This window comes from Burkholderia reimsis (genome assembly GCF_003294055.1).
In the GTDB taxonomy this organism is placed as follows: Bacteria; Pseudomonadota; Gammaproteobacteria; order Burkholderiales; family Burkholderiaceae; genus Burkholderia; species Burkholderia cepacia.
The window spans coordinates 279,550-382,726 of sequence record NZ_QMFZ01000003.1; the positions used below are offsets into that span (position 1 = coordinate 279,550).

Genomic DNA, 103,177 nt, shown 5'->3' on the forward strand with positions numbered 1-103,177 from the left:
CAGCGCGTCGAGTTGCGGCAGGCCGAGCTGCAGCGCGTGGAACCCGAAGACGTCGGACACGATCCGGTCGAGCTGCGCCTGCTCCCAGCCCAGCACGTAGCGGCCGGGAGGCGAGTCGGTCCAGGCGGGCCAGTCTATAATTTGACGGTCAGACATAACGATGATTGCGCGCCCATGAACGAGCTGGAATACGTGCCGGTTCCGGCATTCGATGACAACTATATCTGGCTCGTCTCGGACGGCCGCGATGCGATCGCCGTCGATCCGGGTGAAGCCGCGCCGGTGCGCCGGGTTCTTGCCGAACGAGGCTGGCGGTTGACCGCTATTTTACTCACGCACCATCATGCCGACCACGTCGGCGGTGTCGCGGCACTGCGCGATAGCCAACCGGACGATGCTCCGCTCGCGGTTTACGGCCCCGCGGCCGAGGCGATCGGCGTGGTCACGCGGCCGCTGGCGGGCGGCGATCGCGTGACGCTCGACGCACCGTCCGTCGCCTTCGACGTACTCGACGTGCCCGGTCACACGCGCGGCCACATCGCCTATTTCCAGGCGGCCGGGCCGCGCAACGCGGCACCGCACGTGTTCTGCGGCGACACGCTGTTCTCGTGCGGCTGCGGCCGCCTGTTCGAGGGCACGCCCGCGCAGATGCTCGCGTCGCTCGACGCGCTCGCCGCGTTGCCGGGCGACACGCGCGTGCATTGTGCCCACGAATACACGCTGTCCAATATTCGCTTCGCGCTCGCATGCGAGCCCGGCAATGCGGCGCTCGCTGCGTGGCGCGACGAAGCGCAGGCGCTGCGCGCGCGCGGCGTGCCGACGTTGCCCACTACGATTGCCCACGAGCGTGCCGTTAACCCGTTCATGCGGGCGGACAGCGCGGCGATTCATGCCACGCTCGAGGCCGAGTTGCATGAAACGGTGCCGGATCGTCTGACGGCATTCACGCTGATGCGCGAGTGGAAAAACCGGTTCCGATGACGATTTCCGGAGGACTCCAAAGCTCAAGCGGTGTCTGTAAAAATTGCTCCAAATGTAGGATTTCGCTGAGTTTTCGGTGTTTTTATTGACGTGAAGCACGCACTTCCGTAGTATCGCCTGCAATTTCCAGCCGTCGGAAGCCGAGATTTTCATGCGACTTATATTGAGTGCGATGGTGGTTCTGCTGCTCGCCGCTTGTGCGAGCCAGGCCCCTGTCGCCAACAACGCCGCCGATTCGCAGGCGACGTCCAACTACCTCCGTAAATCAGCCACCGCCAAAGAAACTGTCGACGTCGACAAGCAATCCGTCGGCGACCTGACCAGTGCAGACTCCGATCTCTGGGGGCGCATCCGCCGCGGTTTCCAGATGCCCGACCTGCAGAGCGACCTCGTCGACATGCAGACGACCTGGTACACGCAGCGGCCCGATTACGTGCAGCGCATGACCGAGCGCTCGCAGAAGTACCTGTATCACATCGTCGAGGAGCTCGAGGCGCGTCACATGCCGACCGAACTCGCGCTGCTGCCGTTCATCGAGTCCGCGTACAACCCGCAGGCGCTGTCGGTCGCGAAGGCGGCCGGCATGTGGCAGTTCATGCCCGGCACGGGCCGTACCTACAACCTGAAGCGCAACATGTGGCAGGACGAGCGCCGCGACGTGCTCGCGTCGACGAGCGCCGCGCTCGACTACCTGTCGCGCCTGCATGACATGTTCGGCGACTGGTACCTCGCGCTGGCCGCGTACAACTGGGGCGAGGGCAACGTGCAGCGTGCGATCGCGCGCAACCAGGCGGCCGGCCTGCCGACCGACTACCAGAACCTGCGGATGCCGAACGAGACGCGCAACTACGTGCCGAAGCTGCAGGCGGTGAAGAACATCATCGCGAGCCCGCAGCAGTATGGCCTGACGCTGCCGGACATCCCGAACCACCCGTATTTCGTGACGGTCACGACGTCGCGCGACATCGACGTGGCGGTCGCCGCGAAGCTCGCGAACCTGTCGCTCGACGAATTCCGCTCGCTGAACCCGTCGTTCTCGAAGCCGGTGATCCTCGGCGCGACCGAGCCGCAGATCCTGCTGCCGTTCGACAACGCGTCGGCGTTCGAGAAGAACCTGAAAGCCTACAACGGCCAGCTTTCGTCGTGGACCACCTATACGGTCAGCGAACGTGCACGGCCGGCCGCGATCGCCGAGAAGATCGGCGTGGACGCCGATACGCTGATGTCGATCAACAAGATTCCGGCCGGCATGCGCCTGAAGCCGGGCTCGACGATCGTCGTGCCGCGCGGCGATGACGACGACGAGGACATCAGCGCCGACGTCGCCGAAAACGGCGCGCTCGCGATGGAACCCGATGTGCCCGACACGCGCAAGATGCTGATCCGCGTGCGCCGCAAGCAGTCGATGGCGGCGATCGCCGGCCGCTATGGCGTGTCGGTCGGCCAGCTCAAGGCGTGGAACCGCACGCACCGCGATCTCGTGATGCCGGGCCAGGCGCTCGTGCTGCACGTGCCGGTCGGCCGTTCGGTGCCGGCGGAGCCCGGTCCGGAACGGATCGCGACGTCGGCCGCCGGTGCGCACATCGAGCGCGCGAGCCTGGCGGTGGGCGGCAAGTCGCATGGCGCGAAGCGCGGCGCGGCGAAGCCGGCGGCCAAATCGACGAAAGCGACGAAAGCGGCGCCGGCCAAGGCCGCAACGCAAAAGGGCAAGAAAAAGTAACGCAGTCGCGAGCGCATCGCGCGGCCGGCCCGGTTCGTGCGGTTGCGTTATCATCCGACGAAATGCGACGAAACGCCGTCACCGAGGTGACGGCGTTTTTGTTTGTGCGCGGCGCGGGGGTGCCGCCTTGAATGCCTTCATATAACAAGGAGAGACGATGTCGTCGGTGCAGGTGAGGGTGCTCGCGCTGTTTTCGGTCGGGTATTTCGTGTCGTATGTGTTTCGCGGCGTCAATCTGGGCTTCGCGCCGTTCGTCACGCACGAGCTCGGGTTGTCGGCCGCCGATCTCGGCCTGCTCACGAGCCTTTATTTCCTCGGCTTCGCGGGCGCGCAGATCCCGGCCGGCGTGATGCTCGATCACTTCGGCCCGCGCCGCGTGACGGCCGGCATGCTGCTGTTCGCGGCCGCCGGTGCGGCCGTGTTCGGAGCCGCGCACAGCCTCGGCACGATGATGGTCGGCCGGCTGTTGATCGGCGTGGGCGTGTCGGTGTGTCTCGGCGCGGCGTTCAAGGCGCTCGCGCAGCATTTCCCGGTCGGCCGGCTGCCGCTCGTGAACGGGCTCGTGATGGCCGTGGGCGGCCTCGGCGGCGTGATGGTCGGCTCGCCGCTGACCTGGCTGCTCGGCTGGACGAGCTGGCGCGCGATCTGTTTCGGCCTCGCGGTGCTGACGGCGGCCGTCGCGGCGTCGATCGGCCTGGGCGCGCCGGAGGCGAAGCAGGTGCGTCACCAGGGTGGGCTCGTCAGCCAGTTCAAGGGCACGTGGCATATCCTGGGCAGCCGTGCGTTCTGGAAGATCTCGTCGTTCTCCGTCGTCACGCAGGGCGTGTTCTACGCGATGCAGTCGCTGTGGGTCGGGCCGTACCTGCGCGATGTCACGGGGTTCGATGCGCCGCATGCGGCGCGCCTCGTGTCGGTGCTCGGCTTCGCGATGATGGCCGGCTGCGTCGGCTTCGGCGCCGCGGCGCGCGTGCTCGAGCGGCGCGGCGTGTCCGTGTACGCGTTCTGCGGCATCGGCATGGCGTTGTTCGTCGCGACGCAGGCTGCGATCGTGGCGCGCGTGCCGTTGCCGCCTGCCGTTCTGTGGGCCGCATACGGAATGTTCGGCGGCGTCGGCATCCTGACCTACGCGGTGATGGCCGGGCATTTTCCCGCGCATCTGATCGGCCGCGCGAACACGACGCTCACGCTCGTGATCTTCCTGCTGATCTTTGCGTTCCAGATCGGTGTCGGCGCGGTGCTGTCGCACTGGCCCGCGGTCGACGGCCGCTATCCGGCCGCCGCGCACTTCACAGCATGGGGCGTGTTGCTCGCGCTGCAGCTCGCGAGCGCGGTCTGGTACGTATGGCCCGCGCGCGGCGCTGGCCAAATGCACTGATCCGGCGGTACGCTCGGGGCAGGGCGGCCGCGTAAAACGGGGCCGCAGCGCGCTGCTTCGCGTCGCCGCGCGTCGCGCACGCACGATCGGACGGCCATATCAATTGAAGATAAGGCCATTTTCAGGCTATAATTTGAAAGTTTGTGCTGATCAACCTCGCACCCTAGCGCCTACCTCATACATCCCGTTCATCCGCCGCACGCCGTCTGCCGGGCGATGCCGCGAAGCCTCGTGCGCCACGCGCCGGGTTCGCGTCACGACAACGCAGGCCGCGTCCAGCAAGCGACCACGCGCGCCCACGCAGCGCGGCGCTCGCGCGGCAGGGTAAACAGGTCGGCAGCAGGGTGTTCCCCAAGGAGCCTCCCGTGTTGCCGTCTTTTACTCCCGCCTTGCTTGCACTCGCCGACGGCACGGTCTTTCGTGGTTATTCGATCGGGGCCGAAGGCCACACGATCGGCGAAGTCGTGTTCAATACCGCGATCACCGGCTATCAGGAAATCCTGACTGACCCGAGCTACTCGCGCCAGATCGTCACGCTCACCTATCCGCATATCGGCAACGTCGGCGTGAACGCCGAAGATGTCGAAGCCACGAAAGTCCATGCCGCCGGCCTGATCATCCGTGATCTGCCCACGCTCGCATCGAACTTCCGCATGGACCGCACGCTCGGCGACTACCTGCGCGACGAAGGCGTCGTCGCGATCGCCGGCATCGACACCCGCAAGCTGACCCGCATCCTGCGCGACAAGGGCGCGCAGAGCGGCTGCATCCTGACGGGTTCCGACGACGAAGCGAAGGCGATCGAGCTCGCGCGCTCGTTCGAGGGCCTCGCCGGCATGGATCTCGCGAAGGTCGTGTCGACCACGAAGCCGTTCGAGTGGAAGCAGACCGAATGGCGCCTCGAAGGCGGCTACGGCATGCAGGAAGCGCCGAAGTACCGTGTCGTCGCGTACGATTTCGGCGTCAAGTACAACATCCTGCGCATGCTCGCGGAACGCGGCTGCCACGTGACGGTGCTGCCGGCCGAGGCGAGCGCGGAAGATGCGCTCGCGCTGAATCCGGACGGCATCTTCCTGTCGAACGGCCCCGGCGATCCGGAACCGTGCGACTACGCGATCGCGGCCACGAAGCAGTTCATCGAGCGCGGCGTGCCGACCTTCGGCATCTGCCTCGGTCACCAGATCATGGGCCTCGCGGTCGGCGCGAAGACGCTGAAGATGAAGACGGGCCACCACGGCGCGAACCATCCGGTGAAGGATCTCGGCGACGGCCGCGTGGTGATCACGTCGCAGAACCACGGCTTTGCGGTCGATGCGGATTCGCTGCCGGCCAACGCGCGCGTGACGCACGTGTCGCTGTTCGACGGCACGCTGCAGGGCTTCGAGCTGACCGACAAGCCGGCATTCTGCTTCCAGGGCCACCCGGAAGCGTCGCCCGGCCCGCACGACATCGGCTATCTGTTCGACCGCTTCACCGCGCTGATGGACGCGGCGAAGCAGCGCAACGCTTAACGCAACCGACGCAACCGAAGGACGGGAGATTCGCATCATGTTCGGCCACGCACTCGGCATCACGGATATCTGGACCTACGTGTTCGGCGTGATCTTCATCATCCTGCTGCCGGGGCCGAACTCGATGTACGTGCTGTCGCTCGCGGCGCAGCGCGGCGTGAAGGCCGGCTATCGCGCGGCGTGCGGCGTGTTCGTCGGCGACACGGTGCTGATGGTGCTGTCCGCCGCCGGCGTCGCGTCGCTGCTGAAGGCGAACCCGCTGCTGTTCTCCGTCGTCAAGTACGGCGGCGCCGCGTATCTGCTCTACATCGGCACCGGCATGCTGCGCAGCGCGTGGCAGAAGCTGCGCGCGCGCGCCGATGCGCCGGCCGATGCACCGCCCGCGGTCGACGGCGAGCGTCCGTTCCGCAAGGCGCTGATCGTGAGCCTGCTGAATCCGAAGGCGATCCTGTTCTTCATCTCGTTCTTCATCCAGTTCGTCGACCCGGCATTCCCGCATCCCGCGCTGTCGTTCGTCGTGCTCGGGGCGATCGCGCAATGCGCGAGCTTCCTGTACCTGAGCACGCTGATCTTCGCGGGTGCGCGGCTCGCCGAGCACTTCCGCCGCCGCCGCAAGCTTGCAGCAGGCGCGGCGAGCAGCGTGGGCGGCCTGTTCATCGGTTTCTCGGTGAAGCTCGCGCTCGCCACAATGAGCTGAGCGCAGCCGGCCGACCCACGACAACGATTACTTATTGAATTCACAAGCCATGCCAAAACGCACAGACATCAAGAGCATCCTCATCATCGGCGCCGGCCCGATCATCATCGGCCAGGCGTGCGAGTTCGACTATTCGGGCGCGCAGGCTTGCAAGGCGTTGCGTGAGGAGGGCTACAAGGTCGTTCTCGTCAACAGCAACCCGGCGACGATCATGACCGACCCGAACACGGCCGACGTGACCTACATCGAGCCGATCACGTGGGAAGTCGTCGCACGCATCATCGAGAAGGAGCGCCCGGACGCGATCCTGCCGACGATGGGCGGCCAGACCGCGCTGAACTGCGCGCTCGACCTGCACCACCACGGCGTGCTCGAGAAGTTCGGCGTCGAGCTGATCGGCGCGTCGCCGGAAGCGATCGACAAGGCGGAAGACCGCCAGAAGTTCAAGGAAGCGATGACCAAGATCGGTCTCGGTTCCGCGAAGTCGGGCATCGCGCACTCGATGGAAGAAGCGACCCAGGTGCACGCCGAGATCATGGCCGGCACCGGCGGCAGCGGCTACCCGGTCGTGATCCGTCCGTCGTTCACGCTCGGCGGCTCGGGCGGCGGCATCGCGTACAACCGCGAAGAGTTCGAGGAGATCTGCAAGCGCGGTCTCGACCTGTCGCCCACGCGCGAGCTGCTGATCGAAGAGTCGCTGCTGGGCTGGAAGGAATACGAGATGGAAGTCGTGCGCGACCGCGCCGACAACTGCATCATCGTCTGCTCGATCGAGAACCTCGACCCGATGGGCGTGCACACCGGCGACTCGATCACGGTCGCGCCGGCGCAGACGCTCACCGACAAGGAATACCAGATCCTGCGTAACGCATCGCTCGCGGTGCTGCGCGAGATCGGCGTCGACACGGGCGGCTCGAACGTGCAGTTCTCGATCAACCCGAAGGACGGCCGCATGGTCGTCATCGAAATGAACCCGCGCGTGTCGCGTTCGTCGGCGCTCGCGTCGAAGGCTACCGGCTTCCCGATCGCGAAGGTCGCGGCGAAGCTGGCCGTCGGCTACACGCTCGACGAGCTGAAGAACGAAATCACCGGCGGCCAGACGCCGGCGTCGTTCGAGCCGACCATCGACTACGTCGTCACGAAGATCCCGCGTTTCGCGTTCGAGAAGTTCCGTGAAGCCGATTCGCGCCTGACCACGCAGATGAAGTCGGTCGGCGAGGTGATGGCGATCGGCCGTACGTTCCAGGAATCGTTCCAGAAGGCGCTGCGCGGCCTCGAAGTCGGTGTCGACGGTCTCGACGAGAAGTCGACCAACCGTGACGAGATCGCGATCGAGATCCACGAGCCGGGCCCGGACCGCATCTGGTACGTCGGTGATGCGTTCCGCATCGGCATGACGGCCGAGGAAATCTTCGCGGAAACCGCGATCGACCCGTGGTTCCTCGAGCAGATCGAGCAGATCATCCTGAAGGAAAAGGCGCTCGCAGGCCGCACGCTCGCATCGCTGACGTTCGACGAGCTGCGCTACCTGAAGCAGAGCGGCTTCTCCGACCGCCGCCTCGCGAAGCTGCTCGGCGCGACGCCGGAAGACGTCCGCAAGCGCCGCATCGAACTCAACGTGCGCCCGGTCTACAAGCGCGTCGACACGTGCGCGGCCGAGTTCGCGACGAAAACCGCGTACATGTACTCGACCTACGAGGAAGAGTGCGAGGCGCAGCCTACCACCAACAAGAAGATCATGGTGCTGGGCGGCGGCCCGAACCGGATCGGCCAGGGTATCGAGTTCGACTACTGCTGCGTGCACGCGGCGCTCGCGATGCGCGAGGACGGCTACGAAACGATCATGGTCAACTGCAACCCGGAAACGGTGTCGACCGACTATGACACGTCCGACCGCCTGTACTTCGAGCCGCTGACGCTCGAAGACGTGCTCGAGATCGTCGACAAGGAAAAGCCGGTCGGCGTGATCGTCCAGTACGGCGGCCAGACGCCGCTGAAGCTCGCGCTCGACCTCGAGGCGCACGGCGTGCCGATCGTCGGCACGTCGCCGGACATGATCGACGCGGCCGAAGACCGCGAACGCTTCCAGAAGCTGCTGCAGGACCTCGGCCTGCGCCAGCCGCCGAACCGCACCGCGCGCGCCGAAGACGAAGCGCTCGCGCTGGCCGACGAAATCGGCTATCCGCTGGTCGTGCGTCCGTCGTACGTGCTGGGCGGCCGCGCGATGGAAATCGTCCACGAGCCGCGCGACCTCGAGCGCTACATGCGCGAGGCCGTGAAGGTGTCGAACGATTCGCCGGTGCTGCTCGACCGCTTCCTGAACGATGCGATCGAGTGCGACGTCGACTGCATCTGCGACGGCGAAGCCGTGTTCATCGGCGGCGTGATGGAGCACATCGAGCAGGCGGGCGTCCACTCGGGCGACTCGGCATGCTCGCTGCCGCCGTACTCGCTGTCGAAGGAGACCGTGGCCGAACTGAAGCGTCAGACGGGCGCGATGGCGAAGGCGCTGAACGTGGTCGGTCTGATGAACGTGCAGTTCGCGATCCAGCAGGTGCCGCAGGCTGACGGTTCGAAGCAGGACATCATCTACGTGCTGGAAGTGAACCCGCGCGCATCGCGCACGGTGCCGTACGTGTCGAAGGCGACCAGCCTGCCGCTCGCGAAGATCGCGGCGCGCGCGATGGTCGGCCAGAAGCTCGCGCAGCAGGGCGTGACGAAGGAAGTCGAGCCGCCGTACTTCAGCGTGAAGGAAGCGGTGTTCCCGTTCGTCAAGTTCCCGACCGTCGATCCGGTCCTCGGGCCTGAAATGCGTTCGACCGGCGAAGTGATGGGCGTCGGCCAGACGTTCGGCGAAGCGCTGTTCAAGTCGCAGCTCGCGGCCGGTTCGCGCCTGCCGGAGTCGGGCACGGTGCTGCTGACCGTGATGGATGCGGATAAACCGAAGGCGGTCGAAGTCGCGCGCATGCTGCACGACCTCGGCTACCCGATCGTCGCGACCAAGGGCACGGCTGCCGCGATCGAAGCGGCCGGGGTGCCGGTGAAGGTCGTGAACAAGGTGAAGGACGGCCGTCCGCACATCGTCGACATGATCAAGAACGGCGAGATCGCACTCGTGTTCACGACGGTCGACGAAACGCGCCAGGCGATCGCCGATTCGCGTTCGATCCGCATGAGCGCACAGGCGCACAAGGTCACGTACTACACGACGATGTCGGGCGCGCGCGCGGCAGTCGAAGGCTTGCGCTACCTGAAGGATCTGGAAGTCTATGATTTACAAGGTCTTCACGCTCGCCTAAACTAAGCAGTCAGTTACCTGTCGAAGCAACACGTGCCGCGATTAGGCGGTGTTTCCAGTGCATCGGAAACGCGCTTAATCGCGGTGATTTTTTTTATAGCCGTTTTTAGCGATTGAGCCGTTTATGAGCACCATTCCGTTGACAAAGCGTGGCGCAGAGCAACTGCGCGATGAATTGCAGCGCCTCAAGTCCGTCGAGCGGCCGGCCGTGATCAACGCGATCGCGGAGGCCCGCGCACAGGGCGACCTGTCCGAAAACGCCGAATACGATGCCGCGAAGGAAAAGCAGGGCTTCATCGAGGGTCGTATCGCGGAAATCGAATCGAAGCTGTCGGCCGCGCAGGTCATCGATCCGACCGTGCTCGACGCCGAAGGCCGCGTGGTTTTCGCATCGACCGTCGAACTCGAGGATCTGGAGTCGGGCGACACCGTCAAGTACCAGATCGTCGGCGACGACGAAGCCGATATCGATCACGGCCTGATCTCGGTCAGCTCGCCGATCGCGCGTGCGCTGATCGGCAAGTCCGAAGGCGACGTCGCGGCCGTGCAGGCGCCGAGCGGCGTGCGCGAATACGAAATCATCTCGGTCAGCTACATCTGAAGCGGGGCGACACGATGCCGCATCGCGTGTTCCGTCTGCTGTCGGCCGTGTGGGTCGGCAGCCTGCTGACGATCGGGTATGCGGTCGCGCCCGTGCTGTTCAAGACGCTGGAGCGGATGACGGCCGGTTCGGTCGCCGCCCAGCTGTTCCGTATCGAGGCGATCCTCGGTGTCGTGTGCGGCGTGCTGCTGCTCGCGTTGTCGAACCAGCAGGTGCGGCGCGGCAGCAGCGATTATCGCCGCGTGCGCTGGATCGTCGCCGCGATGGTCGGGTGCGTGCTGGTCGGGTATTTTGCGCTGCAGCCGTTCATGAACGCGCTGCGGGTCGCCGCGATGGACGCGGGCACCGATATCGCGAATTCGCCGTATGCGAGCCGCTTCGGGATGCTGCACGGCGTCTCGAGCGTGTTCTACCTCGTCGAGAGCGTACTGGGGCTGATGCTGATCTGGCGTCTGCCGGCGCGCGACGCCTGACGCGCGTGCCGCGCAGGCCCGGTCGATGCCGGGCCCGCGGGCAGGGTGGCGGGACGGCGCAGCCGTGCCGCCCCGATGCTTACTTGTCCTGGAACGGCCGCTTGGTGCTGGCCTGGCGCTTTTTCGCACGCTTCACGGTACCGCCCGCCGTCACGCGTTCGTTGCCGCGCACCGTGACCTTGACCGGCCGCGGACGGCGCACGGGGCTCGCGTTCGGCGACACCTTGACGACCTTGACGGTGCGCGGTGCACGGCCTTTCTTGTCGTCCACGGCTTCGGCCGCGCTCGGCAGCGTGCCGGCACGACGGCCGCGGGCCGGGGCCGCAACGGCGGCTTCGGGCTTCCAGATCACCAGCAGCTTGCCGATGTGCTGGATCGGCGCCGCGCTCAGGCGATCGCAGATCTCGTCGTAGATCGCGATGCGCTCGTCGCGCTCGTCGCCGAACACGCGGATCTTGATCAGTTGGTGCGCGTCGAGGTGCACCTTGATTTCCTTCAGCACGGCGTCGGTGAGCCCTTCGGCGCCGATCAGCACGACGGGCTTGAGCGCATGGGCCTGGGAGCGCAGCGCGGAGCGCTCGGCGGGAGAAAGCGAAAGGGCGGGCATGGAAATGTCGAAATCTAAATAAGGGCGCGCTGACTGAAAAGCGATCGCGGGTAGTTACCGCGTCAGCCGTGCGCCGAAACCACGTAAAATCGCGGCTTGGGCCCGAAAAGGGGCCGCAGCCGCGCGAAGAAGACGCGTATTATCCGCTAAAAGCGCGGCTTCACGAAGCAATTGGCAGCAATCTCTCTTTCGAATGGCAAAAAACCGCTTCAACCAGCACTGGCTGCACGACCACATCAACGACCCGTACGTCAAAATGGCGCAGCGGGAGGGCTATCGCGCGCGTGCCGCGTACAAGCTGAAGGAAATCGACGAGCAGGACAAGCTGATCCGTCCGGGCCAGGTGATCGTCGATCTCGGCGCGACGCCGGGCAGCTGGAGCCAGTATGCCCGCAACAAGCTCGCGCAGGGCAAGAAGCGCGATGCGGAGCGCGAAGGCGGCATCGACGGCACGATCGTCGCGCTCGACATCCTGCCGATGGAGCCGATCGCCGACGTCCACTTCCTCCAGGGCGACTTCCGCGAGGATGACGTGCTTCACCAGCTTGAGGAATTGCTCGAAGGCCGCGCGGTGGACCTTGTTATTTCCGACATGGCCCCCAACCTCTCCGGCGTGGCCTCGGCGGACGCGGCGCGCATCGAGCATCTCTGCGATCTGGCGCTCGAATTCGCGCAGAACCATCTGAAGCCGGATGGTGCGTTGCTCGTGAAATGTTTTCACGGCAGCGGCTACAGCCAGATCGTCGAGAAATTCAAACAGCAGTTTAAGACCGTCGCGCCGCGCAAGCCGAAGGCGTCCCGCGACAAATCGTCCGAAACGTTCATTTTGGGTCGGCATCTGAAACGTCCGCGCTGATGCGCGGCGGGGTGCCGCAAACGGGCTCCGGCCCTTGCCAGACAAGCGAAGCGCTATCGCGGCGGTTGTCAATGCTTATGGCGAGGGTGGTCGGACTGGATTAGAATGACCGAGGGGCGCCGCAAGGAAAATGTAGGCGCTCGTCTACGAGTGAAGGAGTGGTGCTTTGAACAACAATATGTTTTCGAAGGCAGCGGTGTGGCTGGTGATCGCACTGGTGCTGTTTACGGTGTTCAAGCAGTTCGACAAGCCCCGCGTCCAGGAAGGCGTGTCCTATTCGCAGTTCATGGACGACGCCAAGAACGGCAAGGTCAAGAACGTCATCGTTCAGGGGCGCAACCTCACCGTCACTCCGGCTGATGGCCAGAAATACCAGATCGTGTCGCCCGGCGACATCTGGATGGTTGGCGATCTGATGAAGTACGGCGTGCAGGTCAGCGGCAAGGCCGACGACGAGCCGAATGCGCTGATGTCCGCGCTGTACTACCTCGGGCCGACGATCCTGATCATCGTGTTCTGGTTCTACATGATGCGGCAGATGCAGGGAGGCGGCAAAGGCGGCGCGTTCTCGTTCGGCAAATCCCGCGCGCGGCTGATCGACGAGAACAACAACGCGGTGAACTTCTCCGACGTCGCGGGCTGCGACGAAGCGAAGGAAGAAGTGTCCGAGCTCGTCGACTTCCTGCGCGATCCGCAGAAATTCCAGAAGCTCGGCGGCCGCATTCCGCGCGGCGTGCTGCTCGTCGGCCCTCCGGGTACCGGCAAGACGCTGCTGGCCCGCGCAATCGCGGGTGAAGCGAAAGTGCCGTTCTTCAGCATCTCGGGTTCGGACTTCGTCGAAATGTTCGTCGGCGTCGGCGCGGCCCGTGTGCGCGACATGTTCGAGCAGGCGAAGAAGCACGCACCGTGCATCGTGTTCATCGACGAAATCGACGCGGTCGGCCGTCATCGCGGCGCCGGCATGGGCGGCGGCAACGACGAGCGCGAACAGACGCTGAACCAGATGCTCGTCGAGATGGACGGCTTCGAGGCGAACTCGGGCGTGATCGTGATCGCCGCAACCAACCGTTCCGACGTGCTCGACAAGGCGCTGCTGCGTCCGGGCCGTTTCGACCGCCAGGTCTACGTCGGTCTGCCGGACATCCGCGGCCGCGAACAGATCATGCGCGTGCACCTGCGCAAGGTACCGATCGCGAACGACGTCGATGCGGCAGTCATCGCGCGCGGCACGCCGGGCTTCTCGGGCGCCGATCTCGCGAACCTCGTCAACGAGGCTGCGCTGTTCGCCGCACGCCGCGGCAAGCGCATCGTCGAGATGCAGGATTTCGAAGACGCGAAGGACAAGATCTTCATGGGTCCGGAGCGCAAGTCGGCCGTGATCCGCGAGGAAGCGAAGCGTGCGACCGCTTATCACGAGTCGGGCCACGCGGTGATCGCGAAGCTGCTGCCGAAGGCCGACCCGGTGCACAAGGTCACGATCATTCCGCGCGGTCGCGCGCTGGGTGTCACGTGGCAGTTGCCGGAGCATGACAACGAAACGTATTCGAAGGACTACCTGATGGATCGCCTCGCGATCCTGTTCGGTGGCCGGGTGGCGGAAGAGTTGTTCATGAACCTCGTCAGCACCGGTGCGTCGGACGACTTCAACAAGGCAACGCAGACGGCGCGCGCGATGGTCGCCCGTTTCGGCATGACCGATGCGCTCGGGCCGATGGTCTACGTCGACGACGAAAACGATGCATCGCCGTTCGGCCGTGGCTTCACGCGCACGATTTCGGAAGCGACGCAGCAGAAGGTCGATGCGGAAATCCGCCGCGTGCTCGACGAACAGTACGGCCTTGCGCGCCGCCTGCTCGACGAGAACCGCGACAAGGTCGAAGCGATGACCGCCGCGCTGATGGAGTGGGAGACGATCGATGCCGATCAGATCAACGACATCATGGAAGGCCGTCCGCCGCGCTCCCCGAAGAGCTCGCCGGCTGTCGGCGGTGATTCGTCGGGTGGCGGCAGCAGCGCCGAGGTGAAGGCCGGCAACGCACCGGCGCCTGCTTCGCCGGCGGCATAATCTCCGCTCTTTAGCACCGTTCACGGGCTGGTGTGTCTTCACACCGGCCCGTTTTGCATTCATTCACGCCAGTTGCCCGTGTCCGATTCCGCTGTTTCCCCCCCAATTCCCGCGCCACTCCGGTGCGGCCGCTTCGAACTGACGTTCGAGCGCCCGCTCGTGATGGGCATTCTCAACGCCACGCCCGATTCGTTTTCCGACGGCGGCCGCTTCCTCGCGCGCGACGATGCGCTGCGCCAGGCCGAGCGGATGATTGCCGAAGGCGCCGATCTCCTCGATATCGGCGGCGAATCGACGCGCCCCGGCGCGCCGCCGGTGCCGCTCGACGAGGAACTCGCGCGCGTGATCCCGCTTGTCGAAGCGCTGCGCCCATTGAACGTGCCGCTGTCGATCGATACCTACAAGCCGGCCGTGATGCGCGCGGCACTGGCCGCAGGCGCCGACCTGATCAACGACATCTGGGGGTTCCGCCAGCCGGGCGCGATCGACGCGGTGCGCGAGGGCAATTGCGGGCTGTGTGCGATGCACATGCTCGGCGAGCCGCAAACGATGCAGGTCGGCGAACCCGATTACGGCGACATCGTGACCGACGTGCGCGATTTTCTCGCCGCGCGCGCGCAGGCACTGCGCGACGCGGGGATTGCGCCGGAGCGGATCTGCGTCGATCCCGGTTTCGGGTTCGGCAAGGCGGTCGTCGACGACAACTATGCACTCCTGGCCGCACTGCCGGAAACGGCGCCCGCGCGGCCCGACGGGCGCGCGTATCCGATACTCGCAGGCATGTCGCGCAAGTCGATGCTCGGCGCGGTGATCGGCGGCAAGCCGCCGATGGAGCGCGTCGTGGCGAGCGTGGCGGCCGCATTGTGCGCGGTCGAGCGTGGGGCGGCGATCGTGCGCGTGCACGATGTCGCGGCGACGGTCGATGCGTTGAAAATCTGGAATGCCGTGCGCGAAGCCGCGCGGCAACGATAAGTCAGAAGACGAAGGAGGAAGATTCGCTATGGGACGTCGATATTTCGGCACGGACGGCATTCGCGGCACGGTGGGCGAGGCACCCATCACGCCGGATTTCGTGTTGCGTCTCGGCTACGCGGCCGGCAAGGTACTGGCCAGCTCGGCCGATGGCGCGGCAGGCTCGCGGCCGACCGTGCTGATCGGCAAGGACACGCGCGTGTCGGGTTACATGCTCGAAGCCGCGCTTGAAGCAGGGTTCTCGGCGGCGGGTGTCGACGTGATGCTGGCCGGCCCGATGCCGACGCCAGGGGTTGCTTACCTGACGCGCGCGTTGCGCCTGTCGGCGGGCGTCGTGATCAGCGCATCGCACAATCCGTATCGCGACAACGGGATCAAGTTTTTCTCCGCTGACGGCAACAAGCTGCCGGACGACACCGAAGCCGCGATCGAAGCGTGGCTCGACAAGCCGCTCGAATGCGCATCGTCCGACGGTCTCGGCAAGGCGCGCCGCCTCGACGATGCGGCCGGCCGCTACATCGAATTCTGCAAGAGCACGTTCCCGGCCGCGTTCGACCTGCGCGGGCTGAAGCTCGTGATCGACTGCGCGCACGGTGCCGCGTACCAGATCGCGCCGCACGTGTTCCACGAACTCGGCGCGGACGTGATCCCGATCGGCGTCGCGCCGAACGGCTTCAACATCAACGACGGCGTCGGCGCGACCGCGCCGGACGCGCTGGTGCGCGCGGTGCGCGCGAACCACGCCGATCTCGGCATTGCGCTCGACGGCGATGCGGACCGCCTGCAGGTCGTCGACGCGACCGGTCGCCTGTACAACGGCGACGAGCTGCTCTACGTGCTCGTGAAGGACCGGATCGCGACCGACGGCAAGGTGGAGGGTGCGGTCGGCACGCTGATGACGAATCTCGCCGTCGAAGTCGCGCTGCAACGCGCGGGCGTGAAGTTCGTGCGGGCGGCGGTCGGGGATCGCTACGTGCTCGAGCAGTTGCGCGAGCACGGCTGGCAACTCGGCGCGGAAGGCTCGGGCCACATCCTGTCGCTCGATCGCCACTCGACCGGCGACGGCATCGTGTCGGCGCTGCTTGTGCTGGCTGCACTGAAGCGCAGCGGCCAGACCCTCGCGCAGATGCTCGACGGCGTCACGCTGTTCCCGCAGAAGCTGATCAACGTGCGGATGAAGCCGGGTGCCGACTGGAAGGGCAGCACGTCGATTCGCGCAGCGATCGACGCAGCCGAAGCCGCGCTCGCCGGCAGCGGCCGCGTGCTGATCCGCGCATCGGGCACCGAGCCCGTGTTGCGCGTGATGGTCGAAGCGCAGCAAGCGGCCGACGCGGTTCGCCATGCGGAGACGATCGCCGACGCGGTGCGCGCGGCGACGGCCTGACGCGCAGGCCCGGCGCAAGGGCGGTCGGACGCCCGCGCGCCGGCGTTCCGTTGAACCGGCATGCGGCGCCTTCGGGGCGCCGCGATTTCGTCAGACGCAAAGGTTTGCGATACCTATAAGTAACGCATATCGCCTGCCGCATGCCCCGGACGAAAAAACGTCCGACCCCGAGATCGGGGCAGCTGCCGGCGGAGGCTTTTCGTACCACCGACGCGGTGCCGCGATCCCGCCGCACAGTGAGAAACGGGGCGTCATCCCGTCCCTTCCGGGCCGGCAATTCCTGCCGCCATCGCCCCTCCGCCGCCGTCTGAGCGCCACGCGCGCCGACCCTGTTACTCCCTTTCAACCAGTCATGTTACTGTCACGCCAGTTTCATCGATTGTCACATTACCGTCATGAGGAGCCCCTAACCTTCGCGGTGCCGTAGTCATCCGCTCACACACTGGAGGTCTCATGAAATTGATGCAAACCGCGATTGCCGGCCTGGCTGGCGCGCTTTTCGCCGTCGCCGCCCACGCTGCCGACATCACGGGCGCAGGCAGCACGTTCGCGATGCCGATCTATACGAAATGGGCTGCTGACTACCAGCAGACCGGCGGCGCGAAGGTCAACTACCAAGGTATCGGTTCGTCGGGCGGCCTGAAGCAGATTATCGCGAAGACGGTCGATTTTGCCGGCTCGGACGCTCCGCTGAAGGATGACGAGCTCGCGAAGGAAGGCCTGTTCCAGTTCCCGACGGTGGTCGGCGGCGTGGTGCCGGTCGTCAACGTGCCGGGCGTGAAGGCTGGCGAACTGACGCTGTCGGGCCCGGTGCTCGGCGACATCTACCTCGGCAAGATCAAGAAGTGGAACGACCCGGCGATCGCCGCGCTGAACCCGAAGGTCAAGCTGCCGGACACGGACATCGCCGTGGTCCGCCGCGCTGACGGCTCGGGCACGAGCTTCATCTGGACGAACTACCTGTCGAAGGTCAACGACGAGTGGAAGTCGAAGATCGGCGAAGGCACGACGGTCAACTGGCCGACGGGCACGGGCGGCAAGGGCAACGACGGCGTCGCGGCCTTCGTGCAGCGCCTGCCGGGCGCGATCGGCTACGTCGAGTGGGCGTACGCGAAGAAGAACAACATGATCTACACGGCCCTGAAGAACTCGACGGGCACGGTGGTCGAGCCGAAGACCGAAACGTTCAAGGCCGCTGCCGCAGGCGCGAACTGGTCGAAGTCGTTCTACCAGATCCTCACGAACCAGCCGGGCAAGGAAGCATGGCCGGTCGTCGGCGCGACGTTCGTGCTGCTGCACGCGAAGCAGGAAAAGCCGGAGCAGGGCGCGGAAACGCTGAAGTTCTTCAGCTGGGCGTTCAAGAACGGCGAGAAGGCTGCTGACAGCCTCGACTACATCTCGCTGCCGCCGGCAGTCGAAGCGGAAATCCGCAAGCAGTGGAAGGTCAAGGTGACGGACGCTTCGGGCAAGCCGGTCGCCGCCGAGTAAGCATTGCAGCGGTTCGCTGCCCGGCCGTGCCGGCCGGGCAGTGTGTGCGGTAAAGCCGGGCGTTACGGCGCCCGGCAATCAAAAGCAGGCACCCATGTCTGATATTTCCTACACGTCCTCCCGGTCGCCCGATAGTGCGCAGCAGCGCGCGCCGAGCCGTCTCGGGGATGTCCTGTTCGGCGGCCTTGCGCGGCTCGCCGCGATCGTGACCCTGCTGCTGCTCGGCGGGATCATCGTTTCCCTGATCATCGCGTCGCTGCCGACCATCCAGAAGTTCGGCCTCGGCTTCCTGTGGCAATCCGAGTGGGATCCCAACTCGGACATCTACGGCGCACTCGTGCCGATCTACGGCACGATCGTGACGTCGGTCATCGCGCTCGTCATCGCGGTGCCCGTCAGCTTCGGCATCGCGCTGTTCCTCACCGAGCTGTCGCCCGTGTGGCTGCGCCGCCCGCTCGGTATCGCCATCGAGCTGCTCGCCGCGATTCCGTCGATCGTGTACGGCATGTGGGGCCTGCTCGTGTTCGCGCCGATTTTCGCCGAATACTTCCAGAAACCGATCGGCCGCCTGTTCAAGGACGTCTGGGTGCTCGGCCCGCTGACTGCCGGCCCGCCGATCGGTATCGGCATCCTTGCAGCCGGCGTGATCCTCGCGATCATGATCATCCCGTACATCGCATCGGTGATGCGTGACGTGTTCGAAGTCACGCCGGTGCTGCTGAAGGAGTCGGCCTACGGGATCGGCTGCACGACCTGGGAAGTGATGTGGAAGGTGGTGCTGCCCTACACGAAGACGGGCGTGATCGGCGGCGTGATGCTCGGCCTCGGCCGCGCGCTCGGCGAGACGATGGCCGTGACCTTCGTGATCGGCAACACGAACCTGCTCGACAGCGTGTCGCTGTTCGCGCCGGGCAACAGCATCACGTCGGCGCTCGCGAACGAATTCGCGGAAGCGCAGCCGGGCCTGCACACATCCGCGCTGATGGAACTCGGCCTGATCCTGTTCGTGATCACGTTCATCGTGCTGTCCATCTCCAAACTGCTGCTGCTTCGTCTCGAGAAGGGAGAGGGCAAGAAATGAGCGAGCCCATCATGAATTTCCCGGGGCCGGACGGCGCCGCGCTCGACGCGATGCGCAACCGCCTGCAGCGCAAGCGCAAGGCCGTCAACGCGATCGCGCTCACCGCGTCGCTCGGCGCGATGGCCTTCGGGCTGCTGTGGCTCGTGTGGATTCTCTACACGACGGTGCATCTCGGCGTCGGCGGCCTGTCGCTGCAACTGTTCACCGAATCGACGCCGGCGCCGAACACGGAAGGTGGCGGTCTCGCGAACGCGATCGTCGGCAGCCTGCTGCTGTGCGGTTTCGGCACGCTGGTCGGCACGCCGATCGGCATCCTCGCAGGCGTCTATCTCGCCGAGTACGGCCAGAAGAACCTGCTGGCGAGCACGATCCGCTTCATCAACGACATCCTGCTGTCGGCGCCGTCGATCGTCATCGGCCTGTTCGTGTATGCGATCGTCGTCGCGAAGTCGGGGCGCTTCTCGGGCTGGGCCGGCGTGATCGCGCTTGCGCTGCTGCAGATTCCGATCGTGATCCGCACGACGGAGAACATGCTGAAGCTCGTGCCGAACGCGCTGCGCGAAGCGGCCTTCGCGCTCGGTACGCCGAAGTGGCGCATGGTGCTGAAGATCACGCTGCGCGCATCGGTCGGCGGGATCGTGACGGGCGTGCTGCTCGCGGTCGCGCGGATTGCCGGCGAAACGGCGCCGTTGCTGTTCACCGCACTGTCGAACCAGTTCTTCTCGTGGGACATGAGCCAGCCGATGGCGAACCTGCCCGTCACGATCTACAAGTTCGCGATGAGCCCGTTCGCGGAGTGGCAGTCGCTCGCATGGGCGGGCGTGTTCCTGATTACGCTCGGGGTGCTCGGACTCAACGTCCTGGCGCGCTCGATCTTCTCGAAAAAGTAACGGCGGAGCAATCCGATGAATATGGCAGAGAGCCACCTGAATCCCGTCGAGCGCACCGCTGCGCCGGCCGGCACGCATGACGCGGCGAACGATCGCCCGCTCGCGCCGCTGAACGCGAAGATCGAGGTCAACAACCTCAACTTCTTCTACAACAAGTTCCACGCGCTGAAGAACATCAACCTGCGCATTCCCGAAGGGAAGGTGACGGCGTTCATCGGCCCGTCGGGCTGCGGCAAGTCGACGCTGCTGCGCACGTTCAACAAGATGTTCGCGCTCTATCCGGAGCAGCGCGCCGAAGGCGAAATCCTGATGGACGGCGAGAACCTGCTGACGACGAAGCGCGACATCTCGCTGCTGCGCGCACGTATCGGCATGGTGTTCCAGAAGCCGACCCCGTTCCCGATGTCGATCTACGACAACATCGCGTTCGGCGTGAAGATGTTCGAAAAGCTCACGCGCTCGGAAATGGACGACCGCGTCGAGTGGGCGCTCACGAAGGCCGCGCTGTGGAACGAAGTGAAGGACAAGCTGAGCCAGAGCGGCTACGGCCTCTCGGGCGGCCAGCAGCAGCGTCTGTGCATCGCGCGCGGCATTGCGATCCGTCCGGAAGTGCTGCTGCTCGACGAACCGTGCTCGGCGCTCGACCCGATTTCGACCGGCCGCATCGAGGAACTGATCGCGGAGCTGAAGAGCGACTACACGGTCGTGATCGTCACGCACAACATGCAGCAGGCAGCGCGCTGCTCGGATTACACGGCCTACATGTACCTGGGCGAGCTGATCGAATTCGGCGAGACCGAAAAGATCTTCATCAAGCCGGTGCGCAAGGAAACGGAAGACTACATCACCGGCCGTTTCGGTTGATGACGGAGAACAACAGCCATGTCGGATAAACATCTGTCGAGCCAGTTCGACGCGGACCTGAATGCCGTGTCGTCGAAAGTGCTGGAAATGGGCGGGCTCGTCGAGTCGCAGATCGTCGGGGCGATGCACGCGCTGAACGAATTCGATCGCGATACGGCCGAGAAAGTGATCGCGGCCGAGGAAACGCTGAACGCGATGGAAGTCGACATCGACCAGGAATGCGGCAACATCATCGCGCGGAGACAGCCTGCCGCGCGGGACCTGCGCCTTTTGATGTCGATTTCGAAAACGATTACGAACCTCGAGCGCGCCGGCGACGAGGCCGAGAAGATCGCGAAGCGCGTGCGCCGCCTGGTCGACGAGCCGGCCGCGCGTGCGGTCAACATCGCCGAGATCAAGGTGTCGGGCGAGATGGCCGTGACGATCCTGCGCCGCGCGCTCGACGCGTTCGCGCGTCTCGATACGGTGGCCGCCGCGCAGATCGTCAAGGACGACAAGGAGATCGACCAGGAATTCCGTGCGTTCGTGCGCAAGCTCGTGTCGTACATGCAGGAAGATCCGCGCACGATTTCGGTCGGCCTGGAATACCTGTTCATTGCGAAGGCGATCGAGCGGATCGGCGACCACGCGAAGAACATCGCCGAATTCATCATCTACATCGTGAAGGGCACGGACGTGCGGCATCAGCCGCGCGACACGCTCGATCGCGAAGCCAACAGTTAATCGACTCCGTACAGGGAAAAAAGAGGTGCCGATGCCCAGCAACATTCTCGTCGTTGAAGATGAGCCCGCGATTTCCGAACTGATCTCGGTGAATCTCCAGCACGCCGGTCACTGCCCGATTCGTGCGTACAACGCCGAACAGGCGCAGAACCTGATCAGCGACGTGCTGCCCGATCTCGTGCTGCTCGACTGGATGCTGCCGGGCAAATCCGGCATCGCGTTCGCGCGCGACCTGCGCAACAACGAACGGACCAAACACATCCCGATCATCATGCTCACCGCCCGCGGCGACGAGCAGGACAAGGTGCTCGGCCTCGAAATCGGCGCGGACGACTACGTGACGAAGCCGTTCTCGCCGAAGGAACTGATGGCGCGGATCAAGGCCGTGCTGCGCCGCCGTGCGCCGCAGCTGACCGAGGACGTCGTGTCGATCAACGGGCTGCGCCTCGACCCGGCCACGCACCGCGTCGCCGCGCATGCGGAAGGCAGCGAGATCAAGCTCGATCTCGGCCCGACCGAGTTCCGCCTGCTGCATTTCTTCATGACGCATCCGGAGCGCGTGCACAGTCGCACGCAACTGCTCGACCAGGTGTGGGGCGACCACGTGTTCGTCGAGGAGCGGACCGTCGACGTGCACATCAAACGATTGCGCGCGGCCTTGAAACCGGCCGGTTGCGATGCGATGATCGAGACCGTGCGCGGCAGCGGCTACCGGCTCGCCAAGCACGCGTAACGTATCCGGGCCTGCTGTGTGCCACGGCAAGCCGTTCATTCTTTCGGGCGCTGAATCATGAACATCATCTGGGCGCGCTTTCTGGTGTCGCTCGTGCTGCTCGTGCTGATCGGCGTATTGGTCGGCGTTTTCGCCGGCCCGATCGCGGGCCTCGTGTTCGTGGTCGTGATGCTGGTTGCGCAGGGCTTTTTCAGTACCTTTCACACGCAGCGTCTGTGGCGGCTGCTCGATGCGCCGGTCTACGGTGAAGTGCCGAGCGCGCCGGGCATCTGGGGCGAGATCTACTATCGTCTGCACAAGCTCGCGAAGCAGTGGCATGCGCAGGTGCGGCAGGTCGAGCAGCAGCATTCGCGCTTCATCCAGGCGATCCAGGCGTCGCCGAACGGCGTCGCGATGCTCGACGATCACGACCAGATCGAGTGGTGCAATGCGATCGCCGAGGTCCATTTCGGCCTGGATGCGAAGCGCGACCTGCGCCAGCACATCACCAACCTGGTACGCCATCCCGATTTCGTCCGCTACCTGAACGCGCAGCATTACGACGAGACGCTCGTGATGCGCGGCATGGGCGACTCGCGGCAGAACGTGCTGGAAGTGCAGGTGTTTCCGTACGGCGAGAACCGCAAGCTGCTGCTCACGCAGGACATCACCGAGCTCGAGCGGACCGACGCGATGCGGCGCGACTTCGTCGCGAACGTGTCGCACGAACTGAAGACGCCGCTCACCGTGCTGTCGGGCTTTCTCGAGACGATGCGCGAGCTGCCGCTGAACGAGGAAGACCGCGCGCGCTATCTCGAGATGATGGAGCAGCAGGCATCGCGGATGCGGCACATCGTGACCGACCTGCTGGTGCTCGCGAAGCTGGAGGGCGAGAGCAAGCCGCCGGTCGATCGCGCGATCGACATGCGCGCCGTATTCGATCACCTGAACGAGGATGCACAGACGCTGTCGAACGGGCATCACGACATCGCGTTCTCGATCGACGAGACGCTCGGCGTCACCGGCGCGCAGACGGAGCTGTTCAGCGCATTCGCGAATCTCGTCACGAACGCGATCCGCTATACGCCGGAAGGCGGGAAGATCGTCGTGACGTGGCGGCGCGAAGGCGCGCAAGGCGTGTTTTCCGTCACGGACAGCGGCTTCGGCATTCCGGCCGCCGACCTGCCGCGGCTCACCGAACGCTTCTATCGCGTCGACCGCAGCCGTTCGCGCGACACGGGCGGCACGGGGCTCGGGCTCGCGATCGTCAAGCACGTGCTGCAGCGGCACGACGCACACCTGTACGTGCAGAGCGAGGAAGGGCGCGGCAGCACGTTCACTGCGCGGTTCCCGGGTTCGCGCGTCATCGCGATCCGGCCGGCTACGTACGAGGCATGATCGCGTAACGGTATCCGCCGCTCGTCCGGCGAGCGGCGGCATGCCGGATCCGCAACGAATAAGCGCAGCCCGCGGGCTGCGCTTATTCGTTGGCGACGCGGCGTGCAACTCGCGCCGCGTTGCCGGTTCACGAGCAGAACTTCGCGAGCAGCCCGAGTTGCGCGTTGCGGATCGTCTTGCCGGCGCGGCGCCGGCGGTAGTGGCCGTCGCTGTGCATCTGCCATGCCGACTGGTTGTCGCCAAGGCACACCGACAGGCCTTCGGCGATCACGCGCCGCTTGAGCTTGCGATCGCGGATCGGGAACGCGACTTCGACGCGGCGGAACAGGTTGCGGTCCATCCAGTCGGCGCTCGACAGATAGACGTCCTCGGCACCGTTCGCGTGGAAATAGTAGATCCGGTGGTGCTCGAGGAAGCGGCCGACGATCGAGCGCACGGTGATGTTTTCCGACAGCCCCGGCACGCCGGGCTTCAGCGCGCAGACACCGCGCACGATCAGGTCGACCTTGACGCCGGCCTGCGACGCTTCGTACAGCGCCGCGATCACCGTCGGTTCCAGCAGCGCGTTCATCTTCGCGACGACGCGCGCGCGCTTGCCGGCACGCGCATTGTCGATCTCCGCGCGGATCGAGTCGATGATGCGCGGATGCAGCGTGAACGGAGACTGCCACAGCTCGTGCAGCGTGAGTTCGCCGCCGATGCCGGTCAGTTGCTGGAACACGTGATGGACGTCCTCGCAGATCTTCTGGTCGGCCGTCATCAGCCCGAAGTCGGTGTAGAGGCGTGCCGTGCGCGGGTGGTAGTTGCCGGTGCCGAGGTGCACGTAGCGGCGCAGCGACGCCTTGCCGCCCTGCACAACGCGCCGCACGATCAGCATCATCTTCGCGTGGCACTTGTGGCCGACCACGCCGTACACGACGTGCGCGCCGACGGCCTCGAGCTGCGACGCCCAGTTGATGTTGGTTTCCTCGTCGAAGCGCGCAAGCAGTTCGACGACGACGGTCACTTCCTTGCCGTTGCGCGCGGCTTCCATCAGCGCGTCCATCAGCGGCGAATCGGTGCCGGTGCGGTAGATCGTCTGCTTGATCGCGACGACGCTCGGGTCCTTCGCGGCCTGCTGCAGCAGTTCGAGCACCGGCTGGAAGCTCTCGTACGGGTGGTGCAGCAGGATGTCGCCGTTGTCGATCGCGTCGAACATCGTCGGCGCGTTCGTGATCGCGGCGGGCGTCGACGCGGTGAACGGCGTGAACTTCAGGTCGGGGCGGTCGACGAGATCGGGGATCTGCATCAGCCGCACGAGGTTCACCGATCCGGCCACGCGATAGCAATCCTTGTCGCCGAGCTCGCTTTCGTCGAGCAGGCGTCGCACGATGTGCGGCGGCGTGTCGGCCGACACCTCGAGGCGCACCGCGTTGCCGAGGTGGCGCGCGGGCAATTCGCCCTGCAGCGCGACGCGCAGGTTCGTGATCTCGTCTTCGTCGACGAACAGTTCGCTGTTGCGCGTGATACGGAACTGGTTGCAGCTCTTCACGACGAGTTGCGGGAAGAGTTCGCCGACGAAGCGCTGCATGAACGAGCTCAGCAGCACGAAGCCGTGCTCGAAGCCCGACAGCGCGTGCGGCATGCGTACGACGCGCGGCAGCGCGCGCGGCGCCTGCACGATGCCCATCACGGCCTGGCGGCCGAATGCGTCGCGGCCTTCGAGCTCGACGACGAAGTTCAGGCTCTTGTTCAGCACGCGCGGGAACGGGTGGGCGGGATCGAGGCCGATCGGCGTCAGCACGGGCAGCAGCTCGTCGAGGAAGTAGTGCCGCGCCCATTCGAGCTGCTCGTCGTTCCAGGTGTCGCTCGCATGGAAGTAGATGCCTTCCTGCTCGAGCGCGGGCAGCACGGTTTCGTGCAACATCGTGTACTGTCGATGGACGAGCCGCTGCGCGCGTTCGACCACGAGATCGTAAGCATGTTGTAACGACATCCCGTCGGGCGTCAGGGCGCCGGGGTTGTCGCGGATCTGCTCCTGAAGGCCGGCCATGCGGACTTCGAAGAATTCGTCGAGGTTGCTGCTGGTGATGCAGATGAAGCGGAGCCGCTCGAGCAACGGGACTTGCGGATCGGCTGCCTGGGCCAGCACGCGCTCGTTGAAACCGAGGATGCCGAGTTCACGATTGAGAAGCGGATAACGGACGGACATCGGCAGAGTTGGGGGTGATTCAGGCGATGATTCGAAAGGACGCTCGGAAACTCTCACGGTACGATGACGTGCTGATGACAGTGATGTATTTATATCGGGAAATTCTACGCTTTAATCGTTTCGTCCCATAAATGTTTCGACGATATGCAAACGAGCGGTATGCATGCCCGTGAAGCGTGGCAACGGCAAGCGTTCCACGCTTAAAATGTCGCCTTTGATTGATCGCCCACGGCTGTCGCACCGGCCGCCGCGGGCGAACGCGCACGGAGCCCCTTCTGATGGTTACAACCCCCCACTTGCTGGCTGCCGTGGATCTCGGCTCGAACAGCTTCCGGCTGATCGTCGGACGTGTCGAGGAAACGCCGGCGGGCAGCCAGATCTATCCCGTCGATGCGCTGCGCGAGCCCGTCCGGCTGGCCGCGGGCCTGTCGAGCGACAAGATGCTCGATCGCGCGTCGCAGGAGCGCGGCTGGGAGGCGCTCAAGCGGTTCGGCGAGCGCCTGCGCGATTTCCATCCCGATCATGTGCGCGCGGTGGCCACCAACACGCTGCGCGTCGCGAAGAACGCGGGCGAGTTTCTCGGCGAGGCGGAAGCGGCGCTCGGTTTTCCGATCGAAGTGATTGCAGGCCGCGAAGAAGCGCGCCTGATCTACGCGGGCGCCGCGCACTCGGTGCCGGCGAGCGCCGGCAAGCGGCTCGTCGTCGACATCGGCGGCGGCTCCACCGAATTCATCATCGGCTCGCACTACACGCCGATCGTGATGGAGAGCCTCTATATCGGCTGCGTGAGCCACAGCCGCGCCTTCTTCCCCGCCGGCAACGTCGACGAATACACGATGCGGCAGGCCGAACTCGCGGCCAAGCGCGAGATCCAGATCATTTCGAGCGAGTACAAGAAGGCCGGCTGGGACCAGGCGATCGGTTCGTCCGGCACCGCGCGTGCGCTCGCGGAACTCGTCGAGGCGAACGGCTTCAACGATCCGGGCATCACGCACGGCATTTCGCGCGGCGGCCTCGAGCGCCTGAAGCGTGCGCTGATCAAGTCGGAGAACGTCAACCGGCTGAAGCTGATCGCGCTGAAGCCCGACCGCGTGCCGGTGCTCGCGGGCGGCCTCGCGATCATGCTCGCGGTGTTCGAGGAGCTTGGCGTCGACTACGTCGATACGACCGACGGCGCGCTGCGCCTAGGGGTGCTGTACGACCTGCTCGGCCGGACGCAGCACGAGGACATGCGCGCGGTGACCGTCGAGGGCTTTACGCGCCGCTACGGTGTCGATCGTGCGCAGGCCGAGCGGATCGGCGCGCTGGCGGGGCGTTTCTACGACGAACTCGAGGAAGCCGACGACGAAGCGCGCGAGGAAGGACGGATGTTCCTCGGCTGGGCGGCCGCGTTGCACGAGATCGGCCTGTCGATCTCGCATAGCGCGTATCACAAGCATTCGGCCTATATCGCGAGCAACGCGGACATGCCGGGTTTTTCGCGCACCGACCAGGCGCGGCTCGCCGCGCTCGTGCTCGGTCACGCGGGCAAGCTCGGCAAGCTGTCGCAGGCACGCGAAGTCGAGTGGCCGCTGCTGTTCTGCCTGCGGCTCGCGGCGCTGCTGTGTCGGCGCCGAACCGACGCGGGGCTGCCCGACATTTCCGTCTCGCAGATGAAGAAGGGCGGGTATGAAGTGCGCCTGCCGAGCGCGTGGGTCGAGCAGAACCCGCTGACCGACTACAGCCTCAGCCAGGAGGCGGCGGAATGGGAGAAGGTCGGAATCCCGTATCGCGTGGTGTATACGGGCGCGTAAAAGTCCGACAGCGGGGCAGGGCCGGGCGGCAGGTTGCCCGCCCTCAGGATTGCCGCATGAGCGTCCTGACGGTCGCTCAGTCCGACGAGCAGACGATCGCGGTCAGGAACGGAAACGCCTGCCTGACGGTCGCGTCGCTGCCGGCCTTGCGCACGGCTTCCTCCACCGCGCTTTTCGTGCCGCGCACCACGACGCCATAGGCCCAGTCGCCGATCGGCGTGCCGTCGCCGGTGCGGAAGATCGGGTCGTTCGCCTGGTAGCCGAGCACGACGTAGACGCCGAAGCCGTATGCGGTCAGCGAGTGGCTCGTGCGGAATGCGTTGACCGAGTTCGATTCGACGTGCATCGGCTCCGACTGGATATCGCCGGCGGCGAGCAGCGGCGCGACGAACTTGTGCCCGGTCGAGTGGCAGTCGAGCGCGTCGTCGAGTGCCTTGGCCGATGCGGTGCCGGCGGTCGCAAGCGCGAGCAGCGATGCGCACAGGGCGGTCTTGAGAATGTTGTTTGTCATGCGCGGATGCAGGTTGTCCACGCGCATTATCGCGTGTTCCCGGAAGTGTCGTATCCGGGTTGCGGCGGCGGGGCCGGCCACTTCGTTCGATTCGTGACCTTCGCAAGCGTGACCGACGATGAAAGCGTCCGGACTTGCCGCGAATGCCCGGACATCGCATGAATCCGTGCGTTGCAGCTTAACGGCTTATCGCGTTCCCGTACCGCCCGGTGAGCACGAACCGGGCGCCGAACAGCGGCAGGACCAGAAAGCCGAGGCCTGCCGGCAATCCCCACAGCACATCGCCCCATATCGCCAGGAACGTGGCGGCCCGGGCCGTTTCCGCGGGCGCGGCAGGGTCGTACGCGACCTGCACGACAGTTCCGGGCGGGCCGTCCATGCCGCCGTTCTGCACGAACTCGATGCGCTGGCCCTGGGCTGTTTCGAAGCGTATGGTCGGGTGTCCGCTCGACTTGACGACTACGCCGGGCGCTCGAGAGGCATGCGAAAGGAAGACCGTCGTCCGGTAGGCCTGCACGACGCAGAAAGCGAGTACGGCGGCGCCGATGATCATGGCGATGACGGTCGCGATATTCATCGCCGGTTTTGCCGGGCGATCAGTCGGGGAGGCTGTCATGCGAGGTTCGGATGATGTCGGGGGCGGCAAGTGGGTTCATTCACGCGTGGTACGCATTGCGGAGGTAACCCGAGCTGCCGTCGTCGGTGCCGGTGAGCTGGGCCGAGATCTCCTGTCTCTCGCGGGACCAGGAGGCCGCCCAGCTGCGGAAGCCGAAGCGGTCGGCGGACGAAGCCCGCTCGTCGCCGCCGAAATGGCGCTTGACGAAGGCCGACAACCGCGACACGGCTTCGTCGAAAGGTAGGTCCGTATCGAGCATCCACATCTCGTACGTTTTCCGTTCATCCTCGACGAACTCGACAGCCAGATTCCCGATGGTGCCGAGGCCTTCGGGCAGTTGCAGGGACGACAGGGATGTCGGCATGGTTGACGAAACTCCGGTCTGGCAATGGGGCGCTGATAATGGTACCGCTACGGGTTCGAGTTGGCCCCGTTGATGCGCCGGTTTGTTCCTGGAAAAAGGTGATTCGTGCGAGCGTGCCGAAGTGGATAACCCGCGATGCTGCGACTCAATGAGTCGATTCGCGACGCAACTGACTGGTAACGGTCGAATGAAAGTGCTCGTCGTCGGTCTTTTATCGGTGGCGACAGCGACGTTCGGCGCGACGCCGGGAATCGATGAGGCCGGCGGCCTGCGTCAGGTGCTTTCCTGCCCGTTGGCGGACGGGAGTCGCATTGCGCTCGAGGCCCGCTCGCATGGGTTGGACGGAGATGCACTGTTCGTGCGGCGGGGGCACAAGACCGGGCGTGCGTTCCTTGACATGCCGGAGACCGATTTCGTGGGCAGGATTGCGTTGTCGAGGTGCGTCGGCAAGACCCTCGTCTTCGTACTGAACTACGGATCGCCTTACCTGAAGGGCGTCGCAATCCGGCTGAATCCGATCACGCATGTCGAAGAGCGGATCTATTTCGCGGAGAAGGCGCTTCCGCGGTGGCTGTATTCGGGGCGTGGGGAGATGTGGGTGATCATCCCCAACGAAGGCGGCGAGACGGACGGGAAGTATCTGGTTTATCGATATTCCGGATCGAAAGGGCGGCCATCGGAAAGCACGCCTGCCGATCGACTGCCGGTCGCGACGCGTGATCTCGTGCGGATCGAGTGACTACGTGGCGCGAAATGCGGGCGGTTGCCCGGGATCTTTCACGGGCCCGAAATGGAAAAGGGGTTACAACACTTTGTGTTGTAACCCCTTGATTCCGGTGGTCGGAGCGAAAGGATTCGAACCTTCGACCCTCTGATCCCAAATCAGATGCGCTACCAGGCTGCGCTACGCTCCGACGAGCCAAAGATTCTATCTTTGAATGGCTGATCCGGTCAATCCCTATATGCGGGTAAATGCCGCGGCGGCGAACGAGCCGCAATTTGCGACAATTCGCACGGTAATCGGCCGGCCCGCACGCATGGGCGCGGGGCCGCTCGCCGAAGCAAGGAGAACATCATGATGAACCTGATCCTGTGGCGCCACGCCGAAGCCGAAGACTACGCGACGAGCGATCTCGCGCGGCAGTTGACCGTCCGCGGCCGCAAGGACGCACAGGCGATGGCCAAGTGGCTGCGTGGCCGGCTCGAGACGAACACCGTGATCCTCGCGAGCCCGGCGGCCCGCACCGTGCAGACCGTCGAGGCGCTGACCGACCAGTACCGGACGGTCGATGCGCTCGCGCCGGGCGGCAGCGTCGACGACGTGCTGGCGGCGGCCGGCTGGCCGGACGGCATCGCGCCGACGGTCGTGATCGTCGGCCACCAGCCGACGCTCGGCAGCGTCGCCGCGCAACTGATCGCCGGCGGCGACGACAGCTGGAGCGTCAAGAAGGGCGGAATCGTGTGGCTCGCGAGCCGCACGCGAGACGGCAGCCGGCAGGCCGTGCTGCGGGCGGTATTGACGCCCGACCTGGTGTGAGGCCCGCCTGAAGCGCTTTGAAGGGTTTCGTCATACGGTTTCGCAAGCTTTCTGCTAAAGTCAATTCGGCGACACGTCATTGAAAGGACACGGTCGTGCCACATAACGGTCACGGCCGATTACTACATTGGCGGGCATGTCGTCCTATTCCTTACGATCAGGAAAGCCTAATGCGAGAACTGCCGACGCCTACGCTCCCTTTTGCCTCGCTGCCCCTCGACACGTCGCGGCGCCTCCTGCCGCGCGCTGCTGAAACCGTCACATCGGAGTATCGCCTGCGCGCCGCGTGGGCGCGTACGGAAGACGAATTGCGCGAAGCCCAGCGCCTGCGTTACAGCGTGTTCGCCGAAGAGATGGGCGCGCAGGTCAGCGGCCCCTCCGGTCTCGACGTCGATCCGTTCGATGCGTACTGCGACCACCTGCTGGTTCGCGATCTCGACACCCTGAAGGTCGTCGGCACGTATCGCGTGCTGCCGCCGCACCAGGCGGCGCGTGTCGGCCGCCTGTACGCCGAAGGCGAATTCGACCTGTCGCGCCTCACGCACCTGCGCGGCAAGATGGTCGAGGTCGGCCGCTCGTGCGTTCACAGCGACTACCGCAGCGGTGCCGTCATCATGGCGCTGTGGGGCGGTCTCGGCACGTACATGATGCAGAACGGTTACGAGACGATGCTCGGCTGCGCGAGCGTGTCGATGGCCGACGGCGGTCACTATGCGGCGAACCTGTACCAGTCGCTGTCGGCAGGTTCGCTGACGGCGCCCGAGTATCGTGCGTTCCCGCATACGGCCCTGCCGGTCGACGAATTGCAGACGGGCACGGTCGTGGCGCCGCCGCCGCTGATCAAGGGTTACCTGCGTCTCGGCGCGAAGATCTGCGGTGCGCCGGCCTGGGATCCCGACTTCAACTGCGCGGATTTCCTGACGCTGTTCCGGCTGTCCGACATCAACGCGCGCTACGCCCGCCACTTCCTGGGCTGAGCCGTCTGAACCGCGTCGCGCCCGCCTGCTGGTTCGGGCACGTGCATGCGAACGCCGTCGTGCGGCATGAGCCGCGCGACGGCGTTCGTCCATCTGATCAACGTGTATGAATCGGGCCCCGTTAATTTCGGCGATACACGATCACCAGCGTGCCGTGGGACGGCACGTTCGGGAACGGCCCGGGGGAGGGCCGGACGGCAGCGGCGCGCTTAGTGCTTGCGCCGCCAGTCGAGCAGGTGGTGTTCGGCCATCCAGTGATGGACGATCCCTTCACCGCCATGGCTGCGCTTGTATTCGCGCGACTCGAAGAACGACAGGGCGACGAACACCATCAGGCCGATGAACAGGCCGATCAGGCCGGCAATTTCCTCAGACGACATGGCAGCCTCCTTTCCACGGCACAGCGCCATGCGTACATAGTAGGACATGCGCGGCGCGACTCCGAAGCAGGATTTCCGCTAGACTCGGCGCGGTCCCGGCGTGCGATGGGCGCGCCGATTTCCGGAGCCCTACCCGATGACCCGTTTCATGCTGGCCGTGCTGGCCGCATCTTTTCTCGCCGCCTGTACCAGCGATCCTCATCAGGCCCGTCGCGGCCATCCGCCGGAAGATCCGGCCGACTATCACGGCGTGCCGACCGACATGACGCCGCCGACGATGCTCGATGCGCCGCCGCCCAAACCGGTGCAGTAACGGATGTTCAAGGCGGCTCAGGGTCGCTTGGGGCCGCTCAGGGCAGGTTCGGCGCGCCGTCAGGCGCGGGCCGCGGGTGTATCGGTGCCGATGCGCCGCAACAGCCCCGGCAGGTAGCGCGCCAGCGTCGCGCCGCGCGCGGCCATGAACAGCAGCAGCGCGAACCAGAGGCCGTGATTGCCGAAGGTGCCGACGGCGGCGAGCGTGGCGACAACGAAGATCGACAGCGACGCGACCATTGCGCGCATCAGCGATTGTGTCTGCGTGGCACCGATGAAGACGCCGTCGAGCAGGAAGCCCCAGACCGACACGATCGGCGAAATCGCGGCCCACGGCAGGTAGCGCAGCGCAACCTCGCGGATCTCGGCCTGGTCGGTCAGGCGCGCGACGATCCAGCTGCCGGCGGCCCAGTACACCAGCGCGAACAGCAGCGCGCCGAGCGCCGACCAGAGCAGGGTGACGCGCACGGCCTGCCGGAAGGCACTGCGGTCGCGTGCGCCGGCCGCCGCGCCGACGAGTGCCTCGGCCGCATGCGCGAAGCCGTCGAGGCCGTACGCCATGAACGTCTGGAAATTCAGCAGCAGCGCGTTTGCCGCGAGCGTCGCATCGCCCTGTTTCGCACCGAGGTGCGCGAACCAGCCGAATGCGCCGAGCAGGCACAGCGTGCGCAGGAAGATGTCGCGATTGAGCGCGATCAGCCGCTTAAGTGCGACGCGGTCGGCGAGTGCACGTACCGCGATCGGCGCAAGGCCGTGCGGCCGTAGCCGCCACAGCATCCATGCGCCGAGCGCGAAGCCGCATGCGTCTGCCGTGGCCGTCGCGGCGCCGATGCCGGCAATGCCCCAGCCGAAGCCATACACGTAGAGCAGCACGGCGCCGATGTTGACCGCATTGATGAACACCTGCGCGACGAGCGCGAGCCGCACGCGCTGTACACCGAGCAGGTAGCCGAGCACGACGTAGTTCGCGAGCGCGAACGGTGCGCTCCAGATCCGCGCGTGGCTGTAGGACAGCGCCGTCGCGCGGACGGCATCGCTGCCGCCGAGCGCCGACAGCGCAAACGACAGCAGCGGCACCTGCAGCGCCAGCACCGCGGCGCCGAGCGCGAACGCGACGATCAACGCGCGCAGCACGTTCAGGCGGATCCCGGCGGCGTCGCCGGCACCGTGCGCCTGCGCGACGAGACCGGTCGTCCCCATTCGCAGGAAGCCGAATCCCCAGAACACGAAATTGAAGAACAGCCCGCCGAGCGCGACGCCGCCGAGATACTGCGTGCCGTCGAGGTGGCCGGCGACGGCCGTGTCGACGGCGCCGAGGATCGGCTGGGTCAGGTTCGCCAGGACGATCGGAAACGCGAGCGCGAGGACGCGCCGGTGCGTGACGGTGGCCGAGCCCGTGCCGGCCCCGTGCGGTAACGCGGATTCGGACATGGCGGACGCGTCAGGCGCGTTTCTGCACGCAGACCCACGGCGAGACGACGACTGCCCACAGCTCCGGGTTGCGCGCCGCGTAATCGGCGGCGGTTTCGGCCGGCATGCGCGCGACGAGGCCCGCGGACAGCCAGCGCGTGACCTGTTCGGCGTCATCGTCGGCAACCGCCTCCGCGACGCTGACGAGATCGAGGTCGCGCGCAACGGACAGCAGCTTGCCCTGCGCGAAGAAGCGTTCGAGATCGCACCAGTCGATCTTGGCGGTTTCGCCGAGGAGTTTGGCGTAGAGCGGGCTGTGCGACGCGCCCGCGGCGGCGTGGTGATCAGAGGACATCGTTTTCTTGGAAAGACTGCGTGGTGGCGCCACTATAAACCATCCGGCCGGGCGGGCGGCGCGGGTGGCGGCCCGCTTACGCGTCGCGCAGCGCGCGGCGCACGATCTTGCCGGTCGCGGTCATCGGCAGGCTGTCGACGAACGCGATCGCACGCGGATACTCGTGGGCGGCGAGGCGTGTGCGCACGTGCGCCTGCAGTGCCTGAACGAGCGCATCGTCGCCGGCGTGACCGGGATTCAGCACGACGAACGCCTTGACGATCTCGGTGCGCGTCGCGTCGGGCACGCCGACGACGGCCGCCATCCGCACCGCCGGATGCGTGAGCAGGCAGTCCTCGATCGGGCCCGGGCCGATCCGGTAGCCGGCGCTCGTGATCACGTCGTCGTCGCGGCCGACGAAGCGGACGAAACCGTCGGCGTCGATCATGCCTGTATCGCCGGTGAGCAGGTAGTCGCCCGCGAACTTGTCGCGGGTCGCGTCGGCGTTGCGCCAGTATTCGAGGAACATCACCGGATCGGGGCGTCGCACCGCGATGCGCCCTTCGACGCCGGGCGGCAGCGGCGTGCCGTCCGCGTCGACGATCGCGACCGCATGGCCGGGCACCGCCTTGCCGATTGCGCCGGGCCGCGCATCGAACAGCGCCGCGCACGACGACAGCACCATGTTGCACTCGGTTTGCCCGTAGAACTCGTTGATCGTCACGCCGAGCGCGTCGCGTCCCCAGGCCGTCAGTTCGGTGCCGAGCGTCTCCCCGCCGCTCGCGACCGATTTCAGCGACAGCGCGTAGCGTTCGCGCGGTGCTTGGACGGTGCGCATCAGCTTCAGCGCGGTGGGCGGCAGGAACGCGTGGGTGACGCCGTGCCGGGCCATCAGCGCGAACGCGGCGTCGCCGTCGAATTTCTCGAAGCGGCGGGCGAGCACGGGCACGCCGTGATGCCACGACGGCAGCAGCACGTCGAGCAGGCCGCCGATCCATGCCCAGTCGGCGGGTGTCCAGAACAGGCGCGCGTCGCGCGGGAAGCACTGCTGCGACATCTCGACGCCCGGCAGGTGGCCCGGCAGCACGCGATGCGCGTGCAGCGCGCCTTTCGGCTTGCCCGTCGTGCCGGACGTATAGATGATGAGCGCCGGATCGTCGGCGGCCGTATCGGCCGGCACGAAGTCGGGCGTCTCGGCGGCGAGCGCCGCGTCGTAGCGCAGCACGCCGGGAGAGCCGGGCGCATCGTCGCCGATGCAGTAGATGGTGTGCAGTGCCGGCAGCTGCGCGCGCAGCGATGCGATTGTCGCGTAGCCGGCCGCGTCGGTAACGAGCGCGGCCGCCTCGCTGTTCGCGAGCCGGTATTCGAGCGCGTCGACGCCGAACAACGTGAAGAGCGGCACCGCGATGGCGCCGAGCTTGTACGCGGCGATGTGCGCGATGGCCGTTTCGGGGCCCTGCGCGAGAAAGATGCCGATGCGGTCGCCGCGCCGCAGGCCGGCGCGCACGAAGCTGTTCGCGAGCCGGTTAGAGGCATTCCTCAGGTCGTCGAACGTGATGCGGGACACGTCGCCTTGCGCCGTTTCGTGGATCAGCGCGAGGCGTCCGCTGCCGTCCGCCCATTTGTCGCAGACGTCCACGCCGATGTTGTAGCGGGCCGGAACGTCCCACGCGAAGCGGGAGAGCAGGTCGTCGTAGCGGTCGGTGGCGGGCAGCATCGCAGTGTCTCCTGGGTGGCGGCGTGGTGTCGGGCGAACGGATTACATCAGGGTTTCACGCAGGGGAATCCACAATGACGCCTGAGGGTAGGGAATCCTCGCACTCGTCCAATTGCTGCGGCACAGTGCACGATTCCGCAATGACGCATAAGATCACGTAAAAATCAGTGTGTGACCATGGATTTGCTTCTGATAGCTGCGGGGTTCAGCCTGATCGGAATCGGCGTGCTGGTAGCGTTCGCCTGTCGCGTCGATCCGTTGTCCGGCCGTTTCACCGGACGTCTGCGCAAGCGCTGACATCACCTTTCCCGATTTTCACCGCGACGACACGCGATGCGTGCCGGCATCGCGTGTCGTCCGTCGGGCGCTCAGCGCGCCGGCAGGTAGCGTGACGGGTCGATCGACCGGCCGCCGTAGCGCAATTCGAAATGCAGCGCGACGCGATCGCTGTCGCTGTTGCCCATCTCGGCGATCGATTGCCCCTGCGTGACCGACTGGCCTTCCTTCACCAGCAGCGCACGGTTGTGTGCGTAGGCGGTCAGGTAGTCGGCGTTGTGCTTGAGGATGATCAGGTTGCCGTAGCCGCGCAGCCCGTTACCCGCGTAGACCACCACACCCGGCGCGGCCGCGACCACCGGCGTGCCCGGCGAGTTCGCGATGTCGATCCCCTTCGATTTCGAGCCGTCGAACGTGCGGACCACGTTGCCGGCCGCCGGCCAGATCAGCGCGATGCTCGTGGCCGGCTTGACGGCCGATTCAACCGGTGCGGAAGGCGCGGGGCGGGCCCGGCCGGCACTGCCGGTGCCGGTGGTCGACGGCGTCGACGCGGTGGTCGTGCCGGGCGGCGGCGCGACGCGCAGCACCTGGCCGACTTCGATTGCATCGGGGTTCGTCATCTGGTTCCAGCGCACGATGTTCGATACCGACGTGCGGTTGTCGCGCGCGATCTTGTAGAGCGTATCGCCGCGCTCGACGCGATAGAACCCGGGGCCGACGGGCGCGGAGCCGCACGCGACGAGCAGGGCGGCGCAGGCGGCTGCGAAGAGTCGCTTCGTTGTTGTTCCGAACATTGAACCTCGCAAGACCCTGCCGCTCGTGACGCGGCAGGCAACACAAAACGTCCGATTTTAACGGGTTCGACCCGCGCACCGCAGTTTGTGCCGTTGCCGGGGCCGTCGGGCGCCGGTTCGGCAGGTGTCTCGGCCCACGTCTCAGCCGGCGAGCGGGAGGACGCGAATCCGCAGCGTGGCCGTTTCGGTCGCGCCCGGCGCGAGCATGCGCAGCCCGAGGCCGTTGTGGATCGCATCCGGCAGGCCGAGCCACGGTTCGACGCAATAGAAATCGGAATCCGGCTTTTCGGTCCAGGTCGTGACCGCGTACCACGGGATCGAGCCCGGCACGTCGAGCGCGATCTCGATCGTGCGGCGCCGGCCCGGCATCACAATGCGCACCGGCGTGGCCGGCACGCCGTCGAGGCAGTGGAAGCGGTCGAGGATCTCCGGGTTGTCGAGGCGATAGCGCGCTTCGCCCGGCTCGGGCGGGCTGATCGAACCGTCCGGCTGCTGCGCGCGGCGATGCGTGGGCGGCAGTTCGAGCGTGGTTTCCGCGCGTTCGCCGTGCGGCAGCGCGAAATAGAAATGGTGACCGGCGTAGTAGGGCAGCGGTGTGTCGCCGCGATTGGTCGTCGTCAGCGCGACTTCGAGCGTGTGCGAGTCGGCCAGCCGGTAGGTCGTTTCGAACCGGAAGTCGAACGGGTAGCTCGCGCGCAGTGCGTCGGTCGCGTCGAGCGTCATCGACAACGCGGCGCCGTCGGCCGACGGGTGCGCGGCGAACGGCAGGTCGCGCGCGAAGCCGTGCATCGGCAGGTCGCGCACCACGCCGGCGGCGTCGCGCCAGCGGCCGAGCTCGCCGTCGACGCGGTGACGGCCGAGGAACGGGAACAGCAGCGGGTTGCCGCCGCGCACGCGCGCGAGGTTGCTCCAGTCGGCCGTTTCCGGCCAGAAGATGACCGGTTCGCCATCGACATCCCATGACAGCAGGCGGCCGCCGAATTGCGGAGCGACCCGGACGAGCGACGGGCCGGCGTGAAGTTCGTGAATGTCGTGTTGCTGGAAGGTCGGCATGGCGAATCGGGTTGGGCGGGTGAACGGGAACGGCGCGCTCCATTATCGGGCCGTGGCGGCTTGGGGAAAACCCTTCTCGGGAAATCGCGAGTTTTTAAGACCGTCAACGGTCGGGATAATGCCTCTAAACCGGTGAGGTTGCCGGGTCATGACACTTCGTGGAGGGGGCCATGGATCTGGCAATGGCAATGGGACTCGCACTGTTCGGCATGTTCACGGGCAGCACGGTATTATTTTTCTATCAGCTCGGCCGCTGACGGCAATTCCTGCCGAAATCGAAAGGCCCGCCATGCAAATGGCGGGCTTTTTGCTTTCTGGGCGCTTACAGGTTGCAAGCGTTTGTGTGCATTGCCGCAATATCCCGCCAAATGCCTTGGCGCAGTAATCCGGGCTCGGCATAATCGGGGCGCGTTTTTTCGGACGCGCATCGCGTCGTCCGCTTCTCTTCCCGCTCAATCTTCATTAAAAGGACCGACGCGTGAGTCTCTGGTTTCTGGTATTCCTGAGCGTCCTGCAGGGCGTCACCGAACTCTTTCCCGTCAGCAGCCTTGGTCATACGCTGCTCGTGCCGGCGCTGTTCGGCATGCACATCGACAAGCATGCACCGCAACTGCTGCCGTTCCTCGTTGCGCTGCACCTCGGCACCGCGCTGGCGCTGCTGTGGTATTTCCGCGCGCGCTGGATCGCGCTGATCGGCGGCTTCTTCGCGCAGCTCGGCGGCCGCAAGAACGACGACGGGCACCTGATGTGGGCGCTCATCATCGGTACGATCCCGACCGGCATCGTCGGGCTGCTTCTCGAGAAGCGCATCGAACGCGTGTTCCACGACCTGCGGATCGTCGCGATCGCGCTGATCGTGAACGGCGTGCTGCTGTGGCTCGGCGATCGCATCCAGCGTAGCCGCGCGCATCAGGCGCCCGAAAAGATGACGTTCAAGCAGGCGTTCTTCGTGGGTCTCGCGCAGATCGGCGCGCTGATTCCGGGCTTCTCGCGCAGCGGGCTGACGATGATCGCCGGCAATGCGGCGGGCCTGACGGCGGAGAAGGCCGCGGAATTCTCGTTCCTGCTCGGTACGCCGATCATCTTCGCGGCGGGCGTGCTCGAACTGCCGAAGCTGTTCCATGCGCGCGACCAGCTCGCCGATGCGCTGCTCGGCGGCGTGCTGACGGCGATCGCCGCGTACCTGAGCGTGCGGTTCCTGATGCGCTATTTCGAGGGGCGTGGCCGGCTGGCTTCGTTCGGCGTGTATTGCGTGATCGCCGGTGTGTTCTGCCTCGGCTGGTTCATGCTGCACCCGCAGCCGGTTTGAGGCTGCGTTGGCCGGTCTCGCATGATGTGACGCGATGATCGGGTATAATTTCAGGCTCGGCTTCATGCCGGGCCCGTTTTGTTTCGGGGCTTCGAGTCTGGTTTGTGGGTTTGCCGGTTTTGCCGGATTTGCCGGTGCTCGAAGTCTTGCGTCAGATGCGGCTCGTGCAGGCCGTGTCTTTTCTCCCCGACCGCCCTTAGCTCAGCTGGATAGAGCAACGGCCTTCTAAGCCGTAGGTCACACGTTCGAGTCGTGTAGGGCGGGCCAGAATTTCATTTTGGATCAACTGGTTACACGCGGCTTGTTTCCCGGTCGGTTGCAGAGTCAGTCACAATCCAGTGTGACTGGATTCTACCTTCTGCGAACCGTTCTGCGCGATTGTTGCGCCGCAAACGATGCTTCATGTCTGACGGCCACCTGCCGATGCGTCATGGAAATGGCAAGTCGGGCGGGAGCGCCAGACTTCACATGGCACGATCTGAGAACTGCTAGCGAGCGTGACGGCGTGACAGGGCACCTCCGACGCGATCTTGCGCCGTATTCTCGTACATGCGCCGACGCGCGACGATGTGCTGCACCGGCACTGCGTCAGTCTCGAAGCGCGTGAGGTTGCCGGTCCGTTGGAAGAGATTCAGGGCGTGTTAATGTTTGCGTCGGAAGCATAGCCATCGGCTACTGGCAAGGGGATTGTGATCAGCCCTTTGTCATGGGACGGCTGAACGGCGGGACCACGCGGCCCCAATGGCACTCGAACGTCCTGCATTCCGGACAGCAATTGAGTGGCTTCGGTAATACTGGCGTATAGAACGCCCTGATCCACGGCGATTCCACGAATCAGGGCGGTCAGCGCCTGACCAGATATTCAGGCGGCACCTATCACCTGTTCCATCAAGGATACCGGTCAGCAGTGTCCAGAAGATGGCGTATGGTGCGCGAAACTGGTTGCTGGTCAGATTGGCGATACGAAGCGCCTGTTTCCCAAAGGCGACGCGTTGCCGTCGGTCGTCTTGCATGAACCGCGACGGCTATCGGTTCTCGACAGCATGCTCGGTACGCGTCACCACATGGCCCATGTCGCGTGGGAACTCGTTGCGTACCTTGATCAGGCTTGACTCGGTTCCTCGGTGGAAGACCACAAGCGGATGGACTCTTTTGTAATCGACAGGAAGATCGCTCAACGTGACCCAACCTAATGAAGCGAAGCGGCGTGCGCACCCTATGACCTTGATAGGGTTCGGATGGTTGCTGTTCGTCCTTGGGATGCCGTGCTGGGCCCTCGCGAGCAGCGCGCTTCAGGTATTCGCTCCATATGCCGACTGGCCCAGGATGGCTGGAATGATCGGCGTTCCAGTGCCGTTGCTATTCGTTGCCGCTTGGAAGTACGACAGCGAGTACACAGGCGAAATCGGTCCTCTGCTGGTGGGCTGGTGCGTGGGCGTAGGGATGGCGAGATTGGCTTTTTTAATCGGAGGTTTGGCTCCGCATGGCTGATTGTTTGGCGAAGATCGCGCACCTGTATTCGTCCGTTTTGGGATGTGACTGAGGCAACGAAAAATGGCGAGATACTTGAATCGTCGGGTTGACTGAGATCGTGACAATTCGCTTCGTACCGGGTGCGTGCTCGCTGTATGGATCGACGGAAAGCTCGCGTGAACGCGTTAGCGGTTATGTAGAAGGGCGGCACATGCTCTCCGTCCTTGCGGGATTGCAGTATCGCGGTCGCCACGCTGGATAGGGGCACGGTGCGGGGTGAATCTGTCTTCGTTACTGGCAGATGAGTCGTTCGCCGATTGAGATCGATGCTCTCCCATAGTAAAGACGCAATTTCGCTTCGACGCATGCCTGTACCGTACCGTTACTCACACGCTTCCACTTGGGACACATATCGAGCCGGATATCGCCTGGCTTACACGTAGTGTTGTCGTCAGCAACGCAATTGGGTTGGAGGCATCTGGCTACAAGAAACGTCCAAGGTCAGAACATGGCGGCGAGCGCGATGCGCAGTCCGATCAGCACAACGATAGGGGGATCAGAGATCACGGAAACTCCTGAACGAAGTGCGTCGATGCGGAAATGCATCGACGGAGCGGCCGTAGCTTGCCGTACTCAGGAAATTGGATGGCAAATTCAGTGCGTATTTCCACCCTCAATTCTGCCGAGTATTTTTTGAGATGCCGAGTGAGGTTATATTCGCGTCGATTGCCAAAAATTCAGCCAATAGTTGCTGCTCGCGAAAGACAATGCTTCGCTTAATAAATCGAGATAACTGGGATGGTGCGACAGTAGTAGTGTGATGTAATCCACTGCCCTGTCCGTCGCATCTCGGCAACGCTTGACACTTGTTGACGCTGTTCTATTAGATTCCGTGCGATGTTCGAGGCCCGTGAGAGCGGATCGGACGAATCGCGAGTAGACCAAGATCATGAATAAAAACCATTATCGGCTGGTATTCAGCCGCGTGCGCGGTATGTTGGTTGCGGTGGAAGAAACTGCCAGTGCATCAGGCAACGCAGGGCGGGGCGAAATCGGTTTCGCTGTTCGTTCGCCGCACGTATTCGCAAGCTTCACGCTTCGTCATGTGGCACTCGCCGTACTTGTTGCGGCCGGCGTGATGCCGATATGGGCCAATGCCCAGGTTGTTGCGGGCGGCGCGCACGCCCCGTCCGTGATTCAGACACAGAACGGACTTCAACAGGTGAACATCAACCGCCCCGGCTCGTCGGGTGTGTCGATGAACACGTACAACCAGTTCGACGTGCCCAAACCCGGGATCATTCTCAATAACTCGCCGATCAACGTCCAGACTCAACTGGGCGGCATTATCGGCGGCAACCCCAATTTTCAGGCCGGCGACGCGGCACGTCTGATCGTCAATCAGGTCAACAGCAACAACCCGAGCTTTATTCGCGGCAAAGTCGAGATCGGGGGCGCAGCCGCGCAACTCGTGATCGCGAATCAGGCCGGCTTGGTCGTCGATGGTGGCGGCTTCATCAATACGAGCAGAGCCACGCTGACAACCGGCAATCCGAACTTCGGGCCTGACGGGGCGCTCACCGGTTTCAGCGTTAACCAGGGCTTGATTTCGGTTGTCGGCGCGGGGCTCGACACGGCCAATGTCGATCAGGTGGATTTGTTGGCCCGCGCCGTACAGATCAACGCCAAGGCTTACGCGAAGAACCTGAACGTGGTCGCTGGATCGAACCAGGTCGACTACAACACGCTGAACGCCACGCCGATCGCAGGCAACGGCCCCGCGCCCACCATCGCGATCGATGTTAGCCAGCTCGGTGGTATGTACGCGAACAGGGTGTTTCTCGTTAGTTCCGAGAATGGAGTCGGTGTTGCGAACGCGGGCGACATTGCGGCACAGGCGGGTGATCTAACGCTGCAGGCAAACGGTCGTCTCGTGCTCTCGGGCCACACCAATGCGGCCGGCAACATGTCGCTGTCGGCCTCGGGTGGCATTCAGAACAGCGGCGTCACGTATGGCAAGCAATCGGTCACGGTCAACACTGGCGCTGCTGATCTGACCAACAGCGGCGCGCTGACCGCCCAACAAAACCTGAACGCTAACGTCGGCAGTCTTAACTCGACGGGCACGCTCGGCGCAGGCATCAACGTCGACAGCACGGTCGGCACGAGCGGCGATCTGAACGTCACGAGCAGCGGCCAGTTGACCGCGACGGGGACCAACAGCGCGGCTGGCAACGCGACCTTCACCGGTAGCGGCGTCGATCTGTCGAACAGCGCAACGGCCGCCAACGGCAACCTCGCGCTGACCGCGACGGCGGGCGATGTGAACCTGACTGGCTCGACCGCCAGCGCCAAGGGCGCCGTGAGCGCACAGGCGAGTGGCACGGTCGTCAATAACCGGGGCAGTCTGTCCAGCGGCGCGGGTATGACGCTTGGCGGCGGCAACCTATCGAATCAGGGTGGCCGCGCCAATTCGCAAGGTCCACTGTCGGTGCAGATGGCCGGCACCGTGTCGAACCAAAACGGCATGCTCAGTTCACAGAGCACGGCCGACGTTCGCGGGAGTGCGGTCCAAAACAATGCAGGGCTGATTCAAAGCGCGGGCAAGCAAACGATTGCTGGCGCATCGGTCGACAATTCGGCAGGCCGGCTGATTTCCCTGAACGCAGACGGCCTGTCGGTGACTGCAACCGGCGCACTCACGAACGCGGCCGGCGCGAACGTGAGCGGCGATCCGGGCGGCGTCATCGGCGGCAAGGGCGACGTGACCGTACAGGGGAACACGGTCACGAACAGCGGCTCGATGTCGGCCGACGCGAACATGCACGTGATCGGCCAGAGCGTCGACAACGGTAATGGCGCGCTGCACGCCGGACAGACCACCACCGTCGACGCCGGCAATCATTTTTCGAATGCCGGCGGCCGGGTTGAGGGTCAAAGCGCCGTGTTGAACGGCGCGACGCTGGACAACTCCCAAGGCACGGTCAATGCGGTGTCGGTCTCGCTGAACGGTTCGACGCTGCTGAACCATGGCGGTACGGTCACGCAGACCGGCACCGGCCCGATGACGGTCGCGATCACCGACACGCTGGACAACTCGAACAACGGTCTGATCCAGTCGCGCAGCACGGACTTGTCGATCACGCCTGAGGCGCTGATCAACGACAACGGCGGTACGATCACACACGTCGGCACGGGCACGCTGACGGTTGGTAGCGCTTCAGGCTCCGTCAGCAACAAAGCGGGATCCATCGCCAGCAACGGCCGAACCGTCCTGCAAGGCAAGACGATCGACAACTCTGCCGGTTCGGCGTCCGGCCAAACGGGCCTGAGCGTCAACGCCGCCGACTCGATTACGAATCTGGGCGGCAAGCTCACGTCGAACGCCAACGTCGACGTGACCGCAGGTGGCGCACTGGTCAACGACGGCGGTGAACTCGGCTCAAAGACGGCAGCGACGACGATTCAAAGCGCCTCGCTCTCGAATCTGAACGGCAAGATCGTCTCCCCCACGCTGACGGCCACTGTCGCCGGCTTGATCGACAATAGCCAGAACGGCGACATCGAAGCCAATCAGCTTGTGTTGACGGCCGCGAACCTGAAAAACCAGGGCGGTCGCATTTCGCAATGGCAGAGCGGTCCGACGACACTTGCTGTTTCTGGCACGCTGGACAATTCGAACGGCGGCGTCATCCAGACCAACAGCACGGACCTGACGCTCGCGCCGGCCACCCTGGACAACTCGAAGGGCACCATCACGCACGGCGGCACCGGCACGCTGACGCTCATGCCCGGCAACGGTGCGGGGGACTTGAGAAATATCGGCGGCACGATCGGCTCCAACGGACAGGCCATCGTGAAGGCCGGCAGTCTGGACAATGGTAGCGGCGTCATCGCTGCGAAACTGGGGCTCGCAGCCACGATCGCCGGGGCGATGAACAACGCTCAGGGGCTGATGCGCTCGAACGCGGCGCTGTCGATCGTCAGCAACGGGGCGCTGTCGAACCAGCAAGGGCACATCGAGGCGGGCACGGCAGGCGATATGAGCACGCTGTCGATTCAGGCCGCGTCGATCGACAACACCGATGGCGCGGTGCACGACTTCGGCACCGGCAAGATGAATGTTCAAGGCGGCAGCCAGATCGTGAACAGTCACGCGGGCGGTGTCGACGGCATGGGGCAGATGACCGGTCAGGGCGACGTGACAATCGGTGCGGCTTCGATCTCGAACACGCAGGGCGGCCAGTTGATGGGCGCGAACCTGCTGATTCAAGGCAATACGCTGGACAACTCCGGAGGACAGGTCGGCAACGTCGCGAACGCCACGGGCGACGTGAACGTCGCGATGTCGGGCGCGGTGACGAATACCAACGGGTCGATCACCTCAACGCGTGACCTGTCGGTAGCGGCTTCCACGCTGCTCGGCGGCGGCGCATACAGCGCGGCGCGCGATGCGACGATCAACCTGCAGGGCGACTTCACGACGACGCCGCAAACGCAGTTCAACATTGGTCGGGACCTGACGTTTACCTTGCCGGGCACGTTCGCCAACAGCGCGAACCTGCAATCGGTCCACAACCTGACGGTCAACGCCGGCAACATCGTCAACACGGGCGCGATGACGGCCGGCAGCCTGCTCAGTACGCATTCGGGCGACCTGACGAACTATGGCGCAATGGTCGGCGGCAGCGTCGCCATCCAGGCAAGCGGCACGGTGTCGAACCTCGGCCCTGTCGCGCTGATCGGCGCATCGGACACGTCGGGCCTGCTCGAAATTCTCGCGCACGACATCGAGAACCGCGACGACACGACGCTGGGCGATTCGATGCCGACCACGACGATCTTCGGGCTTGGCAAAGTGGCTTTGGCGGGCGGCAAGGACGCGAACGGCAACTACACGAACGCGGCGTTGATCAACAATTCGTCGGCAGCGATCCAATCGGGCGCTTCGATGGAACTGCACGCTGACAAGGTCACGAACACGCGGCGCGTGATGCAGACCTCGGGCAACACGAGTCAGGTCGATCTGGCACTACTGCAACAGCTCGGCATCAGCATGTCGGGGTGCGCTGCTTACTACATCGCGGCCTGTAGTGGTCAGGACGTGCACTGGATCAACCTATTCCACGATCCGAATTATCCGGATTACGATCCCGCGCCGATCATCGCCGCGCTCAAACTGCAACCGGGTGGCGTCTTCACGGTACCGCCGAACGGTGGCCAGTGGAACAGCGGGTATCAATACACGACCTACGACGGCAAGGCGACCGCCAATACCGTGACGAAGCTGAGCCCGGGCGCGCAGATCGCATCGGGCGGCGATCTCGACGCGTCGACGGTCAAGACGTTCCAGAACTACTGGAGCAGCGTGACGGCGGTCGGCAACATCAAGCAGCCCGTGAGTCTCGATATGGACGGCTGGGGCGCGACGGGCCAGCAAGCGCCGGGCGTGACGGTCGTGTATTCCGGCTACTACCACTACAACAACTACGACAACTCGGAACACAACTGGACCTTGCCGTTCGGCGACAAGCCGTTCGTCGGCGGGCCGGGTGGCTATACGCAAGCCGCGCCGGCCGATGTGAAGCAATACAGCTTGCCCGACTATCGCTCGACGTGGGGCGCAAACGGCACGATCTCGGGCAACGGCGTGAGCGTGAACAACACGGCGGCCAATGCGACCATTCCGTCGCTCGGCCTGCTGCCCGGCCAGGCCGTGCCGGGGCTGACGATCGGGACGGTGAGCGGTAACGCGAGCGGCACGCAATCGGGAGCCGCCGCGATCAAGGGCGGTACGCCTACATGGGTCGATCCGGTGATCGCGAGCGCGACGGCCGTGAACGTGCTGAATAACCTGACGATTCCGCAAGGCGGCCTGTACCGGCCGAACCCGGCACCGAACCCGACGTACCTGATCGAGACGAACCCCGCGTTCACGCGGATGAACAATTTCCTGTCGAGCGACTATTACCTGAACCAGATCGGCGTGAATCCGCTGACGACCGAAAAGCGCCTCGGCGACGGATTCTACGAGCAGCAGCTCGTGCGCAACCAGGTCACGCAACTGACGGGCAAGGCGGTACTGGGGCCGTATACGGACCTTCAGGGCATGTATCAGTCGCTGATGCTCGCGGGTGCCGAATTGTCGAAGTCGCTGAATCTGCCGCTCGGCATGAGCTTGTCGGCGCAGCAGGTTGCCGCGCTCACGAGCAACGTGATCATCATGCAGACCGAGACGGTCGGCGGCCAGCAGGTATTGGTACCGGTCGTGTATCTGGCGAAGGCGGATCAGCAGAACGCGAACGGCCCGCTGATCACGGCCGGCAATATCGATTTGAAGAACACGCAGGTCTTCACGAACAGCGGGACCGTGAAGGCGGACAAGACGCTCGCGCTTCAGGGCAAGCAGATCGACAACGCGTTCGGTGCGCTGCAAAGCGGCGGCTTGATGTCGCTCGACACGACAGGCAACGTGGATCTCACCTCGGCCAATGTAAAGGCCGGTAGCCTCGACCTGAACGCGGGCAACAAGCTGATTCTGGATACCGCGACGCAGACGACGCACCAGGTCAGCCGCGACGGCGCGACGAGCGACAAGACGACGCTCGGGCCGGCTGCGAACCTGAACGTGGCTGGCGACGCGTCGATCAAGACCGGCGGCGACTTCCAGCAGAACGCGGGCAACCTGAACGTCGGCGGGAACCTGAACGCCAACATCGGCGGGAACTGGAATCTTGGCGTGCAGCAGACCGGCGAGCACAAGGTCGTGCAGCGCGCGAACGGGGTGTCGGATACGGACCTCAACAGCGCGACCGGCAGCACCGTGAACGTCGGCGGCAAGTCGGCCATCGGTGTGGGCGGTGACTTGACGGCGCAAGGTGCGCAGCTCGACTTCGGCCTGGGCGGCACGGTCGCGGCCAAGGGTAACGTGACCTTCGGTGCGGCGAGCACCACGTCGACCATCAACGCTAACAGCTCGGGCGACCAAGGGAATCGCAGCTATGCGGAAACCCGGCATGGGTCGGACCAGACGCTGACGGGCACGACCGTCAAGGGCGGCGATACGCTGAATGTGGTGTCGGGCAAGGACATCAATGTCATCGGCAGCACGATCGACCTGAAGAAAGGCGATGCGAACCTGCTGGCGGCCGGCGATGTGAATGTCGGGGCCGCGACCGAAACGCACGTGTACAACTCACGCGAGACGCATAGCCGTAGCGGCGTCGTGAGCGGCACGAAAATCGCCAGCAGCCAGGACGCGACCAGCACCGTCGCGAACGGCAGCCTGATTTCGGCGGACGGCGTGTCGATCGGCAGCGGTAAGGACATCAACGTCCAGGGTAGTACGGTCGTCGGTACGCACGATGTGGCGCTGAACGCGGCGCACGACGTGAACATAACGACGTCGCAGGACACCAGCCAATCGTCGACCACCTATCAGGAACAGCACTCGGGCCTGATGTCGGGCGGTGGTCTGTCGTTCTCGGTCGGCAACAGCAAGCTCGCGCAACAGAATCAATCGTCCAGCGTGACGAACAACGCCAGCACGGTCGGCTCGGTCGACGGCAATCTGACCGTCAATGCGGGCAATACGCTGCACGTGAAAGGCAGCGATCTGGTCGCGGGCAAGGACGTGACCGGGACGGCCGCAAACATCGTGATCGATTCGGCCACCGATACCACGCATCAGGCACAACAACAGCAGACCAGCAAGAGCGGGCTGACTGTCGGCCTGTCGGGCTCGGTGGGTGACGCAATCAACAACGCGATCAGCGAGACGCAGGCCGCGCGCGAATCGGCGAAGGACAGCAACGGGCGCGCGTCGGCGTTGCATGGCATCGCGGCGGCCGGGAACGTGGCATTCGGCGGCATGGGTGCCGCAAAGCTGCTGGATGGCGCGAAGGGATCGCAGGCCCCAAGCATTGGTGTGCAGGTCAGCGTTGGTTCGAGCCATAGTTCCATGCAGTCGTCGGAAGACCAGACGATTCAGCGGGGCTCAAGCATCAACGCGGGCGGGAACGCCAAGCTGGTGGCGACGGGCAACGGCACGCCGAAGGACGGCAACATCACGATCGCAGGCTCGAACGTGAACGCGGCCAACGTGGCGCTGGTCGCGAACAATCAGGTCAATCTCGTCAACACGACCGATACCGACAAGACGCAAAGCTCGAACTCGTCGTCGGGGTCGAGCGTCGGTGTGTCGATCGGCACGAACGGCATCGGTGTGTCCGCGTCGATGCAGCGCGCGCACGGCGACGGCAATTCGGACGCGGCGATCCAGAACAACACGCACATCAACGCCAGCCAGACCGCGACCATCGTGAGCGGCGGCGACACGAACGTGATCGGCGCGAACGTGAACGCGAACAAGGTCCTGGCCGACGTGGGCGGCAACTTGAACGTCGCGAGCGTCCAGGATACGACCGTGAGCGCCGCGCATCAGTCGAGCGCGGGCGGCGGCGTCACGATCAGTCAGGCTGGCGGCGTCGGCGGGAGTTTCAGTGCGCAAAACGGCCACGCGGACGGTAACTATGCGGGCGTGAACGAACAGGCAGGTATCCAGGCCGGTTCGGGCGGGTTCGACGTGACCGTGAAGGGCAATACCGATCTGAAGGGCGCGTATATCGGCAGCACGGCCGATCCGTCGAAGAACAGTCTGACGACTGGCACGCTCACGACGAGCGACATCGAGAACCACTCGCACTACAGCGCGAACAGCGCGGGCTTTAGCGCGGGTGCATCGGTCGGGCCGAGCAACAAGGCAGTGGGTCCGTCGTCGGTGTCGGGCGCGGGCGGCGTCACGCCGATGGTGTTCCAGAACGACAGCGGCGATCAGAGCGCGACGACGAAGAGCGCGGTGAGCGCCGGCACGATCAACATCACGAAGCCGGGCGAGCAGACGCAGGACGTCGCGAACCTGAACCGCGATGCGACGAACCTGAACGGGACCGTTTCGAAGACGCCCGACGTTCAGAAAACGCTGTCGCAGCAAGCCGACACGATGAACGCCGCGCAGGCGGCCGGACAGACGATTTCGCAGGGGATCGGCCTGTACGCCGATGGCAAGCGAAAGGATGCGATCGATGCGGCCAAGGCCGCCTACGAGCGAGGCGACCTTGTTGCGATGCAGTCTTACATCGACCAGGCGAAGAGCTGGGATGAGGGCGGGGCGTCGCGCGCGGGCTTGCAAGCAACTGGCGGTGCGCTGATCGGCGGGCTCGGCGGCGGCAGCGCGCTCACGGCGATCGGCGGCGCAGCGGGAGCCGGCACGTCGTCACTGTTGGCGAACCAGGCCGAGAAGATCAGCAAATCGGTGGGCGACACGACCGGCTCGTCGCTGGTCGGCAATATTGCTGCGAACGTCGTGGCAACGGTCGGCGGCGCACTGGTCGGCGGCAGCGCAGGAGCCGCCGCCGCATCGAACGTCGATCTTTACAATGCCAAGGAAGACAAGAACCGAGGCGAGGATCAGAAGGAAATCGCTGATCTGCAGAAGCAACTGCAGAAAGAGAAAGCGATGGTCGGTCAAGTCAATCTGACCCAACGGCAAGAGGATGGGCTGACTGTTGTGCCGTTCACGTCTGTGGCGGGTGCATTGGCCGGCGGCAAGGCTACGGGAGGCGCGAAGGCTACAGCGCTACTGCCGGCTGCTAAGCCCGGCGTCGTAGTTGCAAATGCAATGAACCCCACCGAGATATCGCAAGCAAATGACATTGTTGCAATGCAGGGGGGTAAATTTGTCGGTGCGCCAACCAACAACTATCCAGGTATTGATGGCTGGATAGATGGAGTTCCTGCAAGTCTGAAGAGTGTGACCGGGAATGGAATGAATGCTGTTCAGAGAAATATCGTGACCGGAGCGAATCAAATGAGCAAGGCCGGGGAAGTTGGAAATATCTATGTGGACGCCACAAGAGCTGGCGTCAACGTTCAAGATGTAACCAAATGGGCTCAGCCAGGCACCCCAATTTCCAATGTCTTGAATGAAGGGGCGGTCAACAATATTGTTATCAAGACCCTTAACGGTTGGGTTAGTTTGACAAAATCTACGATCGCCACTCCGCCCGGAGGACGCAAATGAAGAGTTCTTTGATAGATATGAAAGAGCGTCTCACTGATGACCAATTGGTGAGGTGCGTCGAAGATTATTTTTGGGAGCTTGGGCGGTCACGCCCAATCATTACGCCGAGGAATTACGGAGACTCCAGCACAGCCCTATACGCACAGGGGCAGCGAGAAGGCGAATGGTGTTGGATCAACGTAATCGAATGGCCGCCGGGGCAACGAATGGTTAATGACTGTCCCTACGCATGCTCGATCGAGAGTCGAGGGGATGCATTGTTTTCGGCCATTGTTGTTTCTGCAATCGCGTTGGTGACAGGCGGGAAAATTTACGACGATGCGGGATATCTGTGTTCCGGGCATGAATTCTCTCCTGATGAATTCAAGGAAAAATTGCTGGCTGAAGTTGGTCGGAAATATTCCTGAACAGAAGTGACCAATCTTAAAAGGGGAATTGTGAGGAGGTTTGCGTTTTGGTCACTTTTCGTCGTCATTCCGTTCGCCGCACGGGCACAACAGGCCCCCACTCCGAACGACCAGGCCGCAGCCGGGCGTGCGCTTGGACGTGCCTCGCCCGGAAGCCTATCCGGTATTGGCGACCGAAACACCGTGCTTTCGAATTGATCATTTCGCACTCGACGTGCCCGACTCGTTACCGGCCGCGTCAAAGGCGCAAGGCGCGTCAGCCTTGCCGATGGATCGCTTCACCTTTGCGCGCGATTGGCTTGCGCACTACGCCGGCCAATGCGTCGGTAAGCAAGGCGTCGAACGCGAACAAGGTCGTGGCCGATGTGGGCGGTAACCTGAACGTCGCGAGCGCTCAGGAGGCGACCGTGAGCGCTGCGCATCAGTCGAGCGCGGGCGGCGGCTTCACGATCAGCCAGACCGGTGGCGGGGCCAGCTTCAGTGCGCAGAACGGCCACGCGGACGGCAACTATGCGGGCGTGAACGAGCAGGCCGGTATCCAGGCGGACGCAGGCGGGTTCGATGTGACCGTGAAGGGCAACACAGACCTGAAGGGCGCGTATATCGGCAGCACGGCCGATCCGTCGAAAAACACCCTGACGACCAGCACGTTGACGACGAGCGACATCGAAAACCACTCGCACTACAGCGCGAACAGCGCGGGTTTCAGTGCCGGTGCATCGGTCGGGGTGAGCACCAAGGCAGTCGGACCGTCGTCGGTGTCGGGCGCGGGCGGCGTCACGCCGATGGTGTTCCAGAACGACAGCGGCGATCAGAGCGCGACGACGAAGAGCGCGGTGAGCGCCGGCACGATCTACATCACGAAGCCGGGCGAGCAGACGCAGGACGTCGCGAACCTGAATCGCGATGCGACGAACCTGAACGGGACCGTTTCGAAGACGCCCGATGTGCAAAAGACGTTGTCGCAGCAGGCCGATACGATGAACGCGGCGCAGGCGGCCGGACAGACGATTTCGCAGGGGATCGGGTTGTACGCTGACGGCAAGCGCAAGGATGCGATCGACGCGGCCAAGGCCGCTTACGAGCGCGGCGACCTTGTTGCGATGCAGTCGTACATTGACCAGGCGAAGAGCTGGGACGAGGGCGGGGCGTCACGTGCGGAATTGCAGATGGGCGGCGGTGCACTGATCGGCGGGCTCGGCGGCGGCACTGCGCTCACGGCAATCGGCGGCGCAGCGGGTGCTGGCATGTCGTCGTTGTTGGCTGGACAGGCAGAGAAGATCGGCAAGTCGGTCGGCGATTCGACCGGTTCGTCGCTGGCCGGCAATATTGCTGCGAACGTCGCGGCGACAGTCGGTGGTGCACTGGTGGGTGGCAGTGCGGGCGCGGCGATGGCATCGAACGTCGAGCTTTACAACGCAGGCAACGACCCCCAAAAAACGGACGACCGAGCGACAATCGCGGGACTGCAGGGGCTGCTCAATCGGACTGCTGCGATGGCTTCGGATGCCAAGGCCGGTGTCTGGAACGGAATGGTCAACGTCGCGGGCGTGATCGTCAATATTCCGAACGGCGGGCCATTCGCGTCGCCTGGTGATCCGGGATACGTTTCCCTCGACGGGTTGAAGAAACCGTATAAGTCGGGAACGTCGATCGGCCCCGACACGGAGTTCTGGACACCTGTCTTGGCGACGCTGGGTCTCGCCGGCAAAGGCGGTACGGCTGGTGCAGTTGATGCGGCTGTCGGTGCGGCCGACGCTCAAACTGGAACTCGCGTTCTTGGTACTGCAGATAGACTACTGCCGGATGCTGACTTCGCCGGTCGTGGTACGGTCCGCTCTGACTTGGCCGATCACTTAGTTAATCCATTGCCGTCGGGCAAGCAACTCTCGGGCGGGCACGACGCAGTAAATTTTGAATCAGCTCTCCAAGATGCAGGTGGTGCGGTGATTTCTAAAAATCAGACTGGCCCGGGAATCTACGAGGTTCAGTATCAGCTTCCGGGTGCCAAAAAACCAGCTACGAAGACGATTTACGATCCCGCTGTATACCCGGATATGCCGAATATGGCTAGTGAGGCGGCAAATAAGGCTTTGGTACAGTATCAACTAACGGGAAGTACGAGCCAAAAAGTGGTTGTGAACGGGATTGAGTTCGCGGTGCCTATCAAAGTGACATCGGGTTCGCCTCCGTCGGTTCCTACCGCATATCCGATAGGAGGTGTGAAATGAAGTGGGGTCATGCGCATGAAGTTGAAGGACCCGAGCAACTACTATATTGGGTTCTTACATGGGTGGTCGCACAGTCAGTGCCACTGGATCGTTGGCTCACTCTGATATTGCAGCCTAATGGGGGATTGGGGGGCGATCCTGGATGGGAAATAGACCATATCCCAGACGCAGATCACCCTGGGGGGTACAAGGTGTGGGCTGATCCCGATGTGAGTGGAATTGAGCCATCTGAAAGTATCTTTGACGCCCATGCGTTTCGAAATGCATTGAAGGTGACATTGCTGGCCTTTGGGGATGAATTCTCTGAAAGAGAGGAAGAGGTTCGCGATGTTATTGCGAGATTTGATTTGTGAATTTAGATTTGTCGATTTAAATTCTGATCAAGTGAGGCGAAAATGGCGGGATCGATAGTTGTTTATAAAGAAGTGCGCGTCCCTGTGAGTACGAGTCAGTTCGATTATTTGGTCAGTCGAATCGGTGATCAATTTCACCCGTCCGACATGTGGATTAAGGATGAGGTTTACCTTCCTATGGAAGAGGGGGTGAGCTTTATCTCAGCGGAATCGTTGAACTCTAACGGGCTGTCAATTTTTCTGGAGACTGTGATGCGGGCTAGAGCTGCTTCTCAGGCTGAGGAATCATTTCCTCTATACGAGAATGTATGGAATCAATTGGTTGAGAAGTTGCGGCAGGATGCGCGGCTCGGAGTTTCGGGGGATTGATTTAAACCTCAGTCATGGTAAGGCGCTGATGCGGATTGATGATCAGTGTTGTATCGATAACGGGGATGTTTGTTGTCTATTCCCGTCAATTCAAAACATAATTAAATGAAAACGACCAGACGGCTGGCGGTTTTACCAATCACTACTCTGATCACGCTTGCTGCGCAAGCACAACAGGCGCCGTCTCCCAGTGACCAGGCCGCCGCTGCCCGCGCGAACGCCGAGCAGAATCAGCAAGCTCAGCAGCGCCGTGATGCGTTGCAGCGAGAAGCCACCGTGCAAGCGCCGGGCGTGCGCTCGGACGTGCCGCGCCCGGAAGCCTATCCGGTATTGCCGACCGAAACACCGTGCTTTCGAATCGATCATTTCGCGCTCGACGTGCCCGACTCGCTACCGGCCGCATCAAAGGCGCAAGGCGCGTCAGCCTTGCCGATGGACCGCTTCGCCTTTGCGCGCGACTGGCTTGCGCACTACGCCGGCCAATGCGTAGGTAAGCAAGGCGTCGACCTGATCGTAAAGGGACTATCGCAAGCCATCCTCGCACGCGGCTACATCACGACCCGCGTGCTCGTGCCAGAGCAGGATTTGTCCACCGGCACATTGAAGCTTGCCCTGATTCCGGGCGTGATTCGCCACGTGCGCTTCGAGGACGATAAGTTGCGCGGCACGTGGAAGACCGCCTTCCCGGCTCGCGACGGCGACGTGTTGAACCTGCGCGACATCGAACAAGGGCTTGAGCAGATGAAGCGCGTCTCAAGTCAGGATGTGTCGATGCGGATCGCACCGGGCGACATGCCTGGCGAGAGCGACGTCGTCCTCGACGTGAAGCGCGGCAAACCATGGACCGTTGTGGCATCCGTCGACAACTCCGGCACGCGCGCAACCGGCAAGCTGCAAGGCAATGTGTCGCTTGGCATAGACAACCCGCTGGGCCTGAACGACATCTTCAACGTCGGCTTCAACCAGGATCTGGAATTCGGCGACAAGCGTTTCGGTTCGCACGGCTGGAACGCGTTCTACTCGATTCCTTGGGGCTATTGGACCGGCACACTGTCGGCCTATACCAGCACGTACTTTCAACCGCTCGCGGCCGTGAACCAGACGTTCGTTGCCAGCGGCAACATGAAGACGGTCGACTTCAAGCTTAACCGCGTGTTGGCACGCAGCCGAAACGATGTGTTCGGTGCGCAGGTTCGCCTGACGCGCCGTTTCGGCGACAGCTACATCGAAGGTACGACGATTCCGTCATCGCACCAGAACGCAACCTTTCTCGAATTCGGGCTGAACGACCGGCACTATTTCGGCTCGTCGCAGTTCGACGGCTCGCTTGCCTATCGTCAGGGCTTGGGCTGGCTCGGCTCGACCGACAGCATGTTCGCGGCGGAGGGTGGACAGACTTACAGATTCAAGATGGTCGTGCTCGATGCGAATCTGTCGACACCGTTCGTCATCGGTACGCAGCCGTTCAAATATGTGACGACCTTTCATGGTCAGTACACCGGCAATACGGTTTCATACCTCGATAGCGTCACGATCGGCAGTCGTTATACCGTGCGGGGATTCGACGGTGAAACGCTGTTGGCGGGATCGCGCGGGTTCTACTGGCGCAACGAATTGCAGGTTCCCATCGCGCAGACCGGGCTATCGGCCTATGCTGGTCTCGACTACGGTCGGGTCTGGGGGCCAGAGCCGGTTGCCTTGGTTGGCACGCAGCTCGCCGGTGCAGTGATTGGCGTCAAGGGCAGTGTCACGACTCGGTTCGGCGGATACGGCTACGATCTCTTCGCGGGTACGCCCGTCTACAAGCCGTCGGGTTTTCCGACTGCTCGAGTAACGCTCGGTTTTCAGGTGACTGCTCAATTCTGAAGACAATGAGACAAGGTACTTCTCCGGCACGTACACGTCGCAAGCCAGATGTTGCATATGCCTGTCTGGTCGAGATTGCCGCCGAACGGGGGCTTACGCTTCCGACGCTCGATGGGCCAGCCTGCGGTCGCAGGACGTTATCCTGACGCCGTCGGGACTGATGCGGCTGTACGGCGAATCCGCGTTCATTCGGTCTGGCGGCGACGAATTTACCGCTGCCAAGGTTATGCGCTGGCTGCGAGATGCTGCCAGCGGTCCGGCCTTCATCGCACCGGGCAGTCCGTGGCAAAACGGGTTCGTCGAGAGACTCGCCGCCTGACCGGCTACGAAATTCCGCCGCAGGTCACTGCCGACGAAACCGAGATGTGTCTCCACGGATTCGACGCGGTAGCCGGGGTATCGGAATCGCGCCTACTCCAGCGCACGGGCAATCGCAGCCCGAGCGAGTGCAGCATCTTGCTCGGGCGTACCGCCGGACACGCCGAGTGCGCCGATCAGCTGGCCATCGCCATCCACGAGAGGCACTCCTCCCCCCATCAGCAACAGCCCGCCTGCATGGATGTGATCGAAGTGTGGAACTGGCTGGCCCGCTTGCCACGGAACATTGAGCGCTTCGCTCGGCGCCCGGAACATCACCGACGCCCGGGCCTTCGCTATCGACAGTTCATTCGACGCAAGCCATGCCCCGTCCATCCGCGAGAAAGTGACCAGGTGCGCACCCGCATCCAGAATTGCAAACACGGCATTGAGGCCCGCGTCCTGGGCTGCGGCACGCCCCTGGGCCACGATCCGATCCGCGCGCTCCAACGTGAGCTCAGGCATTTTGCGTCCACTCCGTCTCTTGCCACTGCTTCGCGGCGTCAATCGTCGCTAACGGGCGCATGGTTCGATACAAATGCGTATCGGCCGGAATGATCTCGACCATGGCGTCGATCATCTCCTTGGGATCCGCCTGGTTCATCAGGCTGTCGCCGAAATCCGGCATCGGCACAACGGCGGAATCGGCGTCGTACCACTGCACGTAGCTTTCGGCGCCAGTGTCGTTGAATCCGGTACCGAAAACGCCTGGATTCACGGTCGCGACTTTGACGCCAAAGGGTTCGAGTTCCGCTTTCATCGACCCGGCGATGGCCTCGATCGCATGCTTGGTCGCGCAGTAGGCACCCACAAACGGGACAACCAGAATGCCCCCCATCGACGAGGTCCATACGACTTTTCCGGACCTGCGCGCCACCATCTTCGGCACGATCGCCTGTACCAGTTGAAGATGGCCGAAGACGTTGATTTCGAAGGACTCCCGAACGCGCTGCATCGGGATGTCGACGATCGATCCGCCTTCCATGACGCCGGCGTTCAGCACCAGGACATCGGGATCGAACGAGCCTGCGTGAGCGATGTCGATCGCGTCGAGCAGATTCAGCTTGATCACCTCGAGCACCACACCGGCCTCGGCTGCGTCCGCACGCAGGCTGCGAACCTGCGGCCACGTATCGGCCGTCGCCACGACATGGTGGCCAAGGCGCGCAAGTTCAATTGCCGCACCACGACCAAAACCTGAACTGGCACCCGTGATCAATATCTTTCGAGACATCTTGCGCTCCTTGACTGAAATGGTTGCACCCAGTGTAGGGAGCCCCTAGTATCAAAACAAGATCACCAATGCTTGATGACACGATGAGAGTTGCTCACCAATCAAGGAACGTCGATTTTTTCTCTTTCACCGTGTTCCTGGCCGTTGCAACACGACGAAGCTTTCGCGCAGCAGCGACCGAACTCGAGATCACGCCGTCAGCGGTCAGTCATTCGGTAAAAGCGCTCGAGCGCCGTCTGGGCGTCCGGCTCCTGAATCGAACGACTCGCAGCACCTCGCTCACCGAGGCCGGCGAGCGTCTGGCAGCCAAACTCCGGCCGGCGGTTTCGATCATTGACGAAGCGATGCGCGAAGTCGACGATCTACGCGTGGCTCCCAGCGGAACCGTGCGCATCAATGCAAGCGAAGGCGCAATCCGCCTCATCCTGCGTCCCATCCTGGCAAGCTTCCTGAAGTCGTATCCGGACGTGCATCTCGACGTCGTGAGCGACGGCCGCCTCGGTGACATCGTTGCAGCGGGATTCGACGCGGGCATCCGACTGGCCGAGGCCGTGCCGCAGGACATGGTGGCCGTTCCGCTCATGGGCAACGTTCGTTTCGCAGCAGTCGCGTCGCCCGCGTATTTCGCTGAACATGGACGTCCCATTACGCCGCACGATCTTTATCGACACGACTGTATTCGCTTTCGCTTCGAGAGCGGGGCGATCTACCAGTGGGAATTCGAGCGACGCGGCGTCAGCGAGACCATCGATGTTTCGGGTCCGCTTACTCTGACGGACCAACCGCTGATGGTCGACGCTGCCGTGGATGGCATCGGCATCGCCTTCGTTCCCGACCACCTCGTCATCGAAGCCTTGCGTGACCGGCGGCTCGAACGCGTTCTTGACGACTGGTGTCCGCCTTTTCCGGGGCTGTGTCTTTACTATCCGGGTCATCGCCATGTTTCGCAGGCTCTGCGCGCCCTGATTGCCTTTATAAAGGGCGAGCAGGTGCGCAGTTGAGTTTTTGCATGGCAAGGCCGGCTTCGTATTCTCGGCAGTCGCACGATACCGCCGGTCAACTGTGAAGCTTCAACAGGTTGTATCGATGGTTCATCCGGACTGAGTCCGGGAGACTGGAAGTCGCCAAACACAGTCACACGTTCGAGTCGTGTAGGGCGACCCAGTCTCGGCACTTGCAGACCTTCACCAGTCCGCCCGCGGTACCCACCTCCCGTCACTCCACCGTAACCGATTTCGCCAGATTCCTCGGCTTGTCGATATCCGCGCCGCGCAAACACGCCGCGTGATACGCGAGCAACTGCAGCGGCACGACGTGCAGGATCGGCGACAACAACCCGTAATAATCCGGCATCCGCAGCACCGACACGCCTTCGCTGTTGTCGATCCGCGTATCGGCGTCGGCGAACACGTAAAGCTGCCCGCCGCGCGCCCGCACTTCCTGCATGTTCGACTTCAGCTTCTCGAGCAGCGCATCGTTCGGCGCGATCGTCGCGACGGGCATCGTGTGCGTCACGAGCGCGAGCGGCCCGTGCTTGAGCTCGCCCGCGGGATACGCCTCCGCGTGGATGTACGAAATCTCCTTCAGCTTCAACGCACCTTCGAGCGCGATCGGGTAGTGCAGCCCGCGCCCGAGGAACAGCGCATTCTCGTGCTGCGAGAATTCCGCCGCCCAGCGCTCGATCTGCGGCTCGAGCCCAAGCACCTCCTCGAGCGCGCCGGGCAGCCGCCGCAATTGCATCGTGTAGCGCGCGAGCTGCGCATCGTCGACGTAGCCGCGCAGCCGCCCGAGCGTAACGGCGAGAATGAACAGCGCGACGAGCTGCGTCGTGAATGCCTTGGTCGACGCGACGCCGATTTCCGGGCCAGCCCGCGTCAGGAAGCGCAGTCCTGCCTGCCGCATCATCGCGCTGGTCGGCACGTTGCAGATCGCCAGCGTATCGATATGGCCGAGCGCCTGCGCATACTTCAGCGCGGCGAGCGTGTCGGCGGTCTCGCCGGATTGCGACACGCTCACCACCAGCGTATTCGGCATCGCGAGCGCGTCGCTGTAACGGTATTCACTCGCGATCTCGACCTGGGCCGGCAAGCGCGCGATCGTTTCGAGCCAGCGGCGCGCGGTCAGGCCGGAATAGTGGCTCGTGCCGCACGCGAGAATCAGCACGTTGTCGATCTGCTCGAACGCGCGCGCGGCGTCGGGGCCGAATACGGCCGGATCGAACAGCCCCGCATCCGGGATGGTCGCGGCCACGGCCTGCGGTTGCTCGAATATCTCCTTTTGCATGAAATGCCGGTACGGCCCGAGTTCGACCGCGGCCTGCGCGGACGAAATGGTCTGTACCGCGCGCTCGACCGGCGCGCCGCCGCGATCGAGTATGCGCACGCCGCCCGGCGTCAACTCGACGATGTCGCCTTCCTCGAGAAAGATGAAGCGGTCGGTGATGCCGGCGAGCGCGAGCGCATCGGACGCAAGAAAGCATTCGCCATCCGTCACGCCGACGACGAGCGGCGAGCCGACCCGTGCGCCGATCAGCCGCTGCGGCTCGTGCTTGCTGAACACCGCGATCGCGTACGCACCGTGAAGTTGCGACGTTGCCGCGCGCACGGCGGCGAGCAGGTCGCCGCGATACTTGCTGTGGATCAGGTGCGCGACGACCTCGGTGTCGGTCTGGCCGTCGAATTCGTAGTGCGCGTCGGAAAGTTGCTTGCGCAACGTTTCATGGTTCTCGATGATGCCGTTGTGCACGAGCGCGATTTCGTCGCGCGAGAAGATCGGATGCGCGTTGCAGGTGGCCGGCGCGCCGTGCGTCGCCCAGCGCGTGTGCGCGATGCCGGTGCTGCCGGTCAGGCCGGCGGTGCGCACGTGCGCGTCGAGATCGGCGACGCGCGACACGCTGCGCTCGCGGCGCGCCTGGCCGTCGACGACCGTCGCCACGCCGCATGAATCGTAGCCGCGATATTCGAGGCGACGCAGACCTTCAATCAGAATCGGGACGATGTCCCGTTGCGCGACTGCGCCGACGATGCCACACATGACACGTCTCCTTCCCGTTTAGCCATCATGGACCGCACGCGCCGTTGCGTCAGCGCGATGCGGTTGCCGTTGCCGTTGCCGCCGCCGTCGTGAGCCCGCATCGAGCGGGTATGACGGGATCGGCCATCCGGCTTTCGAATGCCAGATAAAGCGACTCCTCCAGTACGTTCCAGTGCGCGCCGTGCCGGTATGGCCCCGATCGCGCTTGCCAGCAGGCAACCGTGCTCCAATCGTTCATCTTGACCGCGACCAGCGCGATCAGGCTCCACGGGTAGTCGGTGTTGGCAAGTTGCGGCCAGCTCTTGCCGTACTTCCGAATCCACCGTGCATAGATCGCCTCGCCGGATTGTTCGGGAACCTGAATGCCGGACAGGAGCGGGAGGATCTGCGCGATCTTCGCCGGATAAAAACTCGCATCGCTGACCTGCTGCGTGCTGGCGCGAAAACCGGATGCCGTGCCGCGCCAGAACACTTTCAGGATCGCGGAGGCAAGCTGGTCGGCGCGCAGGCTCCACGGGCCCGCATGCGTGTAGTCGGCGCGCCGGACGTAGTACGCCTCGAGTGCCTGGAACGCGCTGTGTACCTCGACGTTGTCCATCAGCAGCGCGACGTGCAGCGAAGACGAGATCTGATACACGCCGGAGGGCTTGTCGAGCAGCGTCTCCAGATGCATGGCGGCGCGGTTCAGGCTGAGTTCCCACGCGGCGGGCAAGCCGCCGGGCGGCGCGAAGCGGGCAAGCAATTCGATCCAGGTCGCCATCATCGCGTCGTCGGTTTCCGCTTCGGCGCATGAGCGGTAGCGGCCTTCCTTCACGCAGTAGCGATCGAAGCCGCCATCCGGGCGCTGGCGCGGCAGCAACCATGCGATCCACGCGAGTGCGGCCTGACGGGCGTCGAGTTGCGCGTCGGACGCGGCGAGCAGCGCTTTTGCCGCGAAATACGGATCGATGCCGACGCCGTTCAGGCGCACGGTGATCGCACCGTCCGTGCGCTGGTACAGCCCTTCGAGCCGGAGTTCGGCGGCGCTCGCGTGCAGTGCGAAGCCGCACGCGGCGAGACAGCAGGCGACGTGCCACAGGCGACACAGCGCGACGGTGGCCGCGACGTGCGAGCGTGCGGTCGGGGAAAGCGCGGGCCGTTTCATGTCCTGGGCTCCTGCGCGGGGTCCTGTGCAATCGTCGCCGGGCGCGGCGTTGGCCGCGTCGCGCCTGGCAAGCGTGTCGACGTTGCGGCTCGGTTCACGGTGATGCGGGTGAACCCGAGGCTCGTACCGGGATGTGCGTCCACGAGGCAGTTCCCTGCATCGGAGCCTGAACCTGGCTCGCGGATCGCGCATTGCAACGGGACACGTCGGCACGTGCGGTGCGCGGGAGCGCTGGTCTTTCGCTCCCGGCGGACGCGCCGCGTTTCCTCCCGGCTTCGTTGCTTGGGCGTCCCCGTTCGTCCGCTGTCTGGCGCGTGCTTCGAGGTCCACCTGACTGTCATTAAGCAAGGCGTGAGCCATCTGCCGCGATGCCGCGCGCAGCAAGGGGCAGGGACGAAGGCCGGGGGCGTGGCGCGGACGGCGGCGGCGGATTTTGATTCATCGAAGAATCAGCCCGCGTGCAGGCCGATTGCCCGCGCGCGACCAGGATTGCAGCCCGCACATTCGATGCGTCCAGCGAATTGTCTGTCGAACGTGTGCCGCGCCGGCAGCGTGACTTTGCGCGGTGATGCACGTTGCGTCGTTCGTTGTGTGCGCATCGGCCGGGGTGCCCGTGCGATTCATGCAGCCGCATGCGCTGCATGGACCGCGTGTCGATGTATCCGCCCCGTTCCGGACCAGCGTTACACATTCGCAACATTTCGCATGCATCGATTCGTGCGACGTGAAGGACGTTGCATGCCGGGTAAATCCCTCGCGCGGGATCGCGGCCGAGCGGCCGATGGTGCCGTCCGCTGCACAGACAAAAGTGGCGGATCGAGTAAACGCAACGCGCTTCGACAGATCCGTGAGATCCGATACGAAATGAATGCGCGACACGCGTCCTCGATTCGTCGGACGACGCCGTTGAAGGGGTCATGAAACTGCCCGGATTTTTGCCTGTATCGCGCTTGACGGTCGATGCGACACACGTAGCAGTTGTGAAACATTTCATCGTGCATCGCGTGTGCGCGGTGCATGCGGTGCGAACCGGACGCGGCCGCGATACGACTGGTTTGAATATTGCTGTAGTGGAGGGGGACGTGACGAACGGACGTGACGCCTGGCCAAGCGAGGAACGACTCATGACGTGACTGATCAAGTGCAACGAGACGCCGGTAGTACGACGATTCGCGTGGCGCAGACCACGTGGACAGGGCGGCGCGCTCGCTCCGCGACACTGCAGTGTGTCGATCGCGTGCGAGTACGGAAGGTGCCGTCTGATTACATGCTTCGCGCCGCGAGCAGGGTCATTCAGCGCGATATGGGTCTACGAGGATAACGATGAAAAAGATTTTGCTTGTGTTCGGGACTCGGCCGGAGGCCATCAAGATGGCACCGCTGGTGCGTGCATTAAAAGCACAGGCGGGTGTCGACGCCAGGGTATGCGTGACCGCACAGCACCGCGAAATGCTCGATCAGGTGCTGACGCTGTTCGACATCAAGCCCGACTACGATCTCAACGTGATGCGGCAAAGCCAGACGCTGACCGACGTGACGACCGGCATTCTGCAGGCAATCGGCGTCGTCTTCGACGAGTTGCGCCCGGACGTCGTGCTGGTGCACGGCGATACGACGACCACGCTCGCGGTCAGTCTGGCGGCGTTCTACCGTTATTTGCCGGTCGGGCATGTGGAGGCCGGCTTGCGCAGCGGCGACATCTGGTCGCCGTGGCCGGAGGAGTTGAACCGCCGCGTGACCGACGCGGTATCGTCGTGGCATTTCGCGCCGACCGGGCAGGCACGCGACAACCTGCTCAGCGAGGGCGTGCCGGGCGGGGCGGTCGTGCTGACCGGCAATACCGTGATCGATGCGCTGCACGAGGTCAAGCGCATGCTGGACTGCACGACGGCGCTGACGGAGAAGGTCGCCGGACAGTTTCCGTTTCTCGAGCCGTCGCGGCGCGTGGTGCTGATCACGGGCCATCGACGTGAAAGTTTCGGCGAGCCGTTCCAGAATTTCTGCGATGCGCTGTGCACGCTCGCGAAGCGTTACCCCGACGCCCAGTTCGTCTATCCGCTGCACATGAATCCGAACGTGCGGGAGCCGGCGCGCGCCCGGCTCGGTAACATGCCGAACATCTATCTGATCGAGCCGCAGGAATATCTGTCGTTCGTATTCCTGATGTCGCGCGCGCATTTCATCATCACCGATTCGGGCGGCATTCAGGAAGAAGGGCCCGCGCTGGGCAAGCCGGTGCTCGTCACGCGCGAGACGACGGAGCGGCCCGAGGCGATCCAGGCCGGTACCGCGCGGCTCGTCGGTACCGATCAGGAGCGGATCGTGTGGGAAGCCTCGCGGCTGTTCGACAGCGAGAGCGCTTACGGGGAAATGGCGCGCGCGAGCAATCCGTACGGCGACGGTCATGCGAGCGAGCGGATCGTTCATGCGCTGATGCGTAATCCGGGGGTACCCTCGAAGGTGACGAGCTTTTCGATGGGGACGGCGGAAATGCCGTTCAACGCGCTCACGTTGGGGTTGCAGGCGTTGAGGTCGCGGTGAGCATCGCGTCGCGCTAGCGTCCGAACCGCTCGTTGCAATCGCGGGATGATCCGGTCCGGCCGGGCGGCCGGCCGGACGTTTGCGTTTGCGCGATCGATCATTTCCGGTTTCTCGGCCCGCTGATTGCACAGGGTGGGTCTGGTCGTCCGGCTTTGCTGCCGCCGTACCGAAGCGCCCGGCGAACGTGGGCAGTCGCCGTGCAAGAACGAGAGCGAACCGCCTGCGGCCGCGTATCGAAACATCGAAACCTGAATCACCCGCCCATCTCTCCGGCAAGCGTGACCGGTCGCGGCCCGCCATCTCCGGGCAAATTTCCCGCTCCGATTACCTGAAACGCCCGAATCCCCCTGATCCGACGGCAAATCCGAAATGGTTCGATAATGCGGATCGGCGATCCATGCGGACGAGCGAGCGGCCGGGAATTCGTTGCCATGTTGCGCAGGCAACCGGGCCGCCGCATCGTTTGCAGCATCCGCCGGGCCGTGCCTGCAGGCAACACGGCCCACGACACGGCGCCCTGCCTGGTTGTTCGGAATGTGCGCCGCGCCGTTCGAATCCCCACCCGATGCCTGCCCGAAGCGGGCATCGCAACCAGGAGGTGAACGATGATCACGCTGACCGTCAACGGTAGCGAGCAGCACTTCGACGGCAATCCCGACATGCCGTTGCTCTGGTATCTGCGCGATGTCCTCGGCCACACCGGCACCAAGTTCGGCTGCGGGATGGCACTGTGCGGCGCATGCACCGTGCACGTCGACGGCGTCGCGATCCGGTCGTGCATCACCCCGGTCGCGGCCGCTTCCGGCAAGCGCGTGACGACGATCGAGGGCCTGTCGACCGATCTGACCCATCCGCTGCAGCAGGCGTGGCAGGAACTGAACGTCGCGCAGTGCGGCTACTGCCAGTCCGGGCAGATCATGCAGGCCGCGTCGTTGCTGAAGACGAATCCCCATCCGACCGACGCCGACATCGACGATGCGATGTCCGGCAACATCTGTCGCTGCGGCACCTACACGCGCATACGCGCGGCGATCCGCCTGGCCGTGCGCCGCGGAGGTGCCGCATGAGCGCGCCCGAACTCTCCGTCCATAACGAAAGCCGTCGCGCGCTGCTGCTCGGCTTTGCGTCCGGCGGGTTGCTGCTCGCGTTCGGCGTGCCGTCGCTCGTGCGCGCGGCCGTGCCGAACCAGCCGCCCGTCAGTGCAGATCCGCGATACGGCGGCGCGGGAATGCCGCACGGGTTGCGCGACGATCCGCACCTGTTCGTCGCGATCGCACCCGACGGCACGGTCACCGTGACCTGCATCCGCTCCGAGATGGGGCAGGGTGTGCGCACGAGCGTCGCGCTCGTGGTGGCGGACGAGCTGGGCGCGGACTGGGCGCGCGTGAAGGTCGCACAGGCCGTCGGCGACGAGCCGCGCTACGGCAACCAGAACACCGACGGCTCGCGCAGCTTGCGCCAGAGCTTCGCCGCGTTGCGCCGCGCGGGCGCGGCGGCGCGCACGATGCTCGAACAGGCTGCCGCCGCGGCGTGGGGCGTCGATGCGCGGCAGGTCAAGGCAACCGTGCATGAGGTCGTCGACACGAAGAGCGGACGCAAGCTCGGCTTCGGCGAACTGGCGGCGAAAGCGGCCGCGTTGCCGGCACCCGATCCGGCGACGGTGCCGCTGAAAGCGCCAGCCGAATTCCGCTATATCGGCAAGGGCGAAACGGCGTTGATCGACGGACGCGACATCGTCGCCGGCCGCGCGCACTACGGGATCGACACGCGGCTCGACGGCATGCTGTACGCGGTCGTCGCGCGCCCGCCGGCCTACGGGGACACGATGGCGTCGTTCGACGCGTCGGCGGCGGAGAAGCTGCCGGGTGTCGTCAAGGTCGTGCCGCTCGCGTCGACGCCGCTGCCGTCCGGCTTCCAGCCGCTCGGCGGCGTGGCCGTCGTCGCGCGCGACACGTGGACGGCGATCCAGGCACGCGCGCAACTCAAGATCGACTGGAAGCACGGGCCCAATGCGAACTACGACTCGGCCGCGTATCGGAAGACGCTCGAAGCGGCTGCGGCCCAACCGGGCGACGTGATCCGCAACGACGGCGACGCGGCGGCGGCGCTGGCCGGCGCCGCGAAACGCGTGCGTGCGACCTACTACATCCCGCATCTCGCACACGCGACGATGGAGCCGCCCGCGGCCGTCGCGCGCGTGGCGGACGGCCGATGCGAAGTGTGGACCTGCACGCAGGCGCCGCAGACCACGCGCGACGAGGTCGCGAAGGCGCTCGGGTTGCCGGGCGAGCGCGTGACGGTCAACGTGACGCTGCTCGGCGGCGGTTTCGGCCGCAAGTCGAAGCCCGACTACGTGGTGGAGGCGGCGCTGCTGTCGAAGGCGGTCGGCGCGCCGGTCAAGCTGACGTTCACGCGCGAGGACGACCTCGCGCACGACTACTTCCATGCCGTGTCGCTCGAAGCGTTCGACGGCGGGATCGATGCGTCGGGGAAAGTGGTCGCGTGGCAGCATCGCACGGTTGCGCCGTCGATCCAGTCGACCTTCAGGGCCGGCGTCGTGCACGAGCAGGCGGGCGAGCTCGCGCAGGGGATCGCGGACCTGCCGTTCGCGATCCCGAACGTGCGGATCGAGAATCCGGCCGCGCAGGCGCACACGCGGATCGGCTGGTTCCGCTCGGTCTACAACATCCCGCATGCGTTCGGAATCCAGAGTTTCGTGTCGGAGCTGGCGCACGCGGCCGGCCGCGACCCGAAGGATTTCCTGCTCGAACTGATCGGGCCCGCACGGCGTTTCGAGCCGCACATCACGGTGAAGAACGTGAACTACGGCGAGGACCCGGCGCTGTATCCGGTCGACACCGGGCGGCTGCGGCGCGTGGTGGAGACGGTCGCGCGCGAGGCGGGCTGGGGGCGCAGGCTGCCGAAGGGGCGCGGGCTCGGGATCGCCGCGCACCGCAGCTTCGTGTCGTATACGGCGGCGGTGTGCGAGGTGCAGGTCGATGCCGACGGCAAGATCACGGTGCCGCGGGTCGACATCGCGATCGACTGCGGGCCGCAGGTCAATCCGGAGCGCGTACGCTCGCAGCTCGAGGGGGCGGTGGTGATGGGGCTGGGCATCGCGCTGCACGGCGAGATCACGTTCAAGGACGGCCATCCGGAGCAGAGCAACTTCAACGGTTTCCAGGTGCTGAGAATGAACGAGGCGCCGCGTGAAATCCGCGTGCATCTCGTCGCGCCCGACGATTTCGCGACACCGCTCGGCGGCGTGGGCGAGCCGGGCCTGCCGCCCGTCGCGCCCGCGCTGACCAATGCGATCTTCGCGGCGACCGGCACGCGCATCCGCAGCCTGCCGGTTGCCGATCAGCTCGCGAAGCCCCGCGCGGGGTGACGCAATCCCCGGGCCGGGCCGTATCGTGCGGCCCGGTACGCATCCATCCTTGAACAAGGAGTGTCGACGTGGCCTCATCCGATATCAGCGTGAAGCAGGCAGTTTCCCCGACCGAATGGGACGCGCGAGTCAACCTGGCGGCGGCTTACCGCCTCACCGCGCTGTTCGGCTGGGACGATCTCGTGTTCACCCATATTTCCGCGCGCATCCCCGGCCCGGAGCATCATTTCCTGATCAACCCGTACGGCATGATGTTCGACGAGATCACGGCATCGTCGCTGGTGAAGGTGGATCTCGAAGGACGCAAGGTGTCCGAATCGCCGTACGAGATCAACCCGGCCGGCTTCACCATCCACAGCGCGGTGCACGCGGCCCGCGACGACGCGCTGTGCGTGATGCATACGCATTCGGTCAACGGCGTCGCCGTGTCGGCACAGGAGGGCGGGTTGCTGCCGCTGTCGCAGCAGTCGCTCGGCGTGCTGGCGTCGCTCGGCTATCACGACTACGAGGGCATTGCGCTCAACGAAGGCGAAAAGGCGCGCCTCGTGCGCGACCTCGGCGCCCACACGAACCTGATGCTGCGCAACCACGGCCTGCTGACCGTCGGGGCGACGCCGGCAGACGCGTTCGTCGCGATGTACTTCTTCGAAGCGGCCTGCATGATCCAGGTGCGCGCGCAGGCCGGCGGCACCGCGCTGTTGCCGATCGCACAGCCGATTCTCGACGGCATCAAGCAGCAGATCGCCGCGGTGACGCGCGGCATGGGGGCCGGCGCGCTCGTCTGGCCCGGGCTGCTGCGCCGGCTCGATCGACGCAATCCGGGGTACGCCGACTAGCTCATCCGTCGTTGTTGTTTGCGAACGACCGTGCTAAATTCCTGCCAGCATTCGCAATCACGGAACCCTTCATTCGGCTGACGAAGCCGGCCCCCGGGAGGCAGCACGATGAGCTTGTTGATGTCGCGACGCGATCTCGCGTTCCTGTTGTACGACTGGCTCGACGCGGAGGCGCTCGTCGCGCTGCCGCGCTACGCGGAGCACAGTCGCGAGACGTTCGACGCGGTGCTCGATACCAGCGAGCGGATTGCCGAAGACCTGTTCGCGCCGCATGCGGCACGAGGCGATCGCGAGGAACCGCACTTCGACGGCGAGCGCGTGACGCTGATCCCGGACGTCGAGCCGGCCGTGCGCGCCTTCGCGGACGCCGGGCTGATCGCCGCGGGCCACGACGAAGCGCTCGGCGGCATGCGCTTGCCGAAGCTGGTCGAAGCCGCGTCGTTCCTGTTCTTCCAGGCCGCGAACATCGCGACCGCCGCCTATCCGTTCCTGACCGTCGCCAACGCGAACCTGCTCGTCGCGCATGGCACCCCCGCGCAGATCGACGCGTTCGCGCGCCCGGAGCTGGAAGGGCGCTACTTCGGCACCATGTGCCTGTCCGAGCCGCAAGCCGGGTCGTCGCTGTCCGACATCGCGACGCGCGCGGATTTCGAGTGCGACTCGCCGCTCGGCCCGCGCTACCGGCTGACCGGCAACAAGATGTGGATCTCGGGCGGCGAACACGAGTTGACGGAGAACATCGTCCACCTCGTGCTCGCGAAGATCCCCGACGAACACGGCCGGCTGCTGCCCGGCACGCGCGGCATCTCGCTGTTCATCGTGCCCAAGTACCTGCCCGGTACCGACGGCGCCGCGCAGGGCGAGCACAACGACGTGGCGCTCGCCGGGCTGAACCACAAGATGGGCTACCGCGGCACCACCAACTGCCTGCTGAACTTCGGCGAAGGCACGCGCTACCGGCCGGAAGGGCGGGCGGGTGCGATCGGTTATCTGGTCGGCCAGCCGAACCACGGCCTCGCGTACATGTTCCACATGATGAACGAGGCGCGCATCGGCGTCGGCGCGGGCGCGGTGGCGCTCGGCTACACGGGTTATCTGCATGCGCTCGACTACGCGCGGAACCGGCCTCAAGGGCGTCCGCTGGGGCCGGCGGGCAAGGATGCCGCCGCGCCGCAGGCGCCGATCGTCGAGCATCCGGACGTGCGGCGCATGCTGCTCGCGCAGAAGGCCTATGTCGAAGGCGGTCTCGCGCTGATCCTGTACTGCGCGAAGCTGGTCGACGAAGCACGCGCGCACGACGACGCGACCGTGCGCGCCCAGGCCGGGCGGCTGCTCGACATCCTGACGCCGATCGCGAAAAGCTGGCCGTCGCAATGGTGTCTCGCGGCGAACGACCTCGCGATCCAGGTGCACGGCGGCTACGGCTACACGCGCGATTACGCGGTCGAGCGGCTCTATCGCGACAATCGGCTCAACCCGATACACGAAGGCACGCACGGAATCCAGGCGCTCGACCTGCTGGGCCGCAAGGTCGCGCAGGACGATGGCGCGCTGCTGCGCGCACTCGACGGGAGAATCGGCGCGAGCGTCGAACGCGCGCGGGCGCTCGATGCCGGCCTGCCGGAGCAGGCCGATGCGCTGGCGCGGCGCTGGTCGCGGCTGGTCGACGTCACGCGACAGCTCGGCGCGATCGGCGATCAGCAGGCGCGGCTCGCGAACGCGAGTGTCTATCTGGAAGCGTTCGGCCATCTCGTCGTCGCGTGGCTGTGGCTCGACGTGACGCTCGCCGCGCACGGGCAAGCCGGCGATTTCCACGACGGCAAGCGTGCGGCCGCCCGTTACTTCTTCCGCTGGGAGTTGCCGAAAGTGGACGCACAGCTCGATCTGCTGTCGAGCGTCGACACGACGACGCTCGACATGCGCGACGCGTGGTTCTGAACATAGCCGCACCAACATTCCGGAATGCTGACGATGTCGCGAAGGCCGGTTCGGATGGCCATCGCACACGCGTCGTGAACCGGGCGCGCGGGAGTATCCCGCAAACCGCATCGATGCGCGGCCACGCCGCGCAAGGAGAGAGAAGCGCATGAAAGCCCTGTTGTGTACTGCATTTGGCCCGATCGACAGCCTGCGCATCGAAGACGTCGCGATTCCCGAACCGGCGGCCGGCCAGGTCCGGGTCAAGGTGAAGGCCGCGTCGCTCAACTTCCCCGACGCGCTGATCGTCCAGGGGTTGTATCAGGTGAAGCCGGCGCTGCCGTTTTCGCCGGGCGCCGAGTTTGCCGGCGTGATCGACGCGGTCGGCGAGGGGGTTACCGCATGGCGGCCCGGCGATTCGGTGGTCGCGTTCACGGGGCACGGTGGGTTCGCGCAGCAGTGTGTGGCCGATGCGCACCAGATCGCCCCGTTGCCGCCGGGGATGACGTTCGAGCAGGGCGCGGCGCTCGTGCTCGCATACGGCACGTCGCTGCATGCGTTGCAGCAGCGCGCGCGGCTGCAGGCGGGCGAGACGCTGCTCGTCCTGGGCGCGGCGGGCGGCGTCGGGCTCGCCGCGATCGAGATCGCGAAGGCGCTCGGCGCGCGCGTGATCGCGGCGGCGTCGAGCGCGGACAAGCTCGCGCTGTGCCGTGAAGCCGGCGCGGACGAGACGATCGACTACGCGACCGAAGACCTGCGCCGCCGCGTGGACGAACTGACCGGCGGGCGCGGCGCCGATGTCGTCTACGATCCGGTGGGCGGCGCATACACGGAGGCGGCGCTGCGCGCGACCGCGTGGCGCGGCCGGTTCCTCGTCGTCGGGTTCGCGGCCGGCGAGATTCCGAAGATCGCGCTGAACCTCGCGCTGCTCAAGGAGCGCGACATCCTCGGCGTGTTCTGGGGCGATGCGGTGCGCCGCGACCCGGCGCAGCATGTCGCGAACATGCGCTTGCTGGCCGAATGGTTCGCGGCCGGCAAGGTGCGGCCCGCGATCACCGAGCGCGTGCCGCTGGCCGGCGCGACCGACGCGATCGCGCGGATGGCGAACCGGCAGGTGAAGGGCAAGGTGGTGATTCTGCCGGACGCGTGACTACGGTATGGCGCGTCGCGGCGCAATGCGCGCCACGACGGCAGCGTGCGCCGGCGCGACCCCGGTGCAGCCGAGCCGCCGGCCGCCGCGCGAACCCGGCTCAGTCCTTCGGCAGGCGCAGCGTGTCGAGCGCATGCTGCGAAAACTCGACCCAGAACCGCTCGTTCGCAATGCCGGCCTGCAGCACCAGATGCTGCAGGCGCTTCGTGCGTGAATCGTCGGGCGTCGAAAAGTCGCGCGCCTCGATCTGCAGATAGAGATCGAGCTTTTCCTGGTGAAGCGCGATGCGCCGCCTGATTTCGTCCTCGAGGCCGGCCGGCCCGAGCACCGCTTCCGCGCGCAGGCGCACCATCAACGCTTCGCGCAGCGGCGTCGGATCTTCCGGTTCGGCGATCCAGCGCCGCAGCTCCTTTTTGCCGGCCGGCAGGATCCGGTACGCGCGCTTGCGGCCGCGCCCCGATTCGGCGGGCAGCGATTCGATCCAGCCTGTTTCCTCGAGGCGCCCCAGTTCGCGGTAGATCTGCTGGTGCGTGGCCTGCCAGAAATAGCCGATCGAGCGATCGAAGCGGTCGGCGAGCTCGGACCCCGAACCGGGACGTTCGGCGAGCGCGGTGAGGAGTGCGTGAGGCAGGGACATGTCGGATCGGCGGAGGCAGCGGAATGAACCGCATCTTGCCATATCGGGGCCACAGTACAAGCCATGGGCCACGTCTATGCAACTTGTTGCGTAAACGAAAGCGGTGAACTACCATCTGTGCAACTTGTTGCATAAAAATGGAGACACTCGATGGCATCCCGCTATCCGCATTTGACGACCCCGCTCGAACTGGGCTTCACGTCGCTCAGGAACCGCGTCCTGATGGGGTCGATGCACGTCGGTCTCGAGGAAGCGCCGCACGGATTCGAGCGAATGGCGGCGTTCTATGCCGCGCGCGCGCGAGGCGAGGCCGGCCTGATCGTCACGGGTGGTTTCGCGCCGAACGAGCGCGGCCGTCCGGCGCCGGGCGGCGCGATGCTGACGACCGAAGCGGAAGCCGAACGCCATCGCGTCGTGACGCGCGCGGTGCATGCGGAGGGCGGCAGGATCGCGCTGCAGATCCTCCACTTCGGGCGCTACGCATATCACCCGGCGCTCGCCGCGCCCAGTGCGCTGAAAGCGCCGATCAACCGGTTCACGCCGCATGCGCTGAGCAGCGACGAAGTCGACGAGACGATCGCCGATTTCGTCCGATGCGCGGCGCTTGCGCAGCATGCGGGCTACGACGGTGTCGAGATCATGGGGTCCGAGGGTTACCTGATCAACGAGTTCATTGCCGCGCGCACGAACCATCGCGACGACGCGTGGGGCGGTGCCTACGAGAATCGCATCCGTTTCGCGGTCGAGATCGTGCGGCGCGTGCGCGAGCGGGTGGGCAAGAACTTCATCGTCATCTACCGGCTGTCGATGCTCGATCTCGTCGAAGGCGGCTCGACGCTCGACGAGGTGATCCGGCTCGCGCAGGCGATCGAGGCGGCCGGCGCGACGATCATCAATACCGGCATCGGCTGGCACGAGGCGCGCATACCGACCATCGCGACCAAGGTGCCGCGCGCCGCATACGCATGGGTCACGCGGCAATTGATGGGCAAGGTCGGCATCCCGCTCGTGGCGACCAACCGGATCAACACGCCGGAAGTCGCCGAACAGCTGCTCGCCGACGGCTATTGCGACATGGTGTCGATGGCGCGGCCATTCCTCGCCGACGCCGAATTCGTGCGCAAGGCGCGGGAAGGGCGCGCGGACGAAATCAACACGTGCATCGGCTGCAACCAGGCGTGCCTCGACCATACGTTCAGCGGCAGGATCACGTCCTGCCTCGTGAATCCGCGCGCCTGCCACGAAACCGAGCTCGTGATCCGCCCCGCACGGCAGCGCAAGCGCATCGCGGTGGTCGGTGCCGGGCCGGCGGGCCTCGGTTTCGCGGTCACGGCGGCCGAGCGCGGCCACGCGGTGACGCTGTACGAAGCGGGTGCCGAGATCGGCGGCCAGTTCAACATCGCGAAGAAGGTGCCCGGCAAGGAAGAGTTCAACGAAACGCTTCGTTACTTCCGCCGGCAGATCGAGCTGCGCGGCATCACGCTGCACGTCAATACGCGCGCGAGCGCCGAGATGCTGCTGCAGGGCGAATTCGACGAGGTGGTGATCGCGACGGGCATCGTGCCGCGCACGCCGCCGATCGACGGCGTCGGGCATCCGAAGACGCTCGGTTATCTCGACGTGCTGCGCGACGACAAGGCCGTGGGCCGCAGCGTCGCGATCGTCGGCGCCGGCGGCATCGGTTTCGACGTCGCGGAATATCTGGTTCATCGCGATGGCGGCGAACAGGTGGACGCCGACCGGTTCTTCAACGAATGGGGCGTCGATCGATCGTATGCGAGTGCCGGCGGGCTGGGCCGTGCGCAACCCGAGCCGGCCGCGCGGCAGGTGCATCTGCTGCAGCGCAAGGCATCGAAGATCGGCGACGGGCTCGGCAAGACCACCGGGTGGATCCACCGCACGGCGCTGAAGGCGCGCGGCGTCGGCATGTCGTCGGCGGTGACGTACCGTCGCATCGACGACGAAGGATTGCACGTGACGATCGACGGCGTCGAACAGACGCTGCCGGTGGACAACGTGGTGATCTGCGCGGGGCAGGAGCCGTCGCGCGAACTGGCTGAGCAACTGCAGGCCGCCGGATGCCGCGTGCATCTGATCGGCGGCGCACACGAGGCCGCCGAACTCGATGCGAAGCGCGCGATTCACCAGGGCACGACGCTGGCCGCGACGCTTTGACGCCGATTCGTTTCTTTTCCGTCCGATGAGTCAGGAGACTTCGATGACACACGCACCGCTGCAAGTCCATCCCGCCGTCGCGAAATCGCTCGACGCGTGGCATGCGATGATCGACAACAAGGATTTCAGTGCACTCGAATCGATCGTTCACCCGGATGCGGTGTTCCGTTCGCCGATGGCGTTCAAGCCGTACGGGCCGGCACCCGCGCTGTTGATGGCGCTACGCACGGTGATCACGATCCTCGAGAATTTCGTCTATTACCGCCAGTTCGTCACCGACGACGGCCTGAGCGTGGTGCTGGAATTCAGCGCGAGCGTCGGCGACAAGGCGCTGAAGGGGATCGACATGATCCGCTTCGACGAAGAAGGGCGGATCGTGGAATTCGAAGTGATGATCCGGCCGTTCAATGCGCTGCAGGCGCTCGGTACGGAAATGGGCGCGCGGCTCGGGCAGCAGTTGCCGGCGTTCAAGGTTGGCAGTTGAAGTGGGTCATGATCACGCAACTGCGCGCGTATCCCGTTTCGGCCGGCCGTCGTGAGCGGATGGCGAAGTACGCCTTCACGCACGTGGAAATCGACGGCGTCGCGGCAAGCGGCGACGCGACGTCGTCATGCCTGATGCGCCGCGCGGTGTCGACCGTCGGCACGGCCGGCACCGCATGCGTGTTCACACCACTGCCGCCCGCGCCAGCCGCTCGGCGAACCAGTCGCAGACGAGCGCGGTGCGCTCGGACGCGTGGTTGTAGATCGTGTGCTCGCCGTCCGGCCAGACCTTGAGCGTCGCATCGCCGGACGTCACGGCATCGAGAAACGGCTGTTGATCGTCGATCCGGATCAGCGGATCTTCACCGCCGTGCAGCACCAGCAGCGGACACGCGATACGGTCGCGTTCGGACGAGAAACTCACCCGCGCGAAGTTCGCCGCCACGGCATCGGGATCGTCGTTGCCGAGCATCGCCGCGGCCTGCTCGACGAACGTGCGGAACGGCAGCAGCGTCGGCGCCGCGAGCGCGCCGTTCACGCAGCAGGCCGCGATCCGTCGGTCGCTCGCGGCAGTCGACGCCGCCCACAACCCGCCGATGCTGTTCCCCCAGATACCGATCGGCCCGGGCACATGATCGTCGACGTGATCGACGAAGCGCCGATAGGCGGCGCTCATGTCGACGTCGACGAAGATCCGCTGTTCGAGCCGCGTCTCGCCCTGGCCCGGCCCCTCGGCGAGCAGCGTGGCGAGGCCGCGTGCCGCGAGTGCGCGCGCGATCGGCCAGTACGCGAAGCCCCAGCCGCTCTGGCCGCCGAACACGATCACGGTGCCGCGTACGCGCTCCGCCGGCGGCCGCACCAGCCAGCCGATCAGGCGCGCATCGCCGAACGGCACTTCGACGCGTTCGATGCGCTTGTCGGACCAGCGCGCGAGGCCGTGCGACGCGTCGACGAGCCGCGCATAGAGCGCGCGCTTGCGCGGCACGTCGTGGTTGAACGCCATCTGCGCGAACAGCAGGTTCGCGATGGCCATCGCCTGCGCGTCGGCGGCCGTGACCCGGTGGCCGGCATCCGCCGCCTGCGCGGCGCGCGCGAGCTGCGCGTCGGCCAGCGCTTCGGCCGCGACGTCCCACGGTTCGCCGGTGGACGTGCGGGCGTGCAGCGCGGTTGCGTCCGCGTAGTCCATCCCGCAATCGAGCAGGCGCGTGACGGGCATCGCGCGCTGCAGCGACAGCGCGAACGGTGACAGTTCGGTCGTCATGCGTCGGTCTCCTTCACGATGCGTGGGTGACGGCTGCCGAAGCCGCCGAAGTCGCCGAAGCCGCGGCAGGCTCGCTCGAAACGGCGGACCAGTGCAGCGTGGCGCGCAGCGCGTCGACGAGCGCGCCGAGATCGCGCAGGTCGGTCACCGAACCGAACACGATGAAATCGGGCCGCTTGATATACGCGGCGATGCCATGTGCGTGCATGAACGCGTGCTGGTCGCCGTCGAGATCGACCACGGCATCCGGCGCGCACACGTCGTCGGCCAGCACGGCCACGTGACAGCCGAGCTGCGCGAGGAATGCGCGCTGCGCGTCGTCGAGATGGCGGGCGGGGTGCGCGCGCGTGACGAGCTGGAAACCCTGGCCGACCACGTCGTCGAAACGGCCCTCGGCCGCGCCGCGCCTCGCGCGGCCTTGCGGGGCCGGTGCGCCCGTCGACGGCAGCAGCGTGCCGTCGGCTTGCGCGTGCACGATGCCGTGGCCGAGCTTCGGGAACGGCGGCATCGGCGGCATGTTGCCGGAGCGGAACGCCGCGTCCCGTTCGGCGACCTTGCGCGGATCGTCCTCGTTGACGACCTGCCCGAGAAACAGCGACATCTGCGTGATCGCCGTCACGTGCGGGCGGCGCTCGGTTTCGTAGGTGTCGAGCAGGTCGGCGGACGCGCGCCCGGTCAGCACCAGGTCGAGCTTCCACGCGAGGTTGATGCCGTCGCGCATGCCGGAGCACGCGCCTTGTCCCATGTACGGCATCATCGTGTGCGCCGCATCGCCCGCGAGCAGCACGCGGCCCGCGCGCCAGCGTTCGGCCATGCGCGTCTCGAACGTGTAGACGACGTGCCGCAGCAGCTTCAGGTCGTCCGGGCCGTAGCCGTAGTGGTCGTTGAGCCACTTCCAGCCGGCTTCTTCCGTTTCCCATTCGGCCGTCGATTCGTTCGGCAGCACGCGCAGCTCGAAACGCGTGCGCTTCGTGCCGATCGGCATGTGCATGTACGCGCGCGCCGGATCGCAGTAGATCGTCGTGCGCGCGCAGCCGTCGCCGAGATCGCGCTTGTTTTCCGAATCGAGATTGAGCCAGCGTTCGTTGTAGCCGAAATCGGAGCGTTCGATGCCGAGCGTGCGGCGCACGAGGCTGTTCGCGCCGTCGGCGCCGATCACGTAGCGCGCGCGAAAAACGCGCGGCCTGTCGGTCCATTGCGCGTCCTGGCCGCAGCGGGACGGATGCGCGGTCAGCGTCACGCCGTCGTCGTCCTGCTGCAGCGTATCGACTTCCCAGCCGCGCAGGATCGTCACGTTCCTGAAGGCGCTGGCGCGTGCATCGATCGCGTCCTCGATGTCGGGCTGGTAGATCGAGATGTGCGCGGGATAACCGCATGCGCGGCCGGTCCAGTTCAGTTCGAGCAGCAGGTCGCCGTTCGCGTCGCAGTAGTGATAGGTGTCGACTGCCTTCGCGTTGCGCAGCGCGTGATCGACGTCGGCACTGGCCTGCACGATGCGGGCGGTTTCGCCGTCGATGTGCGTGAGGCGCGGCAGGCCGTAGGGCGTCGGCCAGCGTTCGAGGACGATCACGCGATGGCCGGCGCGGCCCAGCATCGATGCGGCGACGAGGCCGGTCGGGCCGTAGCCGACGATCGCGACGTCGCAGTGTTCGGCGGTGCTGTCGCCGTGCGCACTCGATTCGGTATTCATGTGGGGTGTCTCCATGACTGTGGCGTTTGTTGGTTTGTCGTGTGTTCGATTCAGCGCGCGGTCGTGCCGGGCAGGTTGCCGTCGAACGCGTCCTGCAGCAGCGCGCGCAGGCCATCGCGTTCGATCGGGCGAGGGTTCCAGTACGGATTGGCGGCCGCGAGATCGGCCGCGCGATCGAGATCGGCTTCCTGCATGCCGATCGCCTTCAACGAGACGGGCGCGCCGTTGTCGAGCGCCAGTGCATAGAGGCCGCGCGCCGCGTCGTTCGTGCCGATCGCGCGGGCGATGCGCTGCATCGCGTCCGGCGCGTGCGCCGCGTTGTACGCGAGCGCATGTGGCAGCACGACCGTATGGGTCGGCGCGTGCGGCAGGTTGAAGCTGCCGCCGAGCGTATGACAGAGCTTGTGGTGCAGCGCCATGCCGACGTTGCCGAGCACCATCCCGCACAGCCATGCGCCGTAAAGCGCGTCGCCGCGTGCGCCGAGATCGGCGGTGTCGCGACGCACGCCGGGCAGGCCGCGCGCCAGCGCGCGAATCCCTTCCTCGGCGACGAGGCTCATCACCGGGTTCGCGTTGTTCGCGTAGAGGCCTTCCGCTGCGTGCGCGATCGCATTGAGCCCGCTCGTCACGGACAGCTCGACGGGCAGCGTGACGGTGAGCGCGGGATCGTAGATCACCGTCTTCGGCAGGACGCGCGCATCGGAGCCCGTGCGCTTGATGCCGCCTTCCGTCAGGCCGTAGATCGGGGTCATCTCGCTCCCCGCATACGTCGTCGGGATGGCAAGGATAGGCAGGCTGCTTTCGAGCGCGATCGCCTTGCCGAGGCCGATCGTCGAGCCGCCGCCGATCGCGATCGCGCAATCCGCACTGCACGACCGGGCGAACGCCTGCGCATCGCGGGCGATTTCGATCGGCACATGCATCGTCGCGCGATCGTACAACCCGGCCGCGCGCGCGCCGAGCCGCTCGACGATGTATTGCGCGAGGTCGCGCTGCTCCGGCGTGCAGAGCACGAGCGCACGCTGCGCGCCCAGTTCCAGCACTTCGCGTTCGAGATGGTCGAGGCTGCCTGCGCCGAAGATCACGCGTGCGGGGCGTGCCTGGTAAATGAAATTCATGTCGTCGTCACTCCATGGCGTAGTCGACCTGGTGGCGCGCGATGCGCAGGCCGGCCAGTGAGTCGCGTACGCGTGCGTGTTCAGGATGCGTCGTGTATCCGTCGAGCGCCTCGCGCGACTCGAATTCGGCGACGAGTATCAGGTCGCACGCGTAATCGACCGAGCTGAAATCCGCGCCGACCTCGAGGTGCGTCATGCCCGGAATCCGGCCACGCAGGCTTTCGAATGCACGCTTCACGCTGGCGCGTGCCGCCGCGCGTTCGCTGTCGGTTTCGCCTGCGACGTTCCACATCACGACGTGCCGGATCATGCGCCGCGCCCGGCGGGATTGAGCACGAAGTCGTAATCGAGCGTGTAGAACGGCGTGTCCATCCGCGAACCGTCCGGCGCGATGCCGGGCGCGTGCCGCACCCAGTCGGCGACGAGCGTCGACCGTACGCCGAATACCGCGTCGGAGTCGAGATAACGATCGCCGTCGCGAAACACGTGCGTGATCAGCGTTTCGTAACCGCGCGCCGCGATCATGAAGTGCAGGTGCGCGGGGCGCCACGGATGACGGCCGAGCGCGTCGAGCATGGCGCCGACGGGGCCGTCGTGCGGAATCGGATACGGTTCGGCGAGGATCGAGCGGAACGCGTAACGGCCGTCGGCGCCGGTGCGCAGCCGGCCGCGCGCGCGATGCGTGACCGAACCGTCGTCGGTCGGAAGCTGGACGTCGTAGTGCCCGTCCTCGTCGGCTTGCCAGACTTCCAGCGACGCGTGCGCGACCGGCACGCCGTCGATGCCGCGCACGTGGCCGGATACGAAACAGGGCTCGCCGCATGCGCCGTTCGCGATGTCGTCGAACATCGCGAACTCGGGGCTGCCGTCGACATAGAACGGGCCGAATACGGTCGCCTCCGTGCAGCCGGCCGGCTTCGCATGGTTCTGCGCGGTGACGAGGGTCGACAGCCCGAGCACGTCGGAAAGCAGGATGAACTCCTGGCGCTTGTCGTCGGTGATGTGCCCGACCGCGGTCAGGAAGCCGATCGCGGCCTGCCATTCGGCCTCGGTGAGCCGGGTCTCCCGCGCAAACGAATGCAGGTGCTGGACGAGACTGGTCATGACCGTGCGCAACCGCTCGTCGCGACAGCCGGAGAGCGATGCGATCACGGCCTGCGTGATGGTGTCTTCGTTGAGATTGCGCATGGGGTTGTCTCCTGATGTCGTTGGATGGCGCGTTGACGTAACATTAATTCCTCCCCGGATCGTAAAAAAGATGGTTTGGAGGAGTTTTGTTCTCCGCCAAGTGGAAGAATCCAACGCATGGACAAGTGGACGCAGATCGAATTTTTCGTGCAGGTCGCCGAGCTGGGGAGCCTGTCGAAAGCCGCCGAGCGGCTCGGCATGTCGAGCGCGGCGGCGAGCCGCTGCCTGAATGCGCTGGAGGAGCGGCTGGGGGCGCGGCTCGTCGAGCGGACCACGCGCCGCCTGTGGCTGACCGACGCGGGGCACGAATACCACCGGCGCTGTGTCGCAATCCTGACGGAGCTGTCGGAGGCCGATGCGGCCGTCAACGAAACGAGCGTCAATCCGGCCGGCACGCTGCGCGTGACCGCTTCCGTATCGTTCGCGTCGATCTATATCGCGCCGGCGTTGCCGGAGTTTCACCGGCGCTACCCGAACCTGAACGTGCAGATCATCGCGGCGAACCGCTACCCGGATTTCATCGAGGCGGGCATCGACGTGGCGATCCGCACGCGCGAGCATGAAGCGGATTCGGGCATCACCGTGCGCAAGCTCGCCGAGACACGGCGCGTGCTGGCCGCGTCGCCCGGGTATCTGGCGAAGCACGGCGCGCCGGCGACACCCGATGCGCTGTGCGACCACCGGTTGCTGGTCTACAACCTCGCGAACGATCCGTACGCGCTGCATTTCCGCCGCGGCGCGAAGAAGCAGTCGGTCACGATCAAGAGCGTGCTCGATGCGAACGAAGGGCAGGTGATCCGCGCGGCGGCGCTTGCCGGGCTCGGCATCCTGATCCAGCCGCTCTACATCATCCACGAGGATATCGTCGCGGGAAAGCTGGTGCCGGTGCTCACCGACTGGCAACTGCCGGCACTCACCGTCAACATCGCGTACCAGAGCCGTCGTCACCAGCCGGCGAAGATCCGTGTCTTCACCGAATTCCTGATCGAGCGTTTCGAACGCCTCGGGCTCGCGCGCAAATGGAAGGAAGTCGGCCGCTGATCGCGGGTCGTCGCCGCGCCGCCGCGCATTTCTCCGTTTAACGAAGAACTGTTCTCCTGAACGTCGTCTTTTTCGCCGATGTCGTGCGCTTTACATTGCGTCTCCCCGGGCCTGCGATGCCCGGCCCGCGATGACACGATAACAATCCGGTCTGGAGACGACATGAAATTCACCTTGCGACGGGTACCATTGGCATTCCTGATCGTCGGCGCCATGCAGGTTCCGGCGTCGGCCACGGAGAACGGGCAGATCAGCTATCCGTTCGGCGTCAACACCGTGCTGAACGGGCTGCTTCCGCCGCCCGGCAACACGCAGTACTTCAACTACGCGCTGTACTCGGTATCGAACCGGTTTGCCGGGCCGGACGGCGGCGGCGCGGTGCCGGGGTTCCACCTGAGCGTCGTCGCGGAAACGCCGCGCGTGGTCCACACCTGGGGCGCGACGTTCGGGCCGTTCTCGCTGTCGAGCAGCGCGATCGTGCCGATCGTGCACCTGCATTTGTCGACGCCGGGCGGTACGGGAAACCGCACGTCGCTCGGTGACGTGATCCTCGAGCCGTTGATGATCAACTACGCGAACGCATCGAAGACCTTCTTCGCGTTCTTCTCTCCGTCGTTCGCGGTGCCGAGCGGCGCGTATGCGGCGAACCGGATCGCGAACACGGGGTTGAACACGTATGCGTTCCTGCCGTACGTCAGCACGACCTGGTTTCCGGGCCGCGACTGGGAGATCTCGACGACCACGCTGCTGGAGCTGAATTCGCCGAACCATGCGACGCGGTACCACTCGGGTGCGGTGGCCGTGCTCGATTACCTGGTCGGCTATTCGATCGACCGGCGCGTGCAGGTCGGCGTGCAGGGCACGTTCCTGAAGCAGTTCACCGACGATACGCAGGACGGCATCAAGGTCGCGTCGGACGGTTTTCGCGGGCAGTCGGTCGCGATCGGCCCGCAGCTGCGTTACATGTGGGGGCCGGCGTCGGGCGTGGTCGTGAAATACCAGCACGAGTTCGCGGTGCGCAACCGGCCGCAGGGCGACAAGCTGTGGGTGCAGTTCAGTTTTCCGATCTAGGCGGCGAAGTTGCGCCGGCCGGTCGCGGCGCGCGTCATGAGCGCGAGTGGCCGGTCGACGAGGGCCGGCGCGCTGTTGCGATTGCGTTTGCATCGCGGCGTCGAAAGCGGCATGCCTCGGGCAACTGCCTTCCCGGCGGCCGACGCGGTCGTGTCGTCGACACGTGAGCCGGAGTACCGGCCGATTTATCCAGGGATGCTGCCGCTGCGACCCGTCGCGGGTCCCAGCCGCGAGCCGGGCGTACTGATCCACGAATCCTGACAAAACCCTGACGGGATAAATTGATATAACGTATCATCCGACGTTTGGATCGACGGCCGTCCGAGGCTGTCGGGCAAGCCACGTGCGACGAAACCACACGAAGACCGATACGAAGTGACGAAGACGAAACACAGGCGGGCGCGCGACGCGCGGCTGCACGCCGGCTCGCGCCGGTACGACGGGGGATGGCGCTCGCGTGCCGCGTATGGTTGCGCAACCTGGGTGGGGTGTGCGATGGCGACGTCCGCAGCGCTTGCCGCGGAAGCGGCCGCACCTGCACCCGACGACCGCCATGCGCTGCCGGCGATCAACGTCAGCGCGCGATCCACACCGGCCGACCCGCTGACGCAACCGCTCGAAACGGGCTCGCGGCTCGGGCTGGCAAGTCTCGATACGCCGGCAAGCGTCGAGTCGGTCACGGCCGGCACGATCGAGGCACGCGGCGATCGCACGGTGCTCGACGCGGTGACGCGCACCGCGGGGTTCGCGAGCGCGATGGCGCCCGGTACCGGCGGCACCGCCTTGAGCGTGCGCGGTTTCAGCGGGCAGGAATCCGTGATGACGCTGCTCGACGGCGTGCGGCTGATGCCGGCGGCCGGCACGATCACCTTTCCGTTCGACACGTGGTCGGTCGAGCGCATCGAGGTGCTGCGCGGCCCGGCGTCGGTGCTGTATGGCGAAGGAGCGATCGGCGGCGTCGTCAACGTGGTGCCGAAGCGGCCACAGCGCACGCGCGAGACGACGCTGCAGGCCGGCGTCGGTGCCGACGGCGCGAAGCGCTTTGCGTTCGATACGACGGGCGCGCTCGGCCCGCGGCTGTCGTATCGCTTCTACGCGAGCGATGCACGCGCGAACGGCCTCGCCGAGCGGGCCGATACGCATACGACGGCCGTCGGCGGCGCGCTGAAATTCGACGTGAGCCCGAAGCTCACGTTGACGCTCGACTTCGACTACGGCCGCCAGATGCCGGCGACCTACCATGGCGTGCCGGCACCGAACGGCGTGCTCGATCCGTCGCTGCGCAAGCTCAACTACAACGTCGGCGATGCGACGATTGCCTACTACGACCAGTGGACGCGCCTGTCGGCCCGCTACCGGCCGACGGCCGGCGTGACGATCGACAACCAGCTCTACTACCTGACGTCGAACCGTCACTGGCGCAATGCCGAATCGTATGCGCTCGACACCACGACGGGTCTCGTCACGCGCAGCGACTATCTCGACATCGGCCATCACCAGCGGCAGATCGGCGATCGGCTGAGCGCACGCTTCGACGGCACGCTGTTCGGCCGCGCGAACCGATTCGTCGTCGGCACCGAATTCAGCCAGGTCACGTTCAGTGGTACCAACAATTCGCCGTATGGCGGCGAATCGACGGTGCCCGCGCACGGCTTCGATCCCGGCGTGTTCACGAGCCCCGATTCGACGGTGCCGCAGTTCAGCACGCGGGCACGGCAGGCGGCGGTGTTCGCCGAGAACCGGCTCGACGTGCTGCCGCGGCTCGCGTGGGTGAGCGGCCTGCGCTACGACCACATCGCGTTCAGTCGCGAGCAGGCGGCGACCGGCGCCGGCTTCGACAAGCGCTTCGCGAACGTCGGCTGGCGCACGGGCTTCGTGTTCGAAGTCGCGCCGACGCTCAGCGCGTATGCGCAGTACACGACGGGCGCGGAAGGGCTCGGCTCGCTGTTGACGCTGTCCGCGTCGCAGGCGAACTACCGGCTCGCCACCGGCGAGCAGTGGGAGGCCGGCGTCAAGCAGACGCTGCTCGACGGCCGCGCCTACTGGACCTTCGCCGTGTACGACATCACGAAGCGCAACCTGCTCAGCACCGATCCGTTCAATCCCGCGCTGCGCCAGCAGGTCGGCCGGCAATCGTCGCGCGGCATCGAGCTGACGGGCGGCGCGCGGCTGCCTCACGGCTGGACGGTCGACGCGAACGTCGCGCTGCTGCGCGCGCGTTATGACGAGTTCAGCCAGAAGGTCGGCAGCGCGACGGTGTCGCGCGCCGGCAATGCGCCGGCCAACGTGCCGCAGCATACGGCGAACCTGTGGTTTGGCTGGGCGTTTGCCGAGCGCTGGCAGGCGAATGCGGGCATGCGTTACGTCGGCGCGACCTACGGCGACGACGCGAACCGCATACGGGTGCCGTCGTACACGGTGTTCGATGCGTCGCTGCGCTGGCAGCCGACGGCGCGCACCGGGCTTGCGCTGTACCTGCGCAATCTCGCGAACCGCACGTACGCGGTGACGACGTCGAACGGCGGCGAGCAATGGCTGCTCGGCCCGTCGCGCTCGGCGGAGCTCGTCGCGACGATGCGCTTCTAGTGCGGCGCGGCGAGCCTCCCGTGGCGCACATGCTCGACATCGAACGCGTGAGCTGGTCTCCCGGCGGCGCGATCGCCGTGCTCGATTCGGTGACGCTGAGCGTGGCCGACGGCGAGTTCGTCGGGCTGGTCGGCCCGAACGGCAGCGGCAAGACGAGCCTGCTGCGCTGCGTGTTCCGTTACGCACGGCCCGATGCGGGCCGTGTCGCGCTCGACGCGCAGGACGTGTGGCGCATGCGGCCGCGCGCGGTCGCGCAGCGCATCGCGGTGCTGCAGCAGGAGACGCCCGACGATTTCGGGCTGACGGTCGACGAACTGGTCGGCATGGGGCGCACGCCGCACAAGCGACCGTTCGACGCGGAGACGGCGGACGATCGCCGGATCGTCGAATCCGCACTGCACGACGTCGGCCTCGTCGAGCGCCGCGCGCAACGCTTCGCGTCGCTGTCGGGCGGCGAGAAGCAGCGCGCGCTGCTGGCTCGTGCGCTCGCGCAGCAGCCCGAACTGCTGCTGCTCGACGAACCGACCAACCATCTCGACCTGCGCCATCAGCTCGAACTGCTCGCGCGCGTGCGGCGCCTCGGCATCGCGACGCTCGCCACGATTCACGATCTCAATCTCGCGGCCGCGTATTGCGACCGGCTCCACGTGCTCGCGCACGGCAGGGTCGTCGCATCGGGCGCGCCGGCCGACGTGCTGACCGAAGCGCTGCTGCGCGACGTGTTCGGCGTCGTCGCGCTCGTCGATCGCCATCCGGTCACGGGCCGGCCGCGCATCACGCCGCTTCATCCGGAATGACCGCCATGCCGTTTCCTGTCCTGCCCTCCGCGTTGCAGTCTGCGTCGTCGTCCGCATTCCGCCGGCTGGTTGCCGCGACCCTGCTCGGCTGCGCGGCCGCGCATGCGGGTGCCTATCCCGTCACCGTGCGCAGTTGCGATCGCGACGTGACGTTCGACCGCGCCGACGCGCGCGGTGAGCAACGACGTGAACCTGACCGAGATGATGCTCGTGCTCGGCCTGAAGGACCGGCTCGTCGGCTACACCGGCATCGGCGGCTGGAAGACGGGCACGGCGCGCGTGCGCGACGCGCTGCGCGGCGTGCCCGAACTCGCGAGCCAGTATCCGTCGCTCGAGGTGCTGGCGGCCGCGCGTGCCGACTTCTATCTCGCGGGCTGGAACTACGGGATGCATGTCGGCGGTGCGGTGACGCCGGCGACCCTCGCGCCGTTCGGCATCCGGACGTACGAGCTGACCGAATCGTGCTCGCACGTGATGAAGCAGACGGCCGCGTCGTTCGACGACGTGTTCCGCGACCTGAGCAATCTCGGCCGGATCTTCGGTGTCGACGCGCGCGCCGCGCAGGTCGTGGCCGCGATGCGCGCGCGTCTCGCGGCGGTGTCGCGCGCGATCGGGCGTCCGGCGCCGCTGCGCGTGTTCGTCTACGACAGCGGCACCGACAAGCCGATGACGGCCGGCGCGCTCGCGATGCCGACCGCGCTGCTGACGGCGGCCGGGGCGCGCAACGTGATGGCCGACCTGCCGCGCAGCTGGACGCAGGTGAGCTGGGAAAGCGTGGTGGCGCGCGATCCGCAGGTGATCGTGATCGTCGATTATTCGGCCGTGACGGCCGCGCAGAAGCAGCAGTTCCTGCTGAGCCAGCCGTCGCTCGCGCGCGTGGCCGCCATTCGCGACCGGCGCTTCATCGTGATTCCCTACGATGCGGCGACGCCGGGCCCCGAGAACGTCGCGGCCGTCGAGACGCTGGCGCGCGCGCTGTATCCGGCCGCGTTCGCCGGGCCGGCGCGATGAGCAGGCACGTGCGTGCTTCGCGGCCCGGCATGCGCACGGTGCTGCCGGCGCTCGCGCTGCTGCTGGTCGTGTCGATCGTCGTATCGGCCGCGTTCGGCCCGGCGCCGATCGCGATGCCGGCCGCGGTGCGGATCGTTGCCGCGCACATCGTGCCGGCGTTCGGCGAGGCCGGCGCGTTCGCGGCGGCGGCGGGCGACGACAGCATCGTCTGGCTGATCCGGATGCCGCGCGCGCTGCTCGCCGCGATCGTCGGCGCGACGCTGGCAGCGGTGGGCGTCGCGTTGCAGGCGGCGACCGCGAACCGCCTGGCCGATCCGCACCTGCTCGGCGTGAGCGCGGGCGCGATGCTCGGCGCCGTCGCGGTCACCGTGCTGGCCGGCGCGGCATTCGGCCCGTTCACGCTGTCGGCTGCCGCCTTCGCCGGCGCGCTCGCGGCGACGGCCTGCGTCATCGCGCTCGCTTACCGGCGCGGCCGGCTCGAATCGGACCGGCTGCTGCTCGCGGGCGTATCGGTATCGTTCATGATGGCCGCGTTCGGCAACCTGCTGCTGTATCTCGGCGATCAGCGCGCCGCGTCGTCGGTGCTGTTCTGGATGCTCGGCGGCGTCGGGCTCGCGCGCTGGGATCTGCTGCCGGTGCCGGCCGTGTGCGCGACGCTTGCCGGCGGCGCGCTGTACGCGCGCCGGCGCGAACTGAATGCGCTGATGTCGGGCGACGTGGCCGCGGCCGCGCTCGGGGTGCCGAGCGCGCGGATGCGGCGCGAGGTGTTCGTCGTCGCGTCGTTCGCGACCGGTGCGATGGTGGCGGTGAGCGGGGCGATCGGCTTCGTCGGCCTCGTGACGCCGCATCTGTGCCGCCGCGTCGTCGGTGCCGAACACGGCAGGCTGCTGCCGGTTGCCGCGCTGACCGGCGCGATCCTGCTCGTGTGGGCCGATGTGGCGGCCCGCACGCTCGCGGCGCCGGAGGATCTGCCGATCGGGATCGTGACCGCGATGTTCGGCAGCCTGTTCTTCGTCGCGCTGTTGCGCCGCCGCTGAGCGACGCGTGTGCACCGGCGGCGGGCGCTCGGGCGAGGGCGCCTGCGGCGCGCGTCATTGCCGCGGGACGGCCATGCTCGTGCCGCGGCCGGATGCGTCGCCCTGCGCGACGGTATCCGGCACGTCGAACAGGTTGTCCGGCAGCGTCCGCACGGGCAGTGTGATCACGAAGCGTGCGCCGCCGAGCGGTGAATCCTCGAGCCGCACGTCGCCGCCGTGCACCAGCGCAACGCGTCTCACGATCGCGAGCCCGAGCCCGAAGCCGCCGGTCTGCCGGTCGCGGCTGGAGTCGAGCCGCTGGAACGGTTCGAATACGCGGGCGCGTTCGGCGGCCGGAATGCCGGGGCCGTCGTCGTCGACGCTCAGCACGAGCGCGCCGGACGCGTCGCGTGCAGCGGCGAGCAGCACGGTGCGGGATGCATAGCGTGCGCCGTTGCGGATCAGGTTCAGCAACGCGCGGGCAACCAGCTTCGGGTCGCACACGTGGGTCGCGGGGGCACCGAGCGTCGATACGTCGAGCGAGATGCCGCGGTCGGCGATATCGTTCGAGACGTTGCCGGCGACGCTGTCGATCAACGCGTCGACGACGACTTCCATCGGCGCGAGCTGGCTCGCGCCCTGTTCGAGCCGGCCGATCGTCAGCAGCTCGGTGACGAGCTCGTCGAGTTCGCGCACGTCGCGGCGCAGCGCGTCGCGGCGTTCGCGCATCCGGCCCGTTTCATCCGGCTCGGCGAGCAGCGCGAGGCCGAACTCGAGCCGCGCGAGCGGCGTCTTCAGTTCGTGCGAGATGCCGTGCATCATTTCGCGCTGCTGCTTGATCGACGCCTCGATGCGCTCGGCCATGTCGTTGAACTGTTGCGACAGTTCGTCGATGTTCGACTTGCCCGACAGCTTCACGCGCGTCGACAGCGTGCCGGAGCCGAATGCGCGTGCGGCGTCCTGCAGCTTGCGCAGGTCGCGCCAGTGATAGTGAACCCACAGCACCACCGCGAGCAGTGCGCTGAGCGCGAGCAGCATGTATGCATAGATCTTGATGTCGAGGCTGAATGCTTCGATCGGCCGCGCATGCAGTACCGAACCATCCGCGAGCGGCATGTAGTAATCCTTGCGGTCGTAGCTGATCGAGATTCGGCCGGCGTCGAGATCGCGCAGCGGCTCGCCGCTCAATTGCGCGCGGGCGGTGGCCATCGGCATGAAGTCGAACCTTTCGTTGCCGTGTTTCGCGAGCTCGCGCAGCGCGAACTTGCGCTGCTCGCCCGGGTGGCGTTCGAGGTAATCGTTGAGCACGAACGCATAGGTCGTCAACGACTCCCGCTCCGCCTGCGCGGTGCGATCGTAGAAGATCCGGTCGAACGACAGCTGGACGAAGATGATCGACGCGGCGACGAACAGGATCACGACGAGGTACAGCCTGATCAACGGACGCAGCATTTATTCGTCCCACGCGGAAGGGCTGAACAGGTAGCCGCGGCCCCAGATCGTCTTGATCTTGTGCGGCTCCGACGACGCATCCTCGAAGCGGCGGCGCAGCTTCGAGATGCCGGAATCGACCGAGCGGTCGAGTCCGTCGAACTCGATCCCGCGCAGCTGCTTCAGGATGTCGTCGCGGCTCAGCACGGTGCCGGCCGCGCGCGCGAGGATCAGCAGCAGGTTGAATTCGGCAGTCTTGAGGTCGACCGGCTCGCCGCGCCAGGTCACGGTGCGGTTCGGCGGCGAGATCGCCAGCTCGCCGAACACGAGCGCTTCGGGGGCGGCCACGGGCGTGTCGGCAGCGGCCGGCTGCGCACGGCGCAGCAGCGCGCGGGCGCGCGCGACCAGCACGCGCGGCTCGATCGGCTTCGTCACGTAGTCGTCGGCGCCCGTCTCGAGGCCCGCGACCTGGTCGTAGACGTCCAGGCGCGCGGTCAGGATCAGCACGGGGACGTTGGTGAACGCGCGGATGCGCCGGCAGACTTCCATGCCGTCGAGGTTCGGCAGCATCAGGTCGAGTATCACGAGGGCCGGCTGGTGCTCGCGCACCGCTGCGACGGCGAGGTCGCCGCGCCGCACGACCGTCACCGCGAATTCATAGCCGTCGAGGTATTCGCGGACGAGCTGCGCCAGGCGGTCGTCGTCTTCGATCAGCAGTACGCGGTATTTGAGTGGATCTTCGTTCATGGTCTCCTCTTGACGCACGCGTCAACTCACGCCCCGGCAAGCCGGTGCGTGGCGCGGCACGCGAATTCTATCCGGCGCGCCGAAGGCCGGGGAAGCGGGGCGACAATCTCGAACAATCGAACACAATTGAGCACAGATTTTCCGAAGATTCAGGACAGTCTCGGCGCGGGGCGGCACCTAGACTGCGGGCTCCGTCACTTCTATCTCAATATTGTGCGCCCAATACTTCGCCGCTACCGCTATTGCATGCCGCTCGCCGGCCTGACCCTCGCCGCCGCCGCCCACGCGGAAAACCAGTATTCGCTGTCGCTCGGCGGTGGTTTCGCACCGCGCTATCCGGGCAGCAACCAGTATCGCGGTGTCGTTGCGCCGGGGCTTTCCGCGAAGTTCGGTAACGGCTTCTTCATCGACAGCACCGAGGGTGCCGGCTACCGGCTCGACCTGCCGCACGGCGTGTTCCTGTCGGCGGCCGTGAGTTACGACGCGGGCCGTGCGGACGAGAACCGCTTCGACCTGCCGGGCTCCGACTACCTGAAGGGCATGGGCCGGATTCCGGGCTCGGTGCTCGTGGGCGTGCGCGCGGGCGTGACGCTCTTCAACGCGGCGGAGCTGAGCGTCACGATCGACACACCGGTGACGCACACGTCGCGCGGCGTGTCGGGGCACATGGATCTCGCGGTGCCCGTGTTCAAGACCTCGCAGCACGAGATCGTCGTGACGGGAACCGTGCACGCGGGCTCGGGGCGCTACACGCAGACGTTCTACGGCGTGACCGACGCACAGTCGATGACGAGCCGGTTCCGGCCGTATTCGACGAGCGGCGGGATCGACAGCGCATCGATGGCGATCGCGTGGAACTGGACGCTGTCGCAGCACTGGTCGGTGCTCGCGACGGGTGGCGTGACGCGCTTGCTCGGTCGCTACGGTGACAGTCCGATCGTCCAGTCACGCAGCAACTATTACGGCATCGCGGGCGTGACCTACAAGTTCTGAGTGAGTTGCGGGCGCGCGCATGCCGCACGCGCGGGCGTCGGTGTCGGCGCCGGTGTTGCAGCCGTCGCGGCGAATCGCGTGCGGTAACATGCAGGCGGGTCCGGCGCCGTGCCGGACTTGCGACCCGGTTCGCCGATACCGCCGGACCGTATTGCGTCACCGCCGGCATTCGCCGGCCGGCCTTCGTCGGGGAACGGTCGGCGGCGCGCGGCACCGATCATTCATGCGGCGCCGGGCCGTGCACGAAGGCCGTACACGTCACACCGGGGCGCGACAGGGAGAAACCGATGAAGAACACAATCGCGATACTCGTTGCACTCGTTGCGAGCGCAACCTTTGCAGGATGTGCGGACATGGACACGAAGCACCCCAACGCCACCGCCGGCGGCGCGGTGATGAACCCCGCGCCGTCGGGTGCCGCGAGCGCGTGCAAGGCGGACGCCGCGCCGGACGACGCGCTGGTCGGAAAAACCGAGGCCGATGCGGCCGCGCTGCTCGACGGCTGCCTGTGGCGCGTGCTCGAGCGCGACGGCAAATCGCTGCCGGGCACGATGGACTATCGCCAGGAGCGACGCGACCTCGGCATTCGCGACGGCAAGGTGATCTGGGTGCGGCGCGGGTGAGGGATTCGGCCGCTGTGTCCGGTTATGCGGTGGCCGTCCCGGATTGCCGCGCGAAAGCGGCAGTGTCGGCCGTCGTCGCGGGGGTGACGAGCATCACGCCGCGTGCGAGCGGATCGCTGACCGATGCCGCGAATACCGCTTGTCGCTCCTCCGTCGCGCGATCGGCGGCGACCGCAAGCGCCGCCAGCGCGAGCGCCGCGCCGCTTGCGCCGTTGGCGAGCCCGAGGTGGCGGCTGCGTTCAGCGGCCTCGGCGCCCCAGGTCTGTTCGCCGACCGTCACGACTTCGGTGCGACGACTGCCGCGCTGATCGGCGTCGGTGACGAATCCGGGTGCCGTCAGGTCGGGGTGCAGCATCGACAAGCGTGTACTCGCCGCAGTGAGCAGTTGCCCGAGCGTCGTCGAATCAGCCTTGCCGTGATCGGCGGAACCCGCGCGGCGCGCGGAAGCGAGGCGATGGAGCGACGGCACGGGCGTCGCATGCGGGGCGTCGGGATGAGCGAGCAACAGCGCGCATGCGCCTTCGCCGGGCGTTACGCCGTCCGGCCGATCCCGGCCGTAGAGCCGGCCCGCGCGATCCAGCGCGTCGACGGCGTCCTGGCTTGCGGTGGAGTCGAATGCGAGCACGACGTGCAGATCGGCGGACGGTTGCAGGTGCAACGCCTGGATCAGTTCGTCGATGACCGCCCACGCTTGTACGGGATCGGCGACCGTGCGCAGTTGCGCGCGAACGATGCCCGGCGCGACGGCTTCGCGTGCCGTGTGCGCATCGAGCCATGCGGCGAGCGTTGCGGCGACCGGTTGCCAGCGGTCCGGCATCAGCAGGTGGAGCCTGAGCGGCGACGCGTTCGCGCCGGACAGCACGGCATGCCGCTCGCGCAATTCGTCGAGTGCATCGGCGGCCAGCAGCAGCCCGCGCCAGTGCTCGTCCTGAAGTGTTTCCTGCGCGCCCGGCGCGAGGAGGCTCGCATCGAACCGGTCGGGCGACACCGAATCGACCGTGCTGGCGAATACACCGGTTCCGTCCGGGCGTTGCAGTTCGGGATGAAGCGCGACGGGGTGCTCTTCCCGGGCCGCCGCATCGATTTCCGCGGTCGTCGCACCCGTCGGTAGCCGGACGCTGCTGTCGAGCAGAAGGGCCGACCACGTGTGCGACTCGGCATCCTGTGTGGCCGCCGCGTCCTTCGACGCGGACGACGTCGCCGGTGCGGCCGCCGCGGGTGCCGGGCGCTGGCCGAGCCCCCGGCGCAACCATGCCACGCAAACGGCGAGCGCCGCCGGCAGCACGAGCCCGCACAGCAGGAGGTCTCCGGTGGTCGGTGCATGCCGGGTCGTCTTCCACCAGACGAGCACGGCGACCCACACCGCAACGAATAGCGCGGCGACGAATGCCGTTTTGCGCAACCCCGTGATCATTTCCTTCTATTCCCCCGTGACTTGCCGACGCGTGTGTCAGCCGCCGTCACTGCCTGCCGTTCTGCTTGCGACCAGCACGGCGCCGCACGCCGTCTTGTAGCCGTCGCGTGCGACGCCTTCGCCTTGCACGATCATCGTGTCGTCGCCGTCGACGATGTGATTCGGGCCGTGTACCGGACACGTCACCGTGTCGTTGCGGCGAGCGATGCCGCGACCGTCGACCGACGACAGCGTCGATGCACTGGTCACGGTGCCGCCATGGCTGTGCTTGTCACCAAGGACGATGAAGGGTTGGGTCATCCGGATAGGCCTCCTTGCTGGATCGTCGTCGATGCATCCGGATTTCCCGATCCCGGATGTCATCGGCGACGCTTTTCGAATCCATTTCGACTGAATCAGGTATTTATTACCTTTCGGAAATAATTGCCTGATTCGGCTGGATAGTCAGGTAGCTGTCGAACTGAAAGCAGCCATTATCGCGTGTGAAGCCCGCGCGTCAAGGTTTCGCGTTTTTTTGTCAGGTGTTTTCCTGTAGCGGAGTCTGACTGTGTAATTTAAAATAGCAAGCTTCAAAAAAAGGGTGCATCCATTCAGCCGGCCAGTTGGCTGCGCTCCGCCTGATGGCGGGGCAGGTGCCCGTAGCGGGCAGTGCTGCAGGGGAATTCCGTGTGTTTCCTGCCGGTTCGGCGTGGCGATTGCGGTGCCGGCAATCGTGCATCGTCCCGTGTTCGTCGCAGCCTATGCACTTAAAAACGTCGAAATCCTGAGAGAGCGGGAATCGCATGAGCGTCATCAAGGAATTTGCGTCTCTATTCGGCGCATTCAATCGCCTGTATTCGCTGGACGGATCCGGCGCGCTTGCCGCATTTCAAATCGAGCGCTGGACCGGTCGTGAATCGCTCTCCGATCTCTTTCAATGGAACGTCGATGCGCTGTCGACGGATCCCGCGCTGGATCTCGACGCGATGCTCGGGCAGCGTGTCGCGATCCGCACTACGCTCGCGAACGGTACGACGACGCTGCGAAGCGGACTCGTCGCCGAGGCCGAGTGCATCGGTTACGACGCCGGCCTCGCTCGCTACCATCTCCAGATCGTGCCGTGGCTCGCGGCGCTCACGCATGCGCGTGACGAACGAACCTTCGTGAATCAGACACTCGCCGACGTGCTCGACACGGTGTTCGCGCCGTACGCCGGGATCGCGCGGTGGCGCCTCACGCCGGATGCGGGCCGGCGTCTCGACGCGCTGGCTCCGGTTGCGTATCGCGTGCAGTACCGCACTCATACGCACTATGAATTCGTGCAGCATCTGCTGGCCGAGGCCGGCCTCGGGTTCTGCTTCGTCGAGGACGAGGACGCGCCCGCCGGGCATGCGATGCTGGTCTTCGACGACAGCGCGCAACTGGCCGAGGACGAGACGTCGGCGCGACGCGGCGGGGTGCCGCGCCGCTCGAGCGGGACAGCGACCGACGCCGACGACGTGATCCTCGGGATCGGGCAGTCGCTGTCGCTGACGGCCGATCGTGTCACGCTGATCAGCAGCGACTACCGCGCGAACCGCGCGACCACCGCGAGCACGGATCTCGGCCGGCCGAACGGCCCGCGCGAGCTCTACGACGACGTCGGGCCGGAAGCGTTCGATACCCTGCGCGACGCGGAAGACACGGCCCGGCGCCAGGCCGACGCGATCGTGTCTCGCGCATGTTTCTGGACCGGCTACGGCACGCTGCGCACGGCGCGCGCCGGGCGTGCGCTGAAGCTCGTCGATGCCGGCTGGCAAGCCGTGCGCGGTGCCGCGGCGCCCGAGGATTTTCTGCTGACGCACGTCGAGCACGTCGGGATCAACAATCTCCCGCCGACCGTCATGGAAGCCATCGAGCGGCAACTCGGGCCGCTGCCGGCGGCGAAGGTCGATCCGCGCGTGCTCCGGCAAGCGCAGGCGGGCGGTTACGCGAACCGGTTCGATGCGGTGCCGCGTACGCAAGTCTGGCGGCCCACGCTGGCGGACGGGACCGGGCAGCGGCTCAATCCGGTTGCGACGGCGCTGGGCGCGCAGACGGCGATCGTCGTCGGTCCGACCGGCAGCGCGCAGCCCGGTTCGACGGGGCCGGTGCATGCCGACGCGCAGGGGCGCTTGCGCATCCGGTTCCACTGGCAGGCGGAAGACGATACGGGCACCTATCCGACGCGAGCGATTCAACGGCTCGCGAGCGACGGGCACGGGCTTCAGCAGGTGCCGCGCATCGGCCATGAAGTTCTCGTGCAGTTTCACCACGGGCTGATTCACCGGCCGATCGTGCTCGGCGGCCTGTTCAACGGCCGCGGTGAAGGCGGTGAGTCGCCTTCGCCGGGCGGCGCGGCCGGGAAACCGCTCGACGCATCGATCTACGCGCAGGCGGGCGACCATGCGCCGAGCGCGCAGGGCAATCTCGCGAACGGGCTGAGCCCCGCGTGGCACGGCGCCGGCGGCGGCGCGGATCGCCACAATCACGCCGGGGCGCTGTCGGGCTTCAAGAGCCAGGGGTTCGACGGGCAAGGCCACAACCAACTGGTCGCGGACGATTCGGACGGCATGGGGCGCCTGCAGATGGCGACCACGCACGCGGCGACACAACTGAACCTCGGCCATCTGCGTCATCAGTCCGACAACTATCTCGGCAGTTTTCGCGGCCAGGGCGTCGAATTGCGCTCGGACGCGTACGGTGCGATGCGTGCGACGCGCGGCTTGCTGGTGTCGAGTTATGCGCCCTCCGGCGCCGCCCAGCCGGCGGGCGATGCCTCCGCGCTGCAGGCGCTGCTCGCGCGGCACGCCGCGCTGGTCGGCCGGTTCGACAAGACTGCCGATACGCACGGGACGCTGCCGTTCGCCGCGCAGCGCGGCGTGGAGCAGGCGGGCCAGTCGTCGCTGAACGGCAAGGCCGCGCCGCTCGACGCGCTCGCGCAGAGCTTCGCAACGACGGTCGGCGCGAACGGCTACGCACAGGCATCGGCCGATGCCGCGCAGCGATCGACGGGCAACGCATTGCCGCATACGGGCGACGCGGTGCTCGGGATCGAGGCACGGGGCGGACAGGGGTTGATCGCCGGGCAGGCGCTGCAATGGGCGGCCGGCGAAACGCTGTCGCTCGGCAGCGGTGCCGACTTCAATCTCGCCGCCGCGCAGCAGCTGCGCATTCACAGCGGGCAGGGCATCGGCTGGCTGGGCGGCGCAAGCCATGCGGACGGCGTCGGCATGAGCCTGATCTCCGGCAGGGACGGGCTGACGCTGCAGGCGCAGCGCGACGTGCTGGGCCTGCGTGCGCGCGACGGCCTGAAGGTCGCGTCCGCGAGCGCGGATGTCGAGATCGCCGCGAAGAAGACGGTGCATCTCGCGGTGAGCGGCGGCGCGCATGTGACGATCGAAGGCGGCGACGTCACGTTCGGCTGCCCGGGCAAATTCGTCGTGTATGCCGCGCAGCATGCTTTCGTGGGCCCTGATCAAATGAGTACGCCGTTGCCGCAGTTTCCCGAGAAGGTGTGCGTCGAATGCCTGCTGCACGCGATGCAGTCGGGCAGCGCGCTTGCGGGCAAGGCAATCTGAGCATGAAGATCGAACCGACCGACTGGATCGACCGCTATCCCGACGACACGCCGGATCGGCTGAACGCGCTGTTCGAGCACGCGCCGGCCGGCGGCCGCTGGCATCTGCTGCTCGACATGGGTTTCGCACCGGCGCTGCGTGACCGGATGCCCGCGGTCGACCGCAACGATGCCGTCGTCGTGCTGTACGAAGGCGTGTACGACGGCGACGACCTGGCGGCGATCTCGCCGTGCCTCGCGCCGTTGCCTGTCGACGCGGCAGCGCGCGCGGCGATGCTCGAGACCGTGCTGCGCGAGACGTCCGGATGTCCGATGGTGAGCCTGTTGCGCGGTGCGCGCGATACGGGCGCGCTTGCCGCGCATCTGCGCGGGCAGATGGAGGCAAGCGCGGCGGCCGACGGCGAAGCGTTCCTGGTGCGTTTCGCCGATACGCGTTGCCTGCCGGCCTGGCTCGAGGCGCTCACGCCCGCGCAGCGTCGCCGCTTCACGGACGGCATCGACGCGTGGCATGTGTTCGATCGCACCGGAGCGCTCGTGGCGCTCGATGTCGACACCGCACGCGAAGCGGTGGCCGGCGAAGCGGGTGCCGGGCGCAGCGGCGAGCCCTACGTGCTCGACGGGGACCAGGTCGAACGACTGCGGCAAGCCGCGAAGATCGACACGCTGCTTTTTCATGTCCGCCAGCGTCCGGAGAGTTTCGGCCGGCTGCTCGCAACGCCGTCGCAAGCCCATGCGTGCGTGAGCGCGGCGTGGGCGCGGCACGACGGGCCGCCTGCGGCAGCGTCGCGGGTCGCGCTCGATGCGCTCGTGGCGGCCGGGTATCTGGCGACGGAGCGGGCGCCTGCCGCGTCGTCCGCATAGAACAATGCGGGTTCGCGCGCATGCGAACGGCGACACGGACGTGTCTGCGCGGCATGCGACGGAGCACACTGTTGATAGCGATCCGCGCCGGACGGCGTCGGACAAGAGGATCAAGAAATGAGTCTGAATGCCGGTTCCACGACGTTTGCCGCTCGGCTGCTGATGTTCATGGCCATCCTGCTGGGGACGGCAGGATGCTCGCGTGCCACCGATGTGTCGTTTGCGGCGTCGGGTGCGGCGGGGGGGGCGAGCGCGCCGGCCGAGCCCGACACGATGGGCTTGAAGCTGAATGCCCTCAACTACACCGACGTTCCGATCGGCGCGTTCTACGTCGACGGCACCTGGGGCGGGGCGGTCCCGGCTCGCGTCGGCAGCGGCGGCGGCGCGATCATCTGCTGCGTCGCGTTACCGAAGCAATGGCATCCGGGGTTGACCGTCAACCTGCAGTGGCGGGACGACAACCTGTACAGGAAGGATCCGAAGGCGCTCGCGAGCCGCGTCGTGCCGGTCGAGCGCTACGACGCGTTCTCGGACGGCTTCCTGTGGGTCCTGTTCTTTCCGCACGATCGAATCAAGGTCTATGCGTCGCAGTGGATGCCCGGCTACCGCGGTTTTCCCGAAAATCTTCAGGCGCCCGCCGAAGCGTGTCCGGGGCACTTCACGTTGCGCAATGGCGATCCGCAGTGCCCGAATCCCGACAAGAGGATCACGCGATGAGTTTCCGCTTCGCGAGCGCTGACCGGCCCGACGTTGCGATCGTCACCCCGGAGGAGCAGGACGCGATCATGCGCCGCCTGCACGACGACGACGGGATGAGTTGCTGCAAGACGCTGCACGTCGGCATCTTCTTCGACGGCACGCGCAACAACGCCGATCGCGATCGCGCCGGCGGCAAGCACAGCAACGTCGCACGCCTGTTCGACGTGTTTCCCCGCGACAAGTATCACAGCGCCATCTACGTGGCGGGCGTCGGTACGCCCTTCGTCGACGAGGTCGGCGACCAGGGTGTCGGGCTGCAGGCCGCGGCGGGCGCCGCGACGGGGTGGGCCGGCGAGGGGCGCATCAACTGGGCGCTGCTGCAGATCCACAACGTCGTGCATGCGCACGCGTTCGGCAATTCGCTGTCCGCGGCGCTCGGCAAGAGCGACAAGGCGCTCGCGAAGGCCGTCAGCGTCGACCTGAATTTCAAGGGCATCGATCTCGGCGGCACGCCGCCGAAGCCGGGCAGTCTCGGCGACATCAACGCGCGAGGCAGTTCGAGCGCCGGCGCCCTCAAGCTGATGGCGGCCGAGCAGAACGGGATCGAACTCACCTGGGATCGCGACACGATCTGGGCACAGCTCAAGGGCGAAGTCGATACGGCGAACTGGACCGCGACCATGCGCGCATGGGACGACAAACGGCGCGCCGCGTTGCGGGCCCGTTGCGCGCAGTTGAAGGAGCGCGTCGGCGATCTGCTGGTCAAGGGCAAGCCGAAACTGCAGCGCATCCGCCTGTATGTGTTCGGCTTTTCGCGCGGCGCGGCTGAAGCGCGCACGTTCTCGAATTGGCTGAACGATGCACTCGACGCCGATTTCAGCCTGTGCGGCGTGCCGGTGTCGTACGACTTTCTCGGCCTGTTCGATACGGTCGCGTCGGTCGGCATCGCGCAAAGCACGGCCGCGACGTTGTTCGACGGGCACGGCGGCTGGGGACGCAAGGAACTGATGAGGGTGCCGTATTCCGTCCGCCGCTGCGTCCACATGGTCGCAGCACACGAGCCGCGCGGATCGTTCCCGCTCGACCTGATCGATGCGTCGATCGACGGGCGCGAGGAGATCGTCTATCCGGGCGTCCATTCGGACGTCGGCGGCGGTTATGGACCGGGCGAGCAAGGGCGTGGCACGGGCGATGCGGACAAGCTGTCGCAGATACCGCTGCTCGACATGTATCGCGAAGCGCGCAAGGCCGGTGTTCCGCTCGACATCAACGGGCCCGGTGTCGCCGCCGAAGCGGCTGCGGCGTTCGCGATCTCGCCCGCGCTCAAGCGCGCGTTTTCCGCCTACGTGAGAACGAGCGCGGACTACTACTACGCCAGGGAGCACGGCACGCCGGGCCTGATGCGCGCGCACTACGGGCTGTACCTGCGCTGGCGCAAGATGCGCCTCGACAACTTGCGTACGCAACCATCGTTCCTGGCCGCCAAGGCCGCGTATCCGCAGGATGCCGTCGACCTCGACAGCGCGAACGAGGAACTGCGGCTCGAATGGCACGACCTGCTCGAGTGCGAGAAGCAGGGCGGCCCGACCGTGGGACGCTACGCGGGCAACGCGGTCAGCAAGAAGCTCACGCAGAACCCGAAGGCGGCAGCCGTCATTTCCCCGGCCGTGCTGCCGATCGTCCAGGGCCTGCAGTCCGCGCTTCCGCTCGTCGGTCCGGTGGTACGCGCGAGTGCGAAGCGCGCCGAGGATTTTTTCCAGTTGCAGCTCGACGAGAAGTGGCAACAGTGGCTCGAGGTGCGGGGCGACTGGAACATGGGGCCGCCGGAGGCGCCGATCAGCGCGCTGTACGACAACTTCATGCACGACTCGCGCGCGTGGTTCAAGCCGCTTGGCGACGACGACGACGTCTGGAACTACAACCAGATCAAGGCGCTGAAAACCCGTCAGGCGGAATTCGAGCGCGAGCACGCGGCGTGGCGGAAGCGTCGGCAGCTTGGCCAGCCGGGGCCGTCGCAGATCATGCAGGTGATGGGCGCGAGTGCGCTCGGGCTCGGGCCCGGGGTCAGCGCGGTGCAGGAGCCCGAACCGCGTTCGCCGCTGAGCGCACGGCAGGCCGATATCCTGAAGCGCTACGACGCCGCGCAGCAGGCCGCGCAGAAGGCACGCGCGGCCAAGGACGCGAATGCGCCGACCGACAGCGCCGTGCTGACCGATCCTAATGTCACGGGCGGTCTCGCGTTGCAGGATTCGGGGCGCGAGTTTTCGTTCGTCTGGGGTTACCTGCGCTGGCGCACCGTTTACGTGAACGGCGTGCGCTGGGATGCACCCCACGTACCGAGCGTGCAGGAAGAAATGGAGGCGCAGCGCAAGATGCTGCAGTACAAGGTCAACATGAACGGGATCTTCCCGCAATGATGCGGCGTACTGTCTCCCGCGTGCGGCGGCCGCTCGCCGTTGCACCGCAGAACCGATTCGATACGAACCAGCCGACGCGAAACGCATTCGCGCGCGATTGCCGAGAAACGACATGGATCTTGTTGCCGCATTAACGGGGTACGGGCAAGCGACCCGCCATATCCAGATCGATACCGCGATGCCGGGGGCATTCGTGGTCGAGCGCTTTCACGGTCGTGAAGGGATCAGCGAATCGTTCCGGTTCGAGATCGACGTGCTGTCGAGCGAGCCGTTTCTCGATCTGGCGCCGCTGATCGGCAGCGCCGTGCGGCTGCGCCTTGCGACGGCGGTGGGCGAGCGCTGCTGGAACGGCTACGTCACGCATGCCGCGTATGCGGAGAGCGACGGCGAGTTCACGCGCTACCGGCTCACGATGGAATCGTGGCTCGCGCTGCTGCAGCTGCGCCGCAATTGCCTGTATTTCGTCGATCTCGACGTCGAGGGCATCTGCGAGCAAGTGTTCGGCGATTACCCGGAAGCGCATCGGCGCTACGAGCGAGTCGAGCCACTGCGTGCGTTCCGCCTGCGCGGCCAGTACCGGGAAACCGATCTCGATTTCGTGTTGAGGCAGCTGTCGGAAGCCGGGTTGTCGTTTCGCATCGAGCACGGGCAGGACACGGGGAACGCACCGTCGGGCGATCATACGGTCGTCGTGTTCGACCGCCACGCACGGCTGCCCGACGGCAGCGCGATCGCATTCAATGCGCAGGACGTCGGCGATCCGGACGGCGTGATGACGCAATTCTCCGATCGGCGTCAGCTCGTGCCGGATCGCGTGGTGACGACGAGCTGGAAAGCCAGCGAGCTCGTTGCGCTGGCCGGCCAGGCGCAGCAGCCGGCCGACGCCGACGCGCCGCTGCTGCCGGTGCGGGAAGTCTACGACGGCCAGCGTGCCGGCCGCTTCGACACGAGCGGCGACGCGCAGCGTTACGCCGAGCAGCGTCTCGACGCGCTGCAGCTCGCCAAACGGGTTTACCGTGGCGGCGGATCGTCGCGCACGCTCGAGGTCGGCAGGGTGCACACGCTGAACGATTATCTGAGCGGCCCCGTGCGGTTCGTGCCGCTGTCGATCGAGCATGAGGCCGTCAACAATCTCGGCGCGCAGATCGGGCAGCTGTTCGGACGCGGCGAGCTCGAGAAGGGCCTGTATCGCAACCGCTTCATCGCGGTGCCGGAAGGCACGCCGATCGTGCCGCCGCATCGCGACCGGCCGACGGTGCATGGCGTGCAGACCGCGATCGTGGTCGGCGAGCCGGGCGGCCGCGTCAGCAGCACGCGCGATCACCAGGTCCGCATCCAGTTTCCGTGGATGCGCGGTGTCGCGCCGCTGCCTGGCGGGCTGACCGATACGGCGAGCCGCTCCAATCCGGCCGGCCATGCGCCGGGCGACCATCGGTCGGGCATCCTGGTCCGCGTCGCCGAACAGGCCGCCGGGCCGAATTTCGGCCATGCGTTCGCGCCGCGCGTGGGGGCGGAGGTGGTGGTCGGCTTCGAGTCCGGCAACATCGACGCGCCCGTCGTCCTCGGCCAGGTGTACGGCGGCCGGGTGCGACCGCCGTTCTCGGCCGGCGAAGGCAGCGACGCGAATCATTCAGGATCGCTGACGGGCCTGCAGACGCAAACGCTCGACGGGCAACCGGGCAGCCGCTGGGTGATGGACGATGCGGCCGGGCAATTGCGCCACGAGCTGAACAATTCGACTGCCGGCACGCGCCTCGCGCAGGGTTATCTGATCGACCAGCAGGGCACGATGCGCGGCGCCTATCGCGGTGAAGGTTTCGAACTGGCGACGCAGGGCTGGGGCGTCGTGCGGGCCGGCGCGGGCGTGCTGGTATCGAGTACCGCGCGTCAGTTCGGTGCGTCGACGCAGATGGACGTCGCCGAACGCGTGGAGCAGTTGAAGGACGCCGAGAAAACCGCGCAGGAACTCGACCGGGCGGCCACCGGCGCGCTGGCAGTCGGCCTGAGCGCGAACGCGGCGCTGACGGATTTCCTGAAGGCGATCGATCCCGCGCAGGACGGCAAGTATGCGGGGAGCGTGGGCGGCCAGAGCGCGACCAAGCCGAGCGGCACGCAGCGCGACGGAGGCGATCCCGTCGAGCGATTCGCGACACCCGCGGTGCTGATGGAGTCGCCGGAGAACATCGTGGTGACGACGCTGGACAGCGCGGTGTCGTATGCGGCGCAGCATGTTCATGTGACGTCGCAAGGTGATGCGCACGTGGGCGCCGGTGCGACCGTGGCCGCGGCGACGGGCGATGCAGCAAGCCTGTACAGCGTGGCGGGCGGGCTCAAGGCGATCGCGGGCGAAGGGCCGGTGAGCGTCGAGGCGCACGCGTCGACGATGGAGATTCTCGCGGACCAGACCGTGCGCGTGACGTCGACCGACGAGCGCGTCGACGTGCTCGCGCAGGATGCGATCGTGCTGCAGCAGGGGCCGAACCGGATCACGCTGAAGGGCGGCGACATCATCGTCGAGACACCAGGGCAGTTCGCGGTGAAGTCGGGCGGGCATCCGTTCCCGGGGCCGCGCGCCGCGAGCGTGAAGCTTCCGGCGCTGCCGGTGTTGCCGCAGGGCGATCCGTGCGACTTCCTCGTACAGGCGCTGGCGGCGAGCCCGGCGGGGAGAGGGGCGGTGGCGGCGGGGGGCAG

Annotated in this window: 79 protein-coding genes, 2 tRNA genes and 5 pseudogenes (1 of these 86 cut by a window edge); 58 read left to right on the forward strand and 28 right to left on the reverse strand. The window is 65.8% G+C overall.

The window, feature by feature from the left end; genetic code table 11:
- Window positions 1-156, reverse strand: the beginning of a protein-coding gene (locus tag DPV79_RS06170; RefSeq protein WP_027787882.1) for a class I SAM-dependent methyltransferase. Its footprint begins 657 nt before the window's first position; only the first 156 of its 813 coding nucleotides appear in the window; its start codon is at window positions 154-156; its stop codon lies off the left edge, out of view.
- 18 nt (window positions 157-174) lie between these two features.
- Here DPV79_RS06170 and gloB point away from each other — a divergent pair, with 18 nt between their 5' ends.
- The 8 genes from gloB to DPV79_RS06215 all read left to right on the forward strand — a co-directional run bounded on the left by gloB (window position 175) and on the right by DPV79_RS06215 (window position 10,656).
- Window positions 175-981, forward strand: coding sequence for a hydroxyacylglutathione hydrolase (gene gloB / locus DPV79_RS06175; protein ID WP_027787881.1), 807 nt, complete (start codon window positions 175-177; stop codon window positions 979-981).
- Between the two features lie 151 nt (window positions 982-1,132).
- Entirely contained in the window at window positions 1,133-2,701 is a 1,569-nt protein-coding gene (locus DPV79_RS06180; protein WP_042977861.1) for a transglycosylase SLT domain-containing protein, read from the forward strand.
- Between the two features lie 157 nt (window positions 2,702-2,858).
- Window positions 2,859-4,076: an MFS transporter gene (locus tag DPV79_RS06185; RefSeq protein WP_113045013.1), complete on the forward strand. Its 1,218-nt coding sequence runs from the start codon at window positions 2,859-2,861 to the stop codon at window positions 4,074-4,076.
- Between the two features lie 365 nt (window positions 4,077-4,441).
- The gene (carA, locus tag DPV79_RS06195) at window positions 4,442-5,587 is read left to right on the forward strand and encodes a glutamine-hydrolyzing carbamoyl-phosphate synthase small subunit (RefSeq protein ID WP_113045014.1); all 1,146 of its coding nucleotides are present in this window, start codon (window positions 4,442-4,444) and stop codon (window positions 5,585-5,587) included.
- 37 nt (window positions 5,588-5,624) lie between these two features.
- Window positions 5,625-6,284: a leucine efflux protein LeuE gene (leuE, locus tag DPV79_RS06200; protein WP_021163364.1), complete on the forward strand. Its 660-nt coding sequence runs from the start codon at window positions 5,625-5,627 to the stop codon at window positions 6,282-6,284.
- 49 nt (window positions 6,285-6,333) lie between these two features.
- A complete protein-coding gene (gene carB / locus DPV79_RS06205) occupies window positions 6,334-9,588 on the forward strand; it encodes a carbamoyl-phosphate synthase large subunit (RefSeq protein WP_021163363.1) in 3,255 nt (1,084 codons plus the stop codon).
- Between the two features lie 118 nt (window positions 9,589-9,706).
- Entirely contained in the window at window positions 9,707-10,183 is a 477-nt protein-coding gene (greA, locus tag DPV79_RS06210; RefSeq protein WP_021163362.1) for a transcription elongation factor GreA, read from the forward strand.
- A 14-nt stretch (window positions 10,184-10,197) separates the two neighbouring features.
- Window positions 10,198-10,656, forward strand: coding sequence for a DUF4149 domain-containing protein (locus DPV79_RS06215; RefSeq protein WP_113045015.1), 459 nt, complete (start codon window positions 10,198-10,200; stop codon window positions 10,654-10,656).
- Between the two features lie 79 nt (window positions 10,657-10,735).
- On the opposite strand, the gene DPV79_RS06220 is transcribed toward DPV79_RS06215, so the two are convergent.
- Window positions 10,736-11,263 (reverse strand): YhbY family RNA-binding protein, encoded by a 528-nt coding sequence (locus DPV79_RS06220; RefSeq protein WP_059486740.1) that lies wholly within the window; start codon window positions 11,261-11,263, stop codon window positions 10,736-10,738.
- A gap of 193 nt (window positions 11,264-11,456) precedes the next feature.
- Here DPV79_RS06220 and DPV79_RS06225 point away from each other — a divergent pair, with 193 nt between their 5' ends.
- The 11 genes from DPV79_RS06225 to phoR all read left to right on the forward strand — a co-directional run bounded on the left by DPV79_RS06225 (window position 11,457) and on the right by phoR (window position 23,696).
- The gene (locus tag DPV79_RS06225; protein WP_021163359.1) at window positions 11,457-12,119 is read left to right on the forward strand and encodes an RlmE family RNA methyltransferase; all 663 of its coding nucleotides are present in this window, start codon (window positions 11,457-11,459) and stop codon (window positions 12,117-12,119) included.
- A 166-nt stretch (window positions 12,120-12,285) separates the two neighbouring features.
- The gene (ftsH, locus tag DPV79_RS06230) at window positions 12,286-14,184 is read left to right on the forward strand and encodes an ATP-dependent zinc metalloprotease FtsH (RefSeq protein ID WP_059681991.1); all 1,899 of its coding nucleotides are present in this window, start codon (window positions 12,286-12,288) and stop codon (window positions 14,182-14,184) included.
- A 78-nt stretch (window positions 14,185-14,262) separates the two neighbouring features.
- On the forward strand, window positions 14,263-15,156 hold the full coding sequence (gene folP, locus DPV79_RS06235) for a dihydropteroate synthase (protein ID WP_133295618.1): 894 nt from the start codon (window positions 14,263-14,265) through the stop codon (window positions 15,154-15,156).
- Between the two features lie 28 nt (window positions 15,157-15,184).
- Window positions 15,185-16,540 carry a phosphoglucosamine mutase gene (gene glmM / locus DPV79_RS06240; RefSeq protein WP_021163356.1) on the forward strand — a complete coding sequence of 452 codons (1,356 nt, stop codon included), beginning with the start codon at window positions 15,185-15,187 and terminating at the stop codon, window positions 16,538-16,540.
- A 453-nt stretch (window positions 16,541-16,993) separates the two neighbouring features.
- Entirely contained in the window at window positions 16,994-18,028 is a 1,035-nt protein-coding gene (pstS, locus tag DPV79_RS06250) for a phosphate ABC transporter substrate-binding protein PstS (RefSeq protein ID WP_027787874.1), read from the forward strand.
- A 94-nt stretch (window positions 18,029-18,122) separates the two neighbouring features.
- Window positions 18,123-19,109, forward strand: coding sequence for a phosphate ABC transporter permease PstC (pstC, locus tag DPV79_RS06255; RefSeq protein WP_113045017.1), 987 nt, complete (start codon window positions 18,123-18,125; stop codon window positions 19,107-19,109).
- Complete coding sequence (gene pstA, locus DPV79_RS06260; protein WP_021157278.1) at window positions 19,106-19,999, forward strand: phosphate ABC transporter permease PstA; 894 nt, start codon at window positions 19,106-19,108, stop codon at window positions 19,997-19,999. Before pstC ends, pstA begins: the two co-directional genes overlap by 4 nt.
- Before the next feature lie 15 nt (window positions 20,000-20,014).
- On the forward strand, window positions 20,015-20,863 hold the full coding sequence (gene pstB / locus DPV79_RS06265; RefSeq protein ID WP_021157277.1) for a phosphate ABC transporter ATP-binding protein PstB: 849 nt from the start codon (window positions 20,015-20,017) through the stop codon (window positions 20,861-20,863).
- An 18-nt stretch (window positions 20,864-20,881) separates the two neighbouring features.
- Complete coding sequence (phoU, locus tag DPV79_RS06270; RefSeq protein WP_021157276.1) at window positions 20,882-21,586, forward strand: phosphate signaling complex protein PhoU; 705 nt, start codon at window positions 20,882-20,884, stop codon at window positions 21,584-21,586.
- A 31-nt stretch (window positions 21,587-21,617) separates the two neighbouring features.
- The gene (phoB, locus tag DPV79_RS06275) at window positions 21,618-22,319 is read left to right on the forward strand and encodes a phosphate regulon transcriptional regulator PhoB (protein ID WP_027787869.1); all 702 of its coding nucleotides are present in this window, start codon (window positions 21,618-21,620) and stop codon (window positions 22,317-22,319) included.
- A 57-nt stretch (window positions 22,320-22,376) separates the two neighbouring features.
- Window positions 22,377-23,696: a phosphate regulon sensor histidine kinase PhoR gene (gene phoR, locus DPV79_RS06280; RefSeq protein ID WP_113045018.1), complete on the forward strand. Its 1,320-nt coding sequence runs from the start codon at window positions 22,377-22,379 to the stop codon at window positions 23,694-23,696.
- 127 nt (window positions 23,697-23,823) lie between these two features.
- Here the strand turns inward: phoR and ppk1 are convergent, their stop codons facing one another.
- Window positions 23,824-25,887, reverse strand: a complete 2,064-nt coding sequence (gene ppk1 / locus DPV79_RS06285) for a polyphosphate kinase 1 (RefSeq protein WP_021157273.1) — start codon at window positions 25,885-25,887, stop codon at window positions 23,824-23,826.
- A gap of 278 nt (window positions 25,888-26,165) precedes the next feature.
- Here ppk1 and ppx point away from each other — a divergent pair, with 278 nt between their 5' ends.
- Window positions 26,166-27,680 carry an exopolyphosphatase gene (gene ppx, locus DPV79_RS06290; RefSeq protein ID WP_027787866.1) on the forward strand — a complete coding sequence of 505 codons (1,515 nt, stop codon included), beginning with the start codon at window positions 26,166-26,168 and terminating at the stop codon, window positions 27,678-27,680.
- Window positions 27,681-27,756: 76 nt separating this feature from the next.
- Here ppx and DPV79_RS06295 read toward each other — a convergent pair whose 3' ends face one another.
- From DPV79_RS06295 to DPV79_RS06305, 3 genes are all read right to left on the reverse strand, one after another.
- Complete coding sequence (locus DPV79_RS06295; protein ID WP_027787865.1) at window positions 27,757-28,191, reverse strand: hypothetical protein; 435 nt, start codon at window positions 28,189-28,191, stop codon at window positions 27,757-27,759.
- A 178-nt stretch (window positions 28,192-28,369) separates the two neighbouring features.
- The gene (locus tag DPV79_RS06300) at window positions 28,370-28,807 is read right to left on the reverse strand and encodes a DUF3592 domain-containing protein (protein WP_113045019.1); all 438 of its coding nucleotides are present in this window, start codon (window positions 28,805-28,807) and stop codon (window positions 28,370-28,372) included.
- 40 nt (window positions 28,808-28,847) lie between these two features.
- Window positions 28,848-29,171, reverse strand: coding sequence for a hypothetical protein (locus DPV79_RS06305; protein WP_113045020.1), 324 nt, complete (start codon window positions 29,169-29,171; stop codon window positions 28,848-28,850).
- A 187-nt stretch (window positions 29,172-29,358) separates the two neighbouring features.
- Between DPV79_RS06305 and DPV79_RS06310 the strand changes: the two genes are divergently transcribed.
- Window positions 29,359-29,910: a hypothetical protein gene (locus DPV79_RS06310; protein ID WP_113045021.1), complete on the forward strand. Its 552-nt coding sequence runs from the start codon at window positions 29,359-29,361 to the stop codon at window positions 29,908-29,910.
- Between the two features lie 98 nt (window positions 29,911-30,008).
- Here the strand turns inward: DPV79_RS06310 and DPV79_RS06315 are convergent.
- Window positions 30,009-30,085, reverse strand: a tRNA-Pro gene (locus tag DPV79_RS06315).
- A 161-nt stretch (window positions 30,086-30,246) separates the two neighbouring features.
- Between DPV79_RS06315 and sixA the strand changes: the two genes are divergently transcribed.
- Together sixA and DPV79_RS06325 are read left to right on the forward strand one after the other, a co-directional pair.
- Window positions 30,247-30,708 (forward strand): phosphohistidine phosphatase SixA, encoded by a 462-nt coding sequence (sixA, locus tag DPV79_RS06320; protein WP_042973255.1) that lies wholly within the window; start codon window positions 30,247-30,249, stop codon window positions 30,706-30,708.
- A 170-nt stretch (window positions 30,709-30,878) separates the two neighbouring features.
- On the forward strand, window positions 30,879-31,685 hold the full coding sequence (locus DPV79_RS06325; RefSeq protein ID WP_021157266.1) for a GNAT family N-acetyltransferase: 807 nt from the start codon (window positions 30,879-30,881) through the stop codon (window positions 31,683-31,685).
- Window positions 31,686-31,894: 209 nt separating this feature from the next.
- Here the strand turns inward: DPV79_RS06325 and DPV79_RS42520 are convergent, their stop codons facing one another.
- The gene (locus DPV79_RS42520; protein WP_021157265.1) at window positions 31,895-32,065 is read right to left on the reverse strand and encodes a hypothetical protein; all 171 of its coding nucleotides are present in this window, start codon (window positions 32,063-32,065) and stop codon (window positions 31,895-31,897) included.
- A gap of 136 nt (window positions 32,066-32,201) precedes the next feature.
- On the opposite strand from DPV79_RS42520, the gene DPV79_RS42525 reads away from it, so the two are divergent.
- Entirely contained in the window at window positions 32,202-32,378 is a 177-nt protein-coding gene (locus tag DPV79_RS42525) for a hypothetical protein (protein ID WP_165843489.1), read from the forward strand.
- 59 nt (window positions 32,379-32,437) lie between these two features.
- Here the strand turns inward: DPV79_RS42525 and DPV79_RS06335 are convergent, their stop codons facing one another.
- The 5 genes from DPV79_RS06335 to DPV79_RS06355 all read right to left on the reverse strand — a co-directional run bounded on the left by DPV79_RS06335 (window position 32,438) and on the right by DPV79_RS06355 (window position 37,961).
- Window positions 32,438-33,808 carry an MATE family efflux transporter gene (locus DPV79_RS06335; RefSeq protein WP_113045022.1) on the reverse strand — a complete coding sequence of 457 codons (1,371 nt, stop codon included), beginning with the start codon at window positions 33,806-33,808 and terminating at the stop codon, window positions 32,438-32,440.
- A 10-nt stretch (window positions 33,809-33,818) separates the two neighbouring features.
- Window positions 33,819-34,142 carry a DUF2288 domain-containing protein gene (locus DPV79_RS06340; protein ID WP_113045023.1) on the reverse strand — a complete coding sequence of 108 codons (324 nt, stop codon included), beginning with the start codon at window positions 34,140-34,142 and terminating at the stop codon, window positions 33,819-33,821.
- Between the two features lie 76 nt (window positions 34,143-34,218).
- Window positions 34,219-35,838, reverse strand: coding sequence for an acyl-CoA synthetase (locus DPV79_RS06345; protein WP_113045024.1), 1,620 nt, complete (start codon window positions 35,836-35,838; stop codon window positions 34,219-34,221).
- Window positions 35,839-36,206: 368 nt separating this feature from the next.
- Window positions 36,207-36,908 (reverse strand): peptidoglycan DD-metalloendopeptidase family protein, encoded by a 702-nt coding sequence (locus tag DPV79_RS06350; protein ID WP_027787858.1) that lies wholly within the window; start codon window positions 36,906-36,908, stop codon window positions 36,207-36,209.
- Between the two features lie 141 nt (window positions 36,909-37,049).
- Window positions 37,050-37,961, reverse strand: a complete 912-nt coding sequence (locus DPV79_RS06355; protein ID WP_059497949.1) for an aldose epimerase family protein — start codon at window positions 37,959-37,961, stop codon at window positions 37,050-37,052.
- A 478-nt stretch (window positions 37,962-38,439) separates the two neighbouring features.
- Here DPV79_RS06355 and DPV79_RS06360 point away from each other — a divergent pair, with 478 nt between their 5' ends.
- The 3 genes and pseudogenes from DPV79_RS06360 to DPV79_RS43995 form a co-directional block, all read left to right on the forward strand.
- Window positions 38,440-39,270: an undecaprenyl-diphosphate phosphatase gene (locus tag DPV79_RS06360; RefSeq protein ID WP_021157259.1), complete on the forward strand. Its 831-nt coding sequence runs from the start codon at window positions 38,440-38,442 to the stop codon at window positions 39,268-39,270.
- 190 nt (window positions 39,271-39,460) lie between these two features.
- Window positions 39,461-39,537, forward strand: a tRNA-Arg gene (locus DPV79_RS06365).
- 617 nt (window positions 39,538-40,154) lie between these two features.
- Window positions 40,155-40,382 (forward strand): annotated as a pseudogene (locus DPV79_RS43995) (SEL1-like repeat protein); the annotation flags it as partial.
- Window positions 40,383-40,486: 104 nt separating this feature from the next.
- Here the strand turns inward: DPV79_RS43995 and DPV79_RS06380 are convergent.
- Entirely contained in the window at window positions 40,487-41,110 is a 624-nt protein-coding gene (locus DPV79_RS06380) for a site-specific integrase (protein ID WP_113045025.1), read from the reverse strand.
- 582 nt (window positions 41,111-41,692) lie between these two features.
- On the opposite strand from DPV79_RS06380, the gene cdiA-2 reads away from it, so the two are divergent.
- The 8 genes and pseudogenes from cdiA-2 to DPV79_RS06410 form a co-directional block, all read left to right on the forward strand.
- On the forward strand, window positions 41,693-50,824 hold the full coding sequence (cdiA-2, locus tag DPV79_RS06385) for a tRNA nuclease effector CdiA-2 (RefSeq protein ID WP_244321714.1): 9,132 nt from the start codon (window positions 41,693-41,695) through the stop codon (window positions 50,822-50,824).
- Window positions 50,821-51,231: a hypothetical protein gene (locus tag DPV79_RS41980; protein WP_133295619.1), complete on the forward strand. Its 411-nt coding sequence runs from the start codon at window positions 50,821-50,823 to the stop codon at window positions 51,229-51,231. The genes cdiA-2 and DPV79_RS41980 overlap by 4 nt, the downstream gene beginning before the upstream one ends.
- A 66-nt stretch (window positions 51,232-51,297) precedes the next feature.
- Window positions 51,298-51,574 (forward strand): annotated as a pseudogene (locus tag DPV79_RS43255) (ShlB/FhaC/HecB family hemolysin secretion/activation protein); the annotation flags it as partial.
- Window positions 51,573-52,722: pseudogene (locus tag DPV79_RS06395) on the forward strand (cell surface protein); the annotation flags it as partial. The pseudogenes DPV79_RS43255 and DPV79_RS06395, both read left to right, overlap by 2 nt.
- Window positions 52,723-53,458: 736 nt before the next feature.
- On the forward strand, window positions 53,459-53,815 hold the full coding sequence (locus DPV79_RS41985; RefSeq protein ID WP_133295620.1) for a hypothetical protein: 357 nt from the start codon (window positions 53,459-53,461) through the stop codon (window positions 53,813-53,815).
- A 42-nt stretch (window positions 53,816-53,857) separates the two neighbouring features.
- Window positions 53,858-54,184, forward strand: coding sequence for a hypothetical protein (locus DPV79_RS43610; protein WP_113045026.1), 327 nt, complete (start codon window positions 53,858-53,860; stop codon window positions 54,182-54,184).
- Between the two features lie 105 nt (window positions 54,185-54,289).
- Complete coding sequence (locus DPV79_RS06405) at window positions 54,290-56,050, forward strand: ShlB/FhaC/HecB family hemolysin secretion/activation protein (protein WP_113045027.1); 1,761 nt, start codon at window positions 54,290-54,292, stop codon at window positions 56,048-56,050.
- Window positions 56,051-56,165: 115 nt separating this feature from the next.
- Window positions 56,166-56,354, forward strand: a pseudogene (locus DPV79_RS06410) (IS3-like element ISBcen23 family transposase); the annotation flags it as partial.
- A gap of 107 nt (window positions 56,355-56,461) precedes the next feature.
- On the opposite strand, the gene DPV79_RS06415 reads toward DPV79_RS06410, so the two are convergent.
- Together DPV79_RS06415 and DPV79_RS06420 are read right to left on the reverse strand one after the other, a co-directional pair.
- Window positions 56,462-56,872, reverse strand: a complete 411-nt coding sequence (locus DPV79_RS06415; RefSeq protein ID WP_059682113.1) for a GlcG/HbpS family heme-binding protein — start codon at window positions 56,870-56,872, stop codon at window positions 56,462-56,464.
- Window positions 56,865-57,641: an SDR family oxidoreductase gene (locus DPV79_RS06420; protein ID WP_113045028.1), complete on the reverse strand. Its 777-nt coding sequence runs from the start codon at window positions 57,639-57,641 to the stop codon at window positions 56,865-56,867. Before DPV79_RS06420 ends, DPV79_RS06415 begins: the two co-directional genes overlap by 8 nt.
- A 68-nt stretch (window positions 57,642-57,709) precedes the next feature.
- On the opposite strand from DPV79_RS06420, the gene DPV79_RS06425 reads away from it, so the two are divergent.
- Window positions 57,710-58,642 (forward strand): LysR family transcriptional regulator, encoded by a 933-nt coding sequence (locus DPV79_RS06425; protein WP_059590014.1) that lies wholly within the window; start codon window positions 57,710-57,712, stop codon window positions 58,640-58,642.
- Between the two features lie 214 nt (window positions 58,643-58,856).
- Here the strand turns inward: DPV79_RS06425 and glmS are convergent, their stop codons facing one another.
- A complete protein-coding gene (gene glmS / locus DPV79_RS06430; RefSeq protein WP_113045029.1) occupies window positions 58,857-60,674 on the reverse strand; it encodes a glutamine--fructose-6-phosphate transaminase (isomerizing) in 1,818 nt (605 codons plus the stop codon).
- A gap of 49 nt (window positions 60,675-60,723) precedes the next feature.
- On the reverse strand, window positions 60,724-61,818 hold the full coding sequence (locus tag DPV79_RS06435) for a hypothetical protein (RefSeq protein ID WP_113045030.1): 1,095 nt from the start codon (window positions 61,816-61,818) through the stop codon (window positions 60,724-60,726).
- Window positions 61,819-62,735: 917 nt separating this feature from the next.
- Between DPV79_RS06435 and DPV79_RS41990 the strand changes: the two genes are divergently transcribed.
- The 7 genes from DPV79_RS41990 to DPV79_RS06465 all read left to right on the forward strand — a co-directional run bounded on the left by DPV79_RS41990 (window position 62,736) and on the right by DPV79_RS06465 (window position 71,650).
- The gene (locus DPV79_RS41990; RefSeq protein ID WP_133295621.1) at window positions 62,736-62,951 is read left to right on the forward strand and encodes a hypothetical protein; all 216 of its coding nucleotides are present in this window, start codon (window positions 62,736-62,738) and stop codon (window positions 62,949-62,951) included.
- Window positions 62,952-63,141: 190 nt separating this feature from the next.
- The gene (gene wecB, locus DPV79_RS06440) at window positions 63,142-64,359 is read left to right on the forward strand and encodes a non-hydrolyzing UDP-N-acetylglucosamine 2-epimerase (RefSeq protein ID WP_059682121.1); all 1,218 of its coding nucleotides are present in this window, start codon (window positions 63,142-63,144) and stop codon (window positions 64,357-64,359) included.
- Between the two features lie 605 nt (window positions 64,360-64,964).
- A complete protein-coding gene (locus tag DPV79_RS06445) occupies window positions 64,965-65,426 on the forward strand; it encodes a (2Fe-2S)-binding protein (protein WP_021157241.1) in 462 nt (153 codons plus the stop codon).
- A complete protein-coding gene (locus DPV79_RS06450; RefSeq protein WP_113045031.1) occupies window positions 65,423-67,747 on the forward strand; it encodes a xanthine dehydrogenase family protein molybdopterin-binding subunit in 2,325 nt (774 codons plus the stop codon). Before DPV79_RS06445 ends, DPV79_RS06450 begins: the two co-directional genes overlap by 4 nt.
- A gap of 68 nt (window positions 67,748-67,815) precedes the next feature.
- Window positions 67,816-68,583: a class II aldolase/adducin family protein gene (locus DPV79_RS06455; RefSeq protein ID WP_113045032.1), complete on the forward strand. Its 768-nt coding sequence runs from the start codon at window positions 67,816-67,818 to the stop codon at window positions 68,581-68,583.
- A gap of 108 nt (window positions 68,584-68,691) precedes the next feature.
- Window positions 68,692-70,521, forward strand: a complete 1,830-nt coding sequence (locus tag DPV79_RS06460) for an acyl-CoA dehydrogenase (protein ID WP_048025870.1) — start codon at window positions 68,692-68,694, stop codon at window positions 70,519-70,521.
- Window positions 70,522-70,669: 148 nt separating this feature from the next.
- On the forward strand, window positions 70,670-71,650 hold the full coding sequence (locus tag DPV79_RS06465) for an NADPH:quinone oxidoreductase family protein (RefSeq protein ID WP_060218242.1): 981 nt from the start codon (window positions 70,670-70,672) through the stop codon (window positions 71,648-71,650).
- Between the two features lie 100 nt (window positions 71,651-71,750).
- Here the strand turns inward: DPV79_RS06465 and DPV79_RS06470 are convergent, their stop codons facing one another.
- A complete protein-coding gene (locus DPV79_RS06470) occupies window positions 71,751-72,287 on the reverse strand; it encodes a PadR family transcriptional regulator (protein ID WP_021157238.1) in 537 nt (178 codons plus the stop codon).
- Window positions 72,288-72,437: 150 nt separating this feature from the next.
- On the opposite strand from DPV79_RS06470, the gene DPV79_RS06475 reads away from it, so the two are divergent.
- Both DPV79_RS06475 and DPV79_RS06480 read left to right on the forward strand, forming a co-directional pair.
- The gene (locus DPV79_RS06475; protein WP_113045033.1) at window positions 72,438-74,462 is read left to right on the forward strand and encodes an oxidoreductase; all 2,025 of its coding nucleotides are present in this window, start codon (window positions 72,438-72,440) and stop codon (window positions 74,460-74,462) included.
- A gap of 43 nt (window positions 74,463-74,505) precedes the next feature.
- Entirely contained in the window at window positions 74,506-74,946 is a 441-nt protein-coding gene (locus DPV79_RS06480; protein ID WP_059486766.1) for a nuclear transport factor 2 family protein, read from the forward strand.
- Between the two features lie 183 nt (window positions 74,947-75,129).
- On the opposite strand, the gene DPV79_RS06490 is transcribed toward DPV79_RS06480, so the two are convergent.
- From DPV79_RS06490 to DPV79_RS06510, 5 genes are read right to left on the reverse strand one after another with little or no spacing between them, the layout of a single operon-like run.
- Window positions 75,130-76,206 (reverse strand): alpha/beta hydrolase family protein, encoded by a 1,077-nt coding sequence (locus DPV79_RS06490; RefSeq protein ID WP_113045035.1) that lies wholly within the window; start codon window positions 76,204-76,206, stop codon window positions 75,130-75,132.
- Between the two features lie 13 nt (window positions 76,207-76,219).
- A complete protein-coding gene (gene mhpA, locus DPV79_RS06495) occupies window positions 76,220-77,896 on the reverse strand; it encodes a bifunctional 3-(3-hydroxy-phenyl)propionate/3-hydroxycinnamic acid hydroxylase MhpA (RefSeq protein ID WP_113045053.1) in 1,677 nt (558 codons plus the stop codon).
- A gap of 50 nt (window positions 77,897-77,946) precedes the next feature.
- Window positions 77,947-79,014: a maleylacetate reductase gene (locus tag DPV79_RS06500; RefSeq protein ID WP_113045036.1), complete on the reverse strand. Its 1,068-nt coding sequence runs from the start codon at window positions 79,012-79,014 to the stop codon at window positions 77,947-77,949.
- A 7-nt stretch (window positions 79,015-79,021) separates the two neighbouring features.
- A complete protein-coding gene (locus DPV79_RS06505; RefSeq protein ID WP_113045037.1) occupies window positions 79,022-79,324 on the reverse strand; it encodes a Dabb family protein in 303 nt (100 codons plus the stop codon).
- The gene (locus DPV79_RS06510; RefSeq protein ID WP_113045038.1) at window positions 79,321-80,202 is read right to left on the reverse strand and encodes an intradiol ring-cleavage dioxygenase; all 882 of its coding nucleotides are present in this window, start codon (window positions 80,200-80,202) and stop codon (window positions 79,321-79,323) included. The genes DPV79_RS06505 and DPV79_RS06510 overlap by 4 nt, the downstream gene beginning before the upstream one ends.
- A gap of 117 nt (window positions 80,203-80,319) precedes the next feature.
- On the opposite strand from DPV79_RS06510, the gene DPV79_RS06515 reads away from it, so the two are divergent.
- The 6 genes and pseudogenes from DPV79_RS06515 to DPV79_RS06540 all read left to right on the forward strand — a co-directional run bounded on the left by DPV79_RS06515 (window position 80,320) and on the right by DPV79_RS06540 (window position 87,745).
- Window positions 80,320-81,243, forward strand: coding sequence for a LysR family transcriptional regulator (locus DPV79_RS06515; RefSeq protein WP_048025879.1), 924 nt, complete (start codon window positions 80,320-80,322; stop codon window positions 81,241-81,243).
- A gap of 162 nt (window positions 81,244-81,405) precedes the next feature.
- On the forward strand, window positions 81,406-82,314 hold the full coding sequence (locus DPV79_RS06520; protein ID WP_113045039.1) for a SphA family protein: 909 nt from the start codon (window positions 81,406-81,408) through the stop codon (window positions 82,312-82,314).
- A 495-nt stretch (window positions 82,315-82,809) separates the two neighbouring features.
- Entirely contained in the window at window positions 82,810-84,900 is a 2,091-nt protein-coding gene (locus tag DPV79_RS06525; RefSeq protein WP_113045040.1) for a TonB-dependent receptor, read from the forward strand.
- 20 nt (window positions 84,901-84,920) lie between these two features.
- Complete coding sequence (locus DPV79_RS06530) at window positions 84,921-85,697, forward strand: ABC transporter ATP-binding protein (RefSeq protein WP_059677656.1); 777 nt, start codon at window positions 84,921-84,923, stop codon at window positions 85,695-85,697.
- Window positions 85,694-86,708 (forward strand): annotated as a pseudogene (locus DPV79_RS06535) (ABC transporter substrate-binding protein). Before DPV79_RS06530 ends, DPV79_RS06535 begins: the two are co-directional and overlap by 4 nt.
- Window positions 86,705-87,745: a FecCD family ABC transporter permease gene (locus tag DPV79_RS06540; protein WP_059677658.1), complete on the forward strand. Its 1,041-nt coding sequence runs from the start codon at window positions 86,705-86,707 to the stop codon at window positions 87,743-87,745. Before DPV79_RS06535 ends, DPV79_RS06540 begins: the two are co-directional and overlap by 4 nt.
- A 54-nt stretch (window positions 87,746-87,799) precedes the next feature.
- Here DPV79_RS06540 and DPV79_RS06545 read toward each other — a convergent pair whose 3' ends face one another.
- Together DPV79_RS06545 and DPV79_RS06550 are read right to left on the reverse strand one after the other, a co-directional pair.
- On the reverse strand, window positions 87,800-89,176 hold the full coding sequence (locus tag DPV79_RS06545) for an ATP-binding protein (RefSeq protein ID WP_113045042.1): 1,377 nt from the start codon (window positions 89,174-89,176) through the stop codon (window positions 87,800-87,802).
- Window positions 89,177-89,902, reverse strand: coding sequence for a response regulator (locus DPV79_RS06550; RefSeq protein ID WP_021157221.1), 726 nt, complete (start codon window positions 89,900-89,902; stop codon window positions 89,177-89,179).
- A 246-nt stretch (window positions 89,903-90,148) separates the two neighbouring features.
- Here DPV79_RS06550 and DPV79_RS06555 point away from each other — a divergent pair, with 246 nt between their 5' ends.
- Entirely contained in the window at window positions 90,149-90,895 is a 747-nt protein-coding gene (locus tag DPV79_RS06555) for a MipA/OmpV family protein (RefSeq protein ID WP_113045043.1), read from the forward strand.
- 287 nt (window positions 90,896-91,182) lie between these two features.
- Window positions 91,183-91,518 carry a hypothetical protein gene (locus DPV79_RS06560; RefSeq protein WP_021157219.1) on the forward strand — a complete coding sequence of 112 codons (336 nt, stop codon included), beginning with the start codon at window positions 91,183-91,185 and terminating at the stop codon, window positions 91,516-91,518.
- Between the two features lie 22 nt (window positions 91,519-91,540).
- On the opposite strand, the gene DPV79_RS06565 is transcribed toward DPV79_RS06560, so the two are convergent.
- Together DPV79_RS06565 and DPV79_RS06570 are read right to left on the reverse strand one after the other, a co-directional pair.
- Complete coding sequence (locus DPV79_RS06565; RefSeq protein WP_113045044.1) at window positions 91,541-92,932, reverse strand: hypothetical protein; 1,392 nt, start codon at window positions 92,930-92,932, stop codon at window positions 91,541-91,543.
- A 36-nt stretch (window positions 92,933-92,968) separates the two neighbouring features.
- Window positions 92,969-93,232, reverse strand: coding sequence for a PAAR domain-containing protein (locus tag DPV79_RS06570; RefSeq protein ID WP_059486789.1), 264 nt, complete (start codon window positions 93,230-93,232; stop codon window positions 92,969-92,971).
- Between the two features lie 482 nt (window positions 93,233-93,714).
- On the opposite strand from DPV79_RS06570, the gene DPV79_RS06575 reads away from it, so the two are divergent.
- From DPV79_RS06575 to DPV79_RS06595, 5 genes are all read left to right on the forward strand, one after another.
- On the forward strand, window positions 93,715-96,510 hold the full coding sequence (locus tag DPV79_RS06575) for a type VI secretion system Vgr family protein (RefSeq protein ID WP_104768458.1): 2,796 nt from the start codon (window positions 93,715-93,717) through the stop codon (window positions 96,508-96,510).
- Window positions 96,511-96,512: 2 nt separating this feature from the next.
- Entirely contained in the window at window positions 96,513-97,370 is an 858-nt protein-coding gene (locus DPV79_RS06580) for a DUF4123 domain-containing protein (RefSeq protein ID WP_060156137.1), read from the forward strand.
- 117 nt (window positions 97,371-97,487) lie between these two features.
- Entirely contained in the window at window positions 97,488-98,087 is a 600-nt protein-coding gene (locus tag DPV79_RS06585) for a DUF3304 domain-containing protein (protein ID WP_060126150.1), read from the forward strand.
- Window positions 98,084-100,486 (forward strand): T6SS phospholipase effector Tle1-like catalytic domain-containing protein, encoded by a 2,403-nt coding sequence (locus DPV79_RS06590; RefSeq protein WP_113045045.1) that lies wholly within the window; start codon window positions 98,084-98,086, stop codon window positions 100,484-100,486. Before DPV79_RS06585 ends, DPV79_RS06590 begins: the two co-directional genes overlap by 4 nt.
- A 112-nt stretch (window positions 100,487-100,598) precedes the next feature.
- On the forward strand, window positions 100,599-103,177 hold a 2,579-nt coding region (locus DPV79_RS06595; RefSeq protein WP_244321715.1), incomplete at its 3' end, for a type VI secretion system Vgr family protein.

Bases quoted from the DNA above. Each gene is read 5' to 3' on its own strand.
- DPV79_RS06565 (WP_113045044.1), bottom strand. From the start codon at position 92,932: ATGATCACGGGGTTGCGCAAAACGGCATTCGTCGCCGCGCTATTCGTT.
- pstB (WP_021157277.1), top strand. From the start codon at position 20,015: ATGAATATGGCAGAGAGCCACCTGAATCCCGTCGAGCGCACCGCTGCG.
- DPV79_RS06550 (WP_021157221.1), bottom strand. From the start codon at position 89,902: ATGAACGAAGATCCACTCAAATACCGCGTACTGCTGATCGAAGACGAC.
- DPV79_RS06505 (WP_113045037.1), bottom strand. From the start codon at position 79,324: ATGATCCGGCACGTCGTGATGTGGAACGTCGCAGGCGAAACCGACAGC.
- DPV79_RS06540 (WP_059677658.1), top strand. From the start codon at position 86,705: ATGAGCAGGCACGTGCGTGCTTCGCGGCCCGGCATGCGCACGGTGCTG.
- mhpA (WP_113045053.1), bottom strand. From the start codon at position 77,896: ATGAATACCGAATCGAGTGCGCACGGCGACAGCACCGCCGAACACTGC.
- DPV79_RS41990 (WP_133295621.1), top strand. From the start codon at position 62,736: ATGAAACTGCCCGGATTTTTGCCTGTATCGCGCTTGACGGTCGATGCG.
- pstS (WP_027787874.1), top strand. From the start codon at position 16,994: ATGAAATTGATGCAAACCGCGATTGCCGGCCTGGCTGGCGCGCTTTTC.
- DPV79_RS06580 (WP_060156137.1), top strand. From the start codon at position 96,513: ATGAAGATCGAACCGACCGACTGGATCGACCGCTATCCCGACGACACG.
- DPV79_RS42525 (WP_165843489.1), top strand. From the start codon at position 32,202: ATGACCCGTTTCATGCTGGCCGTGCTGGCCGCATCTTTTCTCGCCGCC.
- DPV79_RS06380 (WP_113045025.1), bottom strand. From the start codon at position 41,110: ATGCGTCGAAGCGAAATTGCGTCTTTACTATGGGAGAGCATCGATCTC.
- DPV79_RS06180 (WP_042977861.1), top strand. From the start codon at position 1,133: ATGCGACTTATATTGAGTGCGATGGTGGTTCTGCTGCTCGCCGCTTGT.
- DPV79_RS06335 (WP_113045022.1), bottom strand. From the start codon at position 33,808: ATGTCCGAATCCGCGTTACCGCACGGGGCCGGCACGGGCTCGGCCACC.
- ppk1 (WP_021157273.1), bottom strand. From the start codon at position 25,887: ATGTCCGTCCGTTATCCGCTTCTCAATCGTGAACTCGGCATCCTCGGT.
- DPV79_RS06500 (WP_113045036.1), bottom strand. From the start codon at position 79,014: ATGAATTTCATTTACCAGGCACGCCCCGCACGCGTGATCTTCGGCGCA.
- DPV79_RS06295 (WP_027787865.1), bottom strand. From the start codon at position 28,191: ATGACAAACAACATTCTCAAGACCGCCCTGTGCGCATCGCTGCTCGCG.
- DPV79_RS06590 (WP_113045045.1), top strand. From the start codon at position 98,084: ATGAGTTTCCGCTTCGCGAGCGCTGACCGGCCCGACGTTGCGATCGTC.
- DPV79_RS06460 (WP_048025870.1), top strand. From the start codon at position 68,692: ATGAGCTTGTTGATGTCGCGACGCGATCTCGCGTTCCTGTTGTACGAC.
- DPV79_RS42520 (WP_021157265.1), bottom strand. From the start codon at position 32,065: ATGTCGTCTGAGGAAATTGCCGGCCTGATCGGCCTGTTCATCGGCCTG.
- DPV79_RS06515 (WP_048025879.1), top strand. From the start codon at position 80,320: ATGGACAAGTGGACGCAGATCGAATTTTTCGTGCAGGTCGCCGAGCTG.
- DPV79_RS06340 (WP_113045023.1), bottom strand. From the start codon at position 34,142: ATGTCCTCTGATCACCACGCCGCCGCGGGCGCGTCGCACAGCCCGCTC.
- ppx (WP_027787866.1), top strand. From the start codon at position 26,166: ATGGTTACAACCCCCCACTTGCTGGCTGCCGTGGATCTCGGCTCGAAC.
- carB (WP_021163363.1), top strand. From the start codon at position 6,334: ATGCCAAAACGCACAGACATCAAGAGCATCCTCATCATCGGCGCCGGC.
- pstA (WP_021157278.1), top strand. From the start codon at position 19,106: ATGAGCGAGCCCATCATGAATTTCCCGGGGCCGGACGGCGCCGCGCTC.
- DPV79_RS06560 (WP_021157219.1), top strand. From the start codon at position 91,183: ATGAAGAACACAATCGCGATACTCGTTGCACTCGTTGCGAGCGCAACC.
- DPV79_RS41980 (WP_133295619.1), top strand. From the start codon at position 50,821: ATGAAGAGTTCTTTGATAGATATGAAAGAGCGTCTCACTGATGACCAA.
- DPV79_RS06465 (WP_060218242.1), top strand. From the start codon at position 70,670: ATGAAAGCCCTGTTGTGTACTGCATTTGGCCCGATCGACAGCCTGCGC.
- DPV79_RS43610 (WP_113045026.1), top strand. From the start codon at position 53,858: ATGGCGGGATCGATAGTTGTTTATAAAGAAGTGCGCGTCCCTGTGAGT.
- phoB (WP_027787869.1), top strand. From the start codon at position 21,618: ATGCCCAGCAACATTCTCGTCGTTGAAGATGAGCCCGCGATTTCCGAA.
- DPV79_RS06345 (WP_113045024.1), bottom strand. From the start codon at position 35,838: ATGCTGCCCGCCACCGACCGCTACGACGACCTGCTCTCCCGCTTCGCG.
- greA (WP_021163362.1), top strand. From the start codon at position 9,707: ATGAGCACCATTCCGTTGACAAAGCGTGGCGCAGAGCAACTGCGCGAT.
- DPV79_RS06480 (WP_059486766.1), top strand. From the start codon at position 74,506: ATGACACACGCACCGCTGCAAGTCCATCCCGCCGTCGCGAAATCGCTC.
- wecB (WP_059682121.1), top strand. From the start codon at position 63,142: ATGAAAAAGATTTTGCTTGTGTTCGGGACTCGGCCGGAGGCCATCAAG.
- DPV79_RS06350 (WP_027787858.1), bottom strand. From the start codon at position 36,908: ATGTTCGGAACAACAACGAAGCGACTCTTCGCAGCCGCCTGCGCCGCC.
- leuE (WP_021163364.1), top strand. From the start codon at position 5,625: ATGTTCGGCCACGCACTCGGCATCACGGATATCTGGACCTACGTGTTC.
- DPV79_RS06415 (WP_059682113.1), bottom strand. From the start codon at position 56,872: ATGCCTGAGCTCACGTTGGAGCGCGCGGATCGGATCGTGGCCCAGGGG.
- DPV79_RS06220 (WP_059486740.1), bottom strand. From the start codon at position 11,263: ATGCCCGCCCTTTCGCTTTCTCCCGCCGAGCGCTCCGCGCTGCGCTCC.
- DPV79_RS06555 (WP_113045043.1), top strand. From the start codon at position 90,149: ATGCCGCTCGCCGGCCTGACCCTCGCCGCCGCCGCCCACGCGGAAAAC.
- DPV79_RS06525 (WP_113045040.1), top strand. From the start codon at position 82,810: ATGGCGACGTCCGCAGCGCTTGCCGCGGAAGCGGCCGCACCTGCACCC.
- DPV79_RS06425 (WP_059590014.1), top strand. From the start codon at position 57,710: ATGCTTGATGACACGATGAGAGTTGCTCACCAATCAAGGAACGTCGAT.
- glmS (WP_113045029.1), bottom strand. From the start codon at position 60,674: ATGTGTGGCATCGTCGGCGCAGTCGCGCAACGGGACATCGTCCCGATT.
- DPV79_RS06305 (WP_113045020.1), bottom strand. From the start codon at position 29,171: ATGCCGACATCCCTGTCGTCCCTGCAACTGCCCGAAGGCCTCGGCACC.
- DPV79_RS06490 (WP_113045035.1), bottom strand. From the start codon at position 76,206: ATGACGACCGAACTGTCACCGTTCGCGCTGTCGCTGCAGCGCGCGATG.
- DPV79_RS06510 (WP_113045038.1), bottom strand. From the start codon at position 80,202: ATGCGCAATCTCAACGAAGACACCATCACGCAGGCCGTGATCGCATCG.
- DPV79_RS06545 (WP_113045042.1), bottom strand. From the start codon at position 89,176: ATGCTGCGTCCGTTGATCAGGCTGTACCTCGTCGTGATCCTGTTCGTC.
- DPV79_RS06435 (WP_113045030.1), bottom strand. From the start codon at position 61,818: ATGAAACGGCCCGCGCTTTCCCCGACCGCACGCTCGCACGTCGCGGCC.
- DPV79_RS06225 (WP_021163359.1), top strand. From the start codon at position 11,457: ATGGCAAAAAACCGCTTCAACCAGCACTGGCTGCACGACCACATCAAC.
- DPV79_RS06310 (WP_113045021.1), top strand. From the start codon at position 29,359: ATGAAAGTGCTCGTCGTCGGTCTTTTATCGGTGGCGACAGCGACGTTC.
- DPV79_RS06355 (WP_059497949.1), bottom strand. From the start codon at position 37,961: ATGCCGACCTTCCAGCAACACGACATTCACGAACTTCACGCCGGCCCG.
- DPV79_RS06575 (WP_104768458.1), top strand. From the start codon at position 93,715: ATGAGCGTCATCAAGGAATTTGCGTCTCTATTCGGCGCATTCAATCGC.
- DPV79_RS06585 (WP_060126150.1), top strand. From the start codon at position 97,488: ATGAGTCTGAATGCCGGTTCCACGACGTTTGCCGCTCGGCTGCTGATG.
- DPV79_RS06520 (WP_113045039.1), top strand. From the start codon at position 81,406: ATGAAATTCACCTTGCGACGGGTACCATTGGCATTCCTGATCGTCGGC.
- pstC (WP_113045017.1), top strand. From the start codon at position 18,123: ATGTCTGATATTTCCTACACGTCCTCCCGGTCGCCCGATAGTGCGCAG.
- DPV79_RS06405 (WP_113045027.1), top strand. From the start codon at position 54,290: ATGAAAACGACCAGACGGCTGGCGGTTTTACCAATCACTACTCTGATC.
- sixA (WP_042973255.1), top strand. From the start codon at position 30,247: ATGATGAACCTGATCCTGTGGCGCCACGCCGAAGCCGAAGACTACGCG.
- DPV79_RS06445 (WP_021157241.1), top strand. From the start codon at position 64,965: ATGATCACGCTGACCGTCAACGGTAGCGAGCAGCACTTCGACGGCAAT.
- DPV79_RS06420 (WP_113045028.1), bottom strand. From the start codon at position 57,641: ATGTCTCGAAAGATATTGATCACGGGTGCCAGTTCAGGTTTTGGTCGT.
- DPV79_RS06325 (WP_021157266.1), top strand. From the start codon at position 30,879: ATGCGAGAACTGCCGACGCCTACGCTCCCTTTTGCCTCGCTGCCCCTC.
- DPV79_RS06300 (WP_113045019.1), bottom strand. From the start codon at position 28,807: ATGACAGCCTCCCCGACTGATCGCCCGGCAAAACCGGCGATGAATATC.
- DPV79_RS06215 (WP_113045015.1), top strand. From the start codon at position 10,198: ATGCCGCATCGCGTGTTCCGTCTGCTGTCGGCCGTGTGGGTCGGCAGC.
- DPV79_RS06475 (WP_113045033.1), top strand. From the start codon at position 72,438: ATGGCATCCCGCTATCCGCATTTGACGACCCCGCTCGAACTGGGCTTC.
- DPV79_RS41985 (WP_133295620.1), top strand. From the start codon at position 53,459: ATGAAGTGGGGTCATGCGCATGAAGTTGAAGGACCCGAGCAACTACTA.
- gloB (WP_027787881.1), top strand. From the start codon at position 175: ATGAACGAGCTGGAATACGTGCCGGTTCCGGCATTCGATGACAACTAT.
- phoU (WP_021157276.1), top strand. From the start codon at position 20,882: ATGTCGGATAAACATCTGTCGAGCCAGTTCGACGCGGACCTGAATGCC.
- DPV79_RS06570 (WP_059486789.1), bottom strand. From the start codon at position 93,232: ATGACCCAACCCTTCATCGTCCTTGGTGACAAGCACAGCCATGGCGGC.
- DPV79_RS06185 (WP_113045013.1), top strand. From the start codon at position 2,859: ATGTCGTCGGTGCAGGTGAGGGTGCTCGCGCTGTTTTCGGTCGGGTAT.
- glmM (WP_021163356.1), top strand. From the start codon at position 15,185: ATGGGACGTCGATATTTCGGCACGGACGGCATTCGCGGCACGGTGGGC.
- DPV79_RS06470 (WP_021157238.1), bottom strand. From the start codon at position 72,287: ATGTCCCTGCCTCACGCACTCCTCACCGCGCTCGCCGAACGTCCCGGT.
- DPV79_RS06450 (WP_113045031.1), top strand. From the start codon at position 65,423: ATGAGCGCGCCCGAACTCTCCGTCCATAACGAAAGCCGTCGCGCGCTG.
- cdiA-2 (WP_244321714.1), top strand. From the start codon at position 41,693: ATGAATAAAAACCATTATCGGCTGGTATTCAGCCGCGTGCGCGGTATG.
- phoR (WP_113045018.1), top strand. From the start codon at position 22,377: ATGAACATCATCTGGGCGCGCTTTCTGGTGTCGCTCGTGCTGCTCGTG.